This is a genomic window from Vibrio ishigakensis (assembly GCF_024347675.1).
Classification (GTDB): domain Bacteria; phylum Pseudomonadota; class Gammaproteobacteria; order Enterobacterales; family Vibrionaceae; genus Vibrio; species Vibrio ishigakensis.
This window is the reverse complement of sequence record NZ_AP024881.1, coordinates 576714-692056: the sequence shown is the minus strand read 5'-3', so window position 1 is coordinate 692056 and position 115343 is coordinate 576714. Positions and strand designations below refer to the sequence as shown.

General features: G+C 47.0%; 103 protein-coding genes and 2 pseudogenes (2 of these 105 cut by a window edge). 50 read left to right on the top strand and 55 right to left on the bottom strand.

What is annotated here, in order from left to right; all coding sequences use genetic code 11:
- The 5 genes from miaB to lnt all read left to right on the top strand — a co-directional run.
- Positions 1-414: the end of a tRNA (N6-isopentenyl adenosine(37)-C2)-methylthiotransferase MiaB gene (gene miaB / locus Pcarn_RS03265; protein ID WP_261834975.1), read on the top strand. 1011 nt of this gene lie to the left of the window's left edge; only the last 414 of its 1425 coding nucleotides appear in the window; its start codon lies off the left edge, out of view; the stop codon is at positions 412-414.
- Between the two features lie 95 nt (positions 415-509).
- Complete coding sequence (locus tag Pcarn_RS03260) at positions 510-1610, top strand: PhoH family protein (RefSeq protein WP_261834974.1); 1101 nt, start codon at positions 510-512, stop codon at positions 1608-1610.
- On the top strand, positions 1611-2075 hold the full coding sequence (gene ybeY, locus Pcarn_RS03255; RefSeq protein ID WP_261834973.1) for an rRNA maturation RNase YbeY: 465 nt from the start codon (positions 1611-1613) through the stop codon (positions 2073-2075).
- 56 nt (positions 2076-2131) lie between these two features.
- Entirely contained in the window at positions 2132-3028 is an 897-nt protein-coding gene (gene corC, locus Pcarn_RS03250; protein ID WP_261834972.1) for a CNNM family magnesium/cobalt transport protein CorC, read from the top strand.
- A gap of 19 nt (positions 3029-3047) precedes the next feature.
- Positions 3048-4571 carry an apolipoprotein N-acyltransferase gene (gene lnt / locus Pcarn_RS03245; RefSeq protein ID WP_390904465.1) on the top strand — a complete coding sequence of 508 codons (1524 nt, stop codon included), beginning with the start codon at positions 3048-3050 and terminating at the stop codon, positions 4569-4571.
- A gap of 31 nt (positions 4572-4602) precedes the next feature.
- Here lnt and Pcarn_RS03240 read toward each other — a convergent pair whose 3' ends face one another.
- Positions 4603-5073 (bottom strand): zinc ribbon-containing protein, encoded by a 471-nt coding sequence (locus Pcarn_RS03240; protein WP_261834970.1) that lies wholly within the window; start codon positions 5071-5073, stop codon positions 4603-4605.
- 127 nt (positions 5074-5200) lie between these two features.
- Here Pcarn_RS03240 and leuS point away from each other — a divergent pair, with 127 nt between their 5' ends.
- The 14 genes and pseudogenes from leuS (at position 5201) to Pcarn_RS03170 (ending at position 19037) form a co-directional block, all read left to right on the top strand.
- Positions 5201-7774: a leucine--tRNA ligase gene (leuS, locus tag Pcarn_RS03235; RefSeq protein ID WP_261834969.1), complete on the top strand. Its 2574-nt coding sequence runs from the start codon at positions 5201-5203 to the stop codon at positions 7772-7774.
- 116 nt (positions 7775-7890) lie between these two features.
- A pseudogene (locus Pcarn_RS03230) lies at positions 7891-8418 on the top strand (LPS-assembly lipoprotein LptE); the annotation flags it as partial.
- A 251-nt stretch (positions 8419-8669) separates the two neighbouring features.
- The gene (gene holA / locus Pcarn_RS03225; RefSeq protein ID WP_261834967.1) at positions 8670-9695 is read left to right on the top strand and encodes a DNA polymerase III subunit delta; all 1026 of its coding nucleotides are present in this window, start codon (positions 8670-8672) and stop codon (positions 9693-9695) included.
- Between the two features lie 61 nt (positions 9696-9756).
- Positions 9757-10074: a ribosome silencing factor gene (rsfS, locus tag Pcarn_RS03220; protein WP_261834966.1), complete on the top strand. Its 318-nt coding sequence runs from the start codon at positions 9757-9759 to the stop codon at positions 10072-10074.
- 3 nt (positions 10075-10077) lie between these two features.
- Positions 10078-10548, top strand: a complete 471-nt coding sequence (gene rlmH, locus Pcarn_RS03215; protein WP_261834965.1) for a 23S rRNA (pseudouridine(1915)-N(3))-methyltransferase RlmH — start codon at positions 10078-10080, stop codon at positions 10546-10548.
- A 6-nt stretch (positions 10549-10554) separates the two neighbouring features.
- Positions 10555-12450, top strand: a complete 1896-nt coding sequence (mrdA, locus tag Pcarn_RS03210) for a penicillin-binding protein 2 (RefSeq protein WP_261834964.1) — start codon at positions 10555-10557, stop codon at positions 12448-12450.
- Positions 12447-13568, top strand: coding sequence for a rod shape-determining protein RodA (rodA, locus tag Pcarn_RS03205; protein WP_261834963.1), 1122 nt, complete (start codon positions 12447-12449; stop codon positions 13566-13568). Before mrdA ends, rodA begins: the two co-directional genes overlap by 4 nt.
- A complete protein-coding gene (locus Pcarn_RS03200; protein WP_261834962.1) occupies positions 13568-14353 on the top strand; it encodes a septal ring lytic transglycosylase RlpA family protein in 786 nt (261 codons plus the stop codon). The genes rodA and Pcarn_RS03200 overlap by 1 nt, the downstream gene beginning before the upstream one ends.
- A 143-nt stretch (positions 14354-14496) precedes the next feature.
- A complete protein-coding gene (locus Pcarn_RS03195) occupies positions 14497-15654 on the top strand; it encodes a serine hydrolase (RefSeq protein ID WP_390904464.1) in 1158 nt (385 codons plus the stop codon).
- Positions 15655-15814: 160 nt separating this feature from the next.
- Entirely contained in the window at positions 15815-16084 is a 270-nt protein-coding gene (gene ybeD, locus Pcarn_RS03190; protein WP_261834960.1) for a DUF493 family protein YbeD, read from the top strand.
- A gap of 158 nt (positions 16085-16242) precedes the next feature.
- Positions 16243-16908 carry a lipoyl(octanoyl) transferase LipB gene (lipB, locus tag Pcarn_RS03185; RefSeq protein ID WP_261834959.1) on the top strand — a complete coding sequence of 222 codons (666 nt, stop codon included), beginning with the start codon at positions 16243-16245 and terminating at the stop codon, positions 16906-16908.
- Positions 16901-17866: a lipoyl synthase gene (gene lipA / locus Pcarn_RS03180; protein ID WP_261834958.1), complete on the top strand. Its 966-nt coding sequence runs from the start codon at positions 16901-16903 to the stop codon at positions 17864-17866. Before lipB ends, lipA begins: the two co-directional genes overlap by 8 nt.
- 262 nt (positions 17867-18128) lie before the next feature.
- A complete protein-coding gene (locus Pcarn_RS03175; RefSeq protein ID WP_261834957.1) occupies positions 18129-18452 on the top strand; it encodes a hypothetical protein in 324 nt (107 codons plus the stop codon).
- A 90-nt stretch (positions 18453-18542) separates the two neighbouring features.
- On the top strand, positions 18543-19037 hold the full coding sequence (locus tag Pcarn_RS03170; RefSeq protein ID WP_261834956.1) for a M48 metallopeptidase family protein: 495 nt from the start codon (positions 18543-18545) through the stop codon (positions 19035-19037).
- A 51-nt stretch (positions 19038-19088) separates the two neighbouring features.
- On the opposite strand, the gene glyA is transcribed toward Pcarn_RS03170, so the two are convergent.
- Positions 19089-20339, bottom strand: coding sequence for a serine hydroxymethyltransferase (glyA, locus tag Pcarn_RS03165; protein WP_261834955.1), 1251 nt, complete (start codon positions 20337-20339; stop codon positions 19089-19091).
- A gap of 311 nt (positions 20340-20650) precedes the next feature.
- On the opposite strand from glyA, the gene Pcarn_RS03160 reads away from it, so the two are divergent.
- The 3 genes from Pcarn_RS03160 (at position 20651) to Pcarn_RS03150 (ending at position 23852) form a co-directional block, all read left to right on the top strand.
- Positions 20651-21253 (top strand): YitT family protein, encoded by a 603-nt coding sequence (locus Pcarn_RS03160; RefSeq protein ID WP_261834954.1) that lies wholly within the window; start codon positions 20651-20653, stop codon positions 21251-21253.
- Between the two features lie 73 nt (positions 21254-21326).
- The gene (locus Pcarn_RS03155; protein WP_261834953.1) at positions 21327-22844 is read left to right on the top strand and encodes a winged helix-turn-helix domain-containing protein; all 1518 of its coding nucleotides are present in this window, start codon (positions 21327-21329) and stop codon (positions 22842-22844) included.
- 123 nt (positions 22845-22967) lie between these two features.
- Entirely contained in the window at positions 22968-23852 is an 885-nt protein-coding gene (locus Pcarn_RS03150) for a hypothetical protein (protein ID WP_261834952.1), read from the top strand.
- Between the two features lie 71 nt (positions 23853-23923).
- Here the strand turns inward: Pcarn_RS03150 and treC are convergent, their stop codons facing one another.
- From treC to gmhB, 4 genes are all read right to left on the bottom strand, one after another.
- On the bottom strand, positions 23924-25597 hold the full coding sequence (gene treC, locus Pcarn_RS03145) for an alpha,alpha-phosphotrehalase (protein ID WP_261834951.1): 1674 nt from the start codon (positions 25595-25597) through the stop codon (positions 23924-23926).
- Positions 25598-25641: 44 nt separating this feature from the next.
- Positions 25642-27066 (bottom strand): PTS trehalose transporter subunit IIBC, encoded by a 1425-nt coding sequence (gene treB, locus Pcarn_RS03140; RefSeq protein ID WP_261834950.1) that lies wholly within the window; start codon positions 27064-27066, stop codon positions 25642-25644.
- A gap of 135 nt (positions 27067-27201) precedes the next feature.
- Positions 27202-28152, bottom strand: coding sequence for a trehalose operon repressor TreR (treR, locus tag Pcarn_RS03135; RefSeq protein ID WP_261834949.1), 951 nt, complete (start codon positions 28150-28152; stop codon positions 27202-27204).
- Between the two features lie 3 nt (positions 28153-28155).
- A complete protein-coding gene (gene gmhB / locus Pcarn_RS03130) occupies positions 28156-28710 on the bottom strand; it encodes a D-glycero-beta-D-manno-heptose 1,7-bisphosphate 7-phosphatase (protein WP_261834948.1) in 555 nt (184 codons plus the stop codon).
- A 175-nt stretch (positions 28711-28885) separates the two neighbouring features.
- Between gmhB and metN the strand changes: the two genes are divergently transcribed.
- The 3 genes from metN to Pcarn_RS03115 are packed head-to-tail and all read left to right on the top strand — an operon-like array spanning position 28886 to position 31418.
- The gene (gene metN / locus Pcarn_RS03125) at positions 28886-29920 is read left to right on the top strand and encodes a methionine ABC transporter ATP-binding protein MetN (RefSeq protein WP_261834947.1); all 1035 of its coding nucleotides are present in this window, start codon (positions 28886-28888) and stop codon (positions 29918-29920) included.
- Complete coding sequence (locus tag Pcarn_RS03120) at positions 29910-30587, top strand: methionine ABC transporter permease (protein ID WP_261834946.1); 678 nt, start codon at positions 29910-29912, stop codon at positions 30585-30587. The genes metN and Pcarn_RS03120 overlap by 11 nt, the downstream gene beginning before the upstream one ends.
- A gap of 21 nt (positions 30588-30608) precedes the next feature.
- Positions 30609-31418 carry a MetQ/NlpA family lipoprotein gene (locus tag Pcarn_RS03115; RefSeq protein WP_261834945.1) on the top strand — a complete coding sequence of 270 codons (810 nt, stop codon included), beginning with the start codon at positions 30609-30611 and terminating at the stop codon, positions 31416-31418.
- A gap of 71 nt (positions 31419-31489) precedes the next feature.
- On the opposite strand, the gene Pcarn_RS03110 is transcribed toward Pcarn_RS03115, so the two are convergent.
- Both Pcarn_RS03110 and Pcarn_RS03105 read right to left on the bottom strand, forming a co-directional pair.
- Entirely contained in the window at positions 31490-32992 is a 1503-nt protein-coding gene (locus tag Pcarn_RS03110) for a peptide MFS transporter (protein ID WP_261834944.1), read from the bottom strand.
- Positions 32993-33328: 336 nt separating this feature from the next.
- The gene (locus Pcarn_RS03105) at positions 33329-34918 is read right to left on the bottom strand and encodes an AbgT family transporter (RefSeq protein WP_261834943.1); all 1590 of its coding nucleotides are present in this window, start codon (positions 34916-34918) and stop codon (positions 33329-33331) included.
- Between the two features lie 340 nt (positions 34919-35258).
- Here Pcarn_RS03105 and tsaA point away from each other — a divergent pair, with 340 nt between their 5' ends.
- The 4 genes from tsaA to Pcarn_RS03085 all read left to right on the top strand — a co-directional run bounded on the left by tsaA (position 35259) and on the right by Pcarn_RS03085 (position 38229).
- A complete protein-coding gene (gene tsaA, locus Pcarn_RS03100) occupies positions 35259-35957 on the top strand; it encodes a tRNA (N6-threonylcarbamoyladenosine(37)-N6)-methyltransferase TrmO (RefSeq protein WP_261834942.1) in 699 nt (232 codons plus the stop codon).
- A gap of 107 nt (positions 35958-36064) precedes the next feature.
- Positions 36065-37780 carry a proline--tRNA ligase gene (locus Pcarn_RS03095; RefSeq protein ID WP_261834941.1) on the top strand — a complete coding sequence of 572 codons (1716 nt, stop codon included), beginning with the start codon at positions 36065-36067 and terminating at the stop codon, positions 37778-37780.
- A 51-nt stretch (positions 37781-37831) separates the two neighbouring features.
- Entirely contained in the window at positions 37832-38035 is a 204-nt protein-coding gene (locus Pcarn_RS03090; RefSeq protein ID WP_261834940.1) for a YaeP family protein, read from the top strand.
- A 2-nt stretch (positions 38036-38037) separates the two neighbouring features.
- Entirely contained in the window at positions 38038-38229 is a 192-nt protein-coding gene (locus Pcarn_RS03085) for a DUF4250 domain-containing protein (RefSeq protein ID WP_261834939.1), read from the top strand.
- A gap of 44 nt (positions 38230-38273) precedes the next feature.
- On the opposite strand, the gene Pcarn_RS03080 is transcribed toward Pcarn_RS03085, so the two are convergent.
- Both Pcarn_RS03080 and dinB read right to left on the bottom strand, forming a co-directional pair.
- Positions 38274-39056 carry a YggN family protein gene (locus Pcarn_RS03080; RefSeq protein WP_261834938.1) on the bottom strand — a complete coding sequence of 261 codons (783 nt, stop codon included), beginning with the start codon at positions 39054-39056 and terminating at the stop codon, positions 38274-38276.
- Between the two features lie 24 nt (positions 39057-39080).
- On the bottom strand, positions 39081-40175 hold the full coding sequence (gene dinB, locus Pcarn_RS03075; RefSeq protein ID WP_261834937.1) for a DNA polymerase IV: 1095 nt from the start codon (positions 40173-40175) through the stop codon (positions 39081-39083).
- Positions 40176-40296: 121 nt separating this feature from the next.
- Between dinB and Pcarn_RS03070 the strand changes: the two genes are divergently transcribed.
- From Pcarn_RS03070 to Pcarn_RS03050, 5 genes are all read left to right on the top strand, one after another.
- Complete coding sequence (locus tag Pcarn_RS03070; RefSeq protein WP_261834936.1) at positions 40297-41544, top strand: uracil-xanthine permease family protein; 1248 nt, start codon at positions 40297-40299, stop codon at positions 41542-41544.
- 177 nt (positions 41545-41721) lie between these two features.
- A complete protein-coding gene (potA, locus tag Pcarn_RS03065) occupies positions 41722-42849 on the top strand; it encodes a spermidine/putrescine ABC transporter ATP-binding protein PotA (protein ID WP_261834935.1) in 1128 nt (375 codons plus the stop codon).
- Positions 42842-43699: a spermidine/putrescine ABC transporter permease PotB gene (gene potB, locus Pcarn_RS03060; RefSeq protein WP_261834934.1), complete on the top strand. Its 858-nt coding sequence runs from the start codon at positions 42842-42844 to the stop codon at positions 43697-43699. Before potA ends, potB begins: the two co-directional genes overlap by 8 nt.
- Positions 43699-44478, top strand: a complete 780-nt coding sequence (potC, locus tag Pcarn_RS03055; RefSeq protein ID WP_261834933.1) for a spermidine/putrescine ABC transporter permease PotC — start codon at positions 43699-43701, stop codon at positions 44476-44478. The genes potB and potC overlap by 1 nt, the downstream gene beginning before the upstream one ends.
- Before the next feature lie 52 nt (positions 44479-44530).
- Complete coding sequence (locus tag Pcarn_RS03050; protein ID WP_261834932.1) at positions 44531-45565, top strand: extracellular solute-binding protein; 1035 nt, start codon at positions 44531-44533, stop codon at positions 45563-45565.
- 61 nt (positions 45566-45626) lie between these two features.
- Here Pcarn_RS03050 and nqrM read toward each other — a convergent pair whose 3' ends face one another.
- From nqrM to Pcarn_RS03005, 9 genes are all read right to left on the bottom strand, one after another.
- Complete coding sequence (gene nqrM, locus Pcarn_RS03045) at positions 45627-45860, bottom strand: (Na+)-NQR maturation NqrM (protein WP_261834931.1); 234 nt, start codon at positions 45858-45860, stop codon at positions 45627-45629.
- Between the two features lie 12 nt (positions 45861-45872).
- Positions 45873-46874 (bottom strand): FAD:protein FMN transferase, encoded by a 1002-nt coding sequence (locus Pcarn_RS03040; protein WP_390904479.1) that lies wholly within the window; start codon positions 46872-46874, stop codon positions 45873-45875.
- Between the two features lie 99 nt (positions 46875-46973).
- Positions 46974-48197, bottom strand: a complete 1224-nt coding sequence (gene nqrF / locus Pcarn_RS03035) for an NADH:ubiquinone reductase (Na(+)-transporting) subunit F (protein ID WP_261834929.1) — start codon at positions 48195-48197, stop codon at positions 46974-46976.
- 24 nt (positions 48198-48221) lie between these two features.
- Positions 48222-48818 carry an NADH:ubiquinone reductase (Na(+)-transporting) subunit E gene (nqrE, locus tag Pcarn_RS03030; protein WP_261834928.1) on the bottom strand — a complete coding sequence of 199 codons (597 nt, stop codon included), beginning with the start codon at positions 48816-48818 and terminating at the stop codon, positions 48222-48224.
- A 7-nt stretch (positions 48819-48825) separates the two neighbouring features.
- Positions 48826-49458, bottom strand: coding sequence for an NADH:ubiquinone reductase (Na(+)-transporting) subunit D (locus Pcarn_RS03025; RefSeq protein WP_261834927.1), 633 nt, complete (start codon positions 49456-49458; stop codon positions 48826-48828).
- On the bottom strand, positions 49458-50240 hold the full coding sequence (locus tag Pcarn_RS03020) for a Na(+)-translocating NADH-quinone reductase subunit C (RefSeq protein WP_261834926.1): 783 nt from the start codon (positions 50238-50240) through the stop codon (positions 49458-49460). Before Pcarn_RS03020 ends, Pcarn_RS03025 begins: the two co-directional genes overlap by 1 nt.
- Entirely contained in the window at positions 50230-51471 is a 1242-nt protein-coding gene (locus tag Pcarn_RS03015; RefSeq protein ID WP_261834925.1) for an NADH:ubiquinone reductase (Na(+)-transporting) subunit B, read from the bottom strand. Before Pcarn_RS03015 ends, Pcarn_RS03020 begins: the two co-directional genes overlap by 11 nt.
- 2 nt (positions 51472-51473) lie before the next feature.
- On the bottom strand, positions 51474-52814 hold the full coding sequence (locus tag Pcarn_RS03010) for a Na(+)-translocating NADH-quinone reductase subunit A (RefSeq protein WP_261834924.1): 1341 nt from the start codon (positions 52812-52814) through the stop codon (positions 51474-51476).
- A gap of 314 nt (positions 52815-53128) precedes the next feature.
- Complete coding sequence (locus Pcarn_RS03005; protein WP_261834923.1) at positions 53129-53434, bottom strand: BolA family protein; 306 nt, start codon at positions 53432-53434, stop codon at positions 53129-53131.
- A gap of 198 nt (positions 53435-53632) precedes the next feature.
- Here Pcarn_RS03005 and Pcarn_RS03000 point away from each other — a divergent pair, with 198 nt between their 5' ends.
- From Pcarn_RS03000 to Pcarn_RS02985, 4 genes are all read left to right on the top strand, one after another.
- The gene (locus tag Pcarn_RS03000; RefSeq protein ID WP_261834922.1) at positions 53633-54778 is read left to right on the top strand and encodes a methyltransferase; all 1146 of its coding nucleotides are present in this window, start codon (positions 53633-53635) and stop codon (positions 54776-54778) included.
- A 49-nt stretch (positions 54779-54827) separates the two neighbouring features.
- Positions 54828-55403, top strand: coding sequence for a YajG family lipoprotein (locus tag Pcarn_RS02995; protein ID WP_261834921.1), 576 nt, complete (start codon positions 54828-54830; stop codon positions 55401-55403).
- Positions 55400-55945 carry a peptidylprolyl isomerase gene (locus Pcarn_RS02990; protein ID WP_261834920.1) on the top strand — a complete coding sequence of 182 codons (546 nt, stop codon included), beginning with the start codon at positions 55400-55402 and terminating at the stop codon, positions 55943-55945. Before Pcarn_RS02995 ends, Pcarn_RS02990 begins: the two co-directional genes overlap by 4 nt.
- Positions 55946-56031: 86 nt before the next feature.
- On the top strand, positions 56032-57429 hold the full coding sequence (locus Pcarn_RS02985) for an AmpG family muropeptide MFS transporter (protein ID WP_261834919.1): 1398 nt from the start codon (positions 56032-56034) through the stop codon (positions 57427-57429).
- A 32-nt stretch (positions 57430-57461) separates the two neighbouring features.
- On the opposite strand, the gene Pcarn_RS02980 is transcribed toward Pcarn_RS02985, so the two are convergent.
- The 5 genes from Pcarn_RS02980 to Pcarn_RS02960 all read right to left on the bottom strand — a co-directional run bounded on the left by Pcarn_RS02980 (position 57462) and on the right by Pcarn_RS02960 (position 60835).
- On the bottom strand, positions 57462-58157 hold the full coding sequence (locus Pcarn_RS02980; RefSeq protein WP_261834918.1) for a ChrR family anti-sigma-E factor: 696 nt from the start codon (positions 58155-58157) through the stop codon (positions 57462-57464).
- Entirely contained in the window at positions 58154-58756 is a 603-nt protein-coding gene (locus Pcarn_RS02975; RefSeq protein ID WP_261834917.1) for a sigma-70 family RNA polymerase sigma factor, read from the bottom strand. The genes Pcarn_RS02980 and Pcarn_RS02975 overlap by 4 nt, the downstream gene beginning before the upstream one ends.
- A gap of 91 nt (positions 58757-58847) precedes the next feature.
- Entirely contained in the window at positions 58848-59096 is a 249-nt protein-coding gene (locus Pcarn_RS02970; RefSeq protein ID WP_261834916.1) for a hypothetical protein, read from the bottom strand.
- A gap of 194 nt (positions 59097-59290) precedes the next feature.
- Positions 59291-60241: a fasciclin domain-containing protein gene (locus Pcarn_RS02965; protein WP_261834915.1), complete on the bottom strand. Its 951-nt coding sequence runs from the start codon at positions 60239-60241 to the stop codon at positions 59291-59293.
- Positions 60242-60262: 21 nt separating this feature from the next.
- Complete coding sequence (locus tag Pcarn_RS02960) at positions 60263-60835, bottom strand: LON peptidase substrate-binding domain-containing protein (RefSeq protein WP_261834914.1); 573 nt, start codon at positions 60833-60835, stop codon at positions 60263-60265.
- Positions 60836-61150: 315 nt separating this feature from the next.
- Here Pcarn_RS02960 and Pcarn_RS02955 point away from each other — a divergent pair, with 315 nt between their 5' ends.
- The 4 genes from Pcarn_RS02955 (at position 61151) to csdA (ending at position 64744) form a co-directional block, all read left to right on the top strand.
- Complete coding sequence (locus Pcarn_RS02955; protein ID WP_261834913.1) at positions 61151-61960, top strand: nucleoside-specific channel-forming Tsx family protein; 810 nt, start codon at positions 61151-61153, stop codon at positions 61958-61960.
- Positions 61961-62069: 109 nt separating this feature from the next.
- A complete protein-coding gene (gene panE / locus Pcarn_RS02950) occupies positions 62070-62957 on the top strand; it encodes a 2-dehydropantoate 2-reductase (RefSeq protein ID WP_261834912.1) in 888 nt (295 codons plus the stop codon).
- Positions 62947-63552, top strand: a complete 606-nt coding sequence (locus Pcarn_RS02945) for a DJ-1 family glyoxalase III (protein WP_261834911.1) — start codon at positions 62947-62949, stop codon at positions 63550-63552. Before panE ends, Pcarn_RS02945 begins: the two co-directional genes overlap by 11 nt.
- The gene (csdA, locus tag Pcarn_RS02940) at positions 63545-64744 is read left to right on the top strand and encodes a cysteine desulfurase CsdA (RefSeq protein WP_261834910.1); all 1200 of its coding nucleotides are present in this window, start codon (positions 63545-63547) and stop codon (positions 64742-64744) included. Before Pcarn_RS02945 ends, csdA begins: the two co-directional genes overlap by 8 nt.
- Positions 64745-64949: 205 nt before the next feature.
- Here csdA and Pcarn_RS02935 read toward each other — a convergent pair whose 3' ends face one another.
- From Pcarn_RS02935 to mltA, 3 genes are all read right to left on the bottom strand, one after another.
- Positions 64950-65387 carry a SufE family protein gene (locus tag Pcarn_RS02935; RefSeq protein WP_261834909.1) on the bottom strand — a complete coding sequence of 146 codons (438 nt, stop codon included), beginning with the start codon at positions 65385-65387 and terminating at the stop codon, positions 64950-64952.
- Between the two features lie 5 nt (positions 65388-65392).
- Positions 65393-66199 carry a tRNA cyclic N6-threonylcarbamoyladenosine(37) synthase TcdA gene (tcdA, locus tag Pcarn_RS02930; RefSeq protein WP_261834908.1) on the bottom strand — a complete coding sequence of 269 codons (807 nt, stop codon included), beginning with the start codon at positions 66197-66199 and terminating at the stop codon, positions 65393-65395.
- 86 nt (positions 66200-66285) lie between these two features.
- On the bottom strand, positions 66286-67380 hold the full coding sequence (mltA, locus tag Pcarn_RS02925) for a murein transglycosylase A (protein WP_261835631.1): 1095 nt from the start codon (positions 67378-67380) through the stop codon (positions 66286-66288).
- 168 nt (positions 67381-67548) lie between these two features.
- Here mltA and argA point away from each other — a divergent pair, with 168 nt between their 5' ends.
- Positions 67549-68862: an amino-acid N-acetyltransferase gene (argA, locus tag Pcarn_RS02920; RefSeq protein ID WP_261834907.1), complete on the top strand. Its 1314-nt coding sequence runs from the start codon at positions 67549-67551 to the stop codon at positions 68860-68862.
- On the opposite strand, the gene recD is transcribed toward argA, so the two are convergent.
- From recD to Pcarn_RS02900, 4 genes are all read right to left on the bottom strand, one after another.
- Positions 68845-70968, bottom strand: coding sequence for an exodeoxyribonuclease V subunit alpha (gene recD / locus Pcarn_RS02915; protein WP_261834906.1), 2124 nt, complete (start codon positions 70966-70968; stop codon positions 68845-68847). The genes argA and recD overlap by 18 nt on opposite strands.
- Positions 70969-74526, bottom strand: a complete 3558-nt coding sequence (gene recB / locus Pcarn_RS02910) for an exodeoxyribonuclease V subunit beta (RefSeq protein WP_261834905.1) — start codon at positions 74524-74526, stop codon at positions 70969-70971.
- A gap of 204 nt (positions 74527-74730) precedes the next feature.
- Positions 74731-78144 (bottom strand): exodeoxyribonuclease V subunit gamma, encoded by a 3414-nt coding sequence (recC, locus tag Pcarn_RS02905; protein ID WP_261834904.1) that lies wholly within the window; start codon positions 78142-78144, stop codon positions 74731-74733.
- A gap of 65 nt (positions 78145-78209) precedes the next feature.
- The gene (locus tag Pcarn_RS02900) at positions 78210-79136 is read right to left on the bottom strand and encodes a TDT family transporter (protein ID WP_261835630.1); all 927 of its coding nucleotides are present in this window, start codon (positions 79134-79136) and stop codon (positions 78210-78212) included.
- 144 nt (positions 79137-79280) lie between these two features.
- Here Pcarn_RS02900 and Pcarn_RS02895 point away from each other — a divergent pair, with 144 nt between their 5' ends.
- From Pcarn_RS02895 to dapD, 4 genes are all read left to right on the top strand, one after another.
- The gene (locus Pcarn_RS02895; protein ID WP_261834903.1) at positions 79281-80216 is read left to right on the top strand and encodes a LysR substrate-binding domain-containing protein; all 936 of its coding nucleotides are present in this window, start codon (positions 79281-79283) and stop codon (positions 80214-80216) included.
- A gap of 54 nt (positions 80217-80270) precedes the next feature.
- Positions 80271-80573: a YebG family protein gene (locus Pcarn_RS02890; RefSeq protein ID WP_261834902.1), complete on the top strand. Its 303-nt coding sequence runs from the start codon at positions 80271-80273 to the stop codon at positions 80571-80573.
- 71 nt (positions 80574-80644) lie between these two features.
- A complete protein-coding gene (locus Pcarn_RS02885; protein ID WP_261834901.1) occupies positions 80645-81289 on the top strand; it encodes a MarC family protein in 645 nt (214 codons plus the stop codon).
- A gap of 170 nt (positions 81290-81459) precedes the next feature.
- Positions 81460-82491, top strand: coding sequence for a 2,3,4,5-tetrahydropyridine-2,6-dicarboxylate N-succinyltransferase (dapD, locus tag Pcarn_RS02880; protein ID WP_261834900.1), 1032 nt, complete (start codon positions 81460-81462; stop codon positions 82489-82491).
- Positions 82492-82883: 392 nt separating this feature from the next.
- On the opposite strand, the gene Pcarn_RS02875 is transcribed toward dapD, so the two are convergent.
- Complete coding sequence (locus Pcarn_RS02875; RefSeq protein ID WP_261834899.1) at positions 82884-84191, bottom strand: dicarboxylate/amino acid:cation symporter; 1308 nt, start codon at positions 84189-84191, stop codon at positions 82884-82886.
- A gap of 443 nt (positions 84192-84634) precedes the next feature.
- On the opposite strand from Pcarn_RS02875, the gene Pcarn_RS02870 reads away from it, so the two are divergent.
- Positions 84635-85633: a substrate-binding domain-containing protein gene (locus Pcarn_RS02870; RefSeq protein ID WP_261834898.1), complete on the top strand. Its 999-nt coding sequence runs from the start codon at positions 84635-84637 to the stop codon at positions 85631-85633.
- Here Pcarn_RS02870 and Pcarn_RS02865 read toward each other — a convergent pair.
- From Pcarn_RS02865 to Pcarn_RS02840, 6 genes are all read right to left on the bottom strand, one after another.
- A complete protein-coding gene (locus tag Pcarn_RS02865; RefSeq protein ID WP_261834897.1) occupies positions 85626-86852 on the bottom strand; it encodes an ABC transporter substrate-binding protein in 1227 nt (408 codons plus the stop codon). The two genes, Pcarn_RS02870 and Pcarn_RS02865, sit on opposite strands and share 8 nt — an antisense overlap.
- Before the next feature lie 16 nt (positions 86853-86868).
- Entirely contained in the window at positions 86869-87717 is an 849-nt protein-coding gene (locus tag Pcarn_RS02860; RefSeq protein WP_261834896.1) for a carbohydrate ABC transporter permease, read from the bottom strand.
- Positions 87717-88610 carry a carbohydrate ABC transporter permease gene (locus Pcarn_RS02855; protein WP_261834895.1) on the bottom strand — a complete coding sequence of 298 codons (894 nt, stop codon included), beginning with the start codon at positions 88608-88610 and terminating at the stop codon, positions 87717-87719. Before Pcarn_RS02855 ends, Pcarn_RS02860 begins: the two co-directional genes overlap by 1 nt.
- Before the next feature lie 169 nt (positions 88611-88779).
- Positions 88780-89850, bottom strand: coding sequence for a galactose-1-epimerase (galM, locus tag Pcarn_RS02850; RefSeq protein WP_261834894.1), 1071 nt, complete (start codon positions 89848-89850; stop codon positions 88780-88782).
- A 6-nt stretch (positions 89851-89856) separates the two neighbouring features.
- Positions 89857-91011, bottom strand: a complete 1155-nt coding sequence (gene galK, locus Pcarn_RS02845) for a galactokinase (RefSeq protein WP_261834893.1) — start codon at positions 91009-91011, stop codon at positions 89857-89859.
- A gap of 11 nt (positions 91012-91022) precedes the next feature.
- Positions 91023-92078, bottom strand: coding sequence for a UDP-glucose--hexose-1-phosphate uridylyltransferase (locus Pcarn_RS02840; RefSeq protein ID WP_261834892.1), 1056 nt, complete (start codon positions 92076-92078; stop codon positions 91023-91025).
- Between the two features lie 257 nt (positions 92079-92335).
- Here Pcarn_RS02840 and Pcarn_RS02835 point away from each other — a divergent pair, with 257 nt between their 5' ends.
- A complete protein-coding gene (locus Pcarn_RS02835) occupies positions 92336-93679 on the top strand; it encodes an MATE family efflux transporter (RefSeq protein WP_261834891.1) in 1344 nt (447 codons plus the stop codon).
- Positions 93680-93704: 25 nt separating this feature from the next.
- Here the strand turns inward: Pcarn_RS02835 and Pcarn_RS02830 are convergent, their stop codons facing one another.
- The 6 genes from Pcarn_RS02830 to Pcarn_RS02805 all read right to left on the bottom strand — a co-directional run bounded on the left by Pcarn_RS02830 (position 93705) and on the right by Pcarn_RS02805 (position 103165).
- The gene (locus Pcarn_RS02830; protein WP_261834890.1) at positions 93705-95831 is read right to left on the bottom strand and encodes an alpha-galactosidase; all 2127 of its coding nucleotides are present in this window, start codon (positions 95829-95831) and stop codon (positions 93705-93707) included.
- Between the two features lie 43 nt (positions 95832-95874).
- Positions 95875-96960 (bottom strand): ABC transporter ATP-binding protein, encoded by a 1086-nt coding sequence (locus Pcarn_RS02825; RefSeq protein ID WP_261834889.1) that lies wholly within the window; start codon positions 96958-96960, stop codon positions 95875-95877.
- Positions 96961-96996: 36 nt separating this feature from the next.
- Positions 96997-100089, bottom strand: coding sequence for a beta-galactosidase (locus Pcarn_RS02820; RefSeq protein WP_261834888.1), 3093 nt, complete (start codon positions 100087-100089; stop codon positions 96997-96999).
- An 8-nt stretch (positions 100090-100097) separates the two neighbouring features.
- On the bottom strand, positions 100098-100910 hold the full coding sequence (locus tag Pcarn_RS02815) for a carbohydrate ABC transporter permease (protein ID WP_261834887.1): 813 nt from the start codon (positions 100908-100910) through the stop codon (positions 100098-100100).
- Between the two features lie 2 nt (positions 100911-100912).
- Positions 100913-101839 (bottom strand): carbohydrate ABC transporter permease, encoded by a 927-nt coding sequence (locus Pcarn_RS02810; RefSeq protein ID WP_261834886.1) that lies wholly within the window; start codon positions 101837-101839, stop codon positions 100913-100915.
- A 63-nt stretch (positions 101840-101902) separates the two neighbouring features.
- Entirely contained in the window at positions 101903-103165 is a 1263-nt protein-coding gene (locus tag Pcarn_RS02805) for an ABC transporter substrate-binding protein (protein WP_261834885.1), read from the bottom strand.
- A 683-nt stretch (positions 103166-103848) separates the two neighbouring features.
- Here Pcarn_RS02805 and Pcarn_RS02800 point away from each other — a divergent pair.
- Positions 103849-104778 carry an O-antigen ligase family protein gene (locus Pcarn_RS02800; protein ID WP_261834884.1) on the top strand — a complete coding sequence of 310 codons (930 nt, stop codon included), beginning with the start codon at positions 103849-103851 and terminating at the stop codon, positions 104776-104778.
- 57 nt (positions 104779-104835) lie between these two features.
- Here Pcarn_RS02800 and tnpA read toward each other — a convergent pair.
- The 11 genes and pseudogenes from tnpA to Pcarn_RS02745 form a co-directional block, all read right to left on the bottom strand.
- A pseudogene (gene tnpA / locus Pcarn_RS02795) lies at positions 104836-105226 on the bottom strand (IS200/IS605 family transposase).
- Positions 105227-105427: 201 nt separating this feature from the next.
- On the bottom strand, positions 105428-106459 hold the full coding sequence (locus Pcarn_RS02790; protein WP_261834883.1) for a tetratricopeptide repeat protein: 1032 nt from the start codon (positions 106457-106459) through the stop codon (positions 105428-105430).
- Positions 106460-106473: 14 nt separating this feature from the next.
- Positions 106474-107403, bottom strand: coding sequence for a type II secretion system F family protein (locus Pcarn_RS02785; RefSeq protein ID WP_261834882.1), 930 nt, complete (start codon positions 107401-107403; stop codon positions 106474-106476).
- A gap of 2 nt (positions 107404-107405) precedes the next feature.
- A complete protein-coding gene (locus Pcarn_RS02780; RefSeq protein ID WP_261834881.1) occupies positions 107406-108371 on the bottom strand; it encodes a type II secretion system F family protein in 966 nt (321 codons plus the stop codon).
- Between the two features lie 11 nt (positions 108372-108382).
- On the bottom strand, positions 108383-109816 hold the full coding sequence (locus Pcarn_RS02775) for a CpaF family protein (RefSeq protein ID WP_261834880.1): 1434 nt from the start codon (positions 109814-109816) through the stop codon (positions 108383-108385).
- 13 nt (positions 109817-109829) lie between these two features.
- Entirely contained in the window at positions 109830-111047 is a 1218-nt protein-coding gene (locus Pcarn_RS02770; RefSeq protein WP_261834879.1) for an AAA family ATPase, read from the bottom strand.
- A 146-nt stretch (positions 111048-111193) separates the two neighbouring features.
- On the bottom strand, positions 111194-111433 hold the full coding sequence (locus Pcarn_RS02765) for a putative periplasmic lipoprotein (RefSeq protein WP_261834878.1): 240 nt from the start codon (positions 111431-111433) through the stop codon (positions 111194-111196).
- Positions 111434-111443: 10 nt separating this feature from the next.
- Positions 111444-112916: a type II and III secretion system protein family protein gene (locus Pcarn_RS02760; protein WP_261834877.1), complete on the bottom strand. Its 1473-nt coding sequence runs from the start codon at positions 112914-112916 to the stop codon at positions 111444-111446.
- A gap of 7 nt (positions 112917-112923) precedes the next feature.
- The gene (gene cpaB, locus Pcarn_RS02755; RefSeq protein ID WP_261834876.1) at positions 112924-113655 is read right to left on the bottom strand and encodes a Flp pilus assembly protein CpaB; all 732 of its coding nucleotides are present in this window, start codon (positions 113653-113655) and stop codon (positions 112924-112926) included.
- The gene (locus tag Pcarn_RS02750) at positions 113652-115004 is read right to left on the bottom strand and encodes an AAA family ATPase (protein ID WP_261834875.1); all 1353 of its coding nucleotides are present in this window, start codon (positions 115002-115004) and stop codon (positions 113652-113654) included. The genes cpaB and Pcarn_RS02750 overlap by 4 nt, the downstream gene beginning before the upstream one ends.
- Before the next feature lie 20 nt (positions 115005-115024).
- Positions 115025-115343 carry the 3' portion of a prepilin peptidase gene (locus Pcarn_RS02745; RefSeq protein WP_261834874.1) on the bottom strand. Its footprint extends 200 nt past the window's final position, so the window shows 319 of its 519 coding nt (coding positions 201-519); the start codon falls outside the window, past its right edge — the gene reads right to left on this strand; its stop codon occupies positions 115025-115027.

Sequence of the window (115343 nt, the reverse complement as noted above, 5' to 3'; positions counted from 1 at the left end):
TTCTCACCACGTCCAGGTACGCCTGCTGCTGACTACCCATGCGATACGCCTGAGCAGACTAAGAAAGAGCGTCTGTATGAGCTACAGCAAGTAGTAAACAGCCAAGCAATGCGCTACTCACGTCAGATGCTAGATACCGAACAGCGCGTTCTAGTAGAAGGCCCTTCGAAGAAGAACCTGATGGAGCTTCGTGCACGTACTGAAAACAACCGTGTAGTAAACTTTGAAGGTAGTGCTGACCTAATCGGTCAATTCGTTGATGTTAAAATTACCGATGTATTTGCGAACTCTCTGCGTGGTGAGCTCGTACGTACTGAAAAAGACATGGATCTTCGCTCTATCATCTCACCGACTCAAATGATGGCGAGAAGCAAGCGCGAAGACGAGCTAGGCGTTACAACATTTACGCCCTAGCCTTGAAATTACCTCTCTGAGTTACCATCTTAGAAGGGTAAACTAAATCATTGGAGGCCCGGTCTCAATCGGGCTTCCATAAATGAGAGGCAACCTTGAGCAATAAAATTGTTACTCTAGAGATCGATCTAGAACCTGCAGACAACCACCGTCTGTCTAGCCTTTGCGGGCCATTTGACGACAACATCAAACACTTGGAACGTCGTCTCGGGGTAGAAATCAACTACCGCGGCAACCACTTCTCCATCGTTGGACAACCTCATACAGCATCCGCTGCCCTAGATATCATCAAGCGTCTTTACGTTCAGACTGCCCCAGTACGTGGCAACATCCCAGATATCGAGCCAGAGCAGATCCACCTTGAGATCAAAGAGTCCGGCGTTCTAGAACAAACTACCGAGAGTGAAATCCCTCACGGTAAAGAGGTCTTCATCAAGACCAAGAAAGGGGTTATCAAGCCTCGTACTCCAAACCAAGCCCAATACCTGATGAACATGGTTACCCATGACATCACCTATGGTATCGGTCCAGCGGGTACGGGTAAGACCTACCTTGCGGTTGCGGCTGCAGTTGATGCCCTAGAGCGTCAGGAGATCCGCCGTATCCTGCTAACTCGCCCAGCAGTAGAAGCGGGCGAAAAACTGGGCTTCCTACCTGGTGATTTGAGCCAGAAAGTAGACCCATATCTTCGTCCTTTGTATGACGCTCTGTTTGAGATGTTAGGCTTTGAGCGCGTTGAGAAGCTGATTGAGCGCAACGTAATTGAGGTAGCGCCACTGGCGTACATGCGTGGTCGTACCCTAAACGATGCCTTTATCATCCTAGATGAGAGCCAGAACACCACCATAGAGCAGATGAAGATGTTCCTGACTCGTATCGGTTTTAACTCTCGTGCGGTTATCACCGGTGACGTTACCCAGATAGACTTGCCACGCGGCGCTAAATCAGGCCTGCGTCATGCTATCGAAGTACTGTCAGAAGTGGACGACATCAGCTTTAACTTCTTCCTAGCGGACGACGTTGTGCGCCATCCTGTGGTTGCGCGTATCGTTAACGCCTATGAGAAGTGGGAAGTGAAAGACCAGAAAGAGAAGAAAGCTATCGAGAAGCGTCGCCGTGAGGAACGTGAAGAGCGCGAATCTAAACTGGTCGCAGAAGCTGCTGTACAGATGCAGTCTCAACTAGTGAGCAAATAAATGTCTATTTACCTAGACCTACAAGTGGCTGTCGAAGACGACAGCCACCTTCCTTCCGAGCAGGACTTTCAGACCTGGCTTGAGAAAACCATTAGCCAATTTCAGTCCGATGCGGAACTAACCATTCGCATCGTAGACCAAGAAGAGAGCCACCAGCTTAACTTCGATTACCGTGGCAAAGACAAACCCACCAACGTACTTTCATTTCCATTCGAGGCGCCACCTGGCGTGGAAATTAATTTGCTTGGGGATCTTGTCATTTGTAAGCAAGTGGTTGAAGATGAGGCAAAAGAGCAGCAAAAACCCCTGATCTCCCATTGGGCCCATATGGTGGTTCATGGTTCACTTCACCTCCTAGGATATGACCATATCGAGGATGAAGAAGCCGAAGAGATGGAAGCGCTCGAAACCGAAATCATGCAGGGTATGGGTTTTGAAGACCCCTACTTGGCTGAGAAAGAGTAATAACCATTACTCCAGTGAGCTATCACACATTTGATAGCGCTAACCGTTGAGAAGCAATGAACAGCGACGACAATTCATCCTCGAAAGAGAATTCAAAAGAAAAATCTGAAGGTCCGAGTAGAAAGTCCTTCTTCGAACGCTTGGTACAAGTCTTTCAAGTAGATCCGAAAGATCGCCAAGATTTGGTAGAAGTGATCCGTGACTCCGAAGAAAACGACCTAATCGACCATGACACCCGAGATATGCTTGAAGGGGTTATGGAAATCGCAGAACAGCGCGTTCGCGACATTATGATTCCACGCTCACACATGGTGACAGTGGAACGTAATTACGACCTAGACTCCCTAATCAACCTCATCACAGATGCCCAGCACTCTCGCTACCCAGTGATCAGTGAAGATAAAGACCATGTAGAAGGCATTCTACTGGCTAAAGATCTGATCAAATACCTAGGTTCTGAGAGCCCTGAGTTTGAGATTGGCGAGGTTATCCGCCCAGCGGTAGTAGTGCCAGAAAGTAAGCGTGTGGACCGCCTACTTAAAGAGTTCCGTGAGGAGCGCTATCACATGGCTATCGTAGTGGATGAATTTGGCGGCGTGTCAGGTCTAGTCACTATCGAAGACATCTTGGAAGAGATAGTTGGCGAGATTGAAGATGAATTTGATGACGAAGAAGAACTAGAGATTCGTCAGCTAAGCAAGCACACCTTCGCTGTGAAAGCCCTCACCACCATCGAAGAGTTCAATGAAAACTTCGGCACCAGCTTCAGCGATGAAGAGGTGGACACGGTTGGCGGTATGGTAATGACTAACTTTGGTCACCTACCAAGTCGTGGAGAAATTGTTGATATTCAAGGTTATAGCTTTAAAGTAACATCAGCAGATAACCGTCGTATCGTCTCTCTTCAAGTAACAGTTCCAGATACTGTTTCTGAAGAAGAAGTTAGCGAATAGAAACGAATAAAAAATTAAGATGAAATCATTGATGACTCATCGCCTAATGCGGCCGCTTGCGGCCGCTTTTGTTGGCGCCAGCACTACCCTCTCCTTTGCACCCTTTTCTACTTGGCCTCTGGCCATCATTAGCCCGCTATTACTGATCCTGCTAATTCAGAATCAATCTGCCAAGCGTTCAGCCTTTATCGGCTATATGTGGGGCTTAGGCTTGTTTGCCACTGGCATAAGTTGGGTGCACGTTAGCATAGATACCTTCGGGGGGATGCCTAAAGCTGCCAGCCTATTCTTGATGGCGCTGCTTGTGGGTTATCTTTCCATCTATTCTGCGCTGTTCACCGGTCTGGTTAGCAAGCTCAAGGCGCAAAAGAGCCTAGTTGCAACGGCTCTGCTTATCCCTGCATTGTGGATGCTGTCCGACTACCTAAGAGGTTGGGCTCTTACTGGATTCCCATGGCTACTGCTTGGCTACAGTCAAATCGATGGACCACTGGGTCATCTAGCCCCTATCGGTGGTGTAGACCTTGTTAGCTTCGTCATCATGTCGATTGCGGGCTCTATCGCTTACGCTATAAGCAATAAGAAATGGAAAACCCTTGCCCTACCTACGGTAATCTTCCTAGTCGGTTGGTTAACCCACCTAGCTACTTGGGTAACTCCAGATGAATCCCGGACTCAAACCGTTGCTCTAGTGCAAGGGAACGTCGCGCAAGAGCTAAAATGGCTACCGAGCCATCGCTGGCCAACCATGCTCAAGTATATGGATCATACCCGTGATAACTGGGACGCGGATATCATCATCTGGCCAGAAGCAGCAATTCCTGCCTTTGAGCATGAAGTGCCTCAATTCATGGAAACCATCGACCTGCAGGCTCGTGATAACGATGCCGCTGTCATCACCGGCGTTCTCACCCGAGATGCAGACGGTCACTTCTTTAATAGCGTGACCACTTTAGGCGTTAACTCAAACGGTCCGTACGACTACAACACCCAGCATCGCTATCAAAAACATCATCTGCTGCCGTTTGGTGAGTTCGTACCTCTGGAAGATATCCTAAGACCACTGGCGCCGTTCTTTAATCTGCCTATGTCTTCCTTTGACCGTGGAGATTACATCCAAGACAACATTGTGGCTAAAGGTATGCACATGGTGGTCGCCCTTTGCTATGAGATTATCTTTAATCAGCAACTACGCGATAACGTCACAGATGAGACAGACTATATCCTGACCTTATCCAACGATGCCTGGTTTGGTGATTCGATTGGTCCATTGCAGCATATGGAAATAGCTCGTATGCGTGCGCTAGAGTTTGGTATGCCGGTTATCCGCGCTACAAACAATGGCGTAACTGCAGTGACCGATTATCAAGGCAACATAGTGGCAGACCTGCCACAGTTTGTAGAAGCTGTGCTAAAGACTGAAGTAGTGCCAACCAACGGCAAGACACCGTTTGTCATGTTCGGCAACGCACCACTTAAAACCTTGGTTGCTATCCTGATAGCGGGCTTTGTGCTCATCGGACTGCGCAACAGACAGAACTAAAAAATATCCCCGCAATTGCGGGGATATTTGTTTATGGCTTAAGAGGCTGACGAGTAAATTCATCGTGCCCGCAGTTGGAACAGATAGGGATTTCAGTTGCGTGCGTATATTGAGTCTTATGGCCGCACTTCTCACAAACTAAGTTTCCAAGGCCTATGATCTCGCCACTCTTATACACACCTTGGTGTTCAAGGTCTTGAAAGAACTCCACCCACTCCACCTTAGTTCGGTCGGTGATATCCAATAGAGACTGCCACACCGTGTTTGAAATCATGGTGTAAAACGGCCCTGACTTATTCTCTTCATAAGAGTTGGCGAACTCTTGTAAGTCTGATTTTACATAGGCAGATACCAAGGCCATTTCATCCTTGGTCATATCATTAGCAGCCTGTACTACCTCTTCTGAGGTCGCGATTACCTTATTGATTTCATCCGGGCTGTGCTTTAGCGTTTCTACTACATCGGACAGCAATTCTTCATATCCCGATTGGCGTTTTGGCATATTCCCTCCTACCCATGAATAAAGTCGGTTTGTGGTTGTTGCTTTTCTCTCCTTTAGGTATTCTATGCGGATCTTAAAAGAACTGATTTAATCGTTCTCACAGTTTCCAAGAAAACGGATAGCGTCGATGCAAGAACAATACAACCCGCAAGATATTGAACAAAAAGTTCAACAGCACTGGGACAACAACAAGACCTTTGTTGTAAGTGAAGACCCAAACAAAGAAAAATTCTACTGTTTATCAATGTTCCCATACCCAAGTGGCCGACTGCACATGGGTCACGTGCGCAACTACACCATTGGTGACGTTATTTCCCGTTTCCAGCGCCTGCAAGGTAAAAACGTAATGCAACCAATCGGTTGGGATGCATTCGGTCTGCCTGCTGAAAACGCAGCTGTGAAAAACAAGACAGCGCCTGCGCCTTGGACTTACGAAAACATCGAATACATGAAGAACCAGCTTAAACTGCTGGGCTTTGGTTACGACTGGAACCGTGAATTCGCAACCTGTACTCCTGAGTACTACCGTTGGGAACAAGAGTTCTTCACTAAGCTATACGAAAAAGGCTTGGTTTATAAGAAGACCTCTTCTGTAAACTGGTGTCCAAACGACCTTACTGTACTTGCTAACGAGCAGGTAGAAGATGGTTGCTGCTGGCGTTGTGACACTCCAGTAGTACAAAAAGAGATCCCTCAGTGGTTCATCAAGATCACTGAATACGCTCAAGAGCTTCTAGACGACCTAGACAACCTTGAAGGCTGGCCTGAGATGGTTAAAACCATGCAGCGCAACTGGATCGGTCGCTCTGAAGGCGTTGAGCTAAAATTCCAAGTAGCGGGTCAAGAGGACCTAGAGGTGTACACCACACGTCCTGATACCCTAATGGGTGTAACTTACGTGGGCATCGCAGCGGGTCACCCTCTTGCAGCAGCTGCAGCTGAAAACAACCCAGAGCTTGCGGCTTTCATCGAAGAGTGTAAGAACAACAAGGTTGCTGAAGCGGAACTTGCAACAATGGAGAAGAAAGGTATGGCGACCGGCCTTACTGCTATTCACCCATTGAACGGTCGTGAAGTACCTGTATTTGTAGCAAACTTCGTACTGATGGATTACGGTACGGGCGCTGTAATGGCGGTACCTGCACACGACCAACGTGACTACGAGTTCGCAACTAAGTACGGTCTAGACATCGTTCCTGTAATCAAGCCTGTTGACGACAGCGAGCTAGATATATCAGAAGAAGCGTACACTGAGAAAGGCGTACTATTCGATTCAGGCGAGTTCGACGGTCTTGAATTCCAAGCCGCGTTTGATGCAATCGCAGCTAAGCTAGAAGCTGAAGGTAAAGGTACTAAGACAGTAAACTTCCGTCTACGTGACTGGGGTGTATCTCGTCAGCGTTACTGGGGTGCTCCAATCCCAATGGTAACTACCGAAGACGGTGAAGTTCACCCAGTACCAGCAGACCAACTTCCAGTAATTCTCCCTGAAGATGTGGTAATGGATGGTGTAACTAGCCCAATCAAGGCAGACAAGTCTTGGGCTGAGACCACCTTCAACGGCGAGCCAGCTCTACGTGAAACAGATACCTTCGATACCTTCATGGAATCATCTTGGTACTACGCGCGTTACTGCTCTCCACAAGCTGACGACATCCTAGATCCAGAAAAAGCGAACTACTGGCTACCTGTAGACCAATACATTGGTGGTATCGAGCACGCAGTAATGCACCTGCTTTACTCTCGCTTCTTCCACAAACTGCTACGTGACGCAGGTTACGTAACCTCTGACGAGCCGTTCAAGCAACTACTTTGCCAAGGTATGGTGCTGGCTGATGCCTTCTATCACACCAACGAGAAAGGCACTAAAGAGTGGATCGCACCGACTGAAGTTAAGGTTGAGCGCGACGGTAAAGGTAACATCGTTTCGGCTATCGACTCACAAGAGCGAACTGTTGAGCACTCGGGCATGATCAAGATGTCTAAGTCGAAGAACAACGGTATCGACCCACAAGAGATGGTAGACAAGTACGGTGCTGACACAGTACGTCTATTCATGATGTTTGCATCACCTGCAGACATGACTCTAGAGTGGCAAGAGTCTGGTGTTGAGGGTGCAAACCGCTTCCTTAAGCGTGTTTGGAAACTGGTTCGTGAGCACTCAGAGAAAGGTGCAGCGGTTGCAGTTGATGCAGCAGCACTAACTGGCAACCAAAAAGCACTTCGTCGCGACGTTCACAAGACTATCGCTAAAGTGTCTGATGACATCTCACGTCGTCAAACCTTCAACACAGCTATCGCAGCTATCATGGAGCTGATGAACAAGCTAGCTAAGGCTCCACAAGAGTCTGAGCAAGACCGTGCAATCCTAGATGAAGCGCTAAAAGCCGTTGTAGTAATGCTTTACCCTATCACTCCACACATCTGTTTCGAAATGTGGACTGCTATGGGTGAAACAGACATCGACAACGCTGCATGGCCAATCTTCGATGAGAAAGCACTGGTTGAAGATGAAAAACTTATCGTTGTTCAGGTAAACGGCAAGCTTCGCGCTAAGCTAACCGTTGCAGCAGACGCAACCAAAGAGCAGGTTGAAGAGCTTGGCCTTAACGATGAAAACGTTACTAAGTTCACAGAAGGTAAAACTGTACGTAAGGTTATTTACGTACCAGGGAAACTTCTAAACATTGTTGCGAACTAAAGTAACGTACTAATCTAAGCTATATAGGGCATAGCATGGCTATGCCCTTTCTTCGCTTTTTGTTAATGCATTGATTCTCAGTGTGGTAACAAAAGACGAACCCCTTTTAAGAGAGTATTTTAGTGACGTTGATCCCTCGCCTTCGACTCCTCATCGCCTTTGTCATTGTTTCCCTACTCAGCGGTTGCGGTTTTCATTTTCGCGGTGACTACCTAGTACCTGACGAAGTTGGCAAGCTATCGGTTACCAGTTTCGATGAATATGCCCAGCTTACTCGTGACGTTAAGCGTGAACTTCGCTTGAACGGTATCGATATTACCGCACCAGCGGCTAGCGTGAGTAACCTACACCTAGTTTCTGAAAGTATCTCAGAGCGTACCCTTTCTCTTTATCAAAACAGCCGTGCGGCTGAGAAAGAGCTGACTCTGCGCGTTAGCTATCGTGTGGTTGTCCCTGAGCAAGGCATGAAGACCTTTAATACTCAGGTAAACCGTAGCTTCCTAGATAACCCATTGACCGCACTAGCTAAGTCGGTAGAACGTGAGATGATCGAAGATGAGATGCGTAAGCAGGCATCCCGTCAGATCATTCGTCAGCTTGCGCGTCTGCGTGCGGACGTACTAGACGATAAAGCAGAATTTGATGACGAACCTGTTGTCAATGAAGATGGCGTAATGCTTTCTCCAGAAGAAGCCGCTGCACAGGACGATCAGATCAGCCTGCAGGCTGAGTATGAAAAGAACGATCCTCAGCAGCCACAAGCTACCCCAGAGACGCAGCAGTCTACTGATGCAACCGACGAAAAAACCAGTACTGACGCTGAACAAATGCCTGAGACGGAACAGGAACAATTAGCTCCTGAGAGCTCAGATACGGCGGAAACCCAGCAGTAATTATGCGTATCTTCGCCGATAAGCTCGCTGCACAGCTTCAGCGCCAACTGCACTGTATCTATCTGCTGTTTGGTGCTGAGCCCCTGCTCATCCAAGAGTCCCGCGACCTGATCAAGCAGACGGCTGAAAAGCAAGGTTATAGCGAGCGGTTCCGTTTCGATATCAATGCTCAAACCCCATGGGATGAGATCTTTGATGCTTGCAACGCCATGAGCCTGTTCAGCGAGCGCAAGATCATTGAACTAGACCTGCCTGAGTCTGGTGCCAGTCAAGCCATTGCTAAGAACCTAATGTCGCTACAAGAGCTTCTCAATGAAGACGTCATTCTTGTGATTACGGGGAGCAAGCTAACTAAGGCGCAAGAAAATGCTAAGTGGTTTAAGGCACTAAACAGCCAAGGTGTGTGGGTTTCATGCCTGACTCCTGATATACAGCGACTGCCTCAGTTTGTTCAGCAGCGTTGCTACTCCCTTGGACTGCAAGCCGACCATGAAGCCTTGCAGATGCTGGCTCAGTGGCATGAAGGCAACCTGCTTGCCCTGAACCAGAGCCTTGAAAAGCTTAAGCTCCTCTATCCAGATGGTCAGCTTACTTTAGTACGCATCGAATCGGCGCTGAGCCGCCACAACCACTTCAATGCCTTTCATTGGATTGATGCCATGCTGGCAGGCAAAGCAAAGCGCAGTCAGCGAATCCTAAAGCAACTCTCTGCTGAAGGCGTTGAAGGTGTAATTCTATTGCGCACATTGCAAAAAGAGCTCAATACTCTGATGACCTATCAAAAGGAGCTTAAGAGCAAGAGCCTGCAACAGGTATTCGACCAATACCGCGTGTGGAACAACAAGCGCCCACTGTATACAGCAGCGTTAAATCGTCATTCTATGCAGTCTTTGTATCAGATTTGGTCTGAACTGGCTGAATTAGAGATAATTGCCAAAACCGATTACGACACTCCTGTGTGGCCAAGATTAACTCAGGTGACCCTGAGCCTAAGCCAAACAGGGGCTCTCCCCTTCACTCAAGCTTGACAATATTCTGTCAGCCAAGTGATATACTCACATCAATTGTTTAAGAAAAAAGGAGCCAGCATTGCAAGGCGAACAACTAAAAGATTTCCTAGCTGATAAAGCGGATGACATGAAAGCACAAGACATTGTCACTCTAGACGTTAAGGGCAAGTCTAGCGTTACCGACTATATGGTTATCTGCACCGGAACATCTAAACGTCACGTAGCCTCAATCGCTGACCATATCGCTATCGAGTCCAAGAAAGAAGGCATTGAGCCACTTGGCGTGGATGGCGAGCAAGAAGGTGAATGGGTTGTTGTAGATATGGGTTCTACTATGGTTCACGTGATGCAAGAAGAGCATCGTGAGCTGTATCAACTTGAAAAGCTGTGGGGCTAATCTGTGAAAATCCAGCTGATTGCGGTTGGCACTAAAATGCCAAAATGGGTTGAAGAAGGCTTTAACGAATACAAACGTCGCTTTCCTAACGATATGCCTCTAGAGCTTATCGAAATCCCAGCAGGAAAGCGTGGCAAGAATGCCGATATCGCGCGCATCTTGCAAAAAGAAGGGGAAGCCATGCTAGCGGCGGTCCCTAAGGGTAACCGTATCGTTACTCTGGATATCCCAGGCAAACCTTGGGACACCCCACAACTGGCTAAGCAACTGGATAAATGGAAGCTAGATGCTCGGGATGTATCCATCCTGATTGGTGGCCCTGAGGGGTTAGCACCGGCTTGTAAGGCTGCAGCAGAACAGAGTTGGTCTCTGTCTCCCCTAACCCTTCCACATCCATTGGTTCGAGTGGTGATGGCTGAGAGCCTCTACCGCGCTTGGAGCATCAACGCTAACCATCCTTATCACCGCGAGTAAGGCTGGATGTTACGCAAACGCACCCAAATCCGAGATCATGTGTTCGAGTCTCGACTGTTCCGCAGTCGAGCCGCGGTCTCGTTTATCGGTATCGTACTTCTGGTTGGGGCGCTTGTCCTCAACCTGTACCACATTCAGGTAAACCAATACCAAGACTACCGCACCCGCTCCAACGATAACCGTATCAAGGTTGTTCCTATCGCCCCAAACCGCGGGCTTATCTATGATAGAAATGGTGTAGTGCTGGCTGAAAACCGCCCAGTATTTAGCCTAGAGATCACGCCTGAAAAGGTCTCTAGCATAGATGACACTATCGCTGGTTTGCGCAAGATCTTGCAGATCAGTGACGATCAGGTGGAAGCCTTCCAGCGAGAGCGTCGACGCACCCACAGATTCAAGTCAATTCCACTAATGAATCAGATGACCGAAGAGCAAGTAGCTAAGTTCTCGGTACATCAATATGACTTCCCTGGGGTTGAGGTTAACGCCACCCTAAAACGCTTCTACCCGTATGGTGAGGTGCTTACCCATGTGCTTGGCTATGTGTCGCGTATCAATGACCGCGATATGCAGCGCTTGATCCGCGAAGACAAAGAGCAGGATTACAAGGCGACCAAGGATATCGGTAAATTGGGTATAGAGCGCTATTACGAAGACGTGCTTCACGGCAAGCCTGGCTATCAGGAGGTTGAGGTCAACAGCCGCGGTCGTATCATTCGCACCCTCAAGTATGAGCCACCGATTCCTGGCGACGATATCGTTCTCAACATAGATATCAAGCTGCAGAAATACTTGTTTAATCTACTCGATAACTATCGTGGCAGCGCCGTAGTTCTCGACCCTAAAACCGACGCGGTACTGGCTATGGTTTCTAGCCCTAGCTATGACCCGAACGCCTTTGTTCACGGTATATCTGGCAAGGCCTATCGTTCACTACTGAATGATAAGAACCGCCCTCTGGTAAACCGAGCAACTCTTGGTATCTATCCACCCGCCTCGACGGTGAAACCGTTTATCGCGGTGGCGGCTCTACAAGAAAAGGTGATTACGCCGAATACTACGCGAAACGACCCAGGTTATTGGCGTATTCCTAACTCCAAGACACGACCATTTCGTGACTGGCTACGTTGGGGGCACGGCGTAGTGGACATTGAAAAAGCACTGGAAGAGTCAGTAGATACCTTCTTCTATCAGATCGCTTATGACCTTGGTATCGACCGCCTATCGACCTGGATGCAACAATTCGGCTTTGGTGACTATTCGGGTATCGACCTGTATGAAGAGAGTAAGGCCAACATGCCGACTCGTGAGTGGAAAATGGCGCGACACCGCACCCCTTGGTACAAGGGCGATACTATCCCTGTAGGTATCGGTCAGGGTTATTGGACAGCAACGCCTATCCAAATCGCGAAAGCGACCTCTGTACTTATCAATGATGGTAAGGTGATGGCGCCACAACTGCTTCACTCTAAGATCCATCACAGCGATGAAGGAAACACAGAGGAAGTGGCTGAGGTTGAAACCTTCCCGCCGATCACTGGGGTAGAAGATAGATATTGGGATATCTCTAAACGAGGCATGTATCTAGTAAACCATGGTAAGAAGGGTACCGCGCGTCGTTCTTTCCAAGGCACGTCATATAAAAGTGCCGGTAAGTCAGGTACGGCTCAGGTATTTGGTCTTGCAGAAGACCAAGAGTACAACGCCGACGAGATCGCTGAGCACCTGCGAGACCACGCTTTGTTTACTGGTTATGCGCCGTTTGATGACCCTCAGGTTATCGTAACCGTGGTACTAGAAAACGCCGGCGGTGGTTCGAGCCATGGTGCACCTGTGGTGCGTCGTATCTTCGACCATATCCTGCTTAGGGACCGCTACGACTATATTGAGTCTGAGAAATGAAACTAGACCCAGAAACAGGCAAAAACCGCTCCCTGTTCGAGCGTATGCACTTAGACCTACCGCTTATCCTCGGCATACTTCTGCTGATGGGATTTGCGCTACTCATCATGTACAGCGCAAGTGGTCAAAGCATGGCTATGATGGAACGTCAGATGGCGCGTATGGCGCTATCACTGGGCGTTATGGTCATACTGGCACAGATCACTCCAAGGACCTATGAAACCTTAGCCCCACTGCTGTTTACTGGCGGCTTGATATTGCTGCTCGGGGTGCTCTTCTTTGGTGAAGCCTCCAAGGGTGCACAGCGCTGGCTAAACCTTGGTTTTATTCGCTTTCAGCCGTCAGAACTAATGAAACTGGCGGTGCCACTTATGGTGGCTCGCTATATCGGCAACCGCCCACTTCCACCTACCTTTAGGGTGCTGTTAACCTCTTTGATACTGGTGGTGCTGCCGACCATATTGATCGCCAAACAACCCGATCTAGGTACCTCGATTCTTATCGCGGCCTCAGGCATCTTCGTTATCTTCCTTGCGGGTATCAGCTGGAAAATCATTGCCACCGCGGCTATCTCCATCGGTGCCTTTATCCCAATACTTTGGTTCTTCCTGATGCGGGAGTATCAAAAGGTGCGAGTGAGAACCCTATTCGATCCAGAGTCGGACCCATTGGGCGCTGGCTATCACATCATCCAAAGTAAGATAGCCATCGGTTCTGGTGGTCTAACAGGTAAGGGTTGGCTACAAGGCACGCAATCACAGCTTGAGTTCTTGCCGGAGCGACATACTGACTTTATCTTTGCGGTTATCGCCGAAGAATGGGGCATGATAGGTGTACTTGGCCTGCTCTCAATCTATCTGTTCATAATAGGTCGTGGCCTTTACCTATCTAGCCAAGCGCAAACGGCGTTTGGTCGCATGATGGCAGGCAGTATCGTTCTCAGCTTCTTTGTATATGTTTTCGTTAACATAGGCATGGTAAGTGGCATCTTGCCTGTGGTGGGTGTTCCCCTGCCACTAGTGAGCTACGGTGGTACCTCTATGGTGACCCTGATGGCCGGCTTCGGGATACTGATGTCGATACAAACTCATAGGAAAATGCTTTCTAAGGCAACTTAATGGAAAAACGTTCTTTTTTGCTGGCAGGGCTGTTTGCTCTGCTACTGGCAGGATGCTCAAGCTCAGACAGCGAGCGCTACGCGATCAACCAAGACATCCCGCCGGATGCACCCATCACTTTGGACCATATTGAGGACGCCACTCCTCGCTATGAGCCATATAGCCTTGGTGGAAACAAAGATTACACGGTTTTAGGCAAGTCCTATTCTGTGATAGATAATCCGCAGGGATTCAAGCAGAAAGGCAAAGCGTCCTGGTACGGCAAGAAGTTTCATGGTCACCTCACCTCAAATGGGGAGACCTATGACATGTACTCCATGAGTGCGGCTCACAAAACCCTGCCCATACCTAGCTATGTGAAGGTAACCAATCTCGACAATGGTAAAACCGCTGTGGTTCGTGTTAACGACCGCGGTCCGTTTCACGATGGTCGAATCATTGACCTAAGCTACGCCGCTGCGACGAAGTTGGGGGTTATCCAATCGGGTGTGGCCAATGTGGAGATAGAGCACATTGACACCTCGGCGCATAAAAAGCCAAAGACCTCCTCTCACCCTAAATTTATCATCCAGGTGGCAAGTCTCAGCAATGCTGAGAACTCGCAAAAGCTGGCGGATAAATTAAGCAAAGACTATCAACAACCGAGTTTTGTAGAATCAAAGGATAAAACGAATCGAATTTTTGTTGGTCCAATTTCAGAGGCGAACACTGCACAAGATGTGCTTAAAAAATTAAAACAGGATGGATTTACCTCGGCTTTCATCAAAAAGCACAAGGTTCAATAAATCTCAAAGCAATAATTTGGTTAATCTGAACGTAGATAACTGGGTTTAAACGTGGTTTAGACCCTTTATTCTGCTACTATACTGTCAGTTTTGCCTTCAAGTTTGGACATTACACGGAAAAAATGAAAAGAGTTACCCAATCAATGAAATCTGTCATCGCGACAGCAGCACTCGCTACACTGGCTGTTTCTACAGCGCACGCTGCACCTATCGTAATGCCAGATCCGCCGTCAATCGCGGCAAATGGATTTGTGCTAATGGACTACAACTCAGGCAAAGTCCTAGCCGAAAAAGAAATGAACACTCAGCTGCACCCAGCAAGCTTGACCAAGATGATGACTAGCTATGTTATCGGTCAAGAGCTTAAGCGCGGTAACATCTCTAAAGATGACGAAGTGGTGATAAGCAAGAACGCTTGGGCCAAGAACTTCCCGGATTCTTCAAAGATGTTCATCGAAGTGGGTACTACGGTAACCGTAGATCAGCTAAACCACGGCATCATCATCCAATCGGGTAATGACGCATGTGTGGCTATGGCTGAACACGTTGCCGGTTCTGAAGACGCTTTCGTTGACCTGATGAACGCATGGGCAAAGACTCTGGGTATGACTAACACCCATTTTGCTAACGTTCACGGTCTGGACAACGATAACCTGTACTCGACTCCTTACGACCTAGCGCTACTTGGCCAAGCGCTTATCCGTGATGTGCCAGAGGAATACGCGCTATACAGCGAGAAGCAGTTTACCTACAACGGCATCACGCAGTACAACCGTAACGGTCTGCTGTGGGATAAGAGCATGAACGTGGACGGCATCAAAACCGGTCACACCAGCAAAGCGGGTTATAGCCTAGTAAGCTCAGGTACCGAAGGCCAAATGCGCCTAATCGCAGTTGTGATGGGTACTAAGAGCGCTAACGCACGTAAAGCTGAGAGCAAAAAGCTTCTTAACTACGGCTTCCGCTTCTTCGAAACCGTTGCTCCTCACAAAAAAGGTGAAGTGTTTGCTGAAGAGAAAATCTGGATGGGCAACAAGGACACAGTTAAGCTTGGCCTAGCTGAAGATACCTATGTGACTCTTCCACGCGGCGTTGCTAAAGATCTTCAAGCGAGCTTCGTTCTTGATAAAGAGCTGAAAGCACCAATCAAAGAAGGTGATGTAGTGGGTCGCGTATTCTACCAAGTAGATGGCGAAGACATTGCAGAATACCCGCTTCTAGCACTAGAAGACGTAGATGAAGGTGGATTATTCAGCCGCTTGATCGACTACATCGTTCTGCTGTTCAAGAGCTGGTTCTAAAACCTAGCATTCCGATGAAGCCGCTGCCAAGCGGCTTCTTTTTTATCTGCTCCCTTGAAATCAAGCTCGATAGGCCTCACCTTGAGTTTTGATCCAGTTCACAGTAACATTCCCGCCCTAAACGGCAAAGATTTAACCATTTCCACTTGGAGTAGTAACCATGCAAGAGCAGCCAAAACTAAGAGATCTTTTAGAGTTCCCATGCCGATTTACCTACAAGGTAATGGGTTACGCTAAACCTGAGCTGCCTGATTTGGTATTGGAAGTCATTCAGCGCCACGCTCCAGGTAACTACAGCCCAACAGTACGTCCAAGTGGCAAAGGCACCTACAATGCCGTATCTGTCACCATCACCGCTACTTCTATCGAGCAGGTAGAGACGCTTTATAAAGAGCTAGGCGAGATCGACATCGTGCGTATGGTGCTTTAATTGAGCAAAAACTAAGTCATTGATATGGAAAGAGGTGTTTATTTAAACACTTCTTTTTGTATGACAAATGTTTAAAAAACGTGTAATTTTGCTAGGAAAATGACGCATATGCTGATAGCTTGCGTCCTCCGACACAGATAATTCAAGGAAGTAGTGAATTGCCTAGTCCAACTGACCTCGAACAACGCCTAGAGATTAAATTCCTAGGTCGACAGGATTACCTTCCAGTTTGGGAAAAGATGCATCAATTTACCGATGAGCGTGATGAGAACACCGCCGACCAGGTGTGGATCGTCGAGCACAATCCTGTATTTACACAGGGACAAGCGGGTAAAGAAGAGCATGTCCTAAACGCAGGTGACATCCCTATCGTAAAAAGCGATCGTGGCGGTCAGGTGACCTATCATGGCCCGGGCCAGATGGTGGTCTATTTCCTTTTGAACCTGCGCCGTAAAGGCATTGGGGTTCGCGAGCTGGTCACTCACATTGAGAATCTAGTCATTCAAACCCTTGCCGACTTGGGTATTCAATCGGCAGCACGACCAGACGCCCCTGGCGTCTACGTTGAGGGTAAGAAGATCTGTTCACTGGGGTTGAGGATCCGTAAAGGGTGTTCATTCCACGGTCTGGCGCTAAACATCGATATGGATTTGTCGCCATTTTTGCGTATTAACCCATGTGGCTACGCAGGAATGGAAATGGTGCAGGTTGCTGACTTCACCACGCAGGAGCAGAGAGCCAACCTAGAGCAGGTATTGGTAACACATCTAACCAAGCTTCTTGGTTATTCGGACATTACAGAAACGACAGAAAGTTATGAGTAAACCAATTCAAATGGAAAAAGGCGTTAAGTATCGTGACGCTGACAAGATGGCACTGATCCCAACCAAAACAGTGCCAGTGGAGCGCAAAGAAGTATTGCGTAAGCCGGATTGGATGAAAATCAAGTTGCCTGCCGACAGTCAACGCATTCAAGACATCAAATCTGCGATGCGCAAGAACGACCTTCACTCTGTATGTGAAGAGGCCTCTTGCCCTAACCTAGCTGAGTGCTTTAACCACGGTACAGCGACCTTTATGATCCTAGGTGCTATCTGTACGCGTCGTTGTCCTTTCTGTGATGTTGCCCACGGTCGCCCGCTTCCACCAGAAGCTCAAGAGCCACAAAAGCTGGCTAAAACTATCCAAGACATGAAGCTTAAGTATGTGGTAATCACCTCGGTTGACCGTGATGACCTGCGTGACGGCGGCGCTAAGCACTTTGCTGACTGTAACGCAGAGATCCGCAAACTGAGCCCGAACATCCGCATCGAAACCCTAGTACCTGACTTCCGTGGTCGTATGGATAAGGCACTAGAAGAGCTTAAGATCGCTCCGCCAGACGTATTCAACCACAACCTAGAGACAGCACCTCGCCTATATCGCAAGGTTCGTCCAGGTGCGAACTACAAGTGGTCGCTAGAGCTTCTTAAGAAATTCAAAGAGCAACACCCAGACGTTCCGACTAAATCAGGCCTAATGATGGGTCTTGGTGAGACCAAAGAAGAGATCGTTGAGGTTCTTAAGGACCTCCGCGCTCACGGCGTGACCATGCTAACTCTAGGTCAATACCTAGCACCAAGCCGTCACCACCTACCAGTAGAGCGTTACGTGCCACCAGCAGAGTTTGACGAGCTAAAAGAGATTGCCCTAGAGCTAGGCTTCACCCACGCTGCTTGTGGTCCATTCGTGCGTTCTTCATACCACGCCGACCTACAAGCAAAAGGTGAAGAGGTGAAGTAAAAATCCTAACGGATTTTTACTTCAAAGGGTCGTCATCCCCGAAAAGCCAAAGGCTTTATCAGCTATCAGCTATCAGCTATCAGCTATCAGCTATCAGCTATCAGCTATCAGCTATCAGCTATCAGCTAAACTATTCCAAAACCTAGGCCACTCGCCTAGGTTTTTTTATTATCTTTCAAATAACTACCCGACATTTTTTGCAATTCTACTCCTTGCAATTATGCTTTCCGTATAAGCTAAAAAATATACAAGGAGAGTGTTAATGAAACGGATTCTATTTCTACTTGCCCCTCTGTTTCTCTGGGGCTGTGCTGATAAAAATACCCAAGAAGACAACTATCTAGAGGCCTCCTTCGAGCTGTGCAATACTGAGGTATCTTTGTACTCGGTCAGCGATGATGGTCAGGTACGAATCATCTGTGCAGACGGCTCTAAATTCGCTCTAGACAGCGAGAAGACGTTAGAGGTGATGCGTGATATCAACATCGACTATTGCTCAGGTGAAGGTCTTTCTAAGTTCAGTGAGAGCCGACGCTACTACACCTTCAAGTGCAAATCTGGCACCCAACTGAGTATCAACAAATAAGCCTATCAGCCCCGTCATTTGATGGGGCTTTTGTTATCCCCTACTTAACTAGGGTACACTCTGGCTGACTCCCACTAATCCGCTATCAAGATGAACCCATCGCTTAAATACATTCAGGGCTATCCAGAGCACATCATCAAGCCTGTTACCGATATGGTGAACGCAGGAAAACTGGTGCCTTGGTTTGAGAAACGCTATCCAGGCAGACACAACATCAAGAGCGAAAAAGCACTGTTTGAATACACCATGGAATTTAAGAATCGCTATCTCAAGAAGTCTGCGCCTCTGAGCAAGGTGATCTATGACCCAAAGATACATCTGATCAACAATGCGTTGGGACTTCACTCCTATGTAAGCCGCGTGCATGGCAATAAGCTGAAATCAAAAAATGAGATACGCATAGCCAGCATGTTCAAAGATGCCCCTGAACCCTTGCTACGCATGTTGGTAGTGCACGAACTGGCACACCTAAAGGAGAAGGAACACAACAAGGCCTTCTATCAGCTCTGTTGTCACATGGAGCCTAATTATCATCAATTAGAGCTCGATGCCCGTCTATTTATGATCTATCTCGAGAACAAATAACAGACACAAAAAAAGCGAGCCTAGGCTCGCTTTTTCATTAGGTGCTTTGGACTAAGCGTAAACTGGCTTGCGCTTACAGATATCCAGAACCTTAGCTTTAGTTGCTTCGATCACTGCTTCGTCACCCATGTTATCTAGGATGTCACAGATCCAACCTGCTAGGTTGGTTGCGTCTTCTTCAGTGAAGCCACGGCGAGTGATAGAAGGAGAACCGATACGGATACCAGAGGTAACGAATGGGCTACGTGGGTCGTTTGGTACAGAGTTCTTGTTCACTGTGATGTTCGCGCTACCAAGAGCTGCGTCCGCTTCTTTACCTGTGATGTCTTTGTCGATCAGGTCAACAAGGAACAGGTGGTTCTCAGTTGAACCAGAAACGATGTTGTAACCACGGTTGATGAACTCAGCAACCATAGCCTTTGCGTTAGCAACAACGCGCGCTTGATAATCTTTGAATTCTGGCTCTAGTGCTTCTTTGAAGGCTACCGCTTTCGCTGCGATAACGTGCATTAGAGGACCACCTTGACCACCAGGGAATACAGCTGAATTCAGCTTCTTGTAAAGGTCTTCGCCTTCGCTAGAAAGGATTAGACCGCCACGTGGGCCCGCTAGAGTCTTGTGAGTAGTAGTAGTCACAACGTGTGCGTGTGGTACTGGGTTTGGGTATACGCCTGCTGCGATAAGACCTGCTACGTGAGCCATATCAACGAAGAAGTATGCACCTACTTTGTCAGCGATTTCACGCATGCGCGCCCAATCACAAACTTGAGAGTAAGCAGAGAAGCCACCGATGATCATCTTAGGCTTGTGCTCAAGAGCTAGTGCTTCCATCTCGTCATAGTCGATCTGGCCTTGCTCATCGATGCCGTAAGGGATGATGTTGTATAGCTTACCAGAGAAGTTTACTGGAGAGCCGTGAGTCAGGTGACCACCGTGCGCTAGGCTCATACCAAGAACAGTATCGCCAGCGTTTAGAAGCGCCATGTAAACAGCGTTGTTCGCTTGAGAACCAGAGTGTGGCTGAACGTTCGCGTATTCTGCACCGAAAAGCTCACATGCACGAGCAATTGCTAGGTCTTCAACCTTATCAACATACTCACAACCGCCGTAGTAACGCTTGCCTGGGTAACCTTCCGCATACTTGTTAGTAAGTTGTGAACCTTGAGCTTCCATTACACGAGGGCTAGTGTAGTTTTCTGAAGCGATAAGCTCGATGTGCTCTTCTTGACGCACAGTTTCTTCCTGGATGGCTGCGAATAGATCCGCATCATAATCAGCGATGTTCATGTCACGCTTTAGCATCTGTATCTCCTGACTCAGATTGAACTCAAAATGGCAAAATTAGCACCAAACGACCAAAAGCAAACGTTTTCGTCATCCGAATGCCGGCATTCTACCGAATTTAATTCATATCACAAATTGTTTTGTGTCCATGTTTTAGATCAATTTTTCTATCATTGTTCTTATGAACTCAAGGGGGTTATACCCGAGTTGACCCACTTTACACTCTGTAAAAGCAAAATTACACGACGTTAACACCATTTCTGAGTAAAAACTTCGTTAAATACAACTTTTTAGTTATCCTACGCGGCTTATTGAACTCGGGAATGAAAATGAACAGACACACGTTATTGGAAGACTGCGCCGCTATATTTACTGGTACCCTGTTGGTGGCCGTTGGGATCTATTTCCTAAAGTCATCATCTATGATCGTTGGCGGTACTGCAGGCTTGGCTCTACTTCTAAACCAGTTCGTGGATCTGTCGTTTGGTACGCTCTACTTCTTAGTCAACGTACCCTTCTATTTCTTGGCTTGGTTCCGCCTTGGCAAGCACTTCACCATTAACAGCATCATCTGTGTAAGCTTGGTTTCCGTGATGGCGGATAACATCCACCGTGTGATGGTGTTTGAAACGCTCTCGCCTGTGTTTGCTGCAATCGCTGGCGGCACCTTTATTGGTCTGGGGCTTTTGATCCTATTTAGACACAGAGCGAGTCTGGGTGGTTCAAACGTACTTTGCTTGGTGATTCAAGACAAGATGGGCATCTCGGTCGGTAAGAGCCAATTGCTGTTCGATACCACTATTCTATTAGCCTCTCTCTACTTTATACCGCTATCACTGATTGCTTGGTCTATCTTTGCTGCCGTGTTCATCAATATGATCCTATGGATGAACCATAAACCGACTCGCTACACGGTAAGCTACGAAAAATAATTCTGCGTTCAATCTTGGCACATATCCAGTGTGCCAAGCCTTTGCAATTTATCAGTAGCTAGCCGAGGACAGTATGCGCGATTTTCTGCAACAAGCAAAAGAGACCAATAGCCTGATTGCTATCGGCGATCTCATTTACAACCCACAAACCCAGACTCTGTATAAGCAAGCAGCGGACATAGAGCTAGAGCCTCGCACTATAGAGCTTCTAGAACTGCTACTTACCAGCGTTGGGCACCCCCTATCCGCACAAGCCATCATAGATAGCATCTGGCAAAGCAAGTACATCTCAAAGAATGTACTGACTAACCGTATCAGTACCCTGAGAGCACTACTTCAGGAGCACATGCCCGAACAGGATGCAACCAAACTCTTGGTCACCTATCCGCGCAAGGGCTACTTTCTCAATCCTGCAAGTGTCTCTTTGACCCCTGTGGGCAAGCAAAAGCCGAAGTCACTCAATACGAATAGCCTTTCTTTCTCACGAAGGCAGACCATCGCATATACCCTTTGCGCACTGTTGTTCGTGACTACGATAGGGCTAGGATGGAAGCTGTGGCAACAGCCTAATACTTCAAGCCTACAAACTCGAAACCAATTGTTAATCCCCAAGGTTGAGCTTCTGCTAAACCGCGTCGACGCTATCGGCACAGAGGCGCGTGAATATCGAGCCCTTGTAAAAGCTATCTTGCTCCAGCAGCAGGTAGAGTATCCCTATACAGATATCGCCAACCAAGACGCACCGAGCTATTTTCTCGATCCGATAAATGAGACGCCCTATTTTCCTGGCGCCCGCAACATGCAAACCAGCGATTACCTGCTCAATATAGAGTTGAAAGAGGGGGCAACCGAAGGGGTGTTGAAAGCGCAGGTAAACCTTATCTACCCCGCTACGGATAAACTGGCGTTTCGTAATCACTACCCATTGCGCGTAGCCAGTTTGCAGGCGGATCTATTTCACCTACATGCGGATATCGCTCAATACTTCAATCTGCCTCAGCCTTCTCCAAGCACTTGGCAACTGACGCAGACGCACGAAAAAATGCTACTGGACAACCAATTTCCAGCGGCAATAGATACACCTATGGATGAGTTTTCCGCTATTACCCTAGCGCGCTATCTTGCCCTATATGAGGATGATCAACCGAAGCTGGAAATGTATCTGTCTCAGGCTCAGTCATCATTTGATGTGCTGCCTGATGAACTCGGTCTGTGGCTCGGAATCCTGCACTACAAGCTAGGCGAACTGGACAAAGCCAAGGCGCTACTCACCACTCCCGCCGGTGATTCGCGCATCCAAAATGCCTTGGTGTACACCTTTGTATCCCACATTGCTTATAAGCAAAATAAGCTGGATCAATTCCGACTCAGCTATATGGAGTCGTTAGTGGCACTGCTACGAGTGATGCCTTCAAAACAGCTATTCAGTCGCCTATCTCAACCTGAGTCTAAACAAACCTGTTTACAACCCTGGACCAGACTGCGCATTAGCGTGCAAGAAAAAGAGATTTTGATGCGTTGGAGAGCCTTGATTGAAGAGTATTGCACAAATGTTGAATCAGATATTAATCCAATAAAAACAAACACCTAAATGTAAAATTAAGCTTTTGTGTAACTCTGTTATCTTTTGTTTTTTGAAGAGTATTACCCCAGAGCCTTAGCATGCCCACATTCCAAACACGGCTCATAGCCTCAAACACTGAGAATGAAAAACATGCTAAACAAAATGACCTTTATCGCGGCTGCAACCCTAGCTCTATATGGCTGCGGTGGTGATTCTGGCTCCTCAAACAAACAGCCACAAACTCGCACTGATTACCCAATCAAAGGCTCTCTGTTTACCCCAAGTCCATCCACAAACTTGAGCTACACACTAACAACAGATGGACAGGAAGACGGTGAAGTTTCCCTTAACTATCAGCCTATCGATGCCGAAACTTTAGTTGAGAGATTAATTGAGAAAGCGCCTCACAATCCCATCCTCAATATCATCTATGAGCTAAACAACAATGGGATTACTCAGTTCTATCTCTCCGAGCAGATTGTAAACGGTATCGAAGAATATGCTTCCATGTACTTTGCCGGCACTGACGGGGCACTGCATGAGCTCACCGATGCTTATCTAATGGATCAGAGACTTATCTCAACACTCGACGAAAGCAGTCCGTTGTTTCGTTTGAAGGCAACGGATGTTAAAGAGGCTGACCCAAATATCGATATTAGCTCGAATACGGTTTCTGTTAATTGGAGCCTCACTGGCACACAGCTGAAGCTTCTACTTAACGATTTTGATGAACAAAACTGGGTGAAGAACCTGCCAGACTCAGCCAGTTGCACAGCTTGGTGGCAACAACAAATTACCGAAAAAGGCGTTCGTAAAAGCTTCAAGATTTCAGGTAAGTCCATTGAAGCGGCTTATCTAGAAGAGGCCAATATCTACAATGTGAATTGTGATGACTTGGATTCGATGGAGTTTGTGACTACTGCTGAGCGTTGGTTTAACCCAAACTTAGGTCTGATTCAGCAGATCGAAATTATAAAAGCAGAAAATAGTCATATCAGCGAAGAGAAGGCGACGCTTAGCAAAATAGAAAAGTAAAAAAACAAAAAGGCTTTGGGAGCACACCAAAGCCTTTGTCTTACTCGGGGGGTAATTAGGGTCTGTTGAACTTAGCGTTCAACCAGCCAAATGCGAGTTTCATAAGGGCGTAGAGCTTGCGTCTTAGTTGCCTCACCTTGCTCTGAGTAGTTACTCAAAAGCAGTGTTGCTTTGCTGACGTCAAAGTCATCAGGAAGCTCCCAGCTTGCCTCTGTTCCATAGTAGTTGTTCACACAGATAAGGGTCTGATTCGCCGATTTGCGCTGATACATAAAGATCTGTTTATGCTCTGGCAACAAGTCTTGATAATCACCCTCGGTAATGACGGCTACCTGTTTGCGAAGCTCAATCAATCGCTTGTAGAAGTAGAATACAGAACCTGGGTCTGCGACTGCCTGCTCTGCATTTATTTGTGGGTAGTTACTCGCTACCTCAAGCCAAGGTGCTGACTTTGAGAAACCGGCAAACTCTTCACTATTCCATTGCATAGGAGTACGAGAGTTATCGCGAGACTTACTAGCCAGAATATCCAGCATCTGCTGTTTATCCACGCCCTGCTCTTCTACCATCAACTGATACATATTGGTGCTTTCTACATCTCGATACTGCTCGATAGAGGTGTATTTAGGGTTAGTCATACCGATCTCTTCACCCTGATACACATAGGGCGTACCCTGCATCATATGTACTGATGCCGCCAGCATCTTGGCCGATTCAACGCGGTAGTTTTCATCATCTCCCAAGCGAGACACCACACGTGGTTGGTCGTGGTTACACCAAAACAGTGCCCCCCAACCTTGGCCATTTAGGCCAGTTTGCCAGTGATTGAAGATCTGCTTAAGCTCGATGAAATCAAAGGGGGCCTTGGTCCACTTTTCACCGTTTGGATAATCCACTTTAAGGTGGTGGAAGTTAAACACCATAGACAGCTCTTTACCATCTAATGAAGAGTACTGCTGACAATGCTCTAGGGTAGTCGATGACATCTCACCTACCGTCACACTGCCGTATTTCTGGAATACCGCATCGCTTATCTGTTGCAGATATTCGTGCACCCTTGGGCCATCGGTATAGAAGCGACGACCATCGCCGATATCATCGTTCGGAAAATCTTGCTGCTTAGAGATAAGGTTGATTACGTCTAAACGGAATCCGTCGACTCCTTTTTCAGCCCAAAAAGAGATCACCTCTTCTACTTCTTGGCGCACCTTAGGGTTTTCCCAGTTAAGGTCTGCCTGTTCGGTTGCGAATAGATGCAGATAGTATTGACCACTCTTCTCATCAAACTCCCAAGCATTGCCACCAAACTTAGACTGCCAATTGGTTGGCTCTTTACCATCAACAGGATCTTTCCAGATATAGTAATCGCGATAAGGGCTGTCTTTGCCCTCTAAAGCAGATTGGAACCACTTGTGCGCCGTCGAGGTATGGTTAACCACGATATCCATAATGATGCGAATACCACGCTGATGCGCTTGTTCAAGAAGCTCATCAAAATCCTGCATGGTGCCAAAGTCAGGGTTAATGGCGTAGTAGTCAGAGATATCGTAGCCATTATCCACCATAGGCGACTCATATACTGGGGTTAGCCAAATAGCGTCGATACCTAGGCTTTTTAGATAATCGAGTTTAGAGATAATACCCTGGATGTCGCCGGTGCCCTTTGCACCACTGTCACAAAAGCTCTTCGGGTAGATTTGATATACCGTGGCGGTCTTCCACCAAGGCGTCGTTGCGTTATTCATTACCGTGCTACCTAAATGAGAGGGTGGCCTTTGCCACCCCTAGATTATGCGTTTGCTGTTTCTAGCTCGCCCTTGCTTTGAGCGCGCTTATAAAGGATTAGAGTTAGTGTGATTGGCACTATGATTGCCACCAGCATTGCTAGACCAAATACGCCCCAGAAGGCTGGTTGGATAGAAAGGATGCCTGGCAGACCGCCCACACCGATACCGTTTGCCATCACACCTGCGCTACCACAGATTGCTGCCGCTGCCGCACTACCAATCATGGCGCAAAGCATAGGAAACTTGTATTTCAAGTTGATGCCGTACATTGCCGGCTCAGTCACACCTAAATAAGCAGAGATAGCCGCTGGCACAGAGATATCGCGCTCGCCATGTTTCTTGCTGATGATAATGATGCCCACTACCGCTGATGCTTGAGCGATATTTGATAGTGCAATAAGAGGCCAGATTGGTGTACCGCCAAGGTCTTGCATCAGTTGTAGGTCAACGGCGTTAGTAGTGTGGTGGATACCTGTGATAACCAATGGTGCATAGAAGAAACCAAACAGGATTGAACCCAGCACTGCAAAGTCACCTGTCATGGCAGCTTTAGCGGCAAATGCCACACCATCACCCAACATACGACCGAACGGACCAATCAAAGAGTGCGCCAGAATCACAGACAGAATGATAGAGACAAATGGCACCACAACCAGATACAGGTAAGACGGTACGATGCGCTTAAGATTGGTTTCAATAAAGGCTAGCGCCATACCCGCCAGCATCGCTGGAATAACCTGAGCCTGATACCCCACCTTCTCAATGACAAATAGGCCAAAGTCCCATACCTCTGGCACTTCTTTGCCTATCAGATAGGCGTTCATCAATTGAGGCGAAACCAGAGTCACACCTAACGTGATACCCAGAATCGGAGTGCCGCCCAGTTTCTTCACTGTCGACCAACACACACCTACTGGTAGGAAGAAGAAGATAGCTTCACCGATAAGCCATAGGAATGAGTGTACCGTTGCCCAGAACTGACTGATCTCTGTCAGAGTCTGGCCGTCGAACATTCGGATATCACCGATAACGTTACGGAAACCAAGGATCAGACCACCGGTGATAATGGCAGGAAGAAGAGGAACAAAGATTTCTGCCAGATGAGAGATACCACGCTCAAGGATGTTCATGTTCTTGCGCGCTGCAAGCTTGGCATCATCCTTACTCGCCGCTGATTGACCTGATTCCTCAAGCAGCACCTTATACACCTCGTCTACCTCAGTGCCGATAACTACCTGAAACTGGCCTGCATTGGTAAAGCAACCTTTTACCAGAGGAAGTGCCTCTAGCCCTTTGGTGTCAGCCTTATCCGTGTCATTCAAAACAAAACGTAAACGGGTTAAACAGTGACTTACACTGGCGATATTTTCTCTTCCGCCGACCAATTCGATCAGGCGCTGAACATCGCGACGTTCTACCTTGCTCATAACTTAGTTCACCTTAAAGTGGGTACATTTATTATATTCGATGAATCAATGGGAACATTCCCATTTCTTGTGTGACGAATATTGACACTAGTTATGAGAAATTAAAATGGGAACAGTCCCATAAATTGAATCAGGTCACATTCTAGGCAGAGGTTGTTGGGTTTGATGGGTGATTTCAGCCTCACCAGAGAGCTGCTTGATCAAAGCATTTGCCGCTTTCTTGCCGGCTTCGGTATAGCCAGGATCGACGCTATAGACCTTGGGAAATAGGAAAGAGAGCAGTTCATTACCGCCAACACCAGTCACCAAGACATCTTCACGTCCCAGCTCTTGCAGGCGTTTAATAACGCCCAATGCCAAAGTATCACTGGCACAAACTATGGCTTGAGTGTCCGAGCCGAGCACCTTATCCACCAACTGATAGGCACTCTCATGGTGAAGTTCGCCCACCTGGTAGTTAACTCTGTGATCTTTGCGCTGACACCAATCCAGATAAGCGTTTAGTCGAGATAACCCCGTGGTTCTGTCTTTAGGGTCGACACCTATATAGGCAATCTCATCCAGACCTTGGGACTTTACATGCTCTAAGGCAAGCTCAATCACCATCTGGTTGTCATAGTTGATCGAGGAAAGCTCTGGGTAATCCATGGCGATCACCACCGCCTTGTGCTGCCAAGAGGATAAACTCTCCACATCACAATCGGTAAAACCAAATACGATCACGCCATCCACATTGCGACGTTTGAGTACCTCAAGATGCTCATTAGTCTTGTCACGATCAAACTGACTCTCCATAACCACCACATCATAACCAGCGCTATACAGGGTGCTGAGCATAGTGCCCACCGCTTGGTTTTCAGATGGAGAATCGAGGCGGGAGATAATCACACCCACCACTTTTTGACTGCCCCCGCGCATGGACTGGGCTGATTTGGACGGCACATAGCCGGACTCGGAAATCACCTGCTCAACCTTTTGCCGAGTTTCAGGCTTTACCTTAGGGTCGTTGGTCAGGACGCGAGACACAGTCGACTTGCCGACGCCGGCAAGTTTCGCAATATCAAGAATGGTGAGCTTTTTGGTCATGGATTAGCGAGAGGCGATAAATGCAGGAACATCAGCGATGCTATCTAGAACCGCATCGGCAATGGCTTCACCTTTTTCGGTTACCGGCTTACCTGTGCGCACCAAGATCTTAGTGCCAACACCCGCGGCTTCAGCGGCCATCATATCCTCAGCCTTATCGCCAACCATTACAGATTTAGCCATATCGATCTTCAGGAAGTCTCGCGCTGAGATAAACATACCCGGCTTTGGCTTACGACACTCACAATCTTGCTTGTAATCACCAATGCCATGTTCAGGATGATGCGGGCAGTAATAGATGCCGTCGAACTCCACGCCGTTGTCGGAGAAGTTCCAGTCCATCCATTGAGTAAGAGAAAGGAATCTGTCTTCGCTAAATTTACCTCTAGCGATACCAGATTGGTTGGTCACTAGCACCAGCATATAGCCCTGCTGTTGTAGCTTCTTGGTTGCCTCAAATACACCTTCGATGTATTCAAAGTCATGTTCGTCGTGTACGTATCCGTGATCGACGTTAATTACGCCATCACGATCTAAAAAAACAGCAGGTTTAGCCACCGATACTCTCTCTTATAAGGCAGGTTCACACAGATTATTACACGCTTTGTCATCAGTCGCACACTTCAATTACAGTTTAGACGTCTAGACGTAAAAATATCTATTGACTTGACGCTGTGATCGCCATAGCATTTCAGCAGAATTCACTGCAGTTCCCCAGTTTACAGGTTCATTGATGATAGAAATCAACCAAGTTAACAAGATATTTTACCAAGGCAATCGCCCGATTAATGCCTTAGTAGATATCAATCTTAGCGTCGCAAAAGGCAAGATATTTGGCGTAATCGGCTCCTCTGGTGCCGGTAAAAGTACGCTGATCCGCTGTGTAAATATGCTAGAGGTACCGACTAGCGGCGAAGTGATCGTTGATGGCGTTGATCTAACTAAATTAAATGACAAAGGCCTGTCAGAAGCGCGCCGCAATATCGGCATGATCTTCCAGCACTTCAACCTGCTATCTTCTCGCACCGTATTTGATAACGTTGCCCTGCCACTTGAGCTTGCAGGCCGCGACCGTCAACACATCGAAGCGAAAGTAACGGAACTGCTAGACCTTGTTGGCCTTGCTGACAAGAAAGACACCTATCCAGCTAACCTAAGTGGCGGTCAAAAGCAGCGTGTGGCAATCGCACGTGCACTTTCAAGTGACCCTAAGGTTCTGCTGTGTGATGAGGCGACCAGTGCACTGGATCCTGCTACCACTCAATCTATCCTTGAGCTTCTAAAGACCATCAACCGTCAGCTTGGCATCACGGTTCTTATCATTACCCACGAGATGGACGTAGTGAAGAGCATCTGTCACGAGGTGGCGATTATCGGCGGCGGTAAACTGGTTGAGAAAGGCACTGTAGGCGAAATCTTTGCTCACCCGAAAACAGAGCTAGCACGTAAGTTCATTCGCTCTACCCTTGACCTGTCTATTCCAGAAGACTACGCAGAGCGCCTGACCCAGGATCGCTCAGAGGGCAGTCATCCTCTAGTACGCCTTGAGTTCACAGGTGCAACCGTAGATGAGCCAGTGATCAGCCAGATCACCCGCAAATTTGATATCGATGTATCTATCCTAAGCTCTGATCTCGATTACGCAGGCGGCGTGAAATTCGGCATGCTGGTTGCTGAGCTATTCGGCTCAGAAGAAGCCGACCTTGCCGCAATCAAATATCTAGAACAACACAATGTAAAAGTAGAGGTACTTGGCTATGTCAATTGAGATCATTATGGATTGGTTCAGCCTAAACAGTAACCTTCTGCTGAAAGCGACCTGGGAGACCATCTACATGGTGGCATTTTCTGGTATCGTTGGTTTTGCATTGGGTATTCCGCTAGGTGTTATCCTGCACACCACCAAAAAAGGTGGTCTGCTTGAGAACACTAAGCTAAACGCAGTATTGGGCGCGATCGTAAACATTGGCCGAAGCGTACCTTTCTTGGTACTTATGGTAGCCATCATTCCGTTTACTAAGCTACTTATCGGCACCTTTATCGGTACCACAGCGGCTATCGTACCTCTGACTATCGGCGCTATCCCATTTGTGGCTCGCCTTATCGAGGGTGCACTGCTTGAGGTACCAAGCGGCCTTGTAGAAGCAGCTCAGTCAATGGGCGCAACCCCAATGCAGATTATTTCTAAGGTACTGCTTCCTGAAGCACTGCCTACCATTATTAATACAGTAACCATTACCCTAGTTACCCTAGTGAGCTACTCGGCGATGGCCGGTACCGTTGGTGGCGGTGGCCTAGGTGACGTAGCCATTCGCTATGGCTTCCACCGATATGACGTTACTATCATGGCGGTAACCGTTGTGATGCTGATTGTATTAGTGCAAATCATTCAATCTGTGGGTGACGCACTGGTTCGCAAAGTTGACCACAGATAATTTTATTCCAAGGAGAGATTCATGAAATTCAGTTTGAAGAAGCTATTCGCTATTGCCGTTGCAGCATCTGCTGTTGTTCTAGCAGGTTGTGGTGACAAAGCGGAAGATATGAGCAAGATTAAAGTAGGCGTAATGGCGGGTGCTGAAGCACAGGTTGCTGAAGTTGCAGCAAAAGTAGCTAAAGAGAAGTACGGCCTAGACGTTGAGCTAGTAACCTTCACTGACTATGTAACACCAAACGCTGCACTAGACGACGGCTCTGTTGATATCAACGCATTCCAACACAAGCCATACCTAGACCAGCAAATCGCTGACCGTGGTTACAAGCTAGCTATCGCAGGTAACTCTTTTGTTTACCCAATCGCGGGCTACTCTAAGCAAATCAAATCTGTAGACGAGCTAGAAGACGGTGCACGTATCGCAGTACCAAACGATCCAACTAACCTAGGTCGTTCTCTACTTCTTCTTGAGCAACAAGGTCTGATCAAGCTACGTGAAGGCGTTGGTCTACAAGGCACTGTTCGCGACATCATCGAGAACCCTAAAAACATCGCTATCGTTGAGCTAGACGCTGCACAGCTACCACGCTCTCTAGATGACGTTGCACTTTCTATCATCAACACGACTTACGCGAGCTCTATCGACCTAACTCCTGAGCGCGACGGTGTATTCGTTGAAGACAAAGAGTCTCCATACGTGAACCTAATCGTTTCTCGCGAAGAGAACCTAAACGCTGAAAACGTACAAAACTTCGTTAAAGCGTACCAGACTGACGAAGTGTACAAGGCAGCTTCTGACATCTTCAAAGGTGGCGTAGTTAAGGGCTGGTAATCTCCTCCCCTTTTCTTACAGACATTAAAAAACCGCACTCTTGAGTGCGGTTTTTTGTGCGCATAAGGAAATTAAGCCACCTCGATGCCCTTATTCGCTAGAGAGCGATGCAGGAAGTACATCACGCCGCACAACAGGATACCGACAACTACAGCTGTCATACCCATCGAATAGAAGAAGTCACCGTAGGCATGCATAGAGTGGATTTTGTCGCTGCTGCCTTTCGGCACAGCCACCAGCTTACCTAACTGACCTGAGATCAGGTTCGACATAGACGAGGCTAGATACCAAGCACCCATAGCAAACGCGATCATGCGCGGGTGACAGTAAAGGCCAATCATAGATAGCCCCACAGCGCTCACAAACAGCTCTGCAATGGTCACAACAAAGTAAGACAGGCCAACATAGTTACCACTGGCAATACCCGTCTCATAGCCACTAGAGGCGCCTAACCAAAGTACTAGCATAGCCACACCTGCCAAGATAACACCGACTGCGAACTGATATGGGATGGTAAAGCGTACAAAACGGCTGTAGAACTTAGGCAACATTGAACCGATAGCTAGGATAACCAGCGGGTTGATCAGCTGAAACTGTGCCGGAGCTAGAGTCAAACCTAAGATAGTGAAATCGGTATTGTTCTTGGTGAACATCACCATTGTGGTCGCCATCTGGTTGTACAGCACATAGAACACGATAGCCACGAGAATAAGAAACGCTGCAACCAATTGTTTAGTACGGTCTGCGCCAGTAAGAAGCATGGTGCGGATACAGAAAGCTAGGATACCGATAGTACAACCAAGACCAATCAGGTAAGTGCTGATATAAGGGTTTAGGTACGCCACATAAGCAACCGTATAACCGCCAACTAGGTAAAGCAATACAGGAAGCGTACGCCCTAAAGTCATAGGCTGTTTGTCTAGATCATCTACCACGTTGTCGTAGATCTTGCGCTTGGCGATAAAGTTAAGGGCTGCAGCTGCTTTACCTAGCACCACGATAGCCAGCACTGACATAACGCCATATTGGCTGTTCATAAACATAGGGGCTACAGCGATACCGATAAGCGAACCCACGTTGATCGCCATATAGAAGTAGGTCATACCCGACTTGCTGCCCACTTCATCGCCTTTGTAGATTCGACTCACAAGAGCAGAAGATGGAGAACCTACCATGGCATTTACAGCAGGGATAAGCGCGTAGGCCATGATAAAGGCTTGAGTGCCAAAATCGTGTACATGAGAGCTACCGATATACACCAGCAAATAAGCCACGGCTAGAAGGCAGATACCAAGAGTGATGCCGCGACGAATGCCCAGATACTTATCGATAATAAAACCGCCGATGATAGGCATCATATAGCCGATAGCTTGAGTCACGCCCATAAATTCATAGGCTTGCTCTTCGGTCATACCTAGGCCATCTTTTGCCATAGGTAGTGTCAGGAACAGGATGAAGATGGACATGATCGAGTATGAAGCGAACTGTCCAAAGAAGGTAATGGTGGTTACGTTGAAGACCTGCGAGCGTATTAGCTTGCTGTCATTAGTAACGGGATTTAATGTTGTTTGCAAAATGTGTATCTCTAAGAATGTTTGTAATTATCATTCACGTCCCCCAGCGGGCTTGCGAACGCGGCAAACATATCAAAGATACCCCATCACAAAGTGTGGGTATTTTTACATTCCACTAATGGAATACGCCCAATACCACACACAGTAAAACCAAGTGCATATGAAATCTAAAATCTTACTTATCGGCGTACATTTAACCAACTCAGTGTTCTAAATTAAGCCTCAGCAATGGAGCGACAAGGATACAACACGGACTGTTAGTTGCACTTTGCTCAACCAAAAAAAAATGGCCAGCAAAGCTGACCATTTCGATGTGTTTTGTTAAGCGATTAAAGCTTAAGGCGTGTAGTAGGTTGCCGCACCAGGACCTACTGGTAGACCGAATACGAATACCCACACGTAGAACAGTACTGACCAACCTACGATGAAGCAGATTGAGTACGGTAGCATTGTAGCTACTAGAGTACCGATACCTAGGTTCTTCATGTAGCGAGTTGCTACAGCAAGGATTAGGCCGAAGTAGCTCATCATTGGAGTGATGATGTTCGTCGTTGAGTCACCGATACGGTAAGCCGCCTGGATAGTTTCAGGAGCGTAACCCACTAGCATCAGCATAGGTACGAAGATAGGAGCTGTAACTGCCCACTGAGCAGAAGCAGAACCGATCATCAGGTTGATGAAGCCACACATTAGGATGAAGGCGAAGAACAGCATTGGACCCGTTAGGCCAACTGACTGTAGGAAGTCTGCACCAGCAACCGCGAATACTTGGCCGAAGTTAGTCCACTTAAAGAACGCAACAAACTGAGCTGCGAAGAATACAAGTACGATGTACATGCCCATAGAAGACATAGACTTCGACATTGCATTGATCACGTCACGGTCAGTCTTCATAGTGCCAGTTACGCGACCGTATACAAAGCCTGGGATAGCAAAGAATACGAAGATAAAGGCTACGATACTCTTAAGGAACGGAGAACCAGCGATTAGACCAGTTTCAGGGTGACGCAGTGCGCCCCACTCAGGAACAACTGTCAGAGCAAGAACCGCACTCACACCTAGAACAGCGATACCCGCAAGCTTAAGACCACGTTTTTCTTCAGAAGTTAGAGAGCCCATGCTGTCGCCAGACAGGTCTTCTGAAGCTTCTTCGTCGTTGTATTTACCAAGCTTAGGTTCAACAATCTTCTCAGTTACAAATGCACCTGTAATCGCGATGAAGAAAGTCGAGATAAACATGAAGTACCAGTTTGACTCAGGACCAACGGTGTACGTTGGATCGATCATTTGAGCCGCAGTCTCAGTAATACCTGATAGAAGCGGATCAACGGTACCGATTAGAAGGTTTGCAGAGTAACCACCTGATACACCAGCAAATGCTGCAGCTAGACCAGCCAGTGGGTGACGACCCAAAGAGTGGAACAACATAGCCGCAAGAGGAATTAGAACTACGTAACCTAATTCTGATGCTGTGTTAGAGATGATACCAGCAAATACAACCGCTACAGTAACCATGCGCTGAGAAGCGCCCATTACTAGACCACGCATAGCTGCAGAAAGCAGACCAGAGTGCTCAGCGATTGCAACACCTAGCATAGCTACAAGAACTGTACCTAGAGGTGCGAAACCAGTGAAGTTAGTTACTAGGTTAGTAACGATAAGACGCAGGCCTTCACCATTAAGTAGACTTACTACTTGGATAACACCGTCAGCCGCGCGGCCTGGTGCTCCTTCTGGGCGAGGGTCCATTACTGAAACCTCGAAATAACCTGCAATGCCTGACAGTACTAAGATACCCACACAAAAAATTGCAAACAAAGTGATTGGGTGTGGTAATAGGTTGCCTAGATACTCTACGCCATCCAGAAATCGGGTGAATAGAGGCTTTTTAGGCGGTCGATGTGTTTGTGAAGCAGATGTGCTCATCTGTATCTCCTTTTAATTTTAATATTCTTTTTTTGCTGCTAAACCGCGTTGTAGCACGTCAATCCCATGACTGCTGCAAAAAATGAGCGGGCAACATACCCCACACCGCATAATTTTTAAAGAGTGAAAAACCTCGCTATAGTTGTAAAAAATAGCAATAAATGTAAATTTTCCTTTAACAGTGGGCTTAAACCCCTGATGTACTAACAAGATCTAGCTATTCATAATTCTTTACATTTAACTTTGTCTAATTTGGCAAAGTTTGTAATTATGTGACCTAAGACATAAAAATTCGTGGTCGTTTCGGCGACATTTGACTCTTTTTGAACTACGCAACCCCATGCATACACTAACTCCAATCGGAAAAATCCGAACTCCATACAAAGAAAAGTTCGCCATTCCACGTCAACCGAACCTTGCGCCAGATGTGGTCACTGAGCTGCACCTTATTGACGAGGTGAATAATGAAGCCACGGTTCGTGAGCTCGAGCAGTTCTCTCATCTGTGGCTGCTATTCCTATTCGATCAGAATATCGAGGCGGGCTGGAAACCAACCGTGAGGCCACCAAGGCTAGGTGGTAACAAACGAGTGGGCGTATTCGCCAGCCGTTCTACCTTTAGGCCTAACGCTATCGGCATGTCAGCGGTGGAGCTGCGAGAAGTGGTAATAGAAAAAGGAAATGTGGTTATCCGCTTGGGCAATGTGGACTTGGTGGATGGCACACCGATTATCGATATCAAGCCGTATATCCCCTACTCAGATTCCATACCTGAAGCAAAAGGGGGATACGCTGAAGAGCCTCCACAGTCTAAACCAGTGACCTTCAGTGAAGGTGCCCTAGCTGTGCTGAACAAAGAAAAGGATGCAGCATATAAGCAGACCGCATTGGAGCAAATCCTCTCTCAAGACCCCCGTCCTGCTTACAAGCAAGATAAACAAGACTTGAAAGTTTATGCAGTTCAGTTGTTTGATTGGGATGTTAGCTTCCAAGTAATTGATGAAAGCATAGTGGTTACAGGGGTAAAGCCCCTTACCTAATGACATTAGCTCTTTAGCGATAAGCAATTGACTGCTATTATAGAGGGCTTAATTTCCTAGGGATCTCCTAGGAATTTTCTTTTTTATATAGACAACGGAAAGCTTAAATGCGTACCAGTAATTACCTAGTTTCTACCCTTAAAGAAACGCCAAATGACGCCGAGGTAATTAGCCATCAGCTAATGCTTCGTGCGGGTATGATTCGTAAACTTGCATCAGGTCTTTACACTTGGCTACCCACAGGTTTGCGTGTACTGCGTAAAGTAGAGAACATTGTTCGCCAAGAGATCGATAATGCAGGTGCAGTCGAGACTTTGATGCCCGTTGTCCAACCCTTCGACCTTTGGGAAGAGACAGGCCGCAGCGAAAAGATGGGCCCAGAGCTACTTAGCTTTACCGACCGTCACGAGCGTCCGTTTGTACTGAGCCCAACAGCGGAAGAGGTTATCACTAGCCTAGTACGCAACGAAGTAAGCTCTTATAAGCAACTGCCTCTGAACCTATATCAGATCCAGACTAAATTCCGTGATGAGCGTCGTCCACGTTTCGGTGTAATGCGCGCACGTGAATTCTCTATGATGGATGCATACAGCTTTGATATCGACAAAGCAGGTCTAGAGAAGTCTTACGAAGCAATGCACGCGGCATACTGCAAGGCGTTCGACCGCATGGGTCTGGACTACCGTCCAGTACTGGCTGACACCGGTGCTATCGGTGGTAGTGGCTCACACGAGTTCCACGTACTGGCAGAGAGCGGTGAAGACCTAATCGCCTTCTCTTCTGAGTCTGACTACGCGGCAAACATCGAAAAAGCAGAAGCACTAGCGCCTGCTGATGCAGCTGACGCACCGACTCAAGAGATGATACTGGTTGATACGCCAAACGCTAAGACTATCGCTGAGCTTGTTGAACAGTTCGAAATGCCTATCGAGAAGACGGTTAAGACTCTATTCGTTAAAGCGTCTGAAGAGATTGATGCTCCGCTTATCGGTCTGATCATCCGTGGTGACCATGAGCTAAACGAAGTGAAAGCTGAGAACCTGGCCGAGGTTGCTTCTCCACTAGAGATGGCAACAGAGGAAGAGATCCGCGCAGCTATCGGTGCAGGTCCTGGTTCACTTGGCCCAGTTAACCTAGAGCTTCCGTTCATCGTTGATCGCAGCGTTGCAGTAATGAGCGACTTTGGTGCAGGTGCGAACGTAGACGACAAACACTACTTCGGCATCAACTGGGGTCGTGACGTTGAGTTAGGTCAGGTTGAAGACCTACGTAACGTAGTAGAGGGCGATCCAAGCCCATGTGGCAAAGGTGTTATCGGCCTTAAGCGTGGTATCGAAGTTGGTCATATCTTCCAACTTGGTACTAACTACTCTGAGAAGATGAACTGTAGCGTCCTTGATTCGAACGGTAAAAATGCTGTTCTAGAAATGGGCTGCTACGGCATCGGTGTTTCTCGCGTAGTTGCTGCGGCAATCGAGCAAAACCACGATGAAAACGGCATCATTTGGCCTGAAGCTATTGCGCCATTCCAGGTAGCTATCGTGCCGATGAACATGCACAAATCAGAGCGCGTTAAAGAAGCGGCAGAAAAACTATACGCTGACCTAACCGCACAAGGTATCGAAGTGCTATTCGATGACCGTAAAGAGCGCCCAGGTGTAATGTTTAAGGACATCGAGCTAATCGGTATTCCTCACACTGTTGTGATCGGCGATCGCAGCATGGACAACGGCCACTTCGAATACAAGAGCCGTAAAGATGGTGAGAAAGTACCGGTAGAGATGGACAACATCCTTGAGCACCTAAAAGCTCAAATGAAATAATTTTTAGTTTTAAGGCAGCCTAGGCTGCCTTTTGTTTTTTGAGGGTAAACCATGAAAGTATATGACTGCTGTGACCTAGTGCGTGAACTATACGCACAGATTGGAAGTGGCGACCAAGCCTATATTCCACAAGCGATCACCTGTGCACTAAAGGCACTAAACGATATCGCTGCAGATGAATCTCTAGCAAAAGAAGTACGCGAAAAAGCGGCCTTTGCTGCGGCTAACCTGCTTATCTCAGACTTCGAGGACTAAGCATGAACCTAGCTAACTTCGAAACCATGGATGTGGTGATGCTGATGAGCATAGTGAACATGAAGCTTCGCGATGACTTCGGCGGTGACCTAGATGCGCTAGCTAAGACCTTCGACATCGATAAGCAAGCCCTTATCGACCGCCTAGCAACTGGCGGATTCGAGTGGCTAGCCGAAGCTAAGCAGTTCAGATAAAAATAAAGCCAGTGATTTCTCACTGGCTTTTTCGTTGAGTCTTATTAAATCTCAAACAGCTGATAATCCTTCAATTCAGGAATGCTTTGAACCACTCCCTTTTCCTGCTCAGCCAGAGACTTCATTGAATCGCAGTACTCCTCGGCTTGCTTCTGGATCTGTTTAGAGTTCTCTTTTAGCTTGCCCTCAACAGAAGCCTTAAGCTTTGCCATTTCCTCTTGAAGGGCAGTGAAGTTGATACCGTCTTCCGACTTCATCTTCTCCTGCAGAACACTAAATGCGCTGGCAAAGAACTCGCGATTAAACACCTCTCGCGCGGAATCGAAGTCTTGTTTCCAGTTTTGATAGACATCCTCGAATGTATCTGGCTTTAATACCATTTCACCGTTTTGATAGTAGCGAGCCTCAAGCTGATTATAAAAATCGATCACAGCTTGGCGCACGTTCTCAAAGGCATCGGTATTATCAAAAGAGGCCGACAGCTCATCGATGATCTCATTGGCTACATCTAAACCTGATTGCACGATATCTCGAGCCTGAGGGACATATTCATTTAAACGCTGACGATAATCCTCAAGCATCTTTTCTTGCTCTGGACTTAGAGCAACAGATTTACCTTGGATAGTCAGTCCCTTACCTTCTTCAAGCTCAGCACTGTTGCCTTGTCTGTCTATGATGGTGACATTCTTACCATCTAAATGAAGCTCTTGGTTGATATCGATCGGGCAAGTTTGAGCAGGCATCTCTTTCGCCTGTGCTACCCCTGCCATAAAGCCAAGGCTCATCAATCCCGTCATTGCTAAGGTGCGTGATGCACTTCGCCACATAGTCTATTTCCTTTAATCCGCTCATTAGGAAGAAGTTGTATTATCCAGCAAGCTCAACTGCTTGGCTACCGCCTCTGACTGCAACATAACATTGAGGCCCAAAAGGCGTATCTCTCGCCCCTGTTGCCGTGTAAGCACCTGTTCAAGCAGCGAATGAAACGCCACTTGCTCAAGCTGTTTGGAGCCACACTCTATGGTGGTGGTCTGAAAATCAGCAAATTTCACCTTGATGCCTTGCTTGGTGATCTCTCGCCCTGTCTTTGCTAGCCTCTGCTTCAGTTCAGGGTAGAGCTTATCTTGGATCACCTGCCAGCACTCATCGAAACTTGAGATATTCTTGCTAAAGGTGCGCTCTACCCCAACCGACTTACGCTCACGCTCCACCTGCACTGAGCGCCTATCCACCCCGTGACAGCGCTTCCACAAGGATGCCCCCAAGCGGCCATATTTGATTAATAGCTCTCGATAGTCGCTGCGACGAACATCCTCTCCCACATACAGGCCACCGCGATTGAGTTTTTGCACCGCAACCTTACCAACACCTGGTATCTTCTGCAGTGGCATCTCATCGATAAAAGACTGCACCTGGCTCGGCGGAATGACATATTGACCATTGGGCTTATTAAGATCGGAAGCTACCTTGGCCAGAAACTTGATTGGGGCCACACCGGCAGAAGCGGTTAGGCCCGTTTCATCGAGAATATCCTTGCGGATAGCCTCTGCAATTAAGGTAGCTGAACCTTTGTGCTGAGTACACTCGGTCACATCTAGATAGGCTTCATCTAACGAAAGAGGCTCAATGATCTTGGTATAGCGAGCAAAGATAGCGCGGATCTGCGCAGAGACATCTTTATAGACCTGCATACGTCCAGGCACTACCAGCAATTGCGGACAGAGCTTTTTCGCCTGCGCCGTAGGCATCGCAGAGCGAATACCAAACTTGCGCGCCTCATAGTTACAGGTGCTGAGCACTCCCCTCTGCGCTTCATTACCACCTACGGCTAATGGACGACCACGATATTGAGGGAAATCACGCATCTCGACCGCAGCATAGAAGCAGTCCATATCAATATGGATAATCTTGCGGTCAAAGTTAGGCTTTATATACTGTTTGGACATACAGTTATATTAACTCATTTCCTTGCGTCAGACTCATAAATTTTTGATCTGATAGACACTAAGATCCGATAACTAGTGCTAATATTCGTCGATTTTCCTACAAAAAGGGAGAAAGAAAATCATGACTACCATTTTGCAGGGTATGCAGATGCTGTTCGTTGCCTTCGGCGCGCTGGTTCTGGTCCCTCTTCTTACTGGTCTCGACCCTAACGTTGCTCTATTCGGCGCAGGTATCGGTACCCTACTTTTTCAATTTATCACCAAACGCTCTGTTCCAATTTTCCTCGCTTCCTCTTTCGCATTTATAGCTCCTATTCTTTATGGCGTTCAAACCTGGGGTGTAGCCGCTACCATGGGCGGTCTAATGGCTGCGGGTGTGGTGTACGTACTTCTGGGTGGGCTTATCCATCTTCGCGGTGTGCAGATTATCCATAAACTGCTTCCACCTGTGGTTGTAGGCCCTGTGATCATGGTGATCGGCCTTGGTCTTGCACCTGTTGCAGTAAATATGGCTCTAGGTAAGACAGGTGATGGTGCGGTTCAGCTTGTGGACGGCAATATCGCCCTATGGATTGCACTGGCATCACTTCTAACCACCATTATCGTAAGCGTATATGCAAAGGGCTTTTTGAAGCTGCTACCTATTTTTTCTGGTATCGCAGTGGGTTATGCGCTTAGCCTAATGGCGGGCATCGTTGATTTCACGCCTGTGCAGCAAGCGGCTTGGTTTGGTCTTCCAAACTTCACCGCACCAGAGTTCAACATCAATGCCATCCTATTTATGATCCCTGTGGCGATTGCCCCAGCAGTAGAGCACGTAGGTGACATGCTGGCTATCTCCAACGTAACGGGTAAAGACTATCTCAAGAAGCCGGGTCTTCATCGCACCATGACAGGTGACGGGGTGGCAACTATGGCTGCGAGTATGATCGGTGCTCCACCGAATACTACCTACAGTGAAGTGACCGGCGCGGTAATGCTGACTAAGGCATACAACCCTAAGATCATGACCTATGCTGCGATCACGGCTATCGTGCTGGCGCTAGTAGGCAAACTAGGTGGCATCCTACAAACCATTCCGGTTCCAGTTATGGGCGGTATTATGATGCTACTATTTGGCTCAATCGCTACCGTAGGTCTAAACACCCTTATCAAGAATCAGGTGGACCTGCACCAATCACGTAACCTAGTAATCGTGGGTGTAACTCTGGTGTTTGGTATCGGTGGTATGGCGTTTGGTGTGGGTGACTTCAGCCTGCAAGGTATCAGCCTATGCGGTATCGTAGCTATCCTGCTAAACCTATTCCTACCTAAGAATCTTGGTGAGAGCCAAGTTGCTGAAAATGCACAAATGGAAGAGAAATCCTAAAAAGCCTATCTTTCTAGTAGATATTGATAAGCAAAATACAAAAACCGAGCTAATATAGCTCGGTTTTTTCAATTTAAGTGTAAGAGTACGTAGCAAAAGTCGGCATTTATTATCTAATATTTAAATTCGTTCCGACCTAGTGATTAGGACTCTAACTTTCTATTAGGAATCAATGTATTGGACGCGACCTCAGAGGTGACCCCACCAGTTGTACGTTTATCCGGGATCAGCAAGAGCTTTTCTGGAAAAGAGATCATCAGCAACTTGTCATTGGATGTGAATCATGGCGAGTTTCTTACCATACTTGGCCCCTCTGGCTGCGGTAAAACCACAGTATTAAGATTGATTGCAGGCTTCGAATCTGTCGATTCAGGAAGCATAGTGCTTGGCGAACTAGACGTTACCCAGCTTCAGCCAGAGCAAAGAAACGTCAACACAGTATTTCAAAGCTACGCCCTATTCCCGCACATGACCATCTTCGATAACGTCGCCTTCGGCCTGCGTATGCAGGGCGCTAACAGTGACGAGATAAAGACGCGCGTTACAGAAGCGCTCAAGATGGTACGCCTTGAAGAGATGGCGCACCGACGCCCCGATCAACTCTCCGGCGGACAGCAGCAGCGTATCGCTATTGCTCGAGCGGTAGTGAACAAACCTAAGGTATTACTGCTAGACGAATCTCTTTCAGCGCTGGACTACAAACTGCGCAAACAGATGCAGATTGAGTTAAAGCAGCTGCAACGACAGCTCGGCATCACCTTTGTGTTCGTTACCCACGATCAAGAGGAAGCATTGTCTATGTCTGACCGCATTATCGTTATGCGCGACGGTGTGATTGAGCAAGATGGTACTCCAAAAGAGATCTACGAAGAGCCAAAGAACCTGTTTGTGGCGAGCTTTATCGGTGAGATCAACGTCTTCCCCGCTAAGGTGAAAAGTCGCTTGGATGAAAAACGCATTCTGGCTGAGATCGAAGGTGTCGACTCTGTAGTCTTCTATGAGGGAGAGGTTTCCGAGCAGCAGTCTATTCAAGTGCTACTGCGCCCTGAAGATATTCGCCTAGAAGAGATCAGCGAAAAAGAAGATAAGGGCATCGTCGGTCACGTCACTGAACGAATCTATAAGGGCATGACCCTAGACTCTATCGTCGAAACCGAGTCCGGACAGCGCGTCATGGTCAGCGAATTCTTCAACGAAGACGACCCGGATGTGGACCACTCTTTAGGGCAAAAGGTGGCTATCACCTGGATAGAAAGCTGGGAAGTAGTGCTTAGCGATACAGCGGGAAGCGAGAGCCATGGGTAGTGTCTTAACCCTAAGAAACTCCATCATTGCCTTGATAGTCGGTTGGCTAGGGCTGTTTGTATTTATCCCCAACCTGATGATCATAGGGACGAGCTTTCTCACTCGTGATGAAGCCAACCTCATTCAGATGGTGTTTACCTTAGATAATTATTATCGACTGTTCGACCCGCTGTACGCCAAAGTTCTTGGGCATTCTTTCTATATGGCATCAGTGGCAACCCTGCTCTGCTTGCTCATCGGCTACCCGTTTGCCTATATCATCGCTAAGATGCCTGCGCGCTGGCAGCCTTTTATGCTGTTTTTGGTCATTATTCCCTTCTGGACCAACTCGCTTATCCGTACCTACGGCCTCAAGATAGTGTTAGGCACCCAAGGGATACTGAACAAGAGTCTGATGGCACTGGATATCATCGACAAGCCAATACGCATCATGTTCACCGAAACGGCAGTCATGATAGGTCTGGTCTATATCCTGCTGCCATTCATGATCTTGCCCCTCTACTCGGCTATCGAAAAACTGGACAAGAACTACATCGAAGCGGCCAGAGACCTAGGAGCAAACAAGTTTCAGACCTTTACCAAGGTAATACTGCCTCTTACCATGCCGGGCATTATCGGTGGTTGTCTGCTGGTACTTCTGCCTGCGTTGGGTATGTTCTATGTCTCTGATCTGCTTGGAGGTGCGAAGAATCTGCTGATTGGTAACGTCATCAAGAGTCAGGTTCTCAATGCCAGAGACTGGCCATTTGGCGCGGCTACCAGTATTGCCCTAACCATAGCTATGGCACTGTTGCTGTATGCCTATTATCGAGCCAGTAAGCTGCTCAATAGAAAACTGGAGTTAGAATAATGGGTCGCTCACTTAGATTTAGCTTTATGACCTTGGTGTATGCCTTCTTATACCTGCCTATCATAGTGCTAATCGTCAATTCATTTAATGCCAGCAAGTTCGGTATCAAGTGGGGCGGATGGACCACTAAATGGTATGAGGCCTTGGTCTACAATGACAGCTTGATGCAGGCCGCATGGCATTCACTGCAGGTTGCTGTCTTCTCGTCCATCGTCGCAACCCTGATTGGCACCCTAACGGCAGTGGCGCTATTTCGTTATCAGTTTAAGGGTAAGTCTGCGGTTAACGGCATGCTGTTTGTGGTGATGATGTCGCCCGATATTGTAATGGCGATTTCATTACTGGCGCTGTTTTTGGTGCTCGGGGCGCAACTGGGCTTCTTTACCCTGCTAGTAGCTCACGTCACCTTCTGTTTGCCCTTTGTGGTGGTGTCTGTATTCACCCGATTAAAAGGCTTTGACGTTAAGATGCTAGAGGCAGCAAAGGACCTAGGTGCCAGTGAATGGGTGATACTCAAACAGATCATCTATCCGTTGGCAAAACCGGCAATCGCTGCGGGCTGGCTGCTTAGCTTCACCCTATCTCTGGACGATGTAATCATTAGCTCTTTTGTGACTGGCCCTACCTACGAGATATTACCGCTCAAGATATACTCTATGGTTAAGGTTGGCATCTCACCTGAGGTCAACGCATTAGCGACTATAATGTTGATCGTCTCTCTGGCTTTGGTCGCCATTTCTCAGTTAATTTCCAGAAGCAATGTGAACCAAAACTCTTAGATTGAACCTGTTTGTATCACCCCTAATTGGGTTAGATTGAGATATAAATCCTATGAAAAAACTACTTCAAATAATTACCCTATGTGCCACAAGTGTTTTCGCTACCAGCTCACTAGCACAAGACAAAGAACTCTATTTCTACAACTGGTCTGAGTATATTCCCAACGAGGTCCTGCGTGATTTCACCAAAGAGACAGGTATCAAGGTCATCTACTCTACCTATGAATCAAACGAGTCTATGTACGCCAAGCTCAAGACCCAAGGCGGTGGCTACGACCTCATCGTGCCTTCTACCTACTACGTCTCTAAAATGCGTAAAGAAGGCATGCTACAGAAGATCGACCACTCTAAGCTTGAGCACTTCGCAGGCCTAGATCCGAACTTTTTGAATAAGTCTTTCGACCCTTCTAACGACTACTCTATCCCGTATATCTGGGGTGCCACTGGCATAGGTGTAAACACAGATATGCTGGACAAGAATGAGTTCACTAAATGGGACGACCTATGGGATCAAAAATGGGAAGGCCAACTGATGCTGATGGATGACTCTCGCGAAGTATTCCATATTGCGCTGACTAAACTTGGCTACTCCCCTAACACCACTAATCCAGATGAGATAAAGGCCGCCTACGAAGAGCTAAAAAAACTGATGCCAAACGTGCTGGTATTCAACTCAGATTTCCCGGCTAATCCATATCTCGCCGGCGAGGTTTCAGCGGGTATGCTTTGGAACGGTTCTGCTTACGCTGCCCGACAAGAAGGTGCAAACATAGAGATCGTTTGGCCGGAGAAAGGTGCAGTATTCTGGATGGATAGCCTAGCTATTCCAGCCAACGCTCAGAATAAGGAAGCGGCTCTTAAGATGATCGACTTCCTATTGCGTCCAGAGAACGCAGCTAAGATTGCAGTAGAAATCGGTTATCCGACTCCAGTGAAGACGGCTTATCCTCTGCTACCAAAAGAGTTTGTTGAAGATGAAAACATCTTCCCACCACAAGCGATTATGGATAGCGGTAATTGGCAAGATGAAGTAGGTGAAGCGGCTACCCTGTACGAAGAGTACTTCCAGAAACTCAAAGTGCAGTAATCCAGATACAAAAATGGCCACTCTTATGAGTGGCCATTTTTTATTTTTTGAAGGCTCGCAATTATGCGATGCGGTCTTTTTCCCACTCGGCCATTTTAGCAGCGCGAGCGGCAGCCTTTGCTTCGCGGCGTTTACGCGCATCACACGGCTCAGGACAGTTACATACCTTGTCGATACCCATGGCGTCTAATCCGCCACAGCTGCCTTTTACCACTTTCTTCTGGATGATATAGCCAATCGCCATCAGGGCAATGAAACCCAGAAATACTCCAAAGGTGACTAAGTATGTTGCCATTGTTGTACCCTTTTACTTCATGTATTTCGCAAATGCGTCAGAGTAGACCTCTTTAAAGCCATCCTCAGTTTTCACTATCATAAAGACAGCGAGATCATTTTCATTTGCGACCTGTAAACCTTTCTCTTCACCCAGCACCATAAGGCCGGTTGCCAAGCCATCTGCTGTCATACAAGAGGGGTGCAGTGCAGTCACTGAAACCACCTTGTTTGAGATTGGCTTGCCTGTGTTAGGGTCTATTATATGCGAATATCGGATTCCGTCACGCTCAAAATAGTTGCGATAATCACCAGAGGTCGCCATCGCCATATCACCAGGCTGAACAATCAGTTCCACTTGGCGAGTATTCACCGTTGGTTTCTCGATAGCGATACGCCAATCGATACCCTCAGCGTTAGCACCCTTAAGGCGAAGTTCGCCGCCAATTTCCACCATATAACGATGAATACCAACAGATTTGAGATACTCAGCAACTACGTCAACACCCCAGCCCTTTGCGATAGTAGACAGGTCTACATATAGGCTCGGCATGTCTTTACGTAGCATATTACCGTCAACCGACAGGTGATGAACACCAATCATCTCACGGCGAGCTGCAAGCTCTTCATCGCTAGGAACCTTGTCAGGACGTGCCTCAGGACCAAAACCCCACAGGTTAACCAGCGGACCTACGGTCACATCCAGTGCGCCTTGAGTAAGCTGACTCAGACGAATCGCTTCTTTTACTACCGTCGCGGTCTGCGGTGATACCTCGAACGCATCGGTCGTCTGCTGCTGGTTAAACTGACTTAGCTCCGAGGTTGGACGATAGGTAGACATCTGATCGTTCACTTCTTCAAGAAGCTCATCGATACGCGCTTGCACCTTTGTCGCCTCAGGCACATCACCTTCCGTAATATACTTGATATGGTAGGTGGTACCCATGGTCTTGCCCTGCAGAGCCACCTGCTGAGGTGCTTGCTCACAGCCAGTCAAAACCACTGCGGTCACTAACATGACCAGCAAAGCCTTAATTTTATTCCCAAGATGAGGTACTACTTTCATCCTAATCTCCATAGACCAAAAAGAAAAAAGGCTGACTCATTGAGCCAGCCGTTTTGGTTCGATTATCGATTAACCACCGAAGTCATCAAGTAGGATGTTTTCATCCTCAACACCTAGATCTTTAAGCATGCCGATTACAGCTGCGTTCATCATAGGTGGACCACACATGTAGTACTCACAGTCTTCAGGCGCTTCGTGGTCCTTCAGATAGTTTTCATACAGTACGTTGTGAATGAAGCCAGTGTAGCCATCCCAGTTATCTTCTGGCATTGGATCAGATAGAGCACAGTGCCAGATGAAGTTGTCGTTTTCTGCTTGTAGACCGTCGAAATCTTCTACGTAGAACATTTCACGCTTAGAACGTGCACCATACCAGAAAGACATCTTACGCTTAGACTTCAGACGCTTAAGTTGGTCGAAGATGTGCGAACGCATAGGCGCCATACCCGCACCACCACCAACGAATACCATCTCGTTGTCAGTCTCTTTAGCGAAGAACTCACCGAATGGACCAGAAATCGTACACTTGTCGCCCTCTTTAAGAGACCAGATGAATGATGACATGATACCCGGTGGAACGTCAGGATTATTAGGCGGCGGCGTAGCGATACGCACGTTCAGCATAATAATGCCTTCTTCTTCTGGGTAGTTAGCCATAGAGTAAGCACGGATAGTCTCTTCGTTTACCACTGACTCATAACGGAACAGATTAAACTTGTCCCAGTCCTCACGGTACTCTTCTGGTACGTCGAACTCTGAGTATTTAACGTGGTGCGCTGGTGCTTCAATCTGAATATAACCACCTGCACGGAACGGAACAGACTCACCATCAGGGATCTGAAGTTTCAGCTCTTTGATGAAGGTTGCTTTGTTATCGTTAGAGATAACTGAACATTCCCACTTCTTAACGCCGAAGATCTCTTCTGGAAGTTCGATTTCCATGTCTGCTTTAACAGCTACCTGACACGCTAGACGCTCACCTTCACGTGCTTCACCCTTACTGATGTGGTCAAGCTCGGTCGGCAGGATGTCACCACCGCCAGATTTAACTTTTACGCGACACTGACCACAAGAGCCACCGCCACCACAAGCAGACGATACAAAGATACCGTTGCCTGCTAGTGCACCTAGAAGTTTGTCACCAGGTGCTACAGCGAAGCCTTTTTCAGGGTCGCCGTTTACTAAGATGTTTACGTCACCTGTAGGTACAAGCTTGGATTTGGCAAACAGGATTACCAGTACCAAAGCCAGTACAATCAGAGTAAACATCACAACGCCAAGAATAATATCCATTGACTAATCCTTTTCTATTTACTCTTACAGTTGAACACCAGAGAACGATAGGAAACCCAACGCCATCAGACCAACAGTGATAAAGGTAATACCTAGACCACGTAGACCTGGAGGAACGTCAGAGTACTTCATCTTCTCACGGATACCCGCTAGCGCAACGATAGCTAGCATCCAGCCCACACCAGAACCGAAGCCGTATACTACAGACTCAGCGAAGTTGTAGTCACGCTGAACCATGAAAGATACGCCACCAAAGATCGCACAGTTAACCGTGATTAGCGGTAGGAAGATACCCAGTGCGTTGTACAAAGGTGGGAAGAAACGGTCAAGAACCATCTCTAGGATCTGTACAAGTGCTGCGATTACACCGATGAAGGTGATGAAGTTTAGGAAGCTAAGGTCAACACCCGCTACCAATGCGTTCTCTTTAAGAACTAGGTTGTATAGAAGGTTGTTCACAGGTACTGCAATTGTCAGTACTGCGATTACCGCTACACCAAGACCGAAAGAGGTTTTTACCTTCTTAGATACTGCAAGGAATGTACACATACCCAAGAAGAAAGAGAGTGCCAAGTTTTCGATGAAGATCGATTTAACTAGCAAGCTAATATAATGTTCCATGACGTCCTTACTCCTTCGCTTCTACTTGCTCTGGCTTGAAGATACGGATTGCCCAAATCATAAAGCCGATTAAGAAGAATGCAGATGGTGCTAGCAGCATCATACCGTTAGGCTGATACCAACCGCCGTTGCTCACTAGAGGAAGCACTTCTAGACCGAACAATTTGCCTGAGCCAAATAGTTCGCGGAAGAATGCAACCGTGATAAGCACGAAGCCATAGCCAAGGCCGTTACCGATACCGTCCAGTAGAGATGGTAGTGGTGCAGACTTCATAGCGTAAGCTTCAGCACGACCCATAACGATACAGTTGGTGATGATTAGACCAACGAATACCGATAGCTGCTTAGAAATGTCGTAAAGGAAGGCTTTAAGCACCTGGTCTACAACAATTACTAGCGAAGCAATGATCGCCATCTGTACGATGATACGTACACTATTAGGGATATGGTTACGAATAGAAGATACGAAGAAGTTAGACAAAGCGGTTACGAAGATTACCGCTAGAGTCATAACGAACGCCGTCTCTAGTTTGGTGGTTACTGCTAGTGCAGAACACACACCTAGTACCTGCAAAGCGATTGGGTTGTTATCTAGAACAGGAGCCCAAAGGTTTTGCTTCGCTTCTTTGGAAATTGCCATTAGTTCAACTCTCCTTCGCGTACTTTAGCTAGGAAAGGACCAAAGCCCATGTCACCTAACCAGAAATCGAAAGTGTGCTGCACGCCGTTACCTGTCAGGGTTGCACCAGACAGACCGTCTACACCGTGGATATCACCAGGTGCTGCACCGCCTTTAACGATTGAAATGGCTGGCTTGAAGTTGTCATCAAACAGCTTCTTGCCTTCGAACTGTGCACGCCATGATGGGTTTTCGATCTCGCCACCCAATCCTGGAGTTTCACCTTGCTCGTAGTAAGTGATGCCAGAAACCGTGTTTCCGTCCATCTCTACCGCCACAAATGCGTACATCATTGACCAAAGGCCGTTACCGTGTACAGGTAGGATTACCTTAGAGTAAGTACCTTCTTGCTTAACAAGATATACGGTACCGATATCAGCGCGACGGATGATCTTAGCTTTGTCATCCTCTGCTGATAGGCGCTGAGATTGCGCAGGATCTTTAGCAGCACTACGTTGGTCGTAGCTCGCTGCGTCAGAGCCATCCTCTGCTGATTCAACAAACTCACCAGTATCAAAGTTCACCAAGCGTGGCTCGATGAACTCTTGGAAAAGTTGAGGTACTGGAGCATTTTCTTCGATGCCAGCAACCTCAATGATCTTGGTTTGCTTGTCCAATTGCGCATTGGCTTGCTGCTTATCACGCAAGCCAACCGCTGCTGTCGATACCACCACCGAGCACACTAAGCTCAGGCCGATGACCACCGACAGCGTCTTTTTAATGCTATCGTTCTTATTTGCCATAGCGTGCTAGTCTCCGCTTAACGTTCTTCTCAATAACGAAATGGTCGAACAGTGGTGCAAACAAGTTCGCGAATAGGATCGCCAGCATCATACCCTCTGGGTACGCTGGGTTGACTACACGGATGAGTATACACATTACACCGATTAGAGCACCGTACCACCACTTACCTTTGTTAGTGAAGGAAGCAGATACTGGGTCAGTTGCCATAAACAACATACCGAATGCGAAGCCACCTAGAACTAGGTGCCAGTGCCAAGGCATGCTGAACATTGGGTTAGTGTCAGAACCGATTAGGTTAAACAGAGTCGCTGTTGCAATCATACCGATCATTACACCGGCGATAATGCGCCAAGACGCAATCCCCATGTAAACGATCATAGCCGCACCCACTAGTAGCCATAGCGTTGAAACCTCACCGATAGAACCCGGGATGTTACCAACGAACGCATCCATCCAAGTGATAGCTTGACCAGTTACGTTGTGTACTAGTTGAGCTTCGCCACCTTGAGACCACTGGCTCAGAGCAGTTGCACCAGAGAAGCCGTCAGCTGCTGTCCATACTAGGTCACCAGAGATTTGGCCAGGGTATGCGAAGAATAGGAATGCACGGCCTGCAAGAGCAGGGTTCAGGAAGTTACGACCTGTACCACCGAAGATCTCTTTCGCTACTACCACACCGAAGGTGATACCTAGAGCCGCTTGCCATAGAGGAAGCGTAGGTGGAACGATAAGAGCAAACAGGATAGAGGTTACGAAAAAGCCTTCGTTAACTTCGTGCTTACGTACAACACAGAAAAGCACTTCCCAGAAACCACCTACGATAAATACCGTAGCATAGATAGGTAGGAAGTAGGTCGCACCGAGGAGCATCTTACTGCCCCACCCAGCTTCTGGACTAATGGAGCCACCAAGCATCTCGGTTAGCCAGTAGTGCCAATTGCCTGCAACGATTTCAGCTAGCTCAGAACCTGAGTGCAAGAATGTTAGAGCACTGATCGCTTGGTTACCTGCGTTGTACATACCCCAGAACATTGCTGGGAATACCGCAAACCAAACCATAATCATGATGCGTTTTAGGTCGACACTGTCACGAACGTGGGATTTCGTTTTAGTTACTGTACCTGGGGTATAGAAAACCGTAGCCACTGCTTCGTATAGTGGGTACCACTTTTCCCACTTACCACCTGCTTCAAAATCAGGTTCGATGTCTTCGATAAATTTCTTCAACATGATTAGCCTTCCTTCTCAATGGTGTCTAGGCATTCACGAAGAAGGTCACCGTACTCATATTTGCCCGGGCAAACATAGGTACAAAGTGCCAAATCTTCTTCCGCCAGCTCTAGAGCACCTAGGCGTTGTGCGCTATCAACATCACCGGCACACAAATCGCGAAGTAGGAGCGTTGGTTCAATGTCTAGTGGCATTACTTTTTCGTAGTTGCCGATTGGAACCATTGCACGCTCACCACCGTTGAGTGATGTCGTTAAGTTAAACAGCTGACCCTTGAATAGGTGTCCAAGGAATGAGCGAGTCACAGAGAACTTGTTCTTACCAGGCATAGCCCAACCGAATAGCTCTTTATCGCGACCTTCGCGCAGTGCTGAAACTTGTAGGTGGTAACGACCAAGGTATGCATGAGGACCTGCTGCCTTAGTACCACATAAGATAGAACCAGAGATAAGGCGAACCTCACCTGGCATTAATTCTTTTTCTGCTAGTTCAACGATGCTAGCGCCAACACTTGTCTTAACTAGACGAGGGTTGTTAACCACAGGGCCTGCAAGAGCAACCACGCGGTTAGAATCGATTTCACCTGTAATGAACAGGTTACCGATCGCGATAACGTCTTGATAGTTGATGCTCCACGCTACTGCCTCTGCGTTAACAGGGTACAAGTAGTGCATATGCGTGCCAGCAAGACCTGCTGGGTGTGGGCCACCGAATACGTGCTCTTCAACATTTGGTTGAGATGAACGAGGTAGAGAACCACCGTTCTTACACACGTAAACTTTTTCGTCGGTTAGAACAGAAAGCACATCAAGACCAGCGATGAAAGCATCAGACTGTTCGTTGATAATCACTTCTGGGTTTGCAGCGAGTGGGTTGGTGTCGATAGCGGTAACAAAGATAGCTTTTGTTTTCGCTTCCACTGCTGGAACCTTGCTGAACGGACGAGTTTTCAAAGCGGTCCAAGCACCAGAGTCAATCAGCTGCTTACGGATGATAGCTTCATCCAGGTTAGCTAGTTGCTCTTGGGTGTATTTTTCGAAAGTGATCTGCTCTTCACCCGCTACCTCGATAACGACTGACTGCAAAACACGTTTCGCACCACGGTTAACCTCTACAACCGTGCCACTTTGTGGGGCGGTAAATACTACGCCTGGGTTCTTTTTATCTGCAAAAAGAACCTGACCTTTCTTTACTGTATCCCCAACGCGAACATGCATCGTTGGACGCATACCCACGTACTCTTCGCCAAGCAAGGCGACTTTTGAGACGGAATTACCGTCATTAATCACCTGGGTTGGGGCTCCCGAAATCGGAAGATCCAGACCCTTCTTTATTGTAATCATACGCACTTGCACTATTTCTAAGGAAAAAAGATTGCTTACACAACACAGGTGCTATCCATTACACCTATGTATGAGTAACTGATTTCCTATCAGCTACTCTTGTAATTCCATTTGAGCTCTAGATGCGAGCTCCGTCCGGGCGGAGAATTGTAGCATTCACCCCACCTAGATTCCATGCGACAAGATAATCAATCGCGATTATTTGACGGAATTCCTCCAAATAAATCTGCATAATTGATCTAGCGCACAGAAAGCATGTTTATTTTATGAGCGGTAGTTATCTGTCACACCGCTTTATCAGAACGACTTATAAGTTAGCGCTCTCCCCCTCTGCATTGAGGGCTGTCCGGAATGCTACTCTGCTCACTCCATTCATCTTTGGTTAGGGTATGCATCGACAAGGCATGCAAACCCTGAGCAAATTCATCACTCAGCGCTGAGTTTACAAGTCTGTGTCTAGCAATCAGCCTAAGATCATCGAATTTGTCACTCACAATCACCACCTTAAAATGGCTCTCAGAGCCTGGTGGCACGTTGTGCATATGGCTTTCGTTGATGACTTGAAGGTGGTGTGGAGAGAACGTTTGATTCAGTTTTCGCTCGATCGTCTGTTGTAGCATTTTGATTCTCGTTGTTTACATCTAAGTATAATTCAAGCGGTTAAAATTTATACTTTTATTACGTATATCTTGTAATACCAGACCAATTGCTCGGCTCGAGCATGATTTGGCTATTCTAATCAATTACACACGTGCTGGTCGCAAAAGAAAATACGATTTGCGACAATAGAGTAAGACTAAGATCACTATTTTAACAATATGAAAACCACTCTCTCACTACATGGTCAAAACTTAAGCCTTTTGCGTTTTCCAAAGCTGCCTAAAGAGACACTGCAAGCTTGGGATGCCGGTGACGAATATATCATCGACCACTTCCAAGATGCGCCCCTCGAAAAAGGTAAACATATTTTGATATTAAACGATCAATTTGGCGCCTTAAGTTGTTGGTTTTCTAAAGACTATCAGGTAAGCATGCAGACCGACTCTCATGTTAGTTGGCAAGGCAGTTTAAAAAACCTGCAACGCAACGAGTGTAATCAGGTTCAGCTACTCCGTTCTACCGACCCTCTTCCTGAGAAGGTGGACCTAGTCCTGATGAAGATACCGAAAAACAACCGTTTCTTGGTGTGGCAACTGAGTCAACTGCGTCAGCACATCTCACCTGATGTAGAGGTAATCGCGGTAAACAAAGCTAACCTGATTCATACCTCTACCCTGAAGCTATTCGAAAAATACCTAGGTGAAACACGCACCTCTCTAGCTAAGAAAAAGCACCGATTGGTGTTTAGTCGCGCGGACAAAACCCTAACAGCCACCTCTGAGCCGAGCATCAGTTGGGATGTTCCAGAGCACGATCTCAAGTTAGAGAACCTGCCAAACGTATATTCCGGTGAAAGCTTAGATCTGGGTGCACGCTTTTTCCTTGAACACCTTCCTTCGAGCGACAGGGGACTCGATATCATAGACCTAGGCTGCGGTAACGGAGTGTTATCTGCCAAAATTGCACGCCTCAATCCAAACGCCCATATCACTAGCGTTGATGAGAGCTTTATGGCGGTTGAATCTGCTAAGCGAAATATTGCCCGTAACCTTGGCGAGAAAAAACGCTTCACCTTTAGAGCCAACAACTGCCTAGATAAGTTCGAGCCACAAAGCTGCGACCTGGTTTTGTGCAACCCGCCATTCCACCAACAGAATACCGTTACCGATCATATTGCTTGGCAGATGTTCACCGACAGCAAGCGCACTCTGCGCAAAGATGGAGAGCTTTGGGTAATTGGGAACCGCCATCTGGGCTATGTGGCTAAGCTCGGGCGCCTATTTGGTAAAAACAACGTCAAGGTTGTGGCAAGCAATAGCAAATTTGTCATTGTTCGTGCTAAAAAAGCTGTTATATCCAAGTAAAAACAATAAGCTAAGACTACTTCCTCTCATCAATATAAAGGGAAATACAATGAGAAAATTGCTGATCGCAGCCGCCGCTACCCTAGCGCTTGGTGGCTGTGCGAGCCCGACGTCGGATCAACTGCATTTCACCCCAGCAGCCGATAACCACAACATCACGCTAAACGAGACCAAATCGGTGGCGCTAACCACCAAAGACATTCGTACAGCTCAGTACCTAGCCTTGGTCAAAAAGAATGAAGATAAGGCACTACCAATCCATGCCAAAGAGAACGTTCGCATCGCTTTTGGTAACGCCCTACAAGAGGTGCTAACGACTCAAGGTTTTGAGATCAATGGCGACAGCAGTAATCAGATCCAACTAGAGGTTCAAGAAGCGCTAGTGCGCGTTACTTCATCGACCTTTAGCAATCAGATGCAAGCCAAGGTAACCCTGACGGTTACCGCAGAAACGCCATCAGGTAAATTTGTGAAGACCTACAGCGGCAGTGCAAAGGCAGAAAACTCTATGGGTGCATCAAACGAGCAGATCGAGCATGTTATCAATCATGTGTCTAAGCTAGTACTTAACGAAATCGCCAACGATGTTGAGCTTATCGATTACATGGAGGAGAACTTTAAATGATACGTGCCCTACTACTTTGCTGTGCCCTATTCAGTACCAGCGTATTCGCAAATACTAAGGTGTTATTCGAAACCAACCTAGGTAACTTCGTTATTGAGCTCAATGAGCAAGCGGCGCCTGTAACCACTAAGAACTTCCTTCGTTACGTAGAAGACGGTAGCTACGAAGGCACCATCTTCCACCGTGTTATAGGTGGCTTTATGGCTCAAGGCGGCGGCTTTGACCAAGAGATGCAGCAGCTTTCTAGCTATGCTCCTATCAAGAACGAAGCTAATAACGGCCTAAAGAACAAGGTCGGTAGTGTGGCTATGGCTCGTACTAACGATCCAAACTCAGCCACTCGTCAGTTCTTTATCAACTACTCAGACAACAGCTTCCTCGATTACTCAGCATCAAACCCAGGCTATGCGGTATTTGGTCAAGTCACCTCTGGCTTCGATGTAGTGCAACAGATGGCTACTATTCCAACTAAAAGCGCTGGCTTCATGAAAGATGTCCCTTCTACCCCTATCGTGGTCACAAAAGTAACTATCCAAAAATAGCGGATAGCTCAGACACTGTTACGGTTATTGATAAGGGCCAAATGATTTGGCCCTTTCAAGGATGAAACAGTGCAAAAGGAACAGCAATGACAGAAAAAATGTCTTGGCGCGAAACCATTCGTAGCTACCTAGACAAACGCCTGATGTGGGTGTTTATGATGGGTTGCTCCAGTGGTTTTCCATGGGTGCTTATCGGCTCAAATATGTCCGGTTGGCTAAAAGATGCAGGCCTAACTCGAGCGGCTATTGGCTACTTTGGTTCAGTGTTTGCTGTATACGCCATCAACTTCATGTGGGCACCCTTGGTAGACAGGGTGAAACTGCCTCTTCTGCACAGATTCCTCGGACAACGACGCTCGTGGATCTTGCTCTGTCAGGCAGTCATTCTAGGTTGTACTCTAGGTATTGCCGGTGTTGATCCTGCCAAGAATCTAATGTTCACCTCTATGCTTGCGCTATGTATCGCCATCGCTTCTGCGACCAAGGATGTAGCCATCGATGCCTATCGTATCGATACCTTTCCAAAGAGCGAGCCATCGAAACTCCCTCAAGCATCGGCCATGGCGGTAATCGGTTGGTGGACAGGTTATTCTCTGCCTGGCTATCTCGCCTTCGTGAATGCCGACACTATTGGTTGGAATGGTGTGTATATGGGTATGGCAGCTTTGGTTGGCGTGCTTATGCTGTTTACACTACTAGTAGGCGAACCAAAAACAGACCGCAGTGCACTTCAAGCAGAAGCGGAACAACGCCATGCTAAAGTCGTAGGCTCAAGGCTTGTAGCTTGGTTCAGTGTTACCCTCATCGAACCATTCGCAGACTTCTTCAGGCGCAACGGTGTTCGCGTCGCCATGACACTATTGCTGTTTGTATTCCTGTTTAAGATTGGCGAGGCCTTTTTGGGCAGAATGTCGATACCTTTCTACAAAGAGATCGGCTTTAGCAACGAACAAATAGGTCACTACTCCAAACTAATTGGTTGGGGCGCTACCATAGTGTTCACTTTAGTGGGCAGTATGTTTAACGTGAAGTTCGGTATAGTGCGCGGCCTGATGATTGGTGGTATTGCCATGTCAGCCAGTAACCTGATGTTCGCTTGGATAGCAAAAGCAGGTCCAAGTGAAACTCTGTTCCTTGCCACCATCATAGTGGACAACTTCACCACGGCGTTCTCCACCGTTGCCTTCGTTTCCTTCTTGACCATATTGACCGGCCAAGCCTTCTCCGCAACCCAATATGCACTGCTCGCTTCCTTGGGTAACTTTGGGCGAACGACTTTGGCGTCCTTCAGTGGCGAACTAGTCGACTACCTCAATGACTGGTCCCTGTTCTTTATCCTGACTGCTTTGATGGTCGTGCCGAGCCTGATTATGCTCTACTCACTCCGCCACTATTTTACCGCGCTGCTCGCCAAGGCTAAGGAGCGAGATAGTAAGGTAAAAAAGTCTGATGATGATTTAGAAACCGACACGCAATCGGCATAAAAAATGGGAGCTTTCAGCTCCCATTTTTACTTCTAAGGGTACATTCCCCTACCGAACATATTGAATATTCGCGCAGCCCCTTGGGTGAAAACCATAGGGTCGCTCAACACGGTTAAGCACAAGCAGTCTTGCCCTTCTTCAGTTCTTGGAGAGTGCTTGGTAGTACCATCAGCGATCATATAATCGCCTTCTTGGTAGCTGCCCTCTTCGTCGGAGAATCGACCGTGTAACACTAGTGTGGTCTCGATACCTTTGTGGGTATGTTGAGGGACCTGAACACCGCCGCTGATGTATAGCAAGCTCACGCGTTCACTCTCACCTAGATCAAAGTTGGCACTGTAGACTTTCCCGCCGTAGCTCTTCCAGTCACCCAGTTTTTTGCTGAGCCTATGAAGAGCTCTAGGAAGAACGAATTCCTTGCCATTCACGCTCACTTTAACACCGGGGTCTAAGCGAGGAACCAGTGGGGTGCGCTGTAAACTCGTAATCTCACCTAACATTTGCTCCATCTCTACCGGCAAGTCCGTCGACACAACAGTTTCTGGTGCATCGGCTTTGAACTCCTGCTCGTCAAAGGTTTCACCAGCCAACTCTGCTACGAGTTGGTCTACCTTTGCCTGACACTGCTGGCAGGTTTCCAAATGAGAAGCGAGCGTTATTCCGTTACAAGCGTCTATGGTCCCATCCGCGTAGGCTTTCAAAAGTTCTATGCTTGGATGATGTTTCATACTTGTTCCGCCCTTATCGAATCCTTTAATTTCTCAACCGCTAGTCTCAATCTCGACTTAACGGTACCTAATGGAATATCAAATTTGTCTGCTACCTCTTGGTGAGGGAGCTCGTCTAAATAAATCGCCTTAACCACTTCTTTCTGCTTCACTGGCAAGATATCCAGATAGCGCACTATCTGCTCTCTCAGCATATTTCTCTCGGGAGAGTATTGGTCCACCAAATCTGGCGGGCAATAATCGTCTGGCCAAATATCTTCAGAATGAACATGCAGTTCTTTACCCTTTTGCTTACGCAATAAGTCAAAGCAAAGGTTTCTGGCTATGGTGTAGATCCATGTGGACAAAGCACTTTTGCTACTGTCGAACAGATGAGATTTTTGCCACACGGCAGCTAGCGTATCTTGCACTAACTCCATTGCCACTTGCTCATTCCCCATATGCTTGTACGCAAACTGCTTAAGCCTTGGGGTGAAGTGGCGAAAAATTACAGCAAACGCCTCTTTGTCTCCCTGTTGCACCTTAGCCATGCACTCAGCCCATTCAGCTCTCGATGGTCCTCGAGGAGAAGTGGTTGCGGCCTTGGTTTTCGTTTCCATGTATCACCTTTACAGTTGGGGAGGGGAACCTCCCCCTCCGTCACTCAGTTATGTCTCCAGCAAGGATACCGCCGTTGGTTGCAATCGCCTTTTACACCTTACCGTCTTCAAGAGTCGCCTCTTTCGGATCTAAGATTGAAGTCTTGCTACCTGTTGCCGTTACCGTCACAAAATAGGTACCGCCTGCCACATATACATTCTCTACAAACTTTGTATACGTGAAGTTTGGTATAGCTAGATCACTCGATGAGATATCAGCTCCTGCTGTTAAGTATACGTCAACCTCAGCTGCCGCTCCGACAGATGCTCCATGAAGTACATTTAATGTCGCACTGGTCACTGTTGGACCGCGTTTGTCGAAGATTATTAGCGGCTCAATATTGGCTATATCATTTATGGCCTACACGTTGTATTGCTGGCGGAGTCGCTATATCAAATAGTTCGAAGCGATTAATCGACTGAGTTGTGCCTAGATACGTCAATGCTTGTTATGGATCGCGCATTGACTTATCTAGGGTGAGGTGTGATTAGCTTCTAATCGATAATCACTGCATCAATAACATGGATAACGCCATTGGTAGTGTATATATCCGTAATGATGACGGTGGAACCCCCTACTGTTAGTGTGTCGGTTTCCTCATCGATGGCTATAGCGACTTCTTTCATTGCCAGAGTGGTTGCGCTGGTTCCGTTTAGGCTCATGGCTGTAACAGAGTCTACAGCGCCCGAAACAACGTGGTTCAGCAAAATGTCTCCCAAGTCTGGGTTGGCTAACAAAGTGGCAGCGTCGATATTTAGTTCAGCAAGTAATGCTGTAAAAGCATCGTCAGTTGGTGCAAACACTGTATATGTTGCGTTTTCATCAGCTAATGCGCCATCTAGATTTGCGGTAACGAGTGCTTGGACTAGGACCGTAAAGCGACCATCATTTATTGCAGTTTCTACAATATTCGAAGTTGGCTCTCCCACGTCCGCAGGTGGGACCAACACCGCATCAATCACGTGAATAATGCCGTTGCCTGTGATGATATCAGTCGCTGTCACCGTGGCGGTATTTACTAACAAGTTTTCACCGCTTAACGACAAGGCAGAGTTATCCCCGTTAACCTTTTCTATTGTACTACCAGCCAGACCTATCGCAGTTGCCGCGTCAACTTCACCAGCAAATACGTGATACGTTAGAATATCAGCTAGATCTGGGTTGCCTAACAGCTCGTCGGCAGTGAGATTGTTCTCCGTTAAAAACTTTTCGAAAGCAGCATCCGTTGGGGCAAACACTGTCAGCTCGGCATCTGGATCTGACAAAGTTTCTACAAGGTCAGCTTGCTCGGCGGCGGCTACTAAGGTTGTAAAATTGCCATCGGCAACCGCAGCATCTACGATCGTAGCGGCAGTGGTTGTATTGTTGTCATCGTCGTCGTCGTCACACCCGACTAGCAGTAGCGATGAGGCTACAAGTGTTGCTGTTAGGTAATTCTTAAACATAATGTTATCTCCGTATATCCCTCACTGAGACTCAATTGCTTGGCTTAGAAACTTGATCGCTTCGTTGCAATCAGACTGCGAGATGAGATGCTCGAATTGCTGGCATTCCAGAGGAAGAAGTTCCAACCATCTCTGGCTCACCCAAGTCGCATCGTCAAAGAAGCAGTGTGGATAGAGTCGTTTAATTTCTGGAAATCTCTGGTAAACCCTCTGCAGCTGGTCACTGATGTAGAGAGAGGATTGAGTGAGCTCTTGGCTACTCCAATTACTAAGGTATTCCACCTCAGCACAGCGCAAGCCATCAAACTCACTCCAAACCCTTTTCACTTTGAAACGTCGAGTCCCGACAATGGTTACGCCAAGGAAGCCGTCAGGAAGCTGTTCAAAATCAATTATTTCTGTAAGTGTGCCGACACGTGAGACGTTATTAGGAGATGAGGCCACTGGCTCGCCAAGCAGACAAATACCGAAACCTTGGCCCTGTTTGCAACATTCGCTGATCATACGCTTGTAGCGGGGCTCAAAAATTCGAAGATTCATCTTTCCCTCGGGAAGAACAACTGAGCTTAGAGGGAACAACTTAACAACCGACATAAAACCTTTCCTGATGCTGATCTCAATTTTGTCTTACGGCGGTGCTATTGAATGGATCAAACCAGGGTGATTTGAAAGACTAAAAAACGACCAATTTGTTTGCCAAATATGTTAACTGGGTAACATTTCGGCAGGTTAATTGCATTTACTTGATCGCGATCACAATCTTAGTTTGAACTTTTGCAATAAAACACTTCCATTTGTGGCTCAGATCTCTATTATTCGCACCACGAAAACGGTTGCTTCGGAGAAGTAACTGAGAACAGCGAAGGATTAGCTGGTTTTTATCGCAACAACTTTTGAGTGTCTTTTATCATGCGTAAATCTTTACTTACTCTTGGCTTGCTAGCAGCAACCTCTGCGCCAGTAATGGCTGCTGATTATTCTGATGGTGATATCCACAAGAACGATTACAAATTCCTTCAATTCAACCTTATGGGTGCTTTTGATGAGAAACCAGGTAACTCAAACCACGACTACCTAGAGATGGAATTTGGCGGTCGTTCAGGTATCTTCGATCTGTACGGTTACGTTGATGTATTCAACCTACTAAGCAACCCAAGCTCTGATAAAGCAGACGCTGATGCGAAAATCTTCATGAAGTTCGCACCTCGTATGTCTCTAGACGCACTAACTAAGAAAGACCTTTCTTTCGGTCCAGTTCAAGAGCTTTACATCGCTTCTGAAATCACTTGGGACGGTGTTACAACTAACCCAGACAAGGGCACTTTCGGTGTTAACCAACAGAAGATCGGTATCGGTTCTGACATCATGGTTCCTTGGTTTGGCAAAATGGGCCTAAACCTTTACGGTAACTACGATTCAAACGTTAAAGACTGGAACGGTTTCCAAGTTTCTACTAACTGGTTCAAGCCTTTCTACTTCTTCGAAAACGGTTCTTTCATCTCTTACCAGGGTTACATCGATTATCAATTCGGTATGAAGGATGAGTACGCTACTTCAAGCAATGGTGGCGCATGGTTCAACGGCATCTACTGGCACAGCGAGCGCTACGCAGTAGGTTACGGTCTTAAGCTATACAAAGATGTATACGGCATCAAAGACACTGACGCATTCGAATCTTCAGGCGTAGGTCACTACGTTTCTGTAACTTACAAGTTCTAAGCTTGTTCGTTTAAAAAAGGCGCCAAAGGCGCCTTTTTTGTCTCTTTTATTCGCTCAAAACCACTAAATTCAGTATCCTTGCTCGACTGCAAGATTACAGGACAGAGTTTTGAAGATTACTGTTGTTGGCCTCGGCGCCATTGGCTCTTTGTTCGCCTACTCACTCCAAAAAGCGGGCCATCAGGTTTCAGTCTGGACTCGTGACAATGCTCTTAGCAAAACACTCAAGCTAGACGAGCATGAAAGCCTTAATTTCCCAGCAAACAAAACCCAACTTCTTGAGCAAGCCGATCTCGTGCTTATTTGCACAAAATCTTGGCAGTTGCAAAACGTTCTAGAGCAGACCCTAGCCTTCATTCCATTGAGCACACCTATCGTCATCTCTCACAATGGCATGGGAGCCATAGAAAAGGCTCAAACTCTGCTAGACGGGCGCCCTATCCTGTTTGCAACCACTACCCATGGTGCACTCAAAAAAGATGCTGAAACAGTGCTTCATACAGGTATTGGACAAACAGTAATTGGTCCATATTCAAAACAAGCTTTGAATCTAGAAAATCTGGCTCAGATATTCGATAGCGCTCTACCTAATGCTGTGTGGCAAACAAACATCAAGCAGGCTCTGTGGAATAAGCTCGCCATCAACTGCTGTATCAACCCACTCACAGCCATATTCGATTGCAAAAATGGAGAGTTGGATACTCCTGACAGCCTTCAAATCATCGAAACTCTCTGCGATGAGATAACCCAAGTTATGCTTGTAGAAGGCTACAAAGCCGATTCAGATACTCTGTTTAACACCGCAAAATCGGTCATCAAAGCGACCTCAGCCAACTATTCATCAATGCATCAAGACGTTTCGCACCAAAGAGTGACTGAGATTGACTATATTACAGGGTATCTTTTGGACTGCGCTAAAGCACATGCGATTCATACCCCATACAATCAAGAGCTATATAATAAAATCAAAAAGTTAGAGGCAAGCTATGACAATTAAAGCCCTAGTTCCTATCGCTCCCGGCACAGAAGAGATGGAAGCGATAACCATCATAGACACCCTGATCCGAGCCGATTACGAGGTGACTATTGCCAGTGCAGACTTTGAAGGCAAGCTAACCTTTGATGGCTCACGAGGCATCCCTTTAACTGCTCATAAAAAGTTGGTAGAAGTTGCTGACGAAGAGTTTGATGTTATTGCTCTACCCGGCGGTGTTGGTGGTGCAGAGGTGTTTCGCGACAGCATTCTTCTTATCGAGATGATCAAGCAGCAAAAATATGATGGCAGGCTCAATGCCGCAATCTGCGCTAGCCCAGCTCTTGTTCTTCAGCACCATGATATCTATCCAGAAAGCCTGATGACCTGCCACCCGAGTTTTAAGTCTCATATTCCAGAAGATCTGTGGCGTCAAAAGCGTGTTACCTATGACATCAACAACAAGCTTTTAACCAGCCAAGGGCCAGCCAGCGCATTCGAATTTGCTATCGAAATCATTACCCTGTTGTCCGGTAAGGCACACGCATGGAAGGTAGCAGAGCCTATGGTGCCACTGCCTAACCTAAACATCTCTGACCTTGGAGAAAAACGTGTTTGATATCCAAGCCATAAGAGCACAATTTCCAGCTTTAGCAGACACAGATATCGTCTATCTGGACAGCGCCGCGACCACGCAAAAACCCAAAGCGGTAATCGACACCATTACTGACTACTACTCAGCTCGCAACGCCAATGTGCATAGGGGCAGCCATAGTTTGACAGCGCAAGCTACCACCTCTTTTGAACAGGCTCGAGCAACGGTCAGAGGCTTTATCAATGCCAAATCAACCAAAGAGATAGTCTGGACGCGCGGTGCAACTGAGGCGATAAACCTTATCGCTCAGACTTACGGTAGAAACACCCTAAGCACAGGCGACGAAATCTTGGTAAGCGAGATGGAGCATCACGCCAATATAGTGCCCTGGCAATTGGTCTCTGAGCAGACGGGAGCTAAAGTGGTTAAGGTGCCTATGACCGCTGACTGTCAGCTCGATATGCAAGCCTTTGAGGCGAGCCTCAGCTCGAGTACAAAGATAGTAGCCATCAGTCATGTATCTAACGTTACCGGCACGCGTCACCCTATCGAGCAGATGATCAAACTAGCAAAGCAGAACGGTAGCACTGTAGTTGTCGATGGCGCTCAAGGCATAGTGCATGAGGCTGTTGATATGCAGGCACTGGACTGCGACTTCTATGTTTTTTCCGGCCATAAGCTGTTTGCTCCTACAGGTATCGGAGTCCTCTACGGAAAACTAGAATTACTTGAAGCTATGCCCCCTTGGCATGGCGGTGGCAAGATGGTGCAAAAGGTGAGCTTTGACGGCACCTCGTTTAGTGACCTTCCAGGCAAGTTTGAAGCGGGCACTCCCAATGTTGCAGGAGCGCTAGCCTTAGCTACGGCCATCAACTGGCTTAAAGAGGTTGGTATTGAGAACGCTGATCAGCACGTAAAGACACTACAGAAGCGCGCTTTTGAGGGTTTATCCAAGATAGAAGATATAAAGATGATCGGCTTTCAAGATGGTGCGAGCGTCATCAGCTTTGTTATGGATGGTGTGCATCATCAAGATATGGCCACTCTACTAGACCAGCAAGGAGTTGCTCTGCGAGCGGGACACCACTGTGCGCATCCGTTTATGGATGCTTTGAACATCAAGGGCACAGTGCGCGCCTCATTTGCGGTTTATAACACTATTGAGGAAGTGGACCGATTTATCGCTGCCGTAGAGAAAGCGGCGGATATGCTTTAGGGTTGAGTCCAAACCTAGGACAGGTCCCGACTCAGGGCCGGGATGACAGATTTATTATCGCCACAATCATTAAAAAAAACCGTCATCGCGGAAGGCTTGCCTATCCGCGATCTCTAGACCTTACAGTGTTAAGCTTTTGCACATACAAAGATCCCGGCTCGAGGCCGGGATGACTATGAAACTGGGGATGGCTAAAGAGTTGAAATTAAACCATGCCTTTGATCTGGTCGACAATCGCCTTTAGGCCATTGCCTCTGGACGGACTTAGGTGTTCAATCAAGCCTAAACTTTCAAAATACCCATCAATATCAAATCCTTGGATCTCTTGTGCCGTTTTATTGTTTAGCGCTGCAAGGGCAATCGCAATCAAACCGCGTACGATACGTGCATCGGAATCTGCAGCAAACTGCCACTTATCTTCGACTAGTTCACCAAGAAGCCACACCTGACTTTCACAACCAGCAACCGTTACTTGCTCATTACGCAGGGCTTCATCCAAGCTAGGCAATTTCTTGCCCCACTGGATTACTTGACGATATCTCTGCTCCCAACCAGACAAGGTCTGCATCTTGGACACGATATCAGATTCGCTGAGTTGGTTTCCGTAAGGGTTATTCTCGAAAAATTGAGTGAGCTCAGACATGGGCATTAACTGTGTTTTTGGATTATTTTCTCAATGATACGCGATACCGCCACAAAGCCAAAGGTAGCCGTAACCACAGTCGCTGCGCCAAAGCCTGTGGCACAGTCCATACGTTTTGGCCCTTCAGCGGTAGCTTTCACCGCACATACGCTGCCATCTGCTTGAGGATACTTGAGCTGTTCAGTTGAGTAGACACAGTCGATACCAAACTTACGCTTTGGGTTCTTGCTGAAATTATGGAAGCGACGTAGCTGATCTTTGATCTTTTTAGCTAGCGGGTCTTGCACCGTACGGCTTAGATCTGCCACACAGATCTGGGTCGGGTCCACCTGACCACCAGCACCGCCGATAGTAATCACTTTGATCTTGTTGCTACGGCAATAGGCAAGCAAAGACGCCTTAGCTTTAACACTGTCGATAGCATCTAACACATAGTCATATTCTTTACTCAGGTACTCGGCTTGGTTGTCTGAGTCGATAAAATCATCGATCAGATTCACCTTACAATCCGGGTTGATAAGCTTCACTCGCTCTGCCATCACCTCGATCTTGCTTTGGCCCACTGTACCTGTCATTGCATGGATCTGACGGTTGATGTTAGTCACACACACATCGTCCATATCGATAAGCGTCAGCTCACCAATACCGCTTCGAGCCAAGGCCTCAACGGCCCACGAGCCTACCCCACCGATACCAATCACGCACACGTGCGCCGCACGCAGAATCTCAACTTCACTGTTACCGTAAAGTCGGCGCGTGCCACCAAAGCGTTGGTCATAAGATTCAGATGCTGGGCTGGTCAACTCTCGCATGATGACATTTCTCCACACAAATACAACAAGAGTGCGATTTATACGCACTCTTGAGTTTAATGTCTAGTTATCCGCACTAAATGCCGTTATTTGCTCGGAACCTGCCATGGCTTTTCCGTTGGGCTGTTTTCCAGCCCCAGCTTCCACACTCGACCAAAGTGTTTATAGTGGCCAGACTGAACGCCCGCCCTTGGTCCCATACCATGATAAAGGTCTAAGTGGTTCTGCTTAACCGCACCGCCAGTATCTAGCACAATAAGAAGACGCAACGCATGCGATCCTGACCAAGTGCCGTCTGCATTTAGCAATGGCACTTCTGCAAGGATAGGTGTCCCCATTGGAAGCAGGTCTCTGTCACCTGCCACTGAAGCAAGTGGTAGAAGCGGAATACCCGCCGTACCTCTGACTGCTAAGTCGTCTTTTGGTGTAAAGAATACAAACGAAGGATTCTGCTCGAGAAGCTCACGAACCGTTTCTTCATCGTTCTCTTCTACCCACTGTTTAATCGCCTTTAAGGACATCTTCTCACGTGGCACCAAACCACGCTCGATTAGGATTCGGCCTATGCTCACATAAGGGCGATTGTTCTTACCTGCGTAAGCAAAGTACTGCATGCTGTTATCATCACCGAAATGCACAAAGCCGCTGCCCTGCACTTCCATCAAGAATGGGTCGATACGATTATTGGCATAACCAAGTTCTAACCCCTCTCCCTCTAACGCTCCCTCATAGATCTGAGCTCGGGTAGGACATTGACTGGTACATTTAGGCAGACCATAAACCGGGTACTTATACTCATTATCTGGTTGATGTCTCAGCTCAATAACTGGTGAAAAATAGCCAGTGAACAGCACATTGCCTTGCTTGTCGCCTCCGCGCATCTGCGCCACTTGAACGCCATAGTTCTCAAGTTCATCTGGATTACCACTTTGCAGCGCCCACTCAGAAAGTGTTTGATAAAGGTCGGTATATTTCTTTGCCATCGAAGGCGAATTGTCTAAAACCTCTTTTGCCTGATCGTCAAACGAGTTGAGGTCACGATAGGCATTGGTCTCTATCTGGTTTACTTGGGTGAGGGGCTGTTCTAGATTTTCGTCTAGATATTGTTGCCCACGTTCGGTGTCTTGGGCACAACCTGCCAACAGCAGGGAGAAGAGGATAGAGAAAGAGATTTTGCGCATTTGAAAAATAGATAGATAAGCAAGTAATAGCAGAATGACAAACTCAAACTGGCAAGGCAACAGATACTTCATTATTTACCAAGAATTGACCTGTCGCCTAAATGCACAACAGTGTTGCAATTTAATAATTAATCATTATTATCACATAAAAATTCACTAGGAATTATTATGATGGATCGCAGTACTGAGCTAGTAAAAGGATTTAGACAATCCACCCCATACGTTAATGCACACCGTGATAAAACCATGGTGATCTACCTCAGTGGTGAGGCGGTCAGTCATAGCAATTTTCCTAACATCGTCAGTGATATCGCCCTTTTGCACAGCCTAGGGGTGAAACTGGTTCTGGTCTACGGCGCACGCCCACAGATAGACCAGCGCCTGCAACTGCAGAACCTAGAAACTAATTATCATAAACAGGTAAGGGTGACCGACTCCACCACCTTGCCACAGGTAATGCAGGCCGCCGGTCAACTTCAGTTGGCCATTACCGCCCATCTTTCTATGAGCCTCAACAATACCCCAATGGCGGGAACCGACCTCAATATTGTTAGTGGTAACTTTGTTATTGCCCAGCCTCTGGGTGTAGAAGATGGCATCGATTATCAACACAGTGGTCGAGTGCGTCGTATAGACGTACAAGGTATCAACCGCTCTCTCGAGCAAGGTTCGATTGTGCTGATCGGCCCTGTTGCTGGTTCCGTAACTGGGGAGTGCTTTAATCTGGTATCGGAAGAGCTTGCCACCAAAATAGCGATCAAGCTTCAAGCTGCCAAACTTATTGGATTTACACCTGAGCAAGGCTATGTCAGCCCTGAAGGTGCGGTCGTGCCTGAGCTAATGCCTCAGCAGGTCGCTAACATTCTTAAGGAGGAGCTTGCCTTTGGTTGCAGTAAGCGATTCCTTCAGGCAGCACTGCATGCCTGTCGCAGAGGCGTTCAGCGCAGTCACCTCATCAGCTATGCTGAAGACGGTGCACTCATTCAAGAGCTGTTCTCTCGCGATGGTATCGGTACTCAAATCGTAACCGAGAGCGCTGAGCAGATCCGTCAAGCGACTATCGATGATATTGGCGGGATACTCGACCTCATCAGCCCACTTGAGAGCGACGGTATTCTGGTACGCCGCTCAAGAGAGCAATTAGAGCAAGAGATAGAGCAGTTCACCATCATCATCAAAGACGAGATGATCATAGGCTGTGTGGCGCTCTATCCTTATCCAGAGGATGGCATGGCCGAGATGGCCTGCCTTGCGATACACCCCGACTACCGCGACGGTAACCGAGGCGCACATCTTCTCACACATATGAGACACCAAGCCGATTGCTTGGACATCACACAGTTGTTTATCCTAACCACCCACAGCCTGCACTGGTTTAGAGAGCAAGGGTTTAGCGAGATTCAGATCAGCGAATTGCCTATCAAGAAGCGGGATCTATACAACTTCCAACGAAACTCAAAGATCTTAGCTCTGGACGTTTAATCTATCTGCCAAGTGGCTGCTACGCTCGGTCTTACGAATGACCGAGCGCTTCACTATCGCCTCGTCAGCCACTACCTTCAAATAAGATTTAGCTCGAGTCACACCGGTATAAAATAGCTCTCGCGTCAGCACAGGTGACATCTGTTTTGGCAAAATCAGATAGGTATTCTCAAACTCACTACCCTGCGACTTGTGTATGGTCATGGCAAAGGCGGTCTCGTGAGGCGGTACACGTGATGGCAAGATGGCTTTAACACTGCCATCTGGCTGCTCAAAATAGACCTTGAGTCGCCCTTCACCCTCATCCATCAAGCAGATACCAATATCGCCGTTATACAGCTGCTGACCATGGTCATTACTGGTCACCATAATAGGCCTGCCCATATACCAAGTATCACGCACAGTAGCGATCAACCCCTTGCTTGCTAGCTTCTGCTCTATGTTATGGTTTAGCCCTTCAACACCAAACTCTCCCTCACGTACCGCGCACAGAAGGCGTGTCTTAGCAAAACGCTTTAAAACCTCGGCAGCGTATTCACGCATAGATTGCTCAGCACCAATGTCATCCTTCAAATAAGTCTTGTACTGGTTCGCCAACTCACCGATAAGGGCGGCATAGTTATCGCTATCAAGGGGGGTATGAGCCACATCCTCAAGTCCGTGGTTAAGTAAGAGTGCGGATTTATTGGCATCACCCTCATTGATAGCGCGAGCCAACATGCCAATCCCAGAGCGACTATGGAATCGATAGCTCTTACGTAGGGTACTCAAGCTGTCCGCTACCGCACTTCGGCTCATAGCTTCATTGGAGTAGTCAAAGCCCGTTAGCTGACTTAGGGCTTGTTTATGGGAAAGGCTGAACCCAGTTTGCAATGAACAGATATCTCCGAGCACAGCACCGGCCTCTACCGAAGAAAGCTGGTCTTTATCACCCAATAGAATCAGTCTTGCGTGGGACGGCAAAGCATCCAGAAGCTTGTACATCAGTGGTAGGTCGACCATAGAGGCTTCATCGAGGATTAACAGATCTAAGTGCAGAGGATTAGAGGCATTGTGTTTGAAGTCCACACGATTAGCTCTCGCTCCCAGCAGTCTGTGAATGGTACTGGCACTGGTCGGAATGCGCTCCTTTATCTCAGGGGAGACTGGAAGCGAGTCGATGGCATTACCGATAGATTCGGTCAGCCTTGCTGCAGCCTTACCCGTCGGTGCGGCTAGCTTGATATTCAGTTTCTCTTCGCTTGAGCTTACTAGCGCCGCCAATAGTTTGGAGACAGTGGTGGTCTTGCCCGTACCTGGGCCTCCAGAGATAACACACAATCTGCGTAGAAGCGCCGTAGCCGCCGCCACTTTTTGATAGTTTTTACACGCCTTGAGCGGGATGAGATCCGCCAGCGATGCTAGTTCCTCTGAGCGAGTCGCCCCCTTGGCAACCTTAAGAACGTCCTGCCAAGGAACTAAGTCAACAAGCTCAATATCTAGGGACTCACAAATAACCTGCTGCCACTCGATATCGCTAGCATTCTCTAGCTTTTTCAGGTCTTTGAACAAAAAGCCCCACTGCCAAGCAAACAATCTGTTTAGCTCAGTAGCCATACTCTGCTTGGTATTTGCATCTAACTCTACCGGCTCGGAAAGCTGAACTAGTTTTGCCGCCAACTGGGATTCAAATTGCCAATATTTTTGCAGGTATAGGCTCTCAAACTCAAACACCAGCGGACGCATCTCCTGCTCCGGTAGGCTCTTAATGAGGCTCGAGCTTTGAGCATGAGCTTGCCAATCAACCTCAAGAAGGTGCGGAGCAATCAGGGACTCAAGCTGTTTGGCAGAAAAGGTATCCAGCGGAGACCAGGTATTCGAGAGTCTTAAACAGCTGTTCCCCTTGCTGAGTTCAAAGCTGACAGCCGCAACCAAGATTGCGGTGGCATCTGGGTCGATAGCACGCTCTTTACTAGCAAGAAACCTTGCTAATTGCAGATCCAGTTGACGCAGCAGACCAAGCTCGGCAAACAGCTCTAGCCATCCCATCCAGCCTTGTTGGTTTATCTTTTTAGCAAGCTCCGTATCTAATTGCTGAGGGCTCGGTTTGGTTTCAATACTGCTCATCTATTTATCTCCCTCACCGCGAATATGCTGGTCTAACTCCTCAAGTAATAGTGGGCTAGGCTTGGCATTAAACACCCCATACTCACCGCTACCATCCATACCACGCAGGAATAAATAGTAGACCCCACCAAAGTGACGCTCATAATCGTAATCGGGGATACGCGCCTGCAAGAAGCGATGTAGCGCCAATGCATAGATGTGGTATTGAGCATCGTATCTATGCTCAAGCATGGCCTGTTTCAGACTGTCGCTGTGATAGTCTGATGCCTCATCACCGAGGTGATTAGACTTCCAGTCCAACACATAGAACTTACCTTGGTGTTCGAATACAAGGTCGATAAAGCCCTTCAACATGCCCTGCACTCGATTAAAGCCGAGAGACGAAGCCTTAGCCGTGAGTTCATCGTATTCGCTGGTGATGCGATGAAAGCCCTCGGCGGTCAAGCTCTCAATAGGTAGCAAGAACTCCATCTCCACTAACCTCTGAGCTGGCTTAAGACCATTAAGAATAAGACCATTACCGTCTAAGTCGGTTGCCAGCACAGTATCGACCATGCCTTGCAAAATAGGTAACCATTCCGGCTCCAACTGCTCGTCTATGAGCAATTTTTCTATGATGTTCTTATTGCTTTCATCAAACGCAGACTGGGTAAACTCTACTTCTTCAAACAAAGTATGTAAGAAGGTGCCCGGTCTCGCACCGCGAGGAAAATTGAACATGCTTTTCTCAGTTAAAGCAGGTATCAGCTCTTTATCCTCGGCCGCATCGATATCTATCTCTCCAGATAAGAAAGCACTGGATGAATGGCTGTGTTTACCGGCTGAGGCCAGTCCTGAGTAACTGGTCATGCGCCAACTTCTGTCAATGGTGCCTGTGAGCTGCTGAGCTTCCACTTGCTCCGAGTCTTTGGCTGCAGGTGTGTAAAGACAATCGTCCCATTGTGGTGGCTCACACACTCTGATACTCGGGTATTTATCTTCAAGCTCATGCAAACGAGCGGTCAATGTATCTGCCGACTGCGGTTCATCTCCGATAAGCAGATAACCTATGGCGCTTAGATGGGTAGACAGGGCTTTTTTGTTGCCATCTTTCAAGGCGCCCAGTCCCATGTAACAGGCGTAAACCGCGCGCGTTACCGCTACATACAGCAAGCGCAAATCCTCGGCTAATCGCTCTTTTTCGGATTCGGCTTTACCTTCATCGTTATTATCAAGGTCAAAGCGACTCTTTTTCAGTTCAGGGTCGTAATAGATGGCTTCCTTCGAGGCTCTAAACGAGCTCACAAAAGGGACAAAGATGATGTCGTACTCTAGGCCTTTGGATTTGTGTATGGTGACCACCTGAACTAGATTCTGCTCAGATTCCAAACGCTGCTTTTGCTCTTCACTGCCATCATTGGCCGTTTCGATACGCTCGTTGAACCAGCGCAAAAGTGCATGGTCACTCTCCATCTCGACCGAGGTCTGCTGCAGCACCTCTGCGAGGTGCATAAGGTCGGTGAGGGCGCGTTCCCCATCAAACTCAGCCTTAAGCTTCTGCGCCAAATCACGACGCTGTATCCAACGCCTAATAAGGGCCATCACGCCAAACTGTTGCCAGTAGTCCTTATATTCAGCGTATTCATTGATAACCGACTCCCAAGCCAGCTCATCTTGTTGCAAAGCATTCAGCTCACCAAGAGGCAGTCCCAGTAACTTACAACCAAGGCTAGCGCGGATAGCACTCTCATTATGATTATGCAGACAAGCAAACAAGAACATAGCCAGATCAGGGGCCGCATGAGAGGCGTACACACTGTCTCGATTTGACAGGTAAACGCTGGCAATACCTTTCTTAGACAATGCCTGCCTGACCATGCTCGCCTCATGACCTGTGCGCACTAGGACGGCAATGTTCTGCGGCTGGATAGGCTCTCCATCGAGCTTTGCTAAACCTTGGTCTGATGCGGTTAGGAGTTTTTCTATCTCGTTTGCCGTGCCCAAAGCCATTTCCCTTAGGTAGTCGCCTTTCTTGAGTCCTGCTTCATCTTCCATCAGCCAAGCAGTGAACGCAGGTTGCTTTTCACCGTTGACCTGCCACTGCATCTTGTCTGCTTTTGGACTTGGATCTACGGATATAAATGGAATGTCATCATCATAGATAAAGGGCTTTTCTGCCTCTTCAAACAGCAGGTTGCTCGCCTCGACCATATCGCTACTGGAGCGCCAGTTGGTGGTGAGATTGAAGTGTGAGGTCACCTCTTTACGCGCTCGGATATAGGTAAAGATATCTGCGCCGCGGAAGGCATAGATGGCCTGCTTGGGGTCTCCAATCATAAACAAGCCACACTCTGGATGGTTTGAATAAAGCTGACTAAAGATACTGTATTGCTGGGGGTCGGTATCTTGAAACTCGTCTATCATGGCGACCGGGAACAGGCTTCGGATACGCTCTGACAACAAGCCCTGCTCATCGCTTAATAGGGCTTTATCCAGCTGTGACAGCAAATCATCAAATGAGAGCTGATGTTGCCTTTGCTTGGTTTCAGCCAGTTTAGAGCGGCAAGCCTGAATCGCATGCGCCAATATGGATTGCTCTACTTCCAGTTTCGGTAATTGTAGGAAAGCTTCGATCTTATCGAACACCTCATGCTCGGGCGGATTACCCTTCTTGGTTTTCTCTTGCAAAAGCGAGCTGCGAAAGCGCTCAAGCTCATCGATATTCTGGATAGAGTTAGGGTTGCTGTTCGCCCAATCATCCAGCTTACTGACCCAGTTAGGCACGTTGCGCTTGTTATATGGATTCTTTGCAATGCCAGAGTCAGCAATGATCTTTTCAACCTCTGCACTTGCCTCAAGCCAGCTCGCCTTCATCTGCTGAGTCTGGCTCAACCTCTGTTTATAAGCGTTAGCCAGATCATCAGCACCACCCGGTGCATGGATAAAGCGCTCACTGCCTGAAAGGTGCGTTCTGATAACCTTCAACAGCGCTTCTGGGGTTCGCCACATCTCACGCACCGCGTCCACCAGCGGCTCAGGTAGAGGATAGAACTCTCGTCGCCAGTAATCGGCTACCACCTGAGACATGAGTTCGCTCTCATCGGTGATAAGCTCGGATGAAAAACGACTGCCGGATTCAAACGCATTCTGCGTCAGCATACGCTGACAGAAACCGTGAATGGTAAAGATAGCGGCCTCATCCATCTGACGCTCAGCATCGAGCAACAAGGCACAGGCTAAATCCATGTCTTGGGTTTGCTCAAGAAGAGGCTTGATCACAGGATCATCGGAGTGACCGCGACTAAAGGCGATACGCGCCTGATGAATTCGCGCTCGGATGCGGTCTCTAAGCTCAGCCGTAGCCGCCTCGGTAAAAGTCACTACCAAGATCTGCTCAACGGTGAGCGGCGCTCTATGAGCACTATTTTGATCACCATGTCCCAAAAGCAGTCGTAGGTACAGGCCTGCGATAGTGAAGGTCTTGCCCGTTCCCGCAGAGGCCTCTATCAACCTCATTCCATGTAGCGGGAAGGTCATCGCGTCGAGTTGATTTACCGTGATATTTTCTGTTTGATTCATATTAGGCTTAGTTATTTTTGTGACCCAGGATCAAATCCTTTCAATACATATCCAGATTACAGTTTGATGAACGAAAGTTTGCGATCCTACTCACTGATATCTGGAGCACTTACCAGTAGTCTTTGCGCCAATTTACGAAATGGTCTCTCTGACCTTTGGCCGCTAAGAATTACCCTACATATAATAAATTTCTAGCGGCCACACCTACTCTCTTTGCCGAATGCGCTCTATGGCTGGCAATAAGATCCGCTCACTGAGTCGCATCGATTCCGATACTAATTTCTCTTCCAACTCTGACCATACGCGCTGGATGTAGTAGTTATCCCCTTCACCCGAGCTGTAGCTATTACCCTCAAAGCAGGCAATGAACTTGGCTTTCGCCATCTCCCTAGCCTCGCTTGGTTCAAACTTGGCTAGGCGCTTGTTGAACTCATTCATAGCATCTGATGCTGAGCGCGGGAAATAAGGCAGAGGCGTCGAAAGCCCAGAAAGAAACTCAGTGACTAACTCATTGAACAGGCTCTGCGCACTCTCTGTGTCCAGAGGTTCAAAGTAGTTGTGTTGCACGCCGTTTTTCTTATCAAAGCCGATAACATGAGTGGTGCAAGAAGCACCACTGAGGCTTGCTGCCAGATGACGAATCCAGGCTGATAGAATGTCTTGAGAGCGAGCACTGCCCGCGCGGTAATAGACGCCACCGGAGGCATAGCGCTGTTTCAGCCAGCCGACGAGTTGACGAGTCTCTCCCGATGGCAATGTAATTGGCAGAGATACCTCAACATCTTGCTGCTTGCTACCGGTTAAGAAAGCCACCTCATTGGCAATCTCTTTAGAGATGGTTTTCACCTCATGCAGTTCAGCGTCACCAAAATACCCTATCGGCAACTGCCCTGACACTCGCAGCCATTGCGCCAGCTGTTCAACGCCCTGATCGCCTTTCTCAAGCTGGGCTTGCAGGAGCTGGTCTTTAAACACAAAAGCATCTAAGCCACTTAGCGCAAAGGGCTCGTTGTCTTCGATAGACTCTCGCTGCCCTTCAAAATAGATATCAAGCTGACGATTGAAGAAGAACTTCACCGGCAGAGTCCAAAAACGAATAAACTCCTCAAGGTCAATCTCGGCTGGAACCTCAGTCAGAATAGACTCACTCGCCTCGTGTTTTGGCGACACAAGCATATTCGCTACATCCGCCCACTCTGAGGCAAAACTGCCCTGTTGTTTAAAGGCATTTGGGCTAAATGGGGTCATGCTGTGTTTATAGGTGATTGCCTTAACCAATTTCGCCCCAGAATCATCCACTGACAGGGCTTCATCCCCCTCGAGACAATAATTTTGCGCGCAGTACTCTAATAGTTCGGTCACAACGATGGATGGTAATCTTGGGGTGTTATCCAAGATAGACTGACCGACGTAGCTGATGTAAAGCTTACTCTGCGCCGAGAGCATGGCCTCAAGGAAAAGGTATCTGTCATCGTCGCGACGACTGCGGTCTCCGTGACGGGATTTCACATTGATAAGGTCAAATCCTTCTTTAGCCACGTTGCGCGGATAAGCACCATCGTTCATGCCAAGCAAACACACTACTTTGAATGGGATAGAGCGCATCGGCATCAGGGTACAGAAGTTCACCTGCCCTGCTAAAAATCTCTGGCTGATACGGGTGCTGTCTAGCTTGTTTTGCAGATAATCACTGACCACTCTTAGGTCAATCACTTGCTCAAATCCAGCTTCGCTGGTTTGCTCCACCAGCCTAGAAAGAGCATCACGTATGGTTTTTATTGCCAGCTCATTGTCCACATCCAGCTCAAAGAAAGCACCGAGCATCTTGTTCAGTTGCACCAGCCACTCGCTAGCACTGCGGGCATTGCCCAGTGTGGCTCGATACTCAATCAAGGTTTCAACAAAATGCGCCAGCTTACCGGCAAGATCTGCCTGTAGCCCTTCTATCTGTTCATAAGGGGCAATGCTCTCATCTGCCAAATCAAAGCTGTATTCAGATGACATGGCATAACCCATCAAGATACGCCTTAAACCAAATAGCCAGGTGTTTTGCTCTATCTGTGGCAGCTCAAGTTCTACCGAGGTTGTGCTATCTAGCCCCCAGCGAATTCCTGCCTCTTCCACCCACAGGGAAAGAAGGTCGAACTCACTCTCAGAGATCCCAAAACGCTGCAGTATCGCGGGCGTCTCCAGAAGTGCCAGCATCTCCCCGCGCTCAAAGCGACTGTTAGGCAGGTTCAGCAGCTGCATAAAGGCATTCAGCACCGGCGATTCTTGGCTAGCCGTTCTGTCCGAGATAGAAAAAGGAATGCGACGCTCGAAAGGCGCATTACCGAAGATAGCCTGAATCACTGGCGCATAGGCATTGATGTCTGACACCATGACTATGATGTCTTTAGGCTTAAGCTGTGGATCCGCATTAAACATATGCAGCAGTTGATCGTACAGCACCTCAACTTCACGCGTAGGGCTGTGGCACGAGTGCAGCGAGATCGAATCATCCCCTAGCGGTAGCATAGGCTTGTGATGGCTAGAGTTCAGCTGGGTATCGTCTTGATGCTGATTTAAGTCCAGCATGTCTTGCTGAATCAAAGGCAGAAGAGACTGAGAATCGAGGTCAACAAAGGCTTCCACCTCGTTACTCTCTAGCTGAGACAGAAGGTGTAGGTTGTCTCTTCCCTGCTTGCCCAATGAAGCCAGCAGGTTGTTCGACACGGCCAGATGGTGAGACTCTGGCAATAGGTTTTGCTCTATGTCTCCCTTAAGGAGCGCCTCACCGGACTCTTGCTCTATTCCCTGACCTTGCCAACGAATACGTGGACGGCTCAACTTAGCCATTCGAGTCAGGGTCTTTTGATCTTTCACATCTCCCCAGTAATAACGACAAGGGTTGTGAAACAGAAGATGCACATCGATGTGTTCGCCCAGAGCTTTTAGGGCTTCCAGATATTTTGGAGGGAGGGAGCTGATGCCAAACACAAACAAGCGCTTAGGTAGCCCTTGGGTATCCACTGACTGACCCGAGGTAAGAGCATCGATAAAGTCTTGATAGAGATTAGCCCTGTGATAAGGCGATTGGCCAAGGGACTCGGTATAGCTTGAAAGCTCACGCCACAACTCACCCTGCCATAGCCCCTGCTCACCGAGCTCTTCTGGATGTTCACCACCCTCCCAAGCCAGAATATAGTCGGGACGATACACCAGATAACCATCGAAAATATCCGCAATCTTCTCTGCCAACTGATAGCACTTAGAGCCATCTTCATCTTGCTCCAAATAGTGGGCAAGGGAGATAAAACTCTCTCGCTCTAGCAGGCTTGGCAATATCTGCATCAACTTCCAGGTCATGGCCTCTTTGTTAAAGGCACTGCGCACTGGCACATCGGGCAAAACCTCGATGAACATATTCCAGATAAAGGTCGCTGGCAGGGGAAAATTGATATTGGCCGCAATGCCGTCTTGTTCGGCAATCTCCATCTTCAACCACTGGGACATACCTGGGCTTTGAACCAAGATCTGTTCTTGTTCAAATGGAGAAGTTAGGGGCTGTTGTTTGATAAGGGCAGTCAGAAGAGACTTAAGAAGATCAATCTGGTTCGAGTGATAAACAGTAAACAAGGCTGGCTCTCAATCCATTGAAATAACTGCAATAAGATTACCACAATCCAGCCAGCCACACCGTTTTATAAGCTTCTAATTTGCACTCTTGGTTTTACCAGTAAATGACTGAAGTATTTATAGGCAACCAAGCTCACCACCATGGTCGCGATAACCAATTCCACCACCGCAAAGCTGTGTACTTGATTCACGTATTGCGAGGCAACACCCACGTCCTTCATCCAAATGCTCATCTTAAATAGAGCAGTGGCACTGATCACCAATGGGAAGGTAAAGGCGGCATACGCAGGGCTGAAATCTAGCTTAAGCAGCTTATACAGAGCTAGGTAGATAACCGTTGTCATCAAGATAGCAATACCAAATAGCAGCGCCACTATCACGGGTGATGGCTGAGCCACAAAAGAAAGATATCCAGCCAAAGAGAGGCTCGCGGGAGCTGCCATAATGGCGATAGTAGGCTTAGCCGCATCTTGTACTAGCTCTGAGAACATGAAGCGATAGATCATCAGTGGCAACATCACAGCGTATGCAAGCATGCCAAAATATAGGGTCACTTCTGCAACCCAATGCAGCGATGGGTTTCCGGCAAAGGTCAATGGCGCAACTATGATGCCCACAGGTGGTACAAACCAGCTCGGGACCATATGGTGCATCTCAAAGTTCTGCGCTCTGTGATAGACAAAGCTGGCTAAAAACAGCAAATGTAACACTACGGCAAATAGCCAGATAGCCGAACCTAGCATAGGCAGGTAATGACTAATGGCGTAGGAAACGACCATAGAAGCCATAGCAAAAGTCGGCACCACACTGCCCACAACTGGGTGTGATAAGTCCTGACGCAACAGATGTGAATGGAGTAAAAACTTGCTACCTAATATAGCCAGCAAAACGGATGCGATAACCGCACCTGTGATCTGCGCATAGCCTGAGAAAATGCCTAGGTTCTCTAGACTCCAACCCAGACTTGCAATGCCAAGGGCAAGCCCAGCCATAGGAGTAGGTGCATTTGCGATTCGAGATGAAGTATCCACGGGAACCTCTTTATATACAAAACAGTTGATGCACAGAGTCTACGCCTGCACTATGTTTATTAAAATTTAAAGTTTTAAAACTAACGTTTTGTAAAGTTAAACATTATGATTCCCTACACTTTGCGCCAATTAGAAGTATTCACCTCAATTGCCAAGGCTAGCTCCCTCTCTGAAGCAGCCAACACCCTGTTTCTATCTAAAGCGGCGACCAGTTTAGCGCTCAATGAGCTCGAGAAACAGTTGGGGCATACCCTATTCGATCGAATAAATAATCGCCTGGTGCTAAATCAAGAAGGGAGCAAATTATTGCCGGTGGCCGACGAGGTGCTAAACCGAGCCAGAGACATCTCGAGCTTGCTCTCTAATGAAAAGATACTCAGCGGAGAGTTAAAACTGGGTGCCAGTAACACCATAGGTAATCAGTTGCTTCCTATCTTGATTCGAGACTTCAATCAAAGTCACCAGGCAAACATCGAGTTCACGATAGAGCTATCCAACTCTCTTGAGTTAGCAAATAAGGTGATCGACTACCAATTGGATATGGCCTTTATCGAAAGTGGCGAAGACTCAGATAAACTATCACGCTCCCCATTCGGTCATGACAAGATGTGCGTCATCTGCTCGATAGACTCTCCATTGCTTAGCTTGCAAACCCCGACCTTAACTGACCTTGAGGATCACCACTGGATAATGCGCGAGTCTGGCTCAGGTTCGAGGGACTACTTCACCCAACACATAGCTAATAATTTACAAACTTGGCACAAACGCTTTGAGCTCAACTCAAGTGAAGCCATCATTACCAGCGTGTCTGCAGGACTTGGGTTAGCTTGTCTTTCAGAGTTGTCAGTAGAGACTGCAATCAAGGCAGGCAAGGTATCCAAGCTAGAGCTTTCACTACCGCAAGATAGAGGTATGCAACTGGTTCTGCATAGGGATAAATACCTAAATCCACTGCTCAGTGCCTTCAAGACATTTGCTCTTGCGTGGCGTTTAGACGATCAGCTCGCAAATCCGGCATCTCGGCTAGACTGTAATGAGTGATTTCTGTATAAATCAACAGTATTAATTTCATATAGACAATTACGAGGATTAACCATGGCTGTTATCGTCAAGTACGTGGTCGAGCGCAACGGAGAAGAAAAGATGACTTTTACCTCAAAAGCGGAAGCAGATGCATATGACAAGATGCTGGATATGGCTGATGAGCTATTTGAACTGCTAGGTAAGAGTGAAATTATCGCTGACGAAGAGAAGCAAGAAGAGCTATCTATGTACCTTGCCAAGCATAAAGAAGAGGTTCTTTACGCTCTAGGTGCCAAGCGTAAGCCAACGCCAAAGAAACCAAAAGTAGTTAAAGACGCTGAAGTAGAAGAAGCGCCTGAATCTGACGCAGCTTAAGCTCTGGATTCCATGAATAAGGACTGCTAACTTAGTCCTTATTCACTTTCTCTTTCACGACTAGGAAGGTTATGAAAGATATTATTCTGCATACTGTCACTGTGTTCATGGGCTTTTTCGCCATCATGAACCCTATCGCTAATACCCCTATCTTTCTCGGCCTCACCAATGGCGCCGATCACCACACAGTAAAATCCGTTGCCCTGCGCTCGGTTACCATCGCCTTTATAATCATCACGGTATTTGCCATCTCCGGTAAGATCATCTTCGACCTGTTCGGCATCACTCTATACGCCCTGCGCATTACCGGCGGCATCTTAGTATTTATGATTGGCTTTAACATGCTGCAAGGCAAGAATGAGCACAATCAAACCACCAACAAACACCTCTCCGCTCTGGAGCAGAAACAGGCAGCCCTCGGTATCGCTGTTTCCCCGCTGGCCATGCCGATACTTGCCGGCCCCGGCACCATAGCTACTGCTATGAACTTTGCGGCTGTGGGTGGTAACTACGAGGTAATAGTCACCATACTCGCCTTCGGTACTCTGTGTGGCGTGACCTATCTTCTGTTCGTATCAGGGGAAGCTTTGGTCAAGGCACTAGGGGCTAGCGTGCTGAATGTGATCACTCGAATGATGGGGTTGATCCTCGCCGTTATCGGCATGCAGATGTTTATCGAAGGCATACATCAAGCCTTTACCGCCCTCTCCTCATAAGCCCATATCAGCAATTTGTCAGTTTTCGTGATTTAGGTCTTTTCAGCCCTGCACACGCTGTTATAGTGTAGGGCTAACACTGAATTTGAGAGGTGTGTCTCATAACCTGATTGCACAGCATTCGGGTGACCCTTTTGACGCACTAGAACACGAAATATGGAGATTAATTGATGTCTTTCTTCGCACTGGCACTCGGTAGCGCTACTAAAAACCGAGATGGCAAAATTATTGAAGCTTTCTTCCCAACCCCTATCCTGAACCCAACAGCTGAGCTAGTTGAAGCGGTTAAACAGGCTGCGGGTTACGAGCAAGGCAACCAAAGCATTGAAGTAACTAAAGAGCAATGCGCTGCACTTGCTTCTGCATTCGAGAGCAATGGCCAAGCAGCGAGTGCAAGCTTTGCATCAAAAGCAGCTCAGTCTGAGCAACCTCTAGTTATCGTTGCTCTTGAAAGCGATGACAAACCTCAAACTGTTGCTGAAGGCTTCCTTAAGCTGCAACTTATCTCTAACCGTCTAGTTAAGCCACACGGCACTGTACTTGACGGCATCTTCGGCCTTCTACACAATATCGCTTGGACTAACGAAGGTCCAATCGATCTACCTGAGCTGGCTGATCGTCAAATCGAAGCTCGCCTAGCGGGTCGCGCACTAAGCGTAGATTGCGTAGACAAGTTCCCTAAAATGGTTGATTACGTTGTGCCAGCTGGCGTACGTATCGCTGATACCTCTCGCGTTCGCCTTGGCGCACACGTGGGTGAAGGTACAACGGTTATGCACGAAGGCTTCATCAACTTCAACGCTGGTACTGAAGGCGTGAGCATGGTTGAAGGTCGTATCTCAGCTGGCGTTATGGTTGGCGAAGGTTCTGACATCGGCGGTGGTGCTTCTATCATGGGTACCCTATCTGGTGGCGGTAAAGTAGTTATCTCTATCGGCGAGAACAGCCTACTAGGCGCGAACGCAGGTCTTGGTTTCCCTATGGGCGATCGCTGCACCATCGAATCTGGTCTGTATGTAACATCAGGTACTAAGGTACGTATGCTAGACAACAGCGGCCAAGAAGTTGAAGTAGTTAAAGCACGTGACCTAGCTGGCAAGCCAGACCTACTGTTCCGTCGTAACTCTCAAACTGGTGCAGTTGAGTGTCTGACCAACAAGTCTGCAGTAGAGCTAAACAGCGAGCTACACAGCAACAACTAATTCGTTGCTACAGATACTACAAAGGAGAGCCTAGGCTCTCCTTTTTTTGGTTCACCGCAACTTCATGTTCGTGTGCTCACTCTGCCAGTGATGCAAGGCAAGCCGCCGTAAATACCTCCCTATAGGCTTGGTTTCGGCATCCTTGCCTCAAACACTTGCCTGCACCAATGCCTGCCGCTCACTTACTCCGAGGTATCAGCGATGACTCTGAGCCATACTAAGCCGGAGTTCCCACTGATACTCGCGCTGAAGAGCGATTGATGGAGCAAGGTGTCGCTCGCAGGGAGTGACTGGCTCAAAGGAAATTTTACGCCCCCTGTAATCCGCGGAGAACCTTTTTTATGGCACTAAAAAAGGGAGCATACGCTCCCTTTCTCAATTGGCTTTTTCTGTTACTTGCTAGTAACTGGGTGAAGATGAACTTCTTCTTCTTTCTTACCCGCTTCAGGATCATTGAACTTATCAATATCCATAGCACCTTCAGACTTACCAACGATACAAGTAACGGCACTGTCACCTGTGATGTTAACTGCGGTACGAATCATATCTAGTAGACGGTCAACACCCATGATTAGTGCGATACCTTCTAGAGGTAGACCAACCTGGTTAAGCACCATAGCTAGCATGATTAGACCAACACCAGGAACGCCTGCCGTACCGATAGACGCTAGAGTCGCAGTCAGAACTACTGTTAGGTAGTCACCCATAGTCAGGTCGATGTTAAACGCCTGAGCAATAAATGCTGTCGCAACACCCTGCATGATAGCGGTACCATCCATGTTGATGGTCGCACCAAGCGGTACTGTGAACGATGAAACGCGGTTGTGAACACCAAGACGGTGGGTTGCCGTTTCCATTGTTACCGGAATCGTTGCGTTCGAAGAAGCCGTTGAGAATGCAAACATGATTGCATCTTCCATCTTCTTCAAGAAATGAATTGGGTTAAGACCCGTAGTCACTTTTAGGATAATTGGGTAAACAATTAGACCTTGGATTAGAAGTGCAGCAGTCAGAACTAGGAAATAGCCACCTAGGTTCATGATTGCACCAAGACCAATGGTAGTGAACAGCTTCGCCATCAGGAAGAACACACCGTATGGTGCAATGTTCATCAGAAGCGTTACTAACTTCATGATTACTGCATTTATGTCTTGGAAAGCTGCTGCAACACGCTCACCTGGTTCGCCACAAGCACTGATAGCAATACCAAATAGAAGAGCAAAAACAATGATTTGTAGCGTGTTACCCTGAGCCATAGATTGGATCGGGTTAGTCGGGAACATGTCTACGATAACCTGGCCAAGAGACGGCGCTTCAGTTGCAGTGAAGGTCGTTGCTGCGGTTAGGTCAGCACCTGCACCTGGCTGGAACACAGTACCCATGAAGATTGCCATTGAGATAGCGATCATGGTGGTTACAAGATAGAAAGCTACGGTTTTGCCGCCAAGACGACCAAGAGTTGAGATGTCTTTCAGTGAGCTGGTACCGCAAACTAGTGAAACGAACACTAGAGGTACAACTAGCATCTTCAAGCTGGCAATGAAGATTGAGCCACCTACATCGAATAGGCCGTTTACAAGATAATCATGAACGAAATGATTCTCGGCAAACGTTAAGCGAATGATAAAACCTGTCAGTATCCCTAGAACCATACCGAGGATGACTCGGGCAGTCAGAGACAGTTTCTTATCAGTATTCATCTGTGAACACTCCTTTATATTGTTTTTTTATTGAGCTTTGAACGGCTACAAAGTCGCGACGAAAGTTATCAGACCTCTTCACGAAATCTATTATCATTCGGATGATTATTCATCGTTATTTGAAGCCAATCACAAATCAAACCTCCCTGAACTCATAATAAAAAACATCAAGTTTACAAAACAAAAACAACAACGCTCATTAATTGAACAAATTTAAATCGTACTCAGGACTAGTTGCAATCTTGAATATATGCATTCCATTTTTGCAATCTATAGGTTTGCATAGAGTCAGTGAATAACAGAAAAATTTGAAAACGTTTTCAATGAGTTAAGCCTCTGTATTTAAGCGATCTATCGCAAATATCGAAACCAAACTCAGGCTTTGATTGATTCGTTTACACAGCCAGAGTTAGAGTAAGGGTTCAGTTGGGTAGGAATGACTTATGGCCACTATAAAAGACGTCGCAAAATTAGCGGGCGTATCGGTTGCAACCGTCTCTCGCGTTACAAATAACAATCCAAAAGCGAGTGAAAATTCAGTCAAGGCCGTTCGAGCTGCGATGAAAGAACTTGGCTATCGTCCGAACGCAAATGCCAGAGCTCTGGTTAGCCAGACAACCAATACCTTAGGGGTTTTGGTAAGCGATGTGGCTGACCCATTTTTTGGCTCTATGGTTGGGGCTGTAGATAAAGTGGCCCGTGCCAATGGTAAGCACATACTCATAGGCAATGGTTACCACTCAGCCGATGAAGAAAGGCGCGCTATCGAGCTTCTTATTAATAGTCGATGCCAAGCACTGGTCATTCATGCTAAAGGGATCTCAGATAAAGAACTGATCGACTACGCCAACGAGGTAAAGGGACTGGTGGTTATTAATCGCCATATTCCAGAGATCGCCTCTCGCTGTATCTCATTAGATAACTATAAAGGTGCCTATATGGCCACCGAGCACCTGATTGCTCAGGGTCACTCTCAGATAGCCTGTATAGCTTCCTCTCACCAGATCTCTGACTCGGAGGAGCGTGTGGCAGGTTTTGAAGATGCAATGAAGGCAAATGGTATCGAGTTGAACCCACACTGCATTGAATATGGAGAGCCGAATAACCAAGGGGGGGAGTCAGCAATGACTAATCTTCTGGCCAAGTCTCTGCCGATCACGGCTGTGGTCAGTTACAACGACTATATGGCGGCGGGTGCCATGTCGGTTATTGAAAATAATGGCCTGTCTACCCCTAGGGATATCGCCATTATCGGCTTTGATGATGGTCTGATTGCGCGCTATGTAAAACCGCGTCTGACTACAATTCGCTACCCAATCACCTTAATGGCGGAAAAGGCCACCGAACTAGCACTGCAACTGGCGGCGGGCACCGCCAGCAGCAATCATCCACTTAGATTCTCCCCTACTCTAGTAAAGAGAGAATCGGTCAACACTATTTAAAGGTTCTAGCGCGGGTGCGCTCCAATTTTTGCAAGATTTTATCGATGCGATCTGGGTGCACCATGAACTCTTGGAACCCTTTCATCCCCTCTTTTGCCATCGCAGGATCCGTGTCTCGGTCGTAGAACTGAGCGGTACCGTCTGACGAGGCCAGCATCTGTACCCCTTTATCTAGGAATGGGTCAGATTTTGCTTTGGCTTTATTGTTGGTCGGGATCTGTAGAAGCATTTCGTTAATCAACTGCTGATTCTCCGCCTGAGCCACAAACTCTAAGAACTTACGCGCATCTTCTTTGTTCTTGGCCTTAGAAGGAATATGTAGGGTATCCATTGGGGCATCCTCTGCCATACCCACCTCAGGATTGATCACAGGGAACTGGAAGAAGCCCATCTTGCCGTCAAGCTCGGCTGGGAAGTTAGGGGTAATAAAGTTACCCATCAGATACATGGCCGCCTGTCCGTTATATAAGAAAGGCTGCGCTTCTTGCCAAGAATAAGAGGCGTGATTTTCAAGAAAGTAGCCCGGCTCCACTAGCTCAGCCCAGTTAGCAAAGGTCTGTTTTACTCTATCGTCGGTGTATGCCACCTTGCCATCCATCAACTGGATATGGAAATCCAAGCCATTGGTACGCATGTTCAAATAATCGAACCAGCCGGCCGCAGTCCACAGATACTTAGTGCCTATGGTAAATGGCGTAACATCGGCTTTCTTAAGCTTGTCCGCTGCTGCTTTTAACTCATCCCAAGTCTTTGGTTCAGAAATGCCGTTGGCCTCGAAGATATCCTTGCGATAATAGATGCCCCATTGGTAATAGGTGTAAGGCACACCATATTGCTTACCGTTAACACTCATCGCTGGCATAGCGGCAGCAAAATCAGCCGCCATATTGTTTTCTTGCCACATATCGCTGACATCCTCAAATAAACCTCTGTCTACAAAGGTCTTCATGCGGTTGCCGGCATACCAAAACACCACATCAGGTGGAGAGGTCACGAGCCAGTTACGTATGGTGGTCTTGTAAGACTCATGGTCATACAGGTTGTACTTAACCTCGATATCTGGGTTGGCATGCTCGAAGCGTTTAACTATCTCAGCCCACGCCTCTTTGGGGGCGGGATCTGAGGCATCTGAATTGATAACTAGGGTTCGAGCAAAGGCGCTAGAGGAGAGCGCCACGCTGAGCCCTATGGATGCGGCTATCAGTTTCACGTATTTCATAGGTTTGTTTTCCTTGTTATTTGGTTGCTCCTAGCGTCAACCCTGCGATGAAGTGTCGTTGCATAGTAAAAAATAGAACCACAGGAGGGATGGCGGCCACTACCGCGCCAGCAGACATGAACTGCCATGAGGCAAGCCACTGCCCTTGAAGTGAGCTCAGTCCTGCTGTGACAGGGCGAACCTCATCGCTCTGCACCAGAACCAATGCCCAGAAAAAATCATTCCATATAAAGGTAAACACCAAAACCGAGAGGGCGGCCAATGCTGGCCTTACCAAAGGCACCACTACATATACAAAGATGCGCCACTCTTTTACCCCTTCAACTCGAGCCGCCTCAATCAAGGCATCGGGAATTCCGACGATAAAATTACGCATAAACAGGGTGCAAAATCCTGCCTGAAAAGCGATATGGAAGAAGATCAACGCCCAGTGGGTGTCATATAGGCCGAATGAGATAGTGAGGTCACGTACCGGGATCATCAGAATCTGAAACGGAACGAAATTCCCAGCAATAAATAGCGCGAAGATCCAGATATTGGCTTTAAAGCGAAATTTCGCCAGTGCATAGCCAGCAAGGGTGGAAAGAAAGACTGCCCCAGCCACCGCAGGCAAGGTGATCAATACACTATTAATCAGATAATCCGCCATAGCGGTAGAGATAAACACCTGCTGATAGTTCTCTACCATCTGTATCTGTTCAGGCCATCCCCAGTAATTCCCTTTGTTAATGTCCTCGATAGAGCGAACTGAGGTAAGCATGACTGCAATCAAAGGAAGCAACCATAAAACCAAAGAGATAGGCACAGCCACTCGGTAGCTGATATTGGCCAAAGGGCCGGACTTTTGAATAGGAGTTGGGAACATTATCTTTCACTCCTTAGCATGCGCCAAAGGAAGTAAGCGATATAGATATCCATAATAAGGAACAGCACCACCGCCACAGAGGCGCCATAACCCATTCGATAATTAAAGATGGACTCTTCGTACATCTGATAGGCCAGCACGGTAGAGCTGCCCCAAGGACCACCTGCAGTCATGGTCGCCACCAGGTCAAAGGAGCGCAGCGCCCCTATCACTGTCACCACGATGGCAATAAAGGTGGCCGGTCTTAGTTGTGGCAATACGATAAACCACAGCATTCGCCAACCGCGAGCACCATCCAGCCTAGCCGCCTCTAGCTGTTCTGGGTCTAGATTATTAAGGCCGGTAAGATAAAGGATCATGCAGTAAGAGATCTGTGGCCAAAGCCCAGCGGCGATAATACCGTAAGTGACCAGGTCTTCATCGGCCAAGATAGAAACAGGGGAAAAACCCAGCTGAGTAATAGTGAGGTTAAACAGGCCAAAGCTCGGATCATAAAACCAAGCAAAGACTAAACCCACCACCACTTGCGAGATAACAAAAGGAAAGAAAAACAGCGACTTGATAATGCGAATGCCAAATATCTGTTGATTCAGGAATAGGGCAATAGCAAGGCCTATGGGTGGCGCGAGCATAAAGAATACCAGCCACAAGGTGTTGTTCTTCAGAGAGGTATAGAAGGCATCAGAATCGAATAGCTCTCGGTAGTTCTCTAGACCTACCCAAGTTTTCTCTCCCAAACCATCCCATTCATAGAAGCTAAGCCAGACACTCTGAAAGATGGGATAAATGACGTAAACCACAAACACCAACATGGCTGGCAATAGAAATAGCCAGGGGGACCACTGTATCGGTTTTTTGAGGACGAGTTCGTTTGACTCTATCTGCTTGGGCATCCAGTTCTCCAATCGAGAGTGCGCCTTTTTATGGCAACTTGAGTGTAGTCTGTATGAGGAAATTCGTAGCAGTTAATGCTAGTTTTGTTACCGATCTAACAAAATCGTGCTAGTTCCAAGCAATTGAAAGGAAAGAAAAAAGCTCGCAAGGTTTGCGAGCTTTGAGGTTCTAAGCGTTTACCACGAACTGATAGATGGTGGAGTGGAAATACTCTTCATCTGGTCTCAATACAATATCCCCTTGAGGCCACTGTGGATGATTAGGACTATCTGGAAGATATTGGGTCTCAAGGGCTAGGCCTGAGTGATTCTCATATTTTCCACCACTGCGGTTTGGGTTACCCGCCACAAAGTTGCCCGTGTACAGCTGAACAGCAGGCTTGGTGGTGAATAGCTTCATAGTTAGCAAGCTATCTGGCGAGGTCACGGTAGCCGCACATTCCCCAGTTAAGCAGTCTCTATTGAGCAAGAACGAGTGGTCATATCCAGAGACCTGAACCTGCTGCTGCTCAGAAAGCCAGTCTTGTGCCACCAACTTAGGGCTTCGAAAATCAAAGCTGGTCTCCTGTACTGAATCTAGCTCTCCTAACGGAATGCCATCATCAGCGATAGGCAGATACTGTTCGGCGTTGATACTCAAGATATGACTCAAGCAATCTTCACCACTTTCTGCACCCATCAGATTAAAATAGGCATGGTTGGTAAGGTTTACTATGGTTGGCTTGTCAGTCTTAGCGCGATAATGGATCTCTACCTGGTTATTGTCGGTAAGCTCATAGGTAAGAAGTACCATCAGCTGGCCAGGGAAACCTTGATCACCATCTTGTGATACCAAAGAGAACACTACTTTTTGTTCACTGGCAGACTCTACAACCCAGCGCCTTTTATCAAAGCCCTCTTTGCCACCATGTAGAGCATGCCCGCTTGTGTTTACTGGCACCTGATAGGATTCGCCATCGATCTCAAACTGACCCTTATTGATGCGGTTGGCATAACGCCCCACAGTCACACCAAGAAAGCCATGACTCTGTTGCACTTTTTCCAAGGTATCGGTGCCGAGAAGCACTTCACGCATCTCTCCCTTTACTGGCACCTGACAGCTGAGCCAGGTTGCTCCAAGATCCATAAAGGTGGCAACTACCCCGTTGGCATTTTTAAGTTGAAACACCTTGGCCGGCAGACCATCGCTGGCCAGGTGCTGAGTCATACTCTGCATTAGATTAGATTGTGGGGTTGTCATATTGCTTTACCTTACTTCTCCTGCACCGTCTTTTGCCTGACAGATATAAATGGATTCTTTTAGACCAGTAGCAGCTTCATATTCTGCTTCTACTGTTGTGACTATGGTCTCTACCAAACTAGGCGGTACCAAGGCCACAATACAGCCGCCAAAACCGCCACCTGTCATGCGCACGCCACCTTGGCGACCGACAACCTTAGCGACCATATCTACCAGAGTATCCACCTCTTTTACCGTTATCTCAAAGTCATCTCGCATAGAAGCGTGAGATTGCTCCATTAATTCCGATAGACGAGAAAAATCCCTCTCTTTCAATGCCTTTGCCGCTTCCAATGTACGTTCGTTCTCTGTGATAACGTGACGAGCTCGCTTGGCTACAACCTCACTCATATGCGGCAGTTTGGCATCGAATAGCGCCATATCCGCATCTCTTAGCGCCTTAACCCCAAGGATTCTTGCCGCCTCTTCACATTGCTGGCGCCTAGTATTGTATTCACTGTCGACCAAACCACGCTGTTTATTGGTATTAATGATCACCACAGACAAAGCCTCTGGCATTGAAACCAGTTCAGTCTCTAGGGAACGGCAGTCCAGAAGCATCGCATGATTCTCTCGACCGACCGCTGAAATCATCTGATCCATGATGCCGCAGTTACATCCCACAAACTCGTTCTCTGCCTGCTGGCCATTCAAAGCTATCTCTGCTTGAGAAATATCTAGCTGATACAGGGTTTTGAATGTCTGCCCTACCACCACCTCTAGGGCAGCAGAAGAGCTAAGCCCGGCTCCCTGTGGCACATTCCCGCTTACCGAGATATTCGCTCCACCGAGCTTATAGCCTCTCTGAATAAGGAACTTCACCACACCTCGAATATAGTTCGCCCACATCTTATTTGGTTGAAATTCAATCTCTTGAGTTAAATCGAACTCGTCGACGTCATTGCCATAATCTACCGAAACCACCTTAACTAGGTTGTCGTCTCGTTTAGAGGCGGCAATCACCGTTTGATAGTTAATGGCACAGGGCAAGACAAAGCCGTCGTTATAGTCGGTATGCTCACCAATAATGTTGACCCTGCCAGGAGCCTGGAATATATGAGTTGCATCCTCGTCAATGACTTGTGAAAAAGAGGTTTTTACCGCATCAATCAAGTGTTCCATCGTTTTAGTCTCTATTTTTGTTCTTTGTAATGAATATCGCTTAAATCACGCAAACGCTTCGCGGCTTGCTCTGCTGTCAGGTCACGCTGAGATTCAGCCAACATCTCATAGCCCACCATAAATTTACGAATAGTAGCGGAGCGCAGAAGCGGTGGATAAAACAGGGCGTGCAGTTGCCAGTGCTCTATATCCTCTCCCTGCTTAAAAAACGGTGCATAATGCCAACCCATAGAGTATGGGAAAGAGCATTGGAATAGATTGTCATAGCGGCTAGTCAGCTTCTTAATCGCAACGGATAAGTCGTCTTTTTGATCTCCGGATAATTCGCTCATACGGCGGATATGGGCTTTAGGCAGAAGCATGGTTTCGAAAGGCCATGAAGCCCAATACGGGACGACTGCAAGCCAGTGCTCTGTCTCTACTACTGTGCGTTGCCCATCTTTAAGTTCGGCGTTGACATAATCCACCAGCAGATTAGAACCCTGTTGCTGTTGATACCCTTTAAGTAGCTTATCTTTGCGTTCAATCTCATTAGGTAAAAAGCTGTTTGCCCAGATTTGGCCGTGAGGATGAGGCTGTGAGCATCCCATCGCCTCCCCTTTGTTCTCAAATGCTTGCACCCAAAGGTACTCTTTTCCGAGCTCTTCTATCTGTTCATTCCAGGTATCGATAACAGCGCGAATATTCTCAAGTGGAAGTTCAGGCAGGGTTTTACTGTGGTCTGGAGAGAAGCAGATTACTCGGCTTAACCCCCTAGCACTTTGCGCCTTAAATAAAGGGTTGGTGGTTTCCGGTGCGTCCGGTGTATCTGGCATTAGAGCTGCAAAATCATTCTGAAACACATAGGTGCCCTGATAATCCGGATTTACATCCCCTGAGATACGGGAGTTAGTTGGGCATAGGAAACAGTTCTCATCATAAGAAGGCGTCTCTTGCACCGGAGGCTTCTCATCCTGGCCACTCCATGGGCGCTTCGCTCTATGTGGGGAGACTAAGATCCACTGACCTATTAATGGGTTGAAACGCCTGTGCGGGTGATCCACAGGATCAAATTCAATCTTTGACATCTAAACTTCTCTAATTGGATTGCAAGTAAGCAAGCCAAACCGGTTTTGGGTAAACATTTTCATGCTCCCTTTATCCAAATAAGGCTGATTAACTAAGGTTCAGTGTAGCAACCTTTCCTCAACTCAAACCGTGATCAAGCCGATAAGATGTAAACGTTTACATAAGTAGTAATTAAAAATGAGATATGCCCCCATAGACAGTGCATTTTTTCCTAGAAGGTGGCTATAATCCCGAGCCCACTAATCGAGTTAACACTATGTCCGCCTCAAACTCATCCATGAACAAGCGAATGAATATTGTGACCCTTACTTGGCCAATATTTATTGAAGCCCTGCTACGCAACGCGCTCAATACCAGTGATGTATTTATGCTCAGCGGATATTCGGATCTTGCTGTATCTGCAGTCGGGGTTATCGCACCTATCAGCTTCTTTATCATCATTGTATCCATGATGGTGAGCACAGGTACTGGCATCCTTATCGCCCAATATAACGGAGCAGGACGAGAGCAGGACTCAAGCGAGGTGGGGATCGCAAGTGTAGTATTAGGTGTGGCTGTGGCACTGCTATTGGGAGGCAGTTTCTTCCTGTTTGCAGAAAATATAGTTGGGCTGTTTGGCTTGGAGCCTCAAGTTCAAACCTACGCCTATCAATATCTGATCATCAGTGGTAGTTGTGCAGGCTTTGTCACCATGAGCGTGGTCTTCTCCACCATAATGCGAAGCCACGGCTACTCGCGCTCACCTATGGTGGTGAACCTTATCTTCGGCATTCTGAATGTCATTGGTAACTACTGTGTGCTCTACTCTCCATTTGGTCTGCCTGTATATGGCGTGCCAGGTGTGGCGACAGTGACCGTTGTCAGCCAATTGCTAGGGGCAATCTCACTGTGGATCCTCCTTGGTAAGAAGCAGCTGAAACCGGCGATAGACAGAGCACGCCTGGTTGCACTGGATACCTATAAAAAGATCCTACGCATTGGGGTTATGAATGCTGGTGAGGTGCTCTCTTATAACCTAGCCCAGATGGTGATCGTCTATTTTGTGGTGCAGATGGGAACGGCCTCACTCACCGCCTTTACCTATGCGCAGAACCTTGCAAGGCTTACCTTTACCTTCTCTGTCTCTTTAGGCCAAGCGAGCCAGATACAGACCAGTTACTTCGTAGGTAAAGGATGGAACGACACCATATTAGGTAAGGTGCAGAAGTACTTCATCGTTGGCTTTATTGCGTCGGTCTCCATCAGTGCCATCTTCTATCTATTCCACCAGCCAATATTGAGTCTGTTTACCGATAACCCAGAGGTTATCGAGATAGCGGCAGGTCTGATGCTTGGTTCTATCCTGCTAGAGGGGGGACGAGTATTTAACCTCATCTTTATCTCAGCCCTAAAAGGGGCCGGAGATGTGAAGTTCCCAGTTCAAGCGGGCATTGTAAGCATGTGGGGGCTTGGAGTAGCGCTGACTTACCTATTCGGTATTCACTTTGGTATGGGTGCGATTGGCGCTTGGCTGGCAATCGCAGCTGACGAGTGGGCAAGAGGAATCGTTATGGCGTTTCGCTGGCGCTCTCGTCGCTGGGAAAGATTTAAATTGGTTTAGCCCCAGAAATTGGGGCTAATGCCTATCAAAGCTTTTGAAAGTGAAGCAATAAGCAGGTCTCTGGATCCTGAATAGGTAGGGTCAAACCAAGGTGTTTAAGCTCACTGCCACTTACCTCTAGCACCTCACCACCCATAAGCGCCTGCACCCAGTTTGGCTGGCGCTTCATTAAGCTGATGCTTTGCATCGGAAAGTCCACCAACTCCACCCGATAGCGTGCGTTCTCATCGAGCATAGAGAGCAAAATGGGTTCTGGAAGCATGTACTCTGGCATCGTTTTTTGGCAAACCGCTAATAGCACTTGGCTCTCATCAAACACCCCATAGGCATTACGAGAGCTATCACTGCTATCCAGATGGAAGCTATTTCCTGAGTGAAGCAGGGTTCTAAACCTCTGGTGCATTCGTATATAGCGCGCAAAGCCCGCTTGCTCCTGTTCCCCTTCTTTCACCGGATCCAGCTCCACTCCCATATGACCAAACAGAGCAGTAATTCCACGCAAATTAATGTGATGTTGTCTTCGGGTGGTATGGCTATGATGTGGGCCGATATGCGCTCCCATCACCTCTGTTGGGAAGAAGATACTCATGTTCTTCTGTATGGTTTGGCGCTCTAGGGCATCATTGCAATCGGAGCTCCAGAATCTATGGGTACGCTTTAGGATCTCATAGTCCATGCGCCCTCCACCTGATGAACAAGACTCTATCTCTACATCTGGGTGTGCTTCTCGTAGCTTATCCAACAGGCGATATACTGCGAGTGTCTGCCCATGGATAGCGGCACTCTCATCGTGACTGGCTTGCTGAAGTTCACGGTTCATATCCCACTTTAGATAACCGATATTGTGCCCTGAAAGCAGTGCATCTAATCGTGAATAGAGATAATCAAAACAATCTGTATTTTGCAGATCTAGCACCAGTTGGTTGCGCCCGGTTACCAATGGATAGCGCGTATCGGCAAGCACCCACTCAGGATGACTGCGATAAAGATCAGAATCAGGATTGACCATTTCAGGCTCCACCCAGATGCCAAACTCCATCCCTAAATTGTTTACATGCTCAATAACCGGCGTCAGTCCATTTGGATACTTTTTCGTATCCAATTCCCAGTCTCCAAGCGCCGCCCTGTCATGGTCTCGCCCCTTGAACCAGCCATCATCTATGATGAATCGCTCAACGCCGATATCTGCAGCCTTGGTTGCCATCTGGCAGATATAAGCAGGGTTATGGTCAAAATAGATTCCCTCCCAAGTGTTGAGATGAACAGGCCGCACTTTATCTGGTTCAGACTGAAGTAGATGTTGCCTCACATAGCTATGGTTAGCTTGTCTGATACCGTTGATGCCCTTATCGCTGTAACTTGCATACAAGGTAGGTGTTTCGTAGCTCTGTCCACCATCAAGGCTAACCTCACCTGGCATCAACAGCTCACCACTTTGCACAAATCGCCTGCCATCACTTTTCGCCTCTGCTCGCCAAAAGTGGTTGCCACTCCAACCGAGATGAAAGCCCCACACCTCACCAACCTGCTGTGAAAAGTTAGCGCTTCCTAACAAACATCCAGGAAAGTATTCATGGGAGGTTCGGCCACGTCGGTTCTCTTGTGAAAACAACCCGTGATCTAGAGTTTGTCTGTTCGATTGAAACTCACGACTCCAGCGTCCTGAATAGGATTCTAGCTCTTTGGCACGATACGGCAGTGGAATAGTAAGTGCTATTTTGTCTAGCTGATACGTCTCTTGACCTTGATTGGTCAGGGTGATCTTTTTACTCAGCACACCGCTTACATCATCAAGCCTTAAGAAGATACTGAGTTTGAGCTGAGACACCTCATCAAGGCAGTTAATCTCAGCTTCACTGCCATTGTGTGTATGGCTTTGATAGTTAAACTGAGGTGCCCAATCCTTTCCGTGTCTGTGCCCTTCTATGCCTGAACTGCCATAGCTACCTCGGCCTATCTCGGGGCAAAGGGTTACTGGCACATCCACATCTAACCTTGCCTGCATCACTCCTCTATCTTGGGTTTTGAACAAGCTACTAGGATCGGACATTTCCATAAGCCGACCGCCCCAATAGAGGATCTCTGGAGCAGGTTTAAGCTTGATGACTAATGAGGTGGATTGGCTATTGAGTTGCAGTAGGGAATCAGACATTTGAATTCTCAAGAAACAAAAAAGGGGCACAATGCCCCTTTAATTACAGATTGGTAATGCATTTGCCATCAGAGAATAGATGGCAGTTGTTTAGGTCAAAGTTAAGCTCTAGCTCATCGCCACGCTTCACATCCATATCGCCACCGACATGCACCTTGAAGTTGTCATAGCCACCCACTTGGCCAAATAGATAGGTACTGTTGCCAAGACGCTCCACCGCATGGGTAGTAAAGTGAAGTGTGTGCTCACCTTTTTTGTCGATAAACAAGTGCTCAGGTCTCACACCAAAGTTCACCTTATCGCCCTCACTAATGCCCGTAGTATCAGCCTCGATAGTAAATACCTGCTGATCTGGAGTGCGAATAGTCAGCGCACTGTTAGATACTTCCACTACCGTTGCCGGCACTATGTTCATCTTAGGTGAGCCGATAAAGCCGGCTACGAATTCGTTTGCTGGACTATTGTATAGCTCTAGTGGAGAACCTACCTGCTCAATATTGCCCAGACGTAGCACCACGATCTTATCGGCCAGCGTCATCGCTTCCACCTGATCGTGGGTTACATAGATCATGGTGTTTTTCAGCTCTTCATGAAGCGAGGCTATCTGCAAGCGCATATCTACGCGCAGCTCGGCATCTAGGTTAGAAAGAGGCTCATCAAACAAGAACACCTTAGGGTCTCGAACTATGGCTCGACCAATGGCTACGCGCTGACGCTGACCACCAGAAAGCTCTTTTGGTTTGCGCTTCAGAAGCTCTTCCAGTTGCAGGGCTTTGGCCGCTGCCACCACCTTAGTATGTACTATGCCCTTATCGACACCATTCATACGCAAGCTAAAGCCCATGTTTTCCTCAACCGTCATATGCGGATAAAGGGCGTAGGTCTGGAATACCATGGCGATGCCGCGCTCGGCTGGGTCCACATGGTTTACAACCTCGCCGTCTATCTCGAGCGTGCCAGAGGTGATCTCCTCAAGGCCAGCAATAAGACGCAGCAGGGTCGACTTACCACAGCCAGATGGGCCTACGAACACCACAAACTCGCCATCTTTAATGTCTAGATCAACACCATGAATAATCTCTGTCTTTCCGTAGGCTTTGACTAGGTTTGTCAGTTTAATATCAGCCATTAATTTGTTCCTCGTATCCCCTAAAGGGATTTGTTCTTATTTTAGGGTTACGCGATAGCGGTACTGTTTCTGTTTGAGCAAGAACTCATCATGCACACTGCGACTCCATGAGTCATCACCACCTATACCCATATGGAAACCATCTACGCGAACATACAGCTCGTCGCTAGGTTGTAGCTCATTAATATGCAGAGCCCGGGTTAGGTTTTGTTGGCTATATCGACTCACCGCGAAATGGAAACGACCCGCTAACTCTAATCCACCTAGCTTGGCGTGTTTCACATCGCATCTCAGACCATTTTCACTTGGGAATACATAATCGGTATGCATCTCTTCTATGCTCTGACGGTGCTGCCCAACCCAACTAGAAAGCTGTCGGTCTGGATAGTTTTCGTGTGGCCCTTTACCAAAGAAGTGTACCTCGGAAGCCTTGTCACTGACTGTGAATTCCATCCCTATTCTAGGAAGGCTAGGCATACCTTGAGCGATATTCACTTCCACATCGACTTCGATTTCACCTTTATTATCAACTCGATAACGCCATTGGCTCGCGATGACATCACGCCCATGAGCGCTATACACAAAGCGTGACTCAACCAGACAGCAGTCATTTAGCTGATGGGCATTGAAGCTAGTGCATCGTCTTTCTAAATCCATCACACCCGCTGTTTTCCAGATAGCGAGCCAGGTATTTGGATCCATCTTGTCCGCTTCACTAGTGCCGATATCGTTGTCGATAGGTGCTCGGTAGAAATTGTCCACTGGGGCAGAGTTTAGCTTAGACTCTCCGTTGGCAACCCACTTAGTCAGAAGACCTGACTGTGCGTCAAACTCAACCTCAAAGTCCTTCCCCTCAATTCGGCTAATACCATCAAGCGGAGCCAAACTAGGAGCCTTATTTTCAGCCTTATGCGATAGCTCTAGGCTTGCACAACCCGGCAGCTCGAACTGCTCCCATGCGGTGGTTAAACCTGCATCAGCCCAAGCAAGGTCTTGGCACAGGCTTACCTCGAGATTCAGGTGATACTCTTTATTCGGTTTAGGCTTAGGAAGCTCTTTTAGCAAGGTAGTGAGCTGATACCCTTCAGGCGCAATCTCTACCTCAAGCTCCCCACTTTCAATGACCACCCCGTCTTCGGTCAGTTGCCAAACAAGGCGCTGGTCTTTAATGGTTTCAAACAGGTACTCACTCTGCATCTGGATGGTCAGGGGCTGGGTTTCGATAAGCTTGAACTGAATAAACTGCTGCGCCTTTTTCGCTTCAATCACGCTAGGGTGTGGCGTTCTATCGGGAGATACTAAGCCGTTGATGCAGAACTGTCTGTCATTGATGGTGTCACCAAAGTCACCACCATAGGCCCAATACTTATTGCCCTGCTCATCGACTTTTTCTAGGCCCTGATCAACCCAGTCCCAGATAAAGCCACCCTGCAGGCGAGGATACTCACGAAACGCCTGCCAGTATTTATAAAAAGCACCAAGGCTGTTACCCATGGCATGAGCGTATTCACACATGATAAGTGGGCGCTCTTCGTTTGGCAGGCTGATCCAGCATTTGATGCCTGGCTTGAGATAATCTGGCTCTCCGACATCAGGGTAGCGTTGCTCCCCTTCCACCAGCGGATACATTGGGCAGATAATATCGGTCGCTGCGGATTGAGAACCGCCGCCTTCATATTGGATGGGTCGGCTCAAGTCTCGCTGCTTGGTCCACTGATACATAGCATGATGGTTGGTACCTAGCCCAGACTCATTGCCTAGGGACCAGACAATGATACAAGCGTGGTTTTTATCGCGCTCAACCATGCGAGTCATGCGTGCCATATAGGCATTCAGCCAACTCGCATCATTAGATAAGCGCCCCATAGGCTCTTGGCCATGAGTCTCGATATTGGCTTCATCTACCACGTATAAACCATATTCATCACAGAGTTGATACCACAAAGGATGATTGGGATAGTGGGCAGCGCGCACAGCATTAAAGTTATGCTGTTTGATAAGCTTGATATCTTGAATCATATCCTCTCGAGTCAGGGTATGGCCTCGATGCGGATTATGCTCATGGCGGTTCACGCCGCGAATAAGAAGCGGTTTCCCGTTGAGCTTCAATAAGCCATCGCTTATCTCTACCGCTCTAAAGCCTACGCGATAGGACTCAGACTCGACATGCACTCCATCTCCGTCCACAAGACTCACAATCAAGGTGTAAAGATTCGGTGCCTCAGCACTCCATTTCTTTGGATTCTCAACATAAAGTCTATGCTGAGCTTTATCCTTCCAGCGTCCTCTTTCGTCAGCGAGAACCGTAGCGGTAGGTTGCACATCAGCCTTAGTCACTTCACTGCCGTCTCGATCAAACAGTTGAATAGAGACCTTATGCTTGTCACTACATTGAGTAAGAATAGTTTCAACCTTTAGCCAAGCATCTCGGTAGCAGGCGTCTAGTTCGGTCTGCACAAATACATCGGCAATACTTTGCTTTGGTTTTGCCAATAAGGTTACGTCACGGAAAATCCCGCTCAGCCACCACATATCTTGGTCTTCAAGATACGAGCCATCACTCCAGCGCATAACCATTACTGTAATTTGGTTAGTGCCCTCTTTGAGATAAGGAGAGAGATCGAATTCAGCTGCCAAGCGACTGTCTTGGCTATAGCCTACCCAAAAACCGTTACACCAGAGATGGAATGCAGAGTTCACACCGTCAAAGATGATGCGCGTGTCTAGCTCTTGCCAAATTTGTGGAAGCTCAAACTGGGTGCGATAAACACCGGTTGGATTGTCACTCGGTACATATGGCGGTTGGTTTTCAAACGGATACTTAACGTTGGTGTAGATAGGCTTATCGAAGCCTTGAGTTTGCCAGTTGTTTGGCACCTGCATCTTGTGCCAGTCGCTCTCATCCAAGCCGGGCTCTATCACTTGGTGTGGCACCTGCTCTGGCTGGGGAAACAACATGAACTTCCATTCGCCATTTAGACTTAGCTGACGGTCTGATAGCCCTTTCACCAATGCCTGCTCTGTGCTCGAGTAGGAATTCAGTGGAGCGTGGGCTGGCAATCTGTTGATGTCAAAAACCTGCTGATTTTCCCAGTCTCTAGATTCGATAATTTGCTTAAAAGTCTTCATGTTAGATCCTATTTCACTGAGCCTGTCAGTCCAGCAACGAATTGTTTTTGCATCAAAAAGAACACAGCCAGTGTCGGTAGAGTCGCCAATACAGTGCCAACCATGATCACCCCATAATCAGGAAAGTAGGATGATGACAATGAGGATAGAACCAAGTTAATGGTCTTAAGATCCGGTGATTGGAGCGCTATCAAAGGCCAAAGGAAGTTATTCCATGAGGTCATAAACACTATGATAAAGGCCGCTGCATAGGTGGATTTCATTACTGGCATATAGATGAAAAAGAAGATGCGCCACTCGCTTACCCCATCTACGCGCGCAGCATCAATGAGCTCTCGAGGAAACGCCTTAGTACTCTGTCTGAAATAGAACACGATAAATACCGAGGCAACGGTCGGCAGAATCACCGCAGCATGAGTATCTAGAAGCCCAGCTTTCGCCATCATGCTAAACAATGGAATCATAAGGGCCGCAAACGGGATCATCATGGTTAATAGCAAAGCATTGTAGAGGTTGTCACGGCGCTTACTCTTATACACCTCAAAGCCATAACCTGCGATTGATGAAATGAGCAAGGTCAGTGCGGTAGAGATAATCGCTATCTTGGCCGTGTTGTAGAGGACAAGAGGCAAGTTCACCATCTCACTGAGCTTAATGAAGTTTTCAATAAGATGTGGTCCAAAGCTGAACTTCCCCATATTGATCTCAGAAGTGGTATTGGTACTCGAGATGATCATCCATAGAAATGGAAACAGAGAGACAAAGGCCGCCACTGACAAAAGCACGTACATACCGATTTTGGAGATTTGATATCGATTCATGGTTACTTGTCCTTCGCCACTTTAAATTGTAAGAACGCCAAGATAGCCGCGAAGAATACAATCACGTAAGAAACCGTGGCCGCATAACCAAAGTTAGGCACAAACTTGAACGACAGGTTGTAGATATAGAGCGACAGCGTCAGAGTCTCGTTCGCGGGTCCCCCTTGTGTCATGTTCATGACCTCATCGAATATCTGCAATGTGCCTATGGTGGACATAATAGAAGTAAACAGGATCACCGGCTTCAACAGTGGCACTGTGATAAAGAAGAACTGCTTGGTCGGGCTCACCCCTTCGATTCTAGCCGCCTCATAGATGGATTTATCTATGTTTTGCATCGCTGAGAGATAGAAGATCATGTTGTAGCCGGTCCAACGCCAAGTGATGGCGATGATAATCATCACCTTGGCCCAGAACGGGTCTGTCATCCATGGAATCGGATCAGATATAATCCCCACCCACATCAAAGATGAATTAATAATGCCATCCAGAGAGAACATGCTCTTGAACAGAATCGAATAAGCCACCAGCGAGGTTACGCACGGCAGGAAGATTGCGAGGCGAAAGAAGCCTCGAAATTTGAGATTCGGTTGATTCAAGCAAGAGGATAAGATCAGCGACAGCAAGATCATTATCGGCACCTGAACGATTAAGAAGATAAAGGTATTGGTCAGTGCCTTGATAAACACAGGGTCGTTAAACAGACGCTCAACGTTGCCAAGCCCGACAAAGCGGGTTACTACCCCACGTCCAGAGTGGAGCGACATCCAAAGGCTGTCCAAAATCGGATACAGCATAAACAGGCCAACCAAGGCAACGGCTGGCAAAACAAAGGTCCAGCCATTGATATCGTAAAAGCGATGAAAGCTCTGACGCTGTTTCTTTTTCTTGGGCTGGATGAGCTCTGGCGTTTCTACATGACTCGTCATAGAGATACCACTAAGGCCTCAGCTGCGGCTGAGACCTTTTGTTCATAAATTTAGAGAAGGAGTTTAGTAAGCAATGCTGTATTTCAGCTCTTGCTCAACATTAGTCAGCAATGCAGAAACTGGCGCACCTTGCATAATGGCTGGCAGTTGTGCCGCCAAGGCCGCATCAACTTCATAGGTGTACATGCCATAGTTCACAGATGGGATCTCTTGCATCCACTCAGAGAACTCAGCGAACACCTCCTGCCCACCAAAGTACTCTTGCGGCTGCTGATAGCCCTTAGAGTCTTTAGAAGCTGCATAGGAACCAACCGCACCACGTTCTACCAAGATTTCATCATAGAAAGCTGGGTTGTTGGTGTAGGTATCCTTAAGGAACTTAATTGCTTCATCTTTGTTTTTAGAGGAGCTCAAAACATACCAACTAGAACCACCAAGGTTAGAGGCGTTCTTCGAGCCTTCGATATCGAGACGCGGAGTCGGTGCAACCGCCCATTTGCCTTGTTGATCGTTCGCGGCCTTAACAGAACCTGTGATCCACACACCTGTAGTGATCGTTGCCGCGCGGCCACTGTTGATAGCACCAACCCACTCAGACCAGCCAGAGTTAGGTCTAGTAATGCCGGAGGTGAAGAGCTCAGCATAGGTCGATAACGCCTTTTCTAGCGCCTTATTGCCTTCGATATTCAACGAACCATCTTCGTTGAAATACCAAGAGCCCGCCGATTGAAGCATTACTCGCACTAGCCCCATATCAGACGGATCATATACGGCGAAAGAAATGCCAGTTTTTTCCTTAACCACCTTACCGATTTCAATGAAACGATCCCAGGTAATGTTTTGCAGGTCTTCAGCTTTAAAGCCTGCTTTTTCAAGAATATCGGTGCGGTAGTAAAGACCAGTCACCCCTGAATCAAAAGGTACCCCATAAACATCCGAGCCCATGGTCATAAGGTTTACCTTATAAGGAGCAAATTGAGAGTGGTCCACCTTACCCGTCAGCTTCTCAAAAGAACCAGGATAAGATTGAAGGTATTTCTGTGCGTTATAGTCTTCAATCAGCACAATATCAGGCAGTTCCGAGGTAACCCTTGAAGCCAGCATGGTATGAAGTTTTTGTTCGATATCGGCTTTAGCGTAGTCGATAACCTGGATATCAACGCCTTCATTGTTTGCTTCGAACTCAGAGGCCGCTTTTTCCATGATGGCGACGTTAAAATGAGGGTCCCAAGCCCACACCTTCAACTCACCGGCAAATGCGACATTCCCTAGGCAGGCCGCACTTACTGCAGCGGCTACCATACCTCTTACCATTTGTTTCTTCATGTGTGTCATCTCTTTGTTATTGTAATTGCAACGATATTGAAAACGTTTACACCAAGAAATGTAACATATGAATTCTCTCCCAAGGTAAGATCTGACGCCCAAAATGAGCCAAGTAAATACTTGTTCTAGAGGTTTGATGAATGAATTGAGGGGTGGGTCACGGTAAACGTTTGCATAGAAAGCAGTGTCTCTGTTTTCGATTCTGATATAGACTGAAGAAAAGGAATTACAAACAAAGAATCATGGATAGATACGCTGTTTGGATTAGTAAAAATCTTTTAGTCATCAGTCTTATAGGTATTGCTGCTTTTAGTTTTAATTTGTTTATATTTAGGGATGAAAGTATTCTTCTCTACGACTACAAGCGGATATTTAGCTGTTTCATGCTCATTCTCGCCTCTGGTTGTCTGGTGGTGTCCGCATCTGTCAGAAATGCGGTTACATCAAGTCTTCGCTCACTATCTAATAGCACTTTAACAATAATTGCATTGTTATTACTATTTGCACTTTATGCCAACCTTAATGGTTTCTATAAAATTCGGGGACTTGTCGACTTTCTACACTTTTTAGGGCTGATCTTACTGTGTGCGAATGTTTCTAGAATAAAGCCTAACAAATATACTTTTGAGTTACTCACTCTAATTGTAGTTCTCTGTTACTTGTCCGTTCTATTAGGTTTTGTTGTGTCTATTCTATATGGAGATGGAGAAAGCATTTGGACAATATTGAGTTATTCAAATCCAAGGTTTATGAACCAAGTACAGATTTGGTTATTTGTACCTTGTCTTTTCATCGCACTACACTTCAATAAAATAAAATATTGGATTCCATTTATCCTGAATTACTCACTAGTCTTTGCTTTAGATGCTAGAGGATTATTCATTGCATCAACCTGTGGCCTTATACTTTGGGCTATATTGGATAAAAAACTAAGAACAAGAATATTAAAAGCTATAGTTATTGGAATTACACTTGGATATATTACCAAGTGGCTAACACTAGAACCTTTTCCAGCATATTTATTTACTGGAGAGTTTGCAGTGAGCGGTCTTTCAATCCGCACGTCGGATTCTGGCCGCCTTCATTTGTGGGATTTCGCGTTTACAAATCTATCTTTTTGGGGGCACGGTGGTGATGCCTTTGCGTGCAACTCCCCCGTCAATGCAAGACCCCACAACTCTCTAATTCTAGTTGCGTTTAATTGGGGGTTAATTCCAGCTATATGCTATTTGATACTAGTTGCTAACCTACTAATAAATGTAATAAAAACTAACAATGCAAAAGTAAGGATGTGGGGAGTTTCACTCTTATCAGGAGTTGCCTACAGTTTTATATCAGGTGTTCTCGACTCTCCCTTGAGCCAACTTTTTGCTGTACTTACATTAGGCATGCTCTGGTCCAACTTTACGAAACGCACACAACACAACAAAAATAAACTGATAAGTATATTTATAATCGTCCTATCATCTTTGGTAATTTTCACTGTGAGCTTCAGAATATTAGACAGAATTGAAAACAAACACTTCCTAGCAGATAGTTATGTTCCAGAAATATACTTCCCCCAATTTTGGTTAGGTAATAACTGTGTAGGAACCACTAAGAGAATTGAGTAAAAAAACACCTGTTTGGCAGGTGACTTTGAACTACCCACCTATATGGGGCTCACCGCCCTACTTCAATCCTAACATCATTTCGCGCTCTTCTTCTTGCTTCGCGACCTTATCTTGATGCCTTATACCCTCTAATTATCTCTTCACCAGCTCCTACTGAGTCAACAAAGTAGCCTGGTTGCCAAAAGTGATACCCCATAGCTTATTCTTTCTCAAATAAGGGAACTTCGAGAATAGCCTGATCGCTGTTCTTCCTTTCACGTAACCTATGTAGTCTGAAACGCTCAAACTAGGTGGTAACCTAACAACTAAGTGCACATGGTCTACCTGAACATTGAGTTCGACCAGCTTTGTTCTTTATCATACTCGAAAACACATAGATGCTTCGATAGACTTCTTTGCCAGCATTACCCATCAAAATTTTAAATATGTATTTGGGTGTCCATAGTATGTGGTTTTGGCATCGCTAAAAGAAATGCGAGCTTGATTCGTATCTGCTCATGTTATTTATCCCCTTTTATTGCTGGTAACAATCAAAGAGATATTTAACATGTGCACACTGCGGGCATAGTCGAAAAAGAATGATCACCACCTCCATAAGAGGTGGTTTAAGTCTGACAACAAAAAAGCCACCTGACGGTGGCTATAACTTCTATCCTTTAGTTTCAATTGGCTCGACCTTTCTCAGCCTTACTTCTGCAAGCGCCCTCTCTAAGTTTTCATTAGCTACTTTGTAGTACGATGGATTCTTGTCTATCGCCTGCTGAAAGTACGGGATTGCCTCTTCCGGATCACCTCTAAGCATTACAAAATAGCCAACGTTATTAAGAGCTTCGGGCTCACTCATATTTCGTTTAAAAATATTTAAAGCCTGACGATTATCGCCTAATGCAATATAGATAAGAGCTAAATTATTTAGGGCTTTCTCATTACCCGGCTCCTTTTTCAAAGCTCTATTGGTAATTCTTTGAGCGAGATAGTAACCACCACTCATATAATGAGAATACCCAAGATTCACTAAAGCTTGTATGGAAGTTGGTGCTATTTCCAAAGCTCGCTCATAATATCTTTTTGCTAGATCATGCTTTTGTTCAACATCAGACAAAACACCCAGTCCCATATAACTTCTAAAAGGGCTCTCTGAATCATATGGAAGAGCACGCAAAGTATCTTCAGTAACATCTGCATAGCTAGTAAGTGTATTGGGGTTGTTTAAGCGAACTTGGTCTGCGTTGATAGCTCTGAAAAAGTAGGCTTGCCCCTCATCAACTAAGCCTTGCTTCGTATAAATAAGCCCCAACTCCTCAAGTGGTTTTACACCATTGGGATCTTCATCGATTGACTTAAGATAAGCTTTCTCGGCAAGAGCAAGGTCACCCTTAGCAGCATGAATACGCCCAATCGTATATAACGTTTTAGCTTGATGCGTTGCATCCTCCAAAGACAGTGAACGGATATACTCATACAGAGCAAGGTCATAGTTCTGCGACGTAAGAGCTCTATCACCACGCTCTAGAGCTTCTTTTTCTGTCTTTGGGGGTTCTTGATTAGTCAAAGACTCTATCGGCTTCCCTGAGTACAACGCTTCATCAAAAGTGGATGCATTTTGACTATCTGATGCACAACCTGATAAAACTAAACCTAGAGTTGCCGACAAAACCAATTTTTTAAATCTGAATTCCATCTCATGTTCCTTTGCTATTTTAGCGCATCAAAAAGAGTCATTATTCCTGGCCCCAAAGCCACTATAAAAAAACAAGGCCAAATAAATATCACCATCGGGAACAGCATTTTGGTGGGTATTTTGGCTGCTACTTCCTCTGCTTCTTGGGTTCTCTTATCTCTATAATCCTCAGTGTAGTCGCGTAGAGTTTGCGCAATACTACCGCCAACTTTTGCTGCATGTGAAAGCATTGTTACTAACCCTGTCAACTCCTCTACACCAGTTCTATCCACGAGTTCTTTGAACGCCAGAGGCATTTCTATACCTGCTTGAATTTTCGCACACACAGTTTCTAATTCGAATGCCAGATCGGGGTGGCTTACCATTAACTCATCACCGACTCGCTTGAGAGCCGCATTGAAGCCAAGACCAGACTCGGTACACACAACCAAGAGATCGAGGGCATCAGGAACTGCAGCCTTTACCCTATCTTTTCGTTCCGAAACCATCTTTGCCAAGACCATATTAGGTCCGAATAAACCACACCAAAGACAGACAATAATTATGAGGGTCATGAAACTGGATTCATTCAATAAAAAATAAACTGCAGCTGAGAGAAACAAACCCACTAGGGCTGAAATTAGCTTGAGAGCATAAAAAATTTGAAGTGAGTTTTGATCATGATAGCCAGCTTGTATCAATTGCACCTTAACACTTTGTCGTTCCTTTTCAGAGTTAGGTATCATTATTGGAGCAACACTCTCAAGTGCGGCATACTTGTCAGAGTCGCCCCCACTTTCATTGCTAAGGCTTTTTAATTTACGTTTGAGAGGTGAGTTGATACCTAAAACAAAAAGACCAACGGTAAAAACAAGCATCACCGTTCCGGCAAGCACCATAAAAAGAAATATGTTTTCTCTAGTAACTAAGGTTTGCACAAAGCTAGAATTTAGTAATCCGTCCATCGTTACACCTTAATGTTTACTATTTTTCTGATCCACAATGCTCCAACAGCCAAACTAACAATCCCCACACTAATTGCCGTTATACCTCTAGGGTCTGTAACCAACAATTCAGCATGAGTAGGGTTTATAAACATTGTCAGAATATAAAGAGCGAATGGTGAAAGAACTAAAATCCAAGAAGAGAGGCGAGCTTCAGCCGACAAGGTTCTAATCTTTCGTGACAACTTAAAACGAGAGCGAAGTACCTTTGACACCTTATCTAAATTTTCAGTCAAATTACCACCGGTCTCTTTCTGAAGTATGACTGCACTCGAGAATGCGAGCATAGAAACGGTAGGGGTACGATCTACCATTTGCATAATTGCTAAGCGCATATCATAACCAAAGTTTAAAAGGTTAAAAGTTTTCTTAAATTCCAAGCCTATGGGATCAGGCATTTCCTCACCAACTTCTTTAAAAGCTTGGTTAATAGGCTGCCCAGCTTGTAGTACCCTTTTTATAACGTCTAAAGCTTCTGGCAACTGCTCTTCAAAACTTTGTAAACGTTTGGTAATACACCTTTGAATGTAGAGGTATGTAAGAACCGGAGAAACTAAAAACGTTGCGATATTTACATACCAAAGCTGACCTAGGGCTAAGGAAATGATTAGAAGAAGAACACTAGCCAGAGTTAACCAGCCTAACAGACGCCCCAGAGTTACCTTTAACCCTGCTAGCTCTACCATCTTTTTAAGTTGCTCAAAGACCGAGATTTTTACTAGTTGACGCTCCAAAGGAGTCATTTCCTTCAGGTAGTACTCATGAAGTAGTGACAGACTTTCCTCATCAACTTTTCTTTGAGCTTTCTTTAGTCTCTTGGTCAGCTCACCATGCTTAGCTTTTTGTCCCGCAACCGGGAGCAGAAGTGCTTGGGAAATAAACAGTACAGCAAAAAAAAGTAGAACCAGAAATAGACCTAAGTTATCCATTATCTAACCTCCTAATTTTTTGCTTGAAACAATTCAAATGGAATATCTAAGCCGCGCTTAACTAGATTGTCATGGCAAGATGGTACAATCCCAGTTGCAATATATTCACCAAGGATATTGCCATCCTCATCTATGCCACGACGTCGGAACTTGAATATTTCCGACATGGTAATCACATCACCTTCCATACCATTGATTTCACAGATACTCACCATACGACGTTTACCGTCCTCTTGACGTTCCATCTGAACTACCACGTGGATCGCAGAAGCAATCTGAGATCTGAGGTTTTTTGCGGTCATATTCCACCCCGCCATAGCGAACATGTTCTCAACACGGCTTAACGCATCTCGGGGGGTGTTGGCGTGGATAGTTGCCAGAGAGCCATCGTGACCCGTGTTCATCGCAGACAACATATCTACAGCCTCCGCACCACGTACCTCACCAATCACAATACGGTCTGGGCGCATCCGAAGGGAGTTCTTAACCAAATCGCGCTGAGTAATCTCACCTTTACCCTCAAGGTTAGCTGGGCGTGTTTCTAGACGAACAACATGAGGCTGTTGTAATTGAAGTTCAGCCGAGTCCTCTATGGTAACGATGCGTTTGTTACTTGGAATAAAGCCGGAGAAAATATTGAGAGTGGTGGTCTTACCTGAACCTGTACCACCAGATATCAAGATATTGAGTTCACCTGTAACCGCGGCCTCAACAAATTTAGCCATTTCAGGTGACAGGGAATTGAAGCCAAGCATGTTGTCCATGGTCAGCCTATCGACAGCGAATCGGCGAATAGAAACTGATGCACCATCGATAGCAAGTGGTTGAATAATAGCGTTGACGCGTGAGCCGTCTTTAAGTCGAGCATCTACCATTGGTGAAGCTTCATCGATTCGACGGCCAACCTGACTAACGATGCGGTCGATAATATTTCTTAGGTGCTTCTCATCAAGAAACGTATGTGGTGTTCTCTCAAGCTTACCAAACCTCTCCACGTATACGTTTTGTGGCCCATTCACCAAGATATCCGAAACGCTTCTATCGTTTAACAGGGGTTCTAGTGGCCCAAGACCAAAGACTTCATCCTCAATTTGTTTGATGACACGTTTTCTCCCCTCCAGGCTTATAGGGTGAGTCTTGTCATCATTCATCAATTGACTGACGGCCTCTTGTAGTTCTTTCTTCGCCCTACCTTCCTCGAGGTTTGACAATACACCCAAGTCTAAAGTCTCCAGGAGCTTCTTGTGGAAATAGTGTTTAACGTCCTGTTCTTGCTTCTGCGCTTTATCTAGCTCCGGTACCTTATCAATATCTGCTTGATTAGGTTTTGAAGGGGGGGAGTGAGGTGCTGCTTCAACTACTTTCGGGGCTTCACGCTCTTCCTCTTCCACGCTAGTCGCCTTGCGTTCAAAGTCAGGATTAATATTTTTACGTTTAAAAAACATAAGCGAGCCTCACTTAGCTAAACAGTTTTTTCAACCAACTGGTTTCTTGTTCAGTCTGCGGAATAATTGAGCTGGCAAGATGACCAACAGCTACAGATATAGGGGTTTTCTTTTTATTTAATGCAAACGGTTTGCCCAAGTTAGAGCTCTCGTTTACGGTCTTATAATCATTAGGCAATACATGAACCCTGACATCACCAAGAGCTTCTTCGATATCTGTAATCTTTAGTTGGTTTTTCTTGTCATAGCGATTAATAACAACCTCTATTTGTGGCCGAGGAGCACCAAACTCTAACTCCAAAACTGAGAGAAGGTCATTAGTGTTTTTTAAGGACACATACCCCTGCTGGGCAATCACATAATTCTTTGTTGCCAATGAAATGATGGTTCCATAGTTGGCTTCTATACCGCGTGACAAATCAGTGACTATGTGAGTGTAGTATTGGCGAAGAAGCGGGATTACCTTGTGAAGGTTACGAGCTTTTAGTTCATTTTCAATAGGATGCAACTGTTGGAAATTTAGGAAGTACAATCCACAACTATGCTTGGATACAAGAGCATCTAACGATACCTCGTCCAAGTCTGTAGCACCATCGATCACATCATGGAGACCATGCTGTGGTTGAAGATCCAAATAGTCTTGAATAGCGCCAAACTGGACATCAAGATCTAAGAAGAGCACCTTATTTTTTTCATTTTTAGCTAGTTCTATAGCTACGTTCATAGCTACGGTTGAAGCTCCGCTTCCACCCTTGCTATTTATAAAGGTAAACAGTTCTGATAAATTTTTCGAAGACAGTTTTTCGTCAGCAATAGTCTTGAGAAGTGAGGATAGAGACTCTAACGTGCTTGTTTCGGAAAGAAAGTCAGAAGCGCCTATTCTTAGAGCTGTTTTCAACTCGATATTATCGCTCTCATCTCCAAAAACAATCAACGTGGTGTTACCTGACTGCAACAGGCCATTGTTAGAATACAACTCAGATACTTTTTGCGCCCAATCCCCAGATGCCTGAACGAACATTAGATCGGGAGCAGAGGATTGATTAAGCGACCCTTCAGACAATCTTTCCAGTTCCATAAATTCTAACGTTGCACTAGTGCACTGAGTGAACTCTTTTTGTAGATGCTTTTTAAAATCACCTGACGAATACACCACCCAGATTTGCAACTGGCTCTTTAGCACCAATTTGAAGTTATTGTTATCTGGAGTAATTTTAACTATCTCGCTCATTCCTTGGCCTCGTTAAAACTCGATACGCACCAACGGCTAACAAGCCCCCACATATTGAGGGGGGGAAGGTTAGACAAAAAAAGCCAAAATCAGCTTGAAATCCTTTAAGCGATTGAGGCTTTAATATGGTAGTAATGGAAACCTGATTAATTACTAAAACCGGAGCCTATGGCAATATTTTTACTTGCCCCTTTATTATAGCCCTCAATAGCAGTTTGGGCTCTTTCACCGCTACCCTCAGGAACCAAGCCCATATTTTCTTTCGTAGCATTGGGGTTATAAACCTGTTCAGCCTTAAGATAGGCTACCGACTGGCCCATACGAGGACTGTTACTACAACCAGCGATGCCTAACATCACAAGTACCGCTATAACTAATTTACGCATAACGATTTCCTTATAGTGAATGACCAAATTGACCTTCCGAGCCACCCTGAGAAGAAGGTGGTTTAGGAGTACGCTGGGACCGCTTATCACTGTTAGGGACAACTAATTCTGGGTCATAGTAAGCAGAGGTTCCTATCAGGTAGTATTCAAGATCAGTTGGCTCGACAAAACCATCAGTTGGGAGCGTCACTTTATTTCTATCCACCGGCTGAGCTAAGCGCGGGGTAACAAGAATCACGAGTTCAGTCTCACCTGATACGTACTGTTTACTTTTAAACAGATTTCCGAGTACTGGAACATCTCCTATTCCAGGAACTTCGTTGGCAATATCGCGACTATTTTCATTAAGTAAGCCAGCAATACCTATAGTTTGTCCATCTGCCAGTTCGAGAGTAGAAGATGCGCTTCTTTTAGTAATAGGTGGGACTATATAAGCGGCGTTAGAATCACCTGGGTTGTATGCAAGGGCGCCAGTAGCTGCTATCTCACTCACCTCGACTGCGAGCTGGAGATTAATCTTTTTGTCACTAAGTACAACAGGGATGAAATCTAACCCAACACCATACTCTTTGAATTCAATGGCTAGACCATCATCATTTGGAACAGGGATCGGAAATTCTCCACCTGCTAAGAATTTAGCTTGTGTACCGCTCAATGCAGTTAAGTTCGGCTCCGCAAGAACTTTCGCAACGCCATTTTCTTTAGCTATATCTAAAGCAAAAGTAAACAGTGTATTGCTATCAACTAAACCACCGAGCAAACCAAATTCATTTACACCGACCGGACCTGCGATCTCTTGGAGAACACCGCCAATACCGCCAATATCAGAGATAGCACCGCCAGCACCGGTAGCCCCCCAAGTAAAGTCGCCACTCTTCTGGAAAAAATGGAAATTTGAGTCAAAGCGACGCACCAAAGACCTCTGAACTTCAGCAACAGTCACTTCCAACATTACCTGCTGAGCACCACCTATAGTCATCAAGTTGATAACCCCAGATTCAGCCTGTCCTGCATCACTATCAGATGCGTTGGCGGCCTGACCAGCAGAATAAGTTTGTGCCACTTTCACAGCAATATTCATGTGCTCTTGACTGCTGACCTGGCCACTCAAAATGAGCTTATCTTGCGAACTGTGTACTTGAATGTCTTCATCCGGTAGAAATTCATACAACTTCTGCTTGAGGTTGTTTAAGTCGTGTGTTACTTCAATGTTCAATGATTCAATCAGCCTTCCCTGTGCATCCCACACAGAGAGGTTGGTAGAGCCCAATTTCTTACCAATCAGAAAAAGCTCGTCCGATCGAATAATGACAATGTCCAATACCTCAGGATCACCAAGCGATACCTTTTTAGCTTTACCGGCTATCTGTACGTGTGTCGACTTGTGGTGAGGTATAGAAATAGTCCTACCCGACTGCGAAGCCGAGTACGACACCGGCGCTAAAAAAATCATTGTGAAAAAAAGTACTAAAATCCGTTTCATAGGCACCTCACTCACTTACTCGAATGCTTGACTGACTCGTGCCCTTAATAACAGTTACGCTAGGTGGAGCGACGTATCTACGAGGCGGTTTGTCGACTGCTTGTGGGTTTCGAAGCGCTAACTGAATAGCACCTTTACTATTTTCAGAAAGCAAACGCTCTGCTTCCCGAGGAGATACTTCTAAGGTCACAGCTCGCACAATAATCGGTTTGTTATCATTAGTACGAGCCGTTTGATCTACCGCCAAGACTTTAATATTTTTAAGGACTGTGGATGTCCGGTTGTTGACCGTATTTAGGATATCTACTTTGTTTCCCGGAAGGAGGAAACCAGCAACACCAACCACGTCATTAACACGAATAGTCACAGCTCTCTTGTCCTCAGGTATCAGGATAGCCAAACTAGCACCTTCATTTGGTCCCCCAAAATGCCCTTTGTGGAGAATTTGACCCTCTAGCACATTTGTTTTGGCAACCATTCCGTCTAGGTCTGAATAATCTTTGACTGTATTAGTGTCTATCCAAGCTACCTCTAATTGCTTTCGGCTCAAATGTTTAGCTTCAATAGCGGTACCCTCCGGGATATCCACTGCTGCAATGACAACCGGATGACGCTCTATAGTTTCGACTTTAACTTGAGGCTGGGTCTGACTTTCCATCCACTGCTTTGCTACCATAACTGCGCCCAGACCAAAAACTACTGAAAGGACTAATAAAAATATGATCGTTCCTTTGCTCATAGCACCGATCCTCCATGCTCATCAGCAGTAAAATAAAGATCCCACGCTCTCTGTAATATAGTCGAGTCCAACTGAGGTTTAATTTCCTCAAATTGAATAATATCCTGGCTTATACCAAGAATATCCTTGGGCAAACATGGGAAGTAACCAATTTTATGTAAAGAATGTAGATTCAGTAGCGTTTCAAACGCTGATGAAAGGACTTCAACTCCCTTACTGGCTGAAAGATCTGACCATAAATTAATGTAATCATTTTCTAAAAGTGGTTGGAATTGAATCTTATATCCAAGACGACGTAAAAAAGCTGGATCTGCGATCGTTTGCGGATCTAGGTTCGTTGAAAAAGCCATAGTGAGGACAAATGGAATAGTAATCTGTTGACCGTTGGGCAAAGACAAATGATCGTAGTTATATTCCATTGGAACGATCCAACGATTTAGCAATGTAGCTACAGGCATTGGTTGGCGACCTAGATCATCAATAACAAGTATCCCATTGTTGGCAATCATTTGAAGTGGAGCAATCCATATACGATTATGCTCAGAGTGATTTACTTCGAGCATATCCATAGTCAATTCTCCCCCCACCTGAACGTTTGGGCGCTCACACAACACCCAACGCTTGTCATAATGACTTTTAAGAGAAATCACATCTCTATTATGATATCGATCAACTGGCTTGTGATGTTGCTCCGAAAACACTTTAATAATGTTGCCAGCAGCGTAGACCGCATGGGGAATGTAAACAGATGTGTTGAGAGAATTGAGTATTCTAGCCGCGACAAAACTCTTGCCAGTCCCCGCATGACCATACAGCAAGAGGGCTCGACCTGAGTTTATAGCTGGGCCAAGAACTGGAACTAGCCTGTTTGCACCATAAACATCTGAGAGCGCGCTCTCGACGTCCGGGCGACTGATCAACTGAGCTCGAAGGTCTTGGTTCTCAACCATTTCATTGTAAACAGAGAGTGATACTGGAACCGCGCCTATGTAAGCGTCTTTTTTAAACGCAACATCAGCTTGACTCATACCCAGCTCAGATAGTGCGTATCTTACATGGCTTTTCGCAGACTCAGAAAACAGTGACTGTGCGCTCGGTTGAAAAACTTCAACTAGTGATTTTTTTCTAAGATCAGCCAAAATCTCATCAATTAAGTGCGTTACGATCCCCAGACTTTGAGCCAAATGAAGAATATCAGACTTCGGGAATGCGGCCAGATGCTTCAAAACCAAATTTTCAACGACCGCAGATGGAACCCCAAGATCTTCTAATGAAGAGACGATAGGTGGAGCAGGAACTTGCGGTGATAAAGTTTGCTCATCAGAGTGATGATACTCAGTGGCGCTCATTTAATCCTCCTCTCTAGTAATTAAAAGAAGTAATAAAAAATGGCCAAGCCAAGAGCAACAGCAGGAGCAAATGGCATAGTCAATTTGTTACCATAAACGCTATGCAAATCGTTACGGCTACTTTCCATGACACTTCTAACGTCTAGCAAACAGAGTAGCGGATTTTCCACTCCCTGCCTGCTAAGGTTAGACAAGACAACAAGTCCCCCTAGCAACCCCGAGGACAACAGTATCCAAAAAGCAGCTGGAAAAACGTGTGGCCAACCTACAACAAAACCCACAACTCCAAGAAGCTTAACATCACCCGGCGACATTGCTCTCACTAGAAACAAAAACATA

Coding starts and splice junctions, on each gene's coding strand:
- Pcarn_RS02855 (WP_261834895.1), bottom strand. CDS start 88,610: ATGCCCAAGCAGATAGAGTCAAACGAACTCGTCCTCAAAAAACCGATA.
- tcdA (WP_261834908.1), bottom strand. CDS start 66,199: ATGCGAGAGTTGACCAGCCCAGCATCTGAATCTTATGACCAACGCTTT.
- Pcarn_RS03150 (WP_261834952.1), top strand. CDS start 22,968: ATGCTAAACAAAATGACCTTTATCGCGGCTGCAACCCTAGCTCTATAT.
- leuS (WP_261834969.1), top strand. CDS start 5,201: ATGCAAGAACAATACAACCCGCAAGATATTGAACAAAAAGTTCAACAG.
- cpaB (WP_261834876.1), bottom strand. CDS start 113,655: ATGAGCAAAGGAACGATCATATTTTTATTAGTCCTTTCAGTAGTTTTT.
- Pcarn_RS02890 (WP_261834902.1), top strand. CDS start 80,271: ATGGCTGTTATCGTCAAGTACGTGGTCGAGCGCAACGGAGAAGAAAAG.
- Pcarn_RS02750 (WP_261834875.1), bottom strand. CDS start 115,004: ATGAGCGCCACTGAGTATCATCACTCTGATGAGCAAACTTTATCACCG.
- Pcarn_RS02860 (WP_261834896.1), bottom strand. CDS start 87,717: ATGTTCCCAACTCCTATTCAAAAGTCCGGCCCTTTGGCCAATATCAGC.
- dapD (WP_261834900.1), top strand. CDS start 81,460: ATGTCTTTCTTCGCACTGGCACTCGGTAGCGCTACTAAAAACCGAGAT.
- Pcarn_RS02785 (WP_261834882.1), bottom strand. CDS start 107,403: ATGGACGGATTACTAAATTCTAGCTTTGTGCAAACCTTAGTTACTAGA.
- Pcarn_RS02945 (WP_261834911.1), top strand. CDS start 62,947: ATGACAATTAAAGCCCTAGTTCCTATCGCTCCCGGCACAGAAGAGATG.
- Pcarn_RS02810 (WP_261834886.1), bottom strand. CDS start 101,839: ATGACGAGTCATGTAGAAACGCCAGAGCTCATCCAGCCCAAGAAAAAG.
- Pcarn_RS03095 (WP_261834941.1), top strand. CDS start 36,065: ATGCGTACCAGTAATTACCTAGTTTCTACCCTTAAAGAAACGCCAAAT.
- Pcarn_RS03085 (WP_261834939.1), top strand. CDS start 38,038: ATGAACCTAGCTAACTTCGAAACCATGGATGTGGTGATGCTGATGAGC.
- Pcarn_RS02900 (WP_261835630.1), bottom strand. CDS start 79,136: ATGGCTGGGCTTGCCCTTGGCATTGCAAGTCTGGGTTGGAGTCTAGAG.
- Pcarn_RS03120 (WP_261834946.1), top strand. CDS start 29,910: ATGTCAATTGAGATCATTATGGATTGGTTCAGCCTAAACAGTAACCTT.
- recD (WP_261834906.1), bottom strand. CDS start 70,968: ATGAGCAGTATTGAAACCAAACCGAGCCCTCAGCAATTAGATACGGAG.
- Pcarn_RS03015 (WP_261834925.1), bottom strand. CDS start 51,471: ATGTTGAAGAAATTTATCGAAGACATCGAACCTGATTTTGAAGCAGGT.
- Pcarn_RS03200 (WP_261834962.1), top strand. CDS start 13,568: ATGGAAAAACGTTCTTTTTTGCTGGCAGGGCTGTTTGCTCTGCTACTG.
- potC (WP_261834933.1), top strand. CDS start 43,699: ATGGGTCGCTCACTTAGATTTAGCTTTATGACCTTGGTGTATGCCTTC.
- Pcarn_RS03195 (WP_390904464.1), top strand. CDS start 14,497: ATGAAATCTGTCATCGCGACAGCAGCACTCGCTACACTGGCTGTTTCT.
- Pcarn_RS02985 (WP_261834919.1), top strand. CDS start 56,032: ATGACAGAAAAAATGTCTTGGCGCGAAACCATTCGTAGCTACCTAGAC.
- Pcarn_RS03160 (WP_261834954.1), top strand. CDS start 20,651: ATGAACAGACACACGTTATTGGAAGACTGCGCCGCTATATTTACTGGT.
- Pcarn_RS02825 (WP_261834889.1), bottom strand. CDS start 96,960: ATGGCTGATATTAAACTGACAAACCTAGTCAAAGCCTACGGAAAGACA.
- Pcarn_RS03010 (WP_261834924.1), bottom strand. CDS start 52,814: ATGATTACAATAAAGAAGGGTCTGGATCTTCCGATTTCGGGAGCCCCA.
- Pcarn_RS03240 (WP_261834970.1), bottom strand. CDS start 5,073: ATGCCAAAACGCCAATCGGGATATGAAGAATTGCTGTCCGATGTAGTA.
- Pcarn_RS03020 (WP_261834926.1), bottom strand. CDS start 50,240: ATGGCAAATAAGAACGATAGCATTAAAAAGACGCTGTCGGTGGTCATC.
- nqrF (WP_261834929.1), bottom strand. CDS start 48,197: ATGGATATTATTCTTGGCGTTGTGATGTTTACTCTGATTGTACTGGCT.
- nqrM (WP_261834931.1), bottom strand. CDS start 45,860: ATGGCAACATACTTAGTCACCTTTGGAGTATTTCTGGGTTTCATTGCC.
- Pcarn_RS02990 (WP_261834920.1), top strand. CDS start 55,400: ATGATACGTGCCCTACTACTTTGCTGTGCCCTATTCAGTACCAGCGTA.
- Pcarn_RS02865 (WP_261834897.1), bottom strand. CDS start 86,852: ATGAAATACGTGAAACTGATAGCCGCATCCATAGGGCTCAGCGTGGCG.
- dinB (WP_261834937.1), bottom strand. CDS start 40,175: ATGTCCAAACAGTATATAAAGCCTAACTTTGACCGCAAGATTATCCAT.
- Pcarn_RS03105 (WP_261834943.1), bottom strand. CDS start 34,918: ATGAGCACATCTGCTTCACAAACACATCGACCGCCTAAAAAGCCTCTA.
- treC (WP_261834951.1), bottom strand. CDS start 25,597: ATGAATAACGCAACGACGCCTTGGTGGAAGACCGCCACGGTATATCAA.
- rodA (WP_261834963.1), top strand. CDS start 12,447: ATGAAACTAGACCCAGAAACAGGCAAAAACCGCTCCCTGTTCGAGCGT.
- Pcarn_RS02840 (WP_261834892.1), bottom strand. CDS start 92,078: ATGTCAAAGATTGAATTTGATCCTGTGGATCACCCGCACAGGCGTTTC.
- Pcarn_RS02775 (WP_261834880.1), bottom strand. CDS start 109,816: ATGTTTTTTAAACGTAAAAATATTAATCCTGACTTTGAACGCAAGGCG.
- Pcarn_RS02975 (WP_261834917.1), bottom strand. CDS start 58,756: ATGGAAACGAAAACCAAGGCCGCAACCACTTCTCCTCGAGGACCATCG.
- Pcarn_RS02790 (WP_261834883.1), bottom strand. CDS start 106,459: ATGGAATTCAGATTTAAAAAATTGGTTTTGTCGGCAACTCTAGGTTTA.
- Pcarn_RS02760 (WP_261834877.1), bottom strand. CDS start 112,916: ATGAAACGGATTTTAGTACTTTTTTTCACAATGATTTTTTTAGCGCCG.
- ybeY (WP_261834973.1), top strand. CDS start 1,611: ATGTCTATTTACCTAGACCTACAAGTGGCTGTCGAAGACGACAGCCAC.
- Pcarn_RS03050 (WP_261834932.1), top strand. CDS start 44,531: ATGAAAAAACTACTTCAAATAATTACCCTATGTGCCACAAGTGTTTTC.
- Pcarn_RS02885 (WP_261834901.1), top strand. CDS start 80,645: ATGAAAGATATTATTCTGCATACTGTCACTGTGTTCATGGGCTTTTTC.
- Pcarn_RS02875 (WP_261834899.1), bottom strand. CDS start 84,191: ATGAATACTGATAAGAAACTGTCTCTGACTGCCCGAGTCATCCTCGGT.
- Pcarn_RS02830 (WP_261834890.1), bottom strand. CDS start 95,831: ATGTCTGATTCCCTACTGCAACTCAATAGCCAATCCACCTCATTAGTC.
- Pcarn_RS02815 (WP_261834887.1), bottom strand. CDS start 100,910: ATGAATCGATATCAAATCTCCAAAATCGGTATGTACGTGCTTTTGTCA.
- treB (WP_261834950.1), bottom strand. CDS start 27,066: ATGAGCAAGGTAGAACGTCGCGATGTTCAGCGCCTGATCGAATTGGTC.
- nqrE (WP_261834928.1), bottom strand. CDS start 48,818: ATGGAACATTATATTAGCTTGCTAGTTAAATCGATCTTCATCGAAAAC.
- Pcarn_RS02995 (WP_261834921.1), top strand. CDS start 54,828: ATGAGAAAATTGCTGATCGCAGCCGCCGCTACCCTAGCGCTTGGTGGC.
- glyA (WP_261834955.1), bottom strand. CDS start 20,339: ATGCTAAAGCGTGACATGAACATCGCTGATTATGATGCGGATCTATTC.
- Pcarn_RS03025 (WP_261834927.1), bottom strand. CDS start 49,458: ATGGCAATTTCCAAAGAAGCGAAGCAAAACCTTTGGGCTCCTGTTCTA.
- Pcarn_RS02980 (WP_261834918.1), bottom strand. CDS start 58,157: ATGAAACATCATCCAAGCATAGAACTTTTGAAAGCCTACGCGGATGGG.
- galK (WP_261834893.1), bottom strand. CDS start 91,011: ATGGAACACTTGATTGATGCGGTAAAAACCTCTTTTTCACAAGTCATT.
- corC (WP_261834972.1), top strand. CDS start 2,132: ATGAACAGCGACGACAATTCATCCTCGAAAGAGAATTCAAAAGAAAAA.
- tsaA (WP_261834942.1), top strand. CDS start 35,259: ATGCATACACTAACTCCAATCGGAAAAATCCGAACTCCATACAAAGAA.
- lnt (WP_390904465.1), top strand. CDS start 3,048: ATGAAATCATTGATGACTCATCGCCTAATGCGGCCGCTTGCGGCCGCT.
- metN (WP_261834947.1), top strand. CDS start 28,886: ATGATAGAAATCAACCAAGTTAACAAGATATTTTACCAAGGCAATCGC.
- Pcarn_RS03070 (WP_261834936.1), top strand. CDS start 40,297: ATGACTACCATTTTGCAGGGTATGCAGATGCTGTTCGTTGCCTTCGGC.
- Pcarn_RS03155 (WP_261834953.1), top strand. CDS start 21,327: ATGCGCGATTTTCTGCAACAAGCAAAAGAGACCAATAGCCTGATTGCT.
- recB (WP_261834905.1), bottom strand. CDS start 74,526: ATGAATCAAACAGAAAATATCACGGTAAATCAACTCGACGCGATGACC.
- Pcarn_RS02820 (WP_261834888.1), bottom strand. CDS start 100,089: ATGAAGACTTTTAAGCAAATTATCGAATCTAGAGACTGGGAAAATCAG.
- Pcarn_RS03170 (WP_261834956.1), top strand. CDS start 18,543: ATGAACCCATCGCTTAAATACATTCAGGGCTATCCAGAGCACATCATC.
- Pcarn_RS02955 (WP_261834913.1), top strand. CDS start 61,151: ATGCGTAAATCTTTACTTACTCTTGGCTTGCTAGCAGCAACCTCTGCG.
- Pcarn_RS02935 (WP_261834909.1), bottom strand. CDS start 65,387: ATGTCTGAGCTCACTCAATTTTTCGAGAATAACCCTTACGGAAACCAA.
- Pcarn_RS02870 (WP_261834898.1), top strand. CDS start 84,635: ATGGCCACTATAAAAGACGTCGCAAAATTAGCGGGCGTATCGGTTGCA.
- Pcarn_RS02780 (WP_261834881.1), bottom strand. CDS start 108,371: ATGGATAACTTAGGTCTATTTCTGGTTCTACTTTTTTTTGCTGTACTG.
- Pcarn_RS02805 (WP_261834885.1), bottom strand. CDS start 103,165: ATGAAGAAACAAATGGTAAGAGGTATGGTAGCCGCTGCAGTAAGTGCG.
- Pcarn_RS02960 (WP_261834914.1), bottom strand. CDS start 60,835: ATGTCGGTTGTTAAGTTGTTCCCTCTAAGCTCAGTTGTTCTTCCCGAG.
- lipA (WP_261834958.1), top strand. CDS start 16,901: ATGAGTAAACCAATTCAAATGGAAAAAGGCGTTAAGTATCGTGACGCT.
- Pcarn_RS02765 (WP_261834878.1), bottom strand. CDS start 111,433: ATGCGTAAATTAGTTATAGCGGTACTTGTGATGTTAGGCATCGCTGGT.
- Pcarn_RS02770 (WP_261834879.1), bottom strand. CDS start 111,047: ATGAGCGAGATAGTTAAAATTACTCCAGATAACAATAACTTCAAATTG.
- mltA (WP_261835631.1), bottom strand. CDS start 67,380: ATGCGCAAAATCTCTTTCTCTATCCTCTTCTCCCTGCTGTTGGCAGGT.
- Pcarn_RS03000 (WP_261834922.1), top strand. CDS start 53,633: ATGAAAACCACTCTCTCACTACATGGTCAAAACTTAAGCCTTTTGCGT.
- ybeD (WP_261834960.1), top strand. CDS start 15,815: ATGCAAGAGCAGCCAAAACTAAGAGATCTTTTAGAGTTCCCATGCCGA.
- Pcarn_RS02895 (WP_261834903.1), top strand. CDS start 79,281: ATGATTCCCTACACTTTGCGCCAATTAGAAGTATTCACCTCAATTGCC.
- mrdA (WP_261834964.1), top strand. CDS start 10,555: ATGTTACGCAAACGCACCCAAATCCGAGATCATGTGTTCGAGTCTCGA.
- Pcarn_RS03115 (WP_261834945.1), top strand. CDS start 30,609: ATGAAATTCAGTTTGAAGAAGCTATTCGCTATTGCCGTTGCAGCATCT.
- Pcarn_RS03090 (WP_261834940.1), top strand. CDS start 37,832: ATGAAAGTATATGACTGCTGTGACCTAGTGCGTGAACTATACGCACAG.
- holA (WP_261834967.1), top strand. CDS start 8,670: ATGCGTATCTTCGCCGATAAGCTCGCTGCACAGCTTCAGCGCCAACTG.
- galM (WP_261834894.1), bottom strand. CDS start 89,850: ATGACAACCCCACAATCTAATCTAATGCAGAGTATGACTCAGCACCTG.
- Pcarn_RS02965 (WP_261834915.1), bottom strand. CDS start 60,241: ATGTTTAAGAATTACCTAACAGCAACACTTGTAGCCTCATCGCTACTG.
- Pcarn_RS03080 (WP_261834938.1), bottom strand. CDS start 39,056: ATGTGGCGAAGTGCATCACGCACCTTAGCAATGACGGGATTGATGAGC.
- potB (WP_261834934.1), top strand. CDS start 42,842: ATGGGTAGTGTCTTAACCCTAAGAAACTCCATCATTGCCTTGATAGTC.
- Pcarn_RS03005 (WP_261834923.1), bottom strand. CDS start 53,434: ATGCTACAACAGACGATCGAGCGAAAACTGAATCAAACGTTCTCTCCA.
- Pcarn_RS02835 (WP_261834891.1), top strand. CDS start 92,336: ATGTCCGCCTCAAACTCATCCATGAACAAGCGAATGAATATTGTGACC.
- Pcarn_RS03175 (WP_261834957.1), top strand. CDS start 18,129: ATGAAACGGATTCTATTTCTACTTGCCCCTCTGTTTCTCTGGGGCTGT.
- argA (WP_261834907.1), top strand. CDS start 67,549: ATGATGGATCGCAGTACTGAGCTAGTAAAAGGATTTAGACAATCCACC.
- treR (WP_261834949.1), bottom strand. CDS start 28,152: ATGACCAAAAAGCTCACCATTCTTGATATTGCGAAACTTGCCGGCGTC.